This window comes from Curtobacterium sp. P97 (assembly GCF_023712445.1).
GTDB lineage: Bacteria > Actinomycetota > Actinomycetes > Actinomycetales > Microbacteriaceae > Curtobacterium.
In genome coordinates, this window is record NZ_JAMAYF010000005.1 from 115,344 (window position 1) to 230,686 (window position 115,343).

Below are 115,343 nucleotides of genomic sequence, written 5' to 3' on the forward strand. Positions count from 1 at the left end.
ACTCCTTGTCGAAGTACTGCAGCAGGTTGCCGCTGTACTCGGGCATGACGTCGATCGCGCCCTTCTCGAGCTGCGGGATGTAGACCTCGCGCTGCCCGATGTTGAAGTTGCGCTCGACGGTGAAGCCGTCCTTCTCGAGCACCTGCGCGTAGAGCTCGGCGATGATCTCGTTCGAGTAGTACTGCTGCGAGCCGATGACGATCGTCTTCGAGTCGGACGAGGCGCTGGAGCCGCTGCTGAGCGGGTCACCAGAGGAGCAGCCGGTCAGGGCTGCGGCGACGCCGAGTGCCGTTGCGGCGGCGAGGGCGACGCGGATCCGTGCTGTGATCACGATGGGTTTCCTTCCGGGATGGGATTGCGGGCTCGCTCGCGCGATCCCTGGCGCTGCCGCGCGGACGGGTCGAGGGTGCCCTTCGGCACCGACGCCCGCTGCAGCGCGGCGAACACGATCTCGAACGCGATCGCGAGCGCGATCACGAGGACGGACGCGCCGAGCATCTCGGCGTAGTCCTGGGTCTTGAGGCCGAGGAAGAAGTAGCCGCCCAGTCCCCCGGCGCCGACGTAGGCAGCCAGGGTGGCGGTGGCGACGACCTGGAGCACGGCCGAACGGACGCCGCCGATCAGCAGCGGCAGCCCGAGCGGGATCTCGACCTTCCAGAGCACCTGCCACCCGGTCATGCCCTGGGCCTTCGCCGCGTCGATCGTGACCGGGCCGACGGACTCGATCCCCGCGTAGGCACCGGCGAGCACCGACGGGACGGCCAGGACCACGAGCGCCAGCAGCGGTGCCTCGAGCCCGATGCCGAGCAGCAGGCCGAAGAGGGACAGCACGCCGAGCGTCGGCAGGGCCCTGATGCCGCCGGACAGCGCGATGGAGAACCCGCGTGCCCGGCCCGTGTGCCCGATCGCGTACCCGATCGGGACCGCGATCACGGCCGCGATCACCACGGCGAGCAGGGTGATCCAGACGTGCTCCCACAGCCGCTCGGGGATCGCGTTGACGCCGGTGTAGTTGGCCGGGTCGAACACCCAGCCGAACGCCTGTCCGATGATCACGAGGCGACCTCCGCTCGCTGCAGGACCCGACGCGCGGCGCGACGGCTCCGCGGCGCCCGCCGTGTCCACGGCATGACGAGCCGTCCGAGCAGCACGAGCAGGCCGTCGAGGGCGAAGGCGAGCACGAGCACCATGACGATGCCCGAGAGGATCTCCTCGTAGATGCCGCGCGCGAGTCCGTCGGTGAACAGCGAACCGAGGCTCTGGATGCCGAGCACCGCACCGACGGTCGTCAGCGAGATCGTCGACACCGCGATCACCCGCAGGCCGGCGAGCAGCACGGGACCGGCGAGCGGGAGCTCGACGCGGAAGAAGCGCTGTACGCCCGAGTACCCCATGGCGGTCGAGGCTGCCTTCGTGCCGGCGTCGACCGAGGAGAGGCCGTCCACCGTCGACCGGACCATGAGCGCGAGACCGTAGATCGTCAGGCTGATGATCACGTTGACCGGGCTCTGCAGGCTCGTCCCGATGATGCCGGGCAGGGCGACGAACAGCGCCAGCGACGGGATCGCGTAGAGGAGACCCGCGAAGGTCACGATGCCGCTGCCCAGACCGGCGGCGAAGCGGGATCCACCCGTGCGCTGCAGTCGGACCACCACCCAGCCGATCGGGATGGAGAGCAGGAAGCTGATGATGATCGGTGGGATCGCGATCGCGAGGTGCGCGATCGTGGCGTCACTGATCGTGTCGAGGTTCGACAGGATCCAGTTCACCGCGGTCCCCCACCCTGCGCCGGAGCACCCGGGGCGGTGTCACGCGCCCCGGCCTCTGCTGCCTGTGGCACCGCGGCTGCGGCGTCGACCACCTGGACCGGACCGGTGAGCACTCCGGCTGCCCGGCCGTCGCCGTCGACCACGATCGGGCCGGTCGGCGTCTGCTCGACGCGCAGGGCACGCCGACCGCGGCCGGCACCGATGAAGTTCGCGACGAAGTCGTCCGCCGGTTCGGCGAGGATCTCGGCGGGGGTCCCGAGCTGCGCGATCTCGCCGCCCTTCTTGAGGATGACGACCTGGTCGCCGAGCTTGAACGCCTCGTCGATGTCGTGGGTCACGAAGACGACGGTCTTGCCGAGCTCGCGCTGCAACCGGATCAGCTCGTCCTGCAGGTCGTTGCGGACGAGCGGGTCGACGGCGCCGAACGGCTCGTCCATGAGCAGGACGTTCGGGTCGACGGCGAGGCCGCGGGCCACGCCGACGCGCTGCTGCTGTCCGCCGGAGAGCTGCGAGGGGTACCGGTCCGCGAACGCCCGGTCGAGACCGACGGTGTCCATCAGTTCGAGCGCCCGGGCACGGGCCTCGCCCTTCGGGACACCCGTCAGGAGCGGCACGGTCGCGATGTTGTCGGCGACCTTGCGGTGCGGCAGCAGGCCGGCGTTCTGCATGACGTAGCCGATGCGGCGACGGAGCTGCACGGGGTCGACCCCGGCGACGTCCTCACCGTCGATCTCGACGGTCCCCGACGACGGGTCGACCATCCGGTTGATCATGCGGAGCAGGGTGGTCTTGCCGCAGCCGCTGGAGCCGACGAAGACCGTGGTGGTCCGCGACGGGATGACGAGGCTGAAGTCGTCGACCGCGTTGGTGCCGTCCGGGTACGTCTTGCGCACCGAGCGGAACTCGATCATGTGGGTGCCCTTCTGTTCGGAGGTAGCCCGACTCCGCACGAGCGTACCCGCGCATCGAGGACAGCGTTCCACCGTGACCGGTCATGACGGCTCGCGGACAACGACGCCCGCACTCCCTGTTCGGGAGCACGGGCGTCGGTGGATGGTCCGGTGCGTCGGTCGGGCGCGTCGCGCGTCCGGCCGATCGCGGTTCAGGCGGCTGCGGCGACCGCCTCGAGGTGCGCCCGGCTCATCGTGCGGTACTCCTCGATGAGCGCGGTGTCGGGAGCGGTCCGGTCGCGGAGCGCCCGGGCGATCACGGCGTGCGCGGACTCGGCCAGGACGACCCAGGCGCGCTCCGCACGCTCGCCCAGCGGGTAGCCGAAGCGGTCGTGCAGGACCTGCGCGACGGCTGCCCCCAGCGCAGCCATGCGGTCCTCCGCGTCACCGGTGCCGGTGTCCGCGGGGTCACCGAAGCGGATCGCGCGGAAGCCCGGCTCCGCGCGGTACATCTCGACGGTCGCGTCGATGAGCGCGTCGTGCGCGTCCTGCCAGGTCGTGGCGTCGCTCTCGTCGAGGGCGGTGAGGAAGCGCTCGGCGAGCCGCTGGGTGCTCCGGATCGCCAGCGCCTCGACCACGGCGATGCGGTCCGGGAAGTACCGGTAGACCGTGCCGATCGACGCCCCCGCGCGCTCGGCCACCATCGCGGTGGTCAGTCGCTCGAACCCGATCTCGTCGATCACGGCAGCCGCGGCGTCGAGGAGTCCCGCGAGGCGCGCCGAACTGCGGGCTTGGACCGGCTCGTTCCTGAGCAGTGATGATCCCCCCGGCAGTGCGTTCGATACCTCGGTGACGAGCACGTGTTCTCCTCTTGCGCTCCCGGCGGAGCGCGGTCATGTGGGATGTGACGGGAAGGACTCTCGCACAGACCGGCTGGATCATCGCTGCGACTCACCCCGTCGTGGTCGTCCACCGCCCGCCGCCGGGGTCCCGCGCGTGGGAGGATGGGGCCATGCCCGACCCGACGCCCCACGAGCCGTCGTTGGCCGAACCGATCCTCCACCGGGCCGCTCGGATCGAGGACGCCGTCCAGGAGTTCCGCGAGCACCGGGCCCGGCGTCGCGGGCTCGTGCCGACCGTGATCCCCTACACGGGCTACGGCGCACCGGGCTGGATCCGCGTGCTCTGCCGTGTCCTGCTGACGCGACGCGGCCTGGCGTCCGACGCCTCCTACTACGGCGTGCGCGGCTGGCGGAGCTTCACGAGTGTCGCCGTCGACGACGCCGAGGTCACCGTGACGGCCGGTGGCACGACCCACGTGGTGCAGTCCGACCGCGGCGGCGTGGTCGACGTGAAGGTCCCGATCGACCTCGAACCCGGATGGCAGACGGTGCGCCTTTCGGCCGGTGGGATGCGCGACGTCGAGGCCGACGTCTTCATCGTGGACCCCGACACGCGCTTCGGTCTGCTGTCCGACATCGACGACACGGTGATGGTGACGTCGCTCCCCCGCCCGATGCTCGCAGCGTGGAACTCCTTCGTCCTGACCGAGCACGCCCGTCGCCCGGTCCCGGGCATGTCCGTGCTGTACGAACGCGTGCTCGCGCAGCACCCCGGCGCTCCGACCGTGTACCTCTCGACCGGGGCGTGGAACGTGGCGCCGACGCTGCAACGCTTCCTGACCCGGAACATGTACCCGACCGGCACGCTCCTGCTGACGGACTGGGGGCCGACCCACGACCGCTTCTTCCGGAGCGGCCAGCTGCACAAGCAGCAGAACCTCCGGCGACTCGCGAGCGACTTCCCGGACGTGCAGTGGCTCCTGGTCGGCGACGACGGGCAGCACGACGAGACGCTCTACGGCGAGTTCGCCCGGGAGCACCCCGAGAACGTCGCCGGTGTCGCCGTCCGGCAGCTGTCCACGAGCGAGGCGGTCCTGGCCGGTGGTCGGTCGCGCGCGCAGGAACGGACGCGCGCCGGGTCCGCACCGTGGGTGTACGCCCCGGACGGTGCCGGCATGTGGTCGGAGCTCGCTCGCGTGGGCCTCGTCGACGCCGACCCGTCAGCCCCGCTCTGATCCCTGCACCGGCAGCTCCGTCGGCTGCGCTGTGCACACCTTCAGCGCTGCCGGGCCGCACGGCGGTCGCCGGTGCCAGGATCGAGCCATGAGCACCGTCACCCCGCCGAACCGCATCGAGGACCACGCCCTCATCGGGGACACCCACACGGCCGCACTCGTCGGCCGCGACGGGACGATCGACTGGGCGTGCCTGCCGCGCTTCGACAGCCCGTCGACCTTCGCCTCACTGCTCGGGACCGAGGACCACGGGCACTGGTCGCTCTGCCCGACGGACCCGGACGCCACGAGCACCCGGCACCACCACCCGGACACGCTCGTGCTCTCCACCGTGTGGACGACGTCGACCGGCGTCGTCGAGGTCACCGACCTCATGCCGATCGGCGCCCACCGCGCGGCGATCATCCGACGGGTCCGCGGCCTGCAGGGCTCGGTCGAGGTCGAGCAGACGCTCCGCATCCGGTTCGACTACGCCCGAGCGCTCCCCTGGGTCCGGCAGATCGGCGGTGACGAGGACCCGGCGCTCCTCGCGACCGCCGGCCCGGGCTCGGTGGTGGTCCGTGGCGTGCGCTTCCGGGCCGACGACCACCGGCACACGCACACCGTCACGGTGCACGACGGCGACGTCGTCGACACCGTGCTCACCTGGTACCCGTCGCACCGCGAGCCGCCGGAGCCGCTCGACGTCGACGCCGCACTGCAGGCGACGGAGCGCTGGTGGCGCGACTGGATGGCGACCGCGCACACCGAGGGCCCCTACGCCGAGGCGAGCCGACGGTCCCTGCTGCTGCTCCGTGCGATGACCCACGGCCAGACCGGCGGCGTCGTGGCGGCCGCGACCACGAGCCTCCCGGAGGACCCGGGTGGCGAACGCAACTGGGACTACCGGTACGTCTGGCTCCGCGACGCGTCCCTGGCGCTCGCGTCGCTCATCGCCCACGGCTACCGGGACGAGGCGATGCACTGGCGCGGGTGGCTGCTCCGTGCGATCGCGGGTGACCCTGCCGACGTGCAGATCATGTACGGCATCGCCGGCGAACGCGAACTGCCCGAGCGCACGCTCGACGAGCTCCCCGGCTACCTCGACTCGACGCCGGTCCGGCTCGGCAACGGCGCGTCGACCCAGTACCAGGGGGACGTCTTCGGCGAGGTGCTGGCCGCCCTGCACGACGCGCGCGAGCTCGGTGTCGAGGAGAACGCGGACTCGTGGGCCCTGCAGCGTGCCCTGCTCGGCTACGTCGAGGAGCACTGGCAGCACCCGGACAACGGCATCTGGGAGATGCGCGGACCGCGGCGGCACTTCACGCACTCCCGGGCGATGATCTGGGCCGCCTTCGACCGCGGGGTGGCGGCCGTCGAGGAGTTCGGCCTCGAGGGCCCCGTCGACCGGTGGCGCAGCCTGCGCGACGAGGTCCGCGCGGAGATCGAGGAGCACGGCTGGAACGCCGAACGCGGCTGCTACCGGCAGCACTACGACACCGACGAGGTCGACGCGAGTCTGCTCGTCCTGCCGCAGATCGGGTACCTGGACGCCGACGACCCGCGCATGACGGGGACGGTCGCGGCGATCGAGCAGGACCTCCGCGTCGGCGAGCACGGCCTGGTCCTGCGGTACCGGACCACCGCGGGCTTCGACGGGCTGTCCGGCTCCGAGCACCCGTTCCTGGCGTGCTCGTTCTGGCTCGTCGAGCAGTACGCCGCCTCCGGGCGCATCGCCGACGCCGAGCGGCTGATGGACGTCCTGGTCGGTTACGCGAACGACGTCGGCATGCTCTCCGAGGAGATCGACGTGGCGACCGGTCACCACATCGGCAACACGCCGCAGGTGCTGTCGCACCTGACGCTCGTGTCCGCGGCCGACGCGATCGCCCGTGCACGCGGAACCACGTCGGGCCACCGGACGCGGCTCGCCGTGCACGACGGCGGGACGCGGTCGTCGACCGGCGGTGGGCGGCGGGCCGGCGCCCCGTCCTGACCGGCCGGCGGCGCGACGCGCCGCGTCGTGCTGGGCGCACCTGGTCGTTCCGGGCGCTCCTGGTCCATCCGGGCGTACCTGGTCCATCCGCGCGTACCTGGTCCTGCTGATCCGGCAGGTACGCCCGGTTCCGCACGGCACGTCGCGCGTTCCGGGGAGGAACGGGCAGACGAACGGACGGGAGGCACGGTGCCAGCCGGCACCGCGCCTCCCGTCCGTCAGGTGGCTCCGTCAGGAGACGGCGTCGGTCAGGACGACGACTCCCAGTCCGCGGGACCGCGCGAGCCCGCGCGGTACTCCTCGAGCGGCACGTCGCCCGACTTCCAGGCGTCCACGACCGGCTCGACGATCTCCCAGCACCGCTCCGCGACGTCGCCGCGGATCGAGAGCAGCGGGTCGTCGTGGAAGATGCCGTTGAGCACCTCGCCGTAGGGGGTGAGCTCGCCGTCGTCGAACGACGAGGACAGGGTGACCTGCCCCATCTCGAACGGGTTGCCGCCGCCGTTCGCCGACACGCTCAGCTCGATCTCGTCCGGGTTGAGGACGATGCGCAGCGTGTCCGCCTTCGGTCGACCGGACAGGCCGGAGGGCAGGCGCGTCACGGGCTTGAAGGTGATGAGGACCTCCTTGCGGCTGGCGCCGAGCGCCTTGCCGGAGCGGAGGGTGAAGGGGACGCCCTTCCAGCGCGCGGTGTCGACCTCGACCTGGATCTCGGCGAGGGTCTCGGTACCGCGCGACTTGTCCACGCCGTCCTCGTCCTGGTACGACGGCAGCTCCTTGCCGTCGATGGTGCCGGCCGTGTAGACGGCGCGGCGCGAGGCGATCTTCGCGTCGTCGCCCTTGAGGCGGGTCGACCGGAGGACACGCGCGAGGGACGACCGGAACTCGACCGCGTCGATCGCGGACGGGGCGTCCATCGTGACCAGGCCGAGGATCTGCAGCAGGTGCGACTGGATCATGTCGACCAGGGCGCCGGCCTCGTCGTAGTACTGCGCCCGGTTCTCGAGCCCGAGGGTCTCGTCGTAGAAGACGTCGACCTTCTCGATGTTGTCCGCGTTCCAGATCGGCTCGAACAGGCGGTTCGCGAAGCGCAGACCGATGATGTTGAGGACCGTGGTGCGACCGAGGAAGTGGTCCGTGCGGTGCACGCGCTCCTCGGGGACGAGCTCGAGCACGGTCTTGTTGAGGGCCTCGGCGCTGGCGACGTCGGTGCCGAAGGGCTTCTCGAACGCGAGGGTCGTGCCCTCGGGGAGCTCGACGCCCTGCAGCGCCTCGCAGATGTCCGAGGCGATCTGCGGCGGGAGCGCGAAGTAGAGGATGGGCTCTGCCTCGGCCGCGTCGAGCAGCGCCTTGAGGTGCTCGGGGTCGGTCGGGTCGCCCTGGATGAAGGTCGTGGACTCGAGGGTCGCGTCGACCTCGGGACCCTTGACGTCCTGCGACGCGAAGGACTTCGTGACGACGTCCTTCCACTGCTCCGCGCTGCGGGCGCTGCGGCCCGTGCCGATCAGCTGGACGGGGACCGCTCGACCGCTCTGCAGGAACGTGCCGAGTCCCGGGAGCAGCAGGCGGGAGGCGAGGTCGCCCGTCGCGCCGAAGATGATGAGGGTGCGCTTGTCGGTCACCGGAGGTGAGTCCTTTCGCTGTGGTTGCGGGGTCCGCACGGGTCAAGCCGCGCGCGGGCCGGTTGATTCCCTGTGACTTCCGGGATACCCGATCCGGGCCGAGAGCTCGGGCCGGGTGGGGTACGGGCCCCGGACGCACCACGGGCGGCACCGGATGTGGTGCCGCCCGAGGTGTCAGGTGGTTCGGATCAGTGTCCGAAGTTGCCGCGGTAGTACTCGTAGACCCAGCCCACGAGGGTGACCGTCACGAGCGCGAGCCCGATCGGCACGATCCAGAGGCCGGCCGCGAGACCGAGGAAGCAGATCGCGGTCGAACCGGCGAGCAGGATCGGCCACCACGACCACGGGCTGAAGTGCCCGAGTTCGGCGTCGCCGTCCTCGATGTTCGCGTCGGGGCGGTCCTCGGGGAGGACCCCGCCCTGCGAGGACATGACCTTCCCGAGGTAGAACGCGATGAACGCGGACATGATCCCGGTGAGGCCGATCGCCACGGTGCCGACCCACTCGGGCCGCCCGTAGTAGATGAGCGCCCAGATGGTGTACGCCGCGTCCGCGAGGACGAAGAAGACGAACAGGATCCAGAACAGGTTGGTGTTGGCGCGCATGGCGTTACTTCACCTCGCCCTTCGCGGCGTCGTAGGTCGGGGCGTCCGGAGCGTCCTTCGCCGGACCCACACCGATCGGCACACCGGCCTCCGGGTGGTTCAGGTCGAACGCCGGGGACTCGGAACGGATCCGCGGGATCGACGTGAAGTTGTGGCGCGGCGGCGGGCAGCTGGTCGCCCACTCGAGCGAGCGGCCGTAGCCCCACGGGTCGTTCACGGCCACCTTCGGAGCGTTCCGTGCGGTCACGTAGACGTTGAAGATGAACGGCAGGAACGAGATCGCGAGGATCATCGAGCCGATCGTCGACAGCTGGTTCATCCAGGTGAACCCGTCGTTCGGCAGGTAGGTCGCGTAACGACGCGGCATGCCGATGACGCCCAGCCAGTGCTGGATGAGGAACGTCGTGTGGAAGCCGATGAACAGCAGCCAGAAGTGGATCTTGCCGAGGCGCTCGTTGAGCATGCGACCCGTCCACTTCGGCCACCAGAAGTAGAAGCCGGAGAACATCGCGAACACGACGGTGCCGAAGACCACGTAGTGGAAGTGCGCGACGACGAAGTACGAGTCGGACACGTGGAAGTCGAGCGGCGGCGACGCCAGGATCACACCGGTGAGACCACCGAACGTGAAGGTGATGAGGAAGCCGACGGCCCACAGCAGGGGGGTCTCGAAGGTGACCGAACCGCGCCACATCGTGCCGACCCAGTTGAAGATCTTCACGCCGGTCGGGACCGCGATGAGCATCGTCATGAGCGAGAACCACGGGAGCAGGACGCCACCGGTGACGTACATGTGGTGCGCCCACACCGTGACCGATAGGGCCGCGATGGAGATGGTCGCGTACACGAGGGTCTTGTAGCCGAAGATCGGCTTGCGGCTGAAGACCGGGAAGACCTCGGAGACGATGCCGAAGAACGGCAGCGCGATGATGTACACCTCGGGGTGGCCGAAGAACCAGAAGAGGTGCTGCCAGAGCAGGGCACCGCCGTTGGCCGGGTTGTAGATCTGCGCGTCGAACACGCGGTCGAGACCGAGGCCGAACAGCGCGGCGGCGAGCACCGGGAAGGCCATCAGCACGAGCAGCGAGGTCACGAGGGTGTTCCACGTGAAGATCGACATGCGGAACATCGTCATGCCCGGGGCGCGCATCGTGATGATCGTCGTGATGAAGTTCACCGCGCCGAGGATCGTCGAGAAGCCGGTCATGCCGAGGCCGAAGACCCAGAGCGTCCCACCGAGACCCGGTGTGAACGTCGTGTCACTCAGTGGCGCGTAGGCGAACCAGCCGAAGGACGCGGCACCCTGCGGGGTGAGGAAGCCGCCGACCGCGATGAGCGAGCCGAAGAGGTAGAGCCAGAAGGCGAACCCGTTCAGACGCGGGAACGCGACGTCCGGCGCACCGATCTGCAGCGGCATGATCGCGTTCGCGAAGCCCGAGAAGAGCGGCGTCGCGAACATCAGCAGCATGATCGTGCCGTGCATCGTGAAGAGCTGGTTGTACTGCTCCTTCGTCTCCACCACGTGCAGGCCGGGCTCGAAGAGCTGCGCACGGATCACGAGCGCCATGACGCCCGCGAGCAGGAAGAAGACGAACGAGGCGATCAGGTACATGTACCCGATGGTCTTGTGGTCGGTGGAGGTGATCCACCGGACGATGATGTTGCCCTTCCGACCGACCTTGGACGCCTGGAAGTCCGGCGTCGTCGGCGCTGTCGGCTGGCCGACGAGTGACGTTGTCATCTGACGGACCCCTACTTGTTCTCGCTCGACGCCTCGACCGGCGCCTGGTTGTTCGGTTCGTTCGTGTTGGTGTCGTACTCGTTGCCGAGCAGACCGACCTTGCCCTGCTCGCGCAGCGTGTCGAGGTACTGCTGGTACTCGGAGTCGGAGACGACCTTCACCTGGAAGAGCATCAGGGAGTGGTACTCACCGCAGAGCTCGGCGCACTTGCCCTGGTACGTGCCTTCCTTCTGCGGGATGAAGTACTCGTAGTTGGTCTTGCCCGGGAGCATGTCCTTCTTGTACAGGAAGTCGATGACCCAGAAGGAGTGGTCGACGTCGCGCGAGGAGAGCTCGATCTCGACCTTCTTGCCGACCGGCAGGTACAGCGTCGGGAGCTGCGACTCGTCGATCGCGCCGTCGCCGTTCTCCTCTTCCTGGGCCTGGATGCCCTGGTAGTAGACGCTGTCCTTCGGGTTGTCCTTGTCGATGTAGTTGAAGTCCCAGGCCCAGCGCTTGCCGTACACGTGGATCGTGGCGTCCGGGTCGTCGAAGGGCTTCTCGATCGCGGACTGGTCCTTCGCGGTGAACGCGAAGAAGCCGAGCACGAGGATGAGCGGCACGATCGTGTAGAAGATCTCGAGCGGCATGTTGTACCGCATCTGCACCGGCAGGCCGGTCTGGCCCTTGCGACGGCGGTAGACGATCGCCGCCCAGATGATCAGGCCCCACACGATGAGACCCACCGCGAGCAGGACGATCCAGCTGGTGGTCCACAGGCCGACGATGCGGCTCGTGTGGTTCGTGACGTCCTTCGTCTCCTCCGTGCCGGGGAGCCATCCGTTCATCTGCTGCTGCGTGCAGCCAGCCAGTGCGATGACCAGACCGACGGCCACCGGGACGGCCGCCCAACGTATACGGCGATTCGAACGCACTGTTACCTCTCGGAAGACGTTGCTGAGGCACCGGCGGTGCGACCGTGACGAGCACGGAGGCCGCTCATTGCTGGTTCCCAGCTTGGTTGGAACACTCCTAGCTTACTCGCAGCCGGTGACGTCTCGCGCACACCGGGCGCGGTCCGGCGCGGCATCGTCGACCCCGGCGCACCGCTTTCCCCCGGTCGGGCGGGCTCGGGCAGCGCGGGGGACGACGAACGGGGTGCGACCAGATCGGTCACTCCCCGCTCGCGTGTCGGTTCGGTCGGCGGACAACCGCCCGCCGTGGCGTCAGTGGAAGCTGTCGCCGCACGCGCAGCTGCCCTGCGCGTTGGGGTTGTCGATGGTGAAGCCCTGCTTCTGGATGGTGTCCTCGAAGTCGATGGTGGCGCCGTCGAGGTACGGGACGCTCATCTTGTCGACGACGACCTCGACACCGCTGCCGAACTCGGTCGTGGCGTCCCCGTCGAGCAGGCGCTCGTCGAAGTACAGCTGGTAGATCAGGCCCGAGCAGCCACCGGGCTGGACCGCGAGGCGCAGGCGGAGGTCGTCGCGCCCCTCCTGCTCCAGCAGGCTCGCCACCTTCGCCGCCGCAGCGTCGCTGAGCGCGACCCCGTGGGCACGTGCGTCCGTCGCCGGTGCGTTGTCGGTGATGGTGTCGCTCATCCGCGCGTCTCCCTCCGGGCGGTGTCGGTCACCGCGCCTGAGGTCGATTGTAAGCACGCGAGCCGACAGGACGGGCCGTCCGTCCACAGGGCGGGGCCGGACGACGGACGGGAGGCCCGTGGCGGCGTCGCCACGGGCCTCCCGTCCGGCACTCCCCCGGTCCCCACCAGCGGTGGGGACCCGTCAGGCGCGCGTCGCCAGGCGCGCCAGCAGGATCGTCTCCGATGCGATCGCGCGGTGCAGGACCCCGAGGTGCTGCGACTCGTTCGGGCTGTGCGCCCGGGTGTCGGGGTCCTCGACACCCGTCACCAGGATCTGCGCCTCCGGGAACTCGGCGGCCAGGTCGGAGACGAACGGGATGGATCCGCCGATGCCCTGCTCGACGGCGGGCGCGCCCCAGCCCTCGTGCATGGCCGTGCGGGCCTCCTGCACCGCCCAGCCGGCGGTGTCCACGAGGAAGCCGTCGCCAGTGTCCACCTCGGTGACGTCGAGCTTCGCGCCGAACGGCACGTGGGCGCGGAGGTGGCGTTCGACGGCCGCGTACGCGTCGGTCGCCGACTGTCCGGGGGCCACGCGGACCGAGACGCGGGCGGCGACGGTCGGCAGCAGGGTGTTCGACGCGTTCGCCACGCTCGGCACGTCCATGCCCGTCACGGTGATCGACGGCTGGAACCACATCCGGGACAGCACCGGGCCCGTCCCCACCGGCCGGACGCCCGCGAGCAGTGCCGCGTCGGTGGCGAGCTCGGCCTCGGAGCGCTCGGGCACGTCGGCGTCGTACGCGGTGAGCCCCTCGACGGCGACCGAGCCGTCATCGTCGTGCAGCGAGGCGAGCAGCCGGACCATGGGGATCATCGCGTCCGGCGCCGCACCGCCGAACATGCCGCTGTGGCTCGCGTGCTCGAGGGTCGTCAGCGTCGCGCGGAACGTCACGTTGCCGCGGAGCGAGACGGTGATCGACGGGACGTCGACCGACCAGTTGTCGCTGTCGGCCACGACGATGACGTCGGCCGCCAGGTGCTCCTTCTGCTCGCTGAGGAAGGTGCGGAACGAGCGGGAGCCGAACTCCTCCTCGCCCTCGACGAAGAGCACGACACCGAGGTCGAGGTCGTCGCCGAACTGCGCGTGCAGCGCGCGGAGCGAGGCGACGTGGGTCATCACGCCGGCCTTGTCGTCCGAGGCGCCGCGACCGTACAGGCGGTCGCCGCGGAGGGTCGGCTCGAAGGGCGGGGTCTCCCACAGGGCGTCGTCGCCCTGTGGCTGCACGTCGTGGTGCGCGTAGAGCATGACGGTCGGCTTCCCGTTCCGCGCAGGACGCACCGCCAGGACGGCGGGCTGCCCGAGCTCGCGGCCGGCCTCCTCCGCGCCAGCGGTCTCCCCCTCGACCGCGGAACGGACGATGCGGACGGCGTCGTCGGCGAAGACCCCCGTCGACCGGGCCAGGTCCGCGACCGCCTCGGCACTCGCCTGCACGTGCGCCGGGTCGAACGCCGACCAGGACACCGACGGCAGCCGGACCAGCGCGGACAGGTCGGCGATCGTCGTCGGCAGGCCTCCCTGCACGTGTTCGCGGAGGGCGTCGAGGAGCGCGGGGTCGGTCGCGGGGCTGTGCTGGTCGGTGTCGGTCATGTCCCGTAATCTAGAGGAGATCCAGCACGCAACCGCAGTCAGGAACGCACCGTGGCGAAGGCAGCCCCCAAGACCAACACGACCGTCAACCCGTCGGAGGAAGAACTCCTCGAGTCCGGCAAGGGTCGTCCGACGCCGTCGCGTCGTGAGCGCGAGGCAGCCAACCGTCGCCCGCTCGTCGGCAACAGCCCGCAGGACAAGAAGGCCGCTCGCGCGCGGCTCAACACGGAGCGCGAGAAGGCCCGTGTCGGCATGGCGAACGGCGAGGAACGCTACCTCCCGGTGAAGGACAAGGGCGAGCAGCGCAAGTTCGTCCGCGACTGGATCGACGCGCGCTGGAACGTGGGCGAGGTCATGATGCCCGTGCTCGTGCTGTTCCTCATCGTCGGGTTCGCCGCAGCGCAGACCGTCCTGGCGTCGTACTCGCTCCTGCTGGTGTGGGCGTTCGTCGCACTGTTCGTCCTCGACTGCATCGTGCTGTGGCTGTCGCTGCGCAAGAAGATCACCGCGAAGTTCGGCGACATGCAGCGCGGGACGTTCTTCTACATCCTGACGCGGGCGTGGCAGCTCCGCTTCCTGCGCCTGCCGAAGCCGCAGGTGCGCCGCGGGGAGTACCCCTCGCTGTAGGCGCACTGCCACGAGCGCCGTCCGGCCGAGCCGGGCGGCGCTTCGTCGTTCCGGGTTGCTCCGGGGTGTTCCGGGGTCGCGCGGTGCCTGACGGTGTTCGTCGACCGGGCCAGATCCGTCTCGGTCGGCGTCGCGCGCCGACGGATCACGCCCGAACGCCGAACGCGAGCGGCGTGTCCTGCTCGGTCGGCTCGGTGCCCTCCGGACGGCTGGCCTTCCGGTGCTCCGGGGTCCCGGTCCCGGGGTCCCGATCCCGCGGTGCTCCGGTCGCTCCGACGCTCGGCGGTCCCGGTCCTGCGGTCGCCCGGTCGCTCCGACGCTCGGCGGTCCCGGTCCGGCGGTGTTCCGGTCCTGCGGTCTTCCAGTCGCAGGACATGCCGCACCGAGCGAACACGAGCGGCAGGTCGTGCGACGAGAGCGGCAGCGGGCGGCGGGTCCTGCGACGAGAGTGGGCGAACCGGCGAACCGGCGAACCGGCGGACCGGCGAACAGCCCGACGGCAGTGGGCCGTGTGCGGAGCACGACACCACGGTCGGCGCAGAGCGAGTGCCGCCTGCCGCTACCGCGCTGCGCGCCGCAGCCGCCGACGCCGCAGCCGGTTGATGCGCATCGCCCAGGTCGGCCCCTCGTAGAGGAACGCCGTGTAGCCCTGCACGAGCGTGGCGCCCGCGTCGATGCGGTCCTGCACGTCCTGCTCGCTCGTGACTCCCCCGACGGCGATGACGCAGAAGTCCTGCGGCACCGCGGCACGGACCCGACGCAGCACCTCGAGCGACCGAACGGCGATCGGGGCACCCGACAGGCCGCCGGCACCCATGGCCTCGACCTCGGCGTCCGGCGTGGTCAGCCCGGTGCGGGCGATCGTCGTGTTGTTGGCGATGATGCCGGCGAGTCCGAGGTCCACCGCGAGCCCGGCGATCGCGTCGATCTGCTCGTCGGTCAGGTCCGGGGCGATCTTCACGAGCACCGGGGTCCGCCCCGCAGCGTCGCGGACGGCCGTCAGCAGGGGTCGGAGCTGGTCGGCCTCCTGCAGCCCGCGGAGACCGGGCGTGTTCGGCGAGCTGACGTTGACCGCGAGGTAGTCCGCGAACGGAGCGAGCAGCCGCGTTGACTCGAGGTAGTCGTCGACCGCGTCCTCGACCGCGACGACCCGGCTCTTGCCGATGTTGACACCGATGACCGGGCGACCCGGGTGCCGTCGTGCCCGTTCGAGCCGCCGTGCAGCCCTGGCGGCACCGTGATTGTTGAACCCCATCCGGTTGATCAGCGCTTTGTCGCGGATGAGCCGGAAGAGCCGGGGCTTGTCGTTGCCGGGCTGCGCCTTCGCGGTGATCGTGCCGACCTCGACGTGCCCGAACCCGAGCAGCCCGAGTCCGGCGATGCCCTTGGCGTCCTTGTCGAACCCGGCCGCGAGACCGAAGCGCGAGGGGAAGTGGATCCCCATCGTCGTGATCCCGTCGGCAGCTGCTGGCCTGGCGTAGCGCTCCACCGTGCCGTTCAGGAACGGCACCCTCGGCAGCGCGCGGATCACGGCGAACGCGACGTGGTGTGCGCGCTCCGGGTCCATGTTGGCGAACACCGTCCGGAAGACGACCGCGTACACGTTCCGGACGAGGCGTTCCGCGACCCCGCTCACGCGCTGCTGCCCGAGCCGGCACCGCCGGACGCTGCGGCCCCGGCTGCGTGGTGGTCGCGGCGCAGCTGTGCGATCGCGTCCTCGAAGTCCTCGAGCGTGTCGAAGGCCTGGTAGACGCTCGCGAACCGCAGGAACGCCACCTCGTCGAGCTCGCGCAGCGGCGGCAGGATGGCGAGACCGATGTCGTTCGCGTCGATCTGGCTGGACCCCGACGAGCGCACGGTCTCCTCGACGCGCTGTGCGAGCACGGCGAGGTCACCGTCGGTCACCGGGCGTCCCTGGCACGCCTTGCGCACACCGGAGACGATCTTGTCGCGGCTGAACGGCTCGGTCACGCCGTTGCGCTTCACGACGTTCAACGACGCGGTCTCCGTCGTCGAGAACCGGCGCCCGCAGTTCGGGCACTGGCGTCGGCGACGGATCGAGGTGCCGTCGTCGCTCGTGCGGGAGTCGACGACGCGGGAGTCCGGGTGGCGGCAGAAGGGGCAGAACATGTCGTGTCCCAGGCTATCGGCTCGACGACGCCCACCGGGCGCGGTGACGACCCTGTGGACGATCGGCGGCGCTCAGGACCGCCCGGTGCGTTCCGTCACCGCGGCACCGTGACCGGGCAGCTGTTCCTCGGTCGCGAGCGCCACGATGTGCGGCGCGACCTCGGCCAGCGCGGCGGGCGTGTAGCGGATGACCTGCTGCGGTCGGAGGAACGTCGAGGCCGACAGTCCGGACCCGAACCGTGCCTGTCCGCCGGTCGGCAGCACGTGGTTCGACCCGGCGAGGTAGTCGCCGAGGCTCACCGGGGTGCTCGGCCCCACGAAGACGGCTCCCGCCGCGTCGATGTCCGCCAGCACGGCATCGTCGTCCGCCGTCTGGATCTCCAGGTGCTCAGGCCCGTACGCATTGCTGACGGTCGCCGCGTCGGCCAGGGAGTCGACGAGCACGATCGCGGACTGCGGGCCGTCGAGTGCGGTATGGAGGCGCGCAGCCGTCCCCAGCGCCGCCACCCGTTCCGGGATCGCGGCCTCGACCGCGTCGGCGAACGCGGCCGAGGTGGTCACCAGGACGCTGCCGGCCTGCTCGTCGTGCTCGGCCTGGCTCACCAGGTCGGCGGCGACGTAGCCGGGGTCCGCGGTGTCGTCGGCGATGACGAGGATCTCGGTCGCGCCGGCCTCGGAGTCGATGCCCACGACCCCGCGCACCAGGCGCTTGGCCGCTGCGACGAAGTTGTTGCCCGGACCGGTGACCAGGTCGACCGGCTCGAGGCCGATCTCGGCGACGCCGTACGCCAGCGCACCGACCGCACCGGCCCCGCCCATCGCGTAGACCTCGTCGATGCCGAGCAGTCCGGCCGCGGCGAGGATCGTCGGGTGCACGCGCCCGCCGTGGTCGCGCTGCGGCGGCGAGACGAGGGCGATCGACCCGACGCCCGCGACCTGCGCGGGGACCACGTTCATCACGACGCTCGAGGGGTAGACGGCCTTGCCGCCCGGCACGTAGAGCCCGACGCGACGCATCGGCTGCCAGCGCTGGTGGACCTCGGCGCCGTCGGCCAGGCACGTGACCGACGCAGCCGGGACCTGGGCAGCGCTCGCAGCACGGACGCGGCGGATGGCCTCGTCCAGGGCCTCGCGCAGCTCCGGCGTCAGGCCGGCGACGGCCGCGGCGATCTCGGCGGCGGGGACCCGGACGTGCTCGGGGGCGCCTCCGTCGAACCGCTCCGCCTGCTCGCGGAGCGCGGCTGCCCCGTCTTGCCGGACCGCGTCCACGAGGTCGCGGGCGGCGTCGACGGCGTGCGAGACGTCACCGACGGCGCGGGGCATCAGGCGGAGGAGGTCGGCACGGGCGGGCAGTCCGCCGCGGAGGTCGATTCGCTGCATCATCAGGCGTCAAGCGTACCGGCGGCACCCGACAGGATCGCCGTCGCGAGGGGGCGGTGCCGCTCGGCGTGGTCGTCGTCCCACACCCCGAGCACGTGCAGGACGAGGACGCGGAACGCCAGCGCCCGGACGAGCAGCTGTGGCCAGTCGGACACCCCGGCGAGCTGCCCGAGCGCCGGCAGCCGCTCGACGGGGACCCCGTTCCAGCAGACCGCGTCGACGACGGCGATCGCAGAGGCGTACCCGGCCGGGCGCCACGAGGGTGCCCAGTCGAAGACGGTCGGTGGCTCCCCGGCGGCGAAGAGCACGTTGCCGAGCAGGTCGCGGTGCACGACCTGCGACGGCGCTCGGACCGGCCGGAACGCCGCAGCGAGCCGGTCGAGCAGCGGCCCTGACGGCCGCAGCGTCCCGGCCCAGACCATCCGGTCCGCCCGACTCCACGGGTCGTCGACGAGGTCGAGGAACGCCGGGCGGGGCAGGTGGGCGACCGCTCGGTGGAAGGCATCGCCGGCGGCGAGGACCTCGTCGACGCGGCTCGGGTCGGTCGCGCCCGGCAGCCACTCCCATGCCTCCCACCCGCCGACGAGCCAGGACCCGTCGGCCGACGCCACGGGACGCGGCGCGCGGAAGCGGTCGGAGTGCGCGAGGCGGGCCAGCGTGGCGGACCGCCACCGAGCCTCCCGGGCGTCCCCGTGCGGCCGCAGGACGATCCCGCCCGCGCGCCACGTCGTGCCCTGCCCGCCGGGCAGCAGCAGCGGGCGCCGCTCCCCCGCTCCGAACGCCCGGAGCACCACGGCCGACGGCCGCGGTGCTCCGGGAACGATCACGTCGACCGCCTCAGACCAGGCAGCGCGGTCCGAGCAGGCTCTTCAGCTCGCCGAACAGGTCGGGCGTCAGGCTGACCGGGAACGGCAGCTCGAAGGTCCGCGCGACGTCGTCCTTGAGCAGCTTGAGGCGGACCTCGGTCTCCCCCTGGTGCCGGCCGAGCACCGCGGCCAGCTCGGTCACCGTCGAGGTCGTCGCCCGGCGTTCCGGCAGGGACAGGGTCAACGGGCCGGACCCCATCGCGTCGCCGACGTTCGGCTGGAACATGCTCACGGCGTGCAGCGCCTTGCCGTCGTCACGCACGTTGACCCGGCCGCGCAGGACGACGATCGAGTCCGCCACCAGGGACGGACCGAACTCCTGGTACGTCTTGCCGAGGAACATGACGCCGATCTCGCCGCCGAAGTCCTCGATCTGGACGATGCCGTACGGGTTGCCGCTCGACTTCGCGACCCGGTGCTGCACGCTCGTCAGGAGCCCGGCGACCGTGACCGTCTCGCCCTCGATGCCGTCGTCTGCGGCGATGAGGTCGGCGATGGTGATCGACTGGTGCTTCGCGAGCTCGATCTCGAGACCGGCGAGCGGGTGGTCCGACACGTACAGCCCGAGCATGTCCCGCTCGAAGGCGAGCTTGTCGCGCTTCGCCCACTCCGGGCGGTCCGGCACCTGGGACACCGGCGCCGCGGCGGGGGTCTCCTCGGCCACCTCGGCGAAGAGCGAGTCGAAGTCGAAACCGATGTTGCCGTTGGCCTCGTCGCGCTTGACCTTCACCGCGCCCTCGACCGCGCCCTCGTGGATCTCGACGAGCGCACGCCGGGTGTCACCGAACTCGTCGAAGGCACCCGCCTTGATGAGCGACTCGACCGTCCGCTTGTTGGCCGACGAGATCGGGATCTTCCGCAGGAAGTCGTGGAAGGACTCGAACGCGCCCTTCTCGGTGCGCGCCTTCACGATGTCGTCGACCACGTTGAAGCCGACGTTGCGGATGGCGCCCATGCCGAAGCGGATGTCGTCACCGACGGCGGCGAAGAAGCCGATCGACTCGTTGACGTCCGGCGGCATCACCCGGATGCCCATGCGGCGGCACTCGTTCAGGTACAGCGCGAGCTTGTCGCGGGCGTCGCCGACGCTGGTCAGCAGCGCCGCCATGTACTCCGCCGGGTAGTGGGCCTTGAGGTAGGCGGTCCAGAACGACACCACGCCGTACGCCGCCGAGTGCGCCTTGTTGAAGGCGTAGTCGGAGAACGGCAGCAGGATGTCCCACAGCGTCTTGATCGCCGCGGCCGAGTAGCCGTTGTCCTGCATGCCCTTCTCGAAGCCGGCGTACTGCTTGTCCAGCTCGGACTTCTTCTTCTTGCCCATCGCGCGGCGGAGGATGTCCGCCTGTCCGAGCGAGAAGCCCGCGACCTTCTGCGCGATGGCCATGACCTGCTCCTGGTAGATGATCAGGCCGTAGGTCGTGCCGATGATGTCCTGCAGGGGCTCCTCGAGCTCCGGGTGGATCGGCGTGATCGGTTGCTCGCCGTTCTTGCGGAGCGCGTAGTTCGTGTGCGAGTTCGCACCCATGGGGCCGGGGCGGTACAGGGCGATGAGCGCGGAGATGTCCTCGAAGTTGTCCGGCTTCATGAGCCGGAGCAGGCCGCGCATCGGGCCGCCGTCGAGCTGGAAGACGCCGAGGGTGTCGCCGCGCTGGAGGAGCTGGTACGCGGCGTCGTCCTCGAGGCCCATGGTCTCGAGGTCGAGCTCGATCCCACGGTTCGTCTTGATGTTGTCGAGGGCGTCGCTGATGATCGTCAGGTTCCGGAGACCCAGGAAGTCCATCTTGATCAGGCCGAGCGACTCCGCTGCCGGGTAGTCGAACTGCGTGACGATCTGGCCGTCCTGCTCGCGCTTCATCACCGGGATGATGTCGATGAGCGGTTCGCTCGACATGATCACACCGGCGGCGTGCACGCCCCACTGCCGCTTCAGGCCCTCGAGCCCGAGCGCCGTGTCGAAGACGGTCTTCGCCTCGGGATCGGTCTCGACGACCGTCCGGACGTCGACCGCTTCCTTGTACCGCGGGTGGTCCTTGTCGAAGATCCCGGTGAGCGGGATGTCCTTGCCCATCACGGGCGGCGGCATCGCCTTGGTAAGCTTCTCGCCCATGCCGAACGGGAAGCCGAGGACCCGCGAGGAGTCCTTGAGCGCCTGCTTCGCCTTGATCGTGCCGTAGGTGACGATCTGCGCGACGCGCTCGGACCCGTACTTCTCGGTGACGTACTTGATCGCCTCACCGCGGCGCCGGTCGTCGAAGTCGACGTCGAAGTCGGGCATGGAGACGCGGTCCGGGTTGAGGAAGCGCTCGAAGATCAGGCCGTGCCGGATCGGGTCGAGGTCGGTGATGCGCATCGCGTACGCCACCATCGAGCCGGCACCGGAGCCACGGCCCGGACCGACGCGGATGCCGTTGTTCTTCGACCAGTTGATGAAGTCCGCGACCACCAGGAAGTAGCCCGGGAAGCCCATCTGGTTGATGATCCCGACCTCGTAGTCGGCGCGGTCCTGGACCTCCTTCGAGATACCGCCCGGGTACCGGTACTGCAGCCCCTTCGCGACCTCCTTCTCGAACCAGGAGTGCTCGGTCTCACCCTCGGGCACCGGGAACTTCGGCATGTAGTTCGCGGCGGTGTCGAACTCGACGTTGCACCGCTCGGCGATGAGGAGGGTGTTGTCGCAGGCCTCGGGGTGGTCGCGGAAGACGTGGCGCATCTGCTGCGGCGTCTTGAGGTAGAACTCGTCGGCGTCGAACTTGAAGCGGTTCGGGTCGTTGAGCGTCGACCCGGACTGCACGCAGAGCAACGCTGCGTGCGACTTCGCGTCGTGGGAGTGCGTGTAGTGCAGGTCGTTCGTGCCGACCAGCGGGATGCCGAGGTCCTTCGAGATGCGGACGACGTCCTCGATGACCCGGCGTTCGATCTCGAGGCCGTGGTCCATGATCTCGGCGAAGTAGTTGTCCTTGCCGAAGATGTCGCGGTAGTCCGCCGCCGCCTTGAGCGCCTCGTCGTACTGCCCGAGGCGCAGGCGCGTCTGGATCTCGCCCGAGGGGCAGCCCGTCGTCGCGATGATCCCCTCGTGGTACTGGTCGAGGAGCTCGATGTCCATGCGGGGCTTGAAGTAGTACCCCTCGATCGATGCCCGGCTCGACAGGCGGAACAGGTTGTGCATGCCCGTCGTGTTCTCGGCGAACATCGTCATGTGGGTGTACGCACCCGAGCCGGACACGTCGTCACCGCCGCCGTCACCCCAGCGGATGCGGGTCTTGTCCGACCGGTGGGTCCGCGGCGTGATGTACGCCTCGGTGCCGATGATCGGCTTGACGCCACCGGCCTTCGCGGCCTTCCAGAACTCGAACGCGCCGAACATGTTGCCGTGGTCGGTGACCGCGACGGCCGGCATGCCCTGCGCGGCGGTCTCGGCGACCAGGTCGCTCAGCCGGGCGGCACCGTCGAGCATCGAGTACTCGCTGTGCACGTGCAGGTGGACGAAGGAGTCGGAATCCGACACGGGACCTCCGGTTTCGACGGGGACTGCTGCGGGGCGGGACAACTCTAACCGCCGGCACCGACGTCCCCCGCGTGTCCGGCGTGCCCGCCGACCGGCGTCCGGCGGTGCCGCACGCCGAGCGGGCAGGACACGCCGCGCGTGTTCCGCCGAGCGGACCGAACTCGTCGGCTGGTGCCGCCGAGCGTGACAGATGCCGCCCGCTCGGGAGACCGCGACGGACGCGACCCGGTGACGGACGGGAGGCGCGTGGCGGCACCATCCCGTGCCTCCCCTCCGGCACGCGCCGCTCGACGGGCGCGAGGGCCGCGACGGCCCGGAAGCGGCGGCGCCGCCGAGGTCGCACGACCTGCCGCTCGGTCTTCCCCCGGACGGCATGTCGCGCGACGAGGACGACTGCGGACGGCGTGTTGTGCGACCGGACGAAACCGCCGGCAGCCGCCGCCCGCTCGGCGCGCCCGCCCGCGCCGCCGCCGGCCTACGCCGAGGCGGCGCGGATGCGGTCGAGCGCCTGCTGCAGGTCGTCCGAGTACTCGGCCCGGAACTCCACCCACGCGCCCGTCCGCGGGTGCTCGAACCCGAGTCGCACCGCGTCGAGCCACTGCCGCGTCAGTCCGAGCTCGGACGCCAGCACCGGATCGGCGCCGTACATCGTGTCGCCGACGAGCGGGTGCTTCGTCGCCGCCATGTGCACGCGGATCTGGTGCGTCCGCCCGGTCTCCAGGTGCACCTCGAGCAGGCTCGCCGACCGGAACGCCTCGAGCGTCTCGTAGTGCGTCACGCTCGGCTTGCCGTCGGCCGTGACCGCGAACTTCCAGTCGCTCGACGGGTGCCGTCCGATGGGTGCGTCGATGGTCCCCGACGTCGGATCTGGGTGCCCCTGCGCCAGCGCGTGGTAGACCTTCTCGACGGTGCGCTCCTTGAACGCCCGCTTGAGGTGCGTGTACGCGAGCTCCGTCTTCGCGACGACCATCAGGCCCGAGGTCCCGACGTCGAGCCGGTGCACGATCCCCGCCCGCTCGGCGGCGCCGGAGGTCGCGATGGTGAAGCCGGCCGCGGCGAGCCCACCGGGCACCGTCGGCCCGTCCCACCCGGGCGACGGGTGCGCGGCGACGCCGATCGGCTTGTCGACGACGACGATGTCTTCGTCGTCGTGCACGACCCGCATGCCCGGGACCTCGACCGGCACGATGCGCGGGGGCTCCTTCGGGGACCAATCGACCTCGAGCCAGGAGTCGGCGTGCAGCCGGTCGGACTTGCCGACCTCGACGCCGTCCACGCGGACGCCGCCGGCCGCGACGACCTCGGCCGCGAAGGAGCGCGAGAACCCGAGGAGCTTCGCGATGGCCGCGTCGACCCGCTCACCGGCGAGGCCGTCGGGCACGGGCAGGGAACGCTGCTCGCTCACGTCGCGTCGTGCCCGAGGACGTCACGACCGTCGCGCGGCGCGCGCGGGTCGGGCTCCGCCACCACCGGACGGGAGGCGCGGGACGGCTCCGCCCCGTCGGCGACCGAGGAGCGGGCCGCCGCCTCCGCAGCGCGCTGCTGCTTCGCCGAGAGGGCACGGGTGCCGTCGAGGTTCACGCCGACGATGACGAGCAGGACGAAGACGACCATGCTCACGCAGATGAACGAGTCGGCGATGTTGTAGATCGCCGGCATCATCCACGGCGTCGAGATGAAGTCCACCACGTGACCGCGGCCGAAGCCCGGTTCGCGGAAGAGCCGGTCGAGCAGGTTGCCGAGCGCCCCGCCGAGGAGCATGCCGAGCACGATCGCCCACCACATGGACCGGATGCGACGGGCGAACACGATGATGCCGACGACGACCGCGGTCGACACGATCGAGAACACCCAGGTCATGTTCACCGCGAAGGAGAACGCGGCACCGGGGTTCCGGACGTAGAGCAGCTGGAGCGCGTCACCGAGGACGGGGACCACCTGTCCGTACGGCAGGTGCGCGACGACGAGCGCCTTCACGCCCTGGTCGAGCGCCACCACGACGACAGCGGCGAAGGCCAGTGCCGCGATCGCGCGGACACTGACCTTCGCCGTTGGTGCTGGTCGGACCAACGTCAGTTGCCGAAGCCCTGCGCCGATGCCGGCGCGGGGGTGAGGCCGGACTCCTGCGAGCCGGACCCGTCGAGCTCGGCGAGCTGACCCTGGATGTAGCTCTTGAGCTGCGCACGGTAGTCGCGCTCGAACGTGCGGAGCTCGTCGATCTTGCCCTCGAGCTGACGCTGCTCGCCCTCGAGCACGGCGACGCGCTGGCGGTTGGTGTTCTCGGTGTCGGCGATGATCTGGCGCTGCTTGGCCTCGGCCTCGGAGACCAGGCGAGCTGCCTGCGCGGTGCCCTCGGCGATGAGCGCGTCGCGCTTCTCGATGCCCTCGCGGACGTGCTCCTCGTGCAGACGACGAGCGAGCGTGAGGAGGTTCGTGGTGCCCTCGGTGTCCTCGTCGGCCGGGACGGTCGACGGCGCCGGAGCAGCGGCGGCGACCGGCGCGGGCTCCGGAGCAGCGGCGACGGGGGCCGGCTCGGGCTCGGGGGTCGACTCGGGCTGCTGCTCGACGGACTGCTCGGCGGCGGCCGGCTTCGGCGCCGACTCGGCGGCCTGCAGGCGCTGGCGGAGCTCGTCGTTCTCGGCCGTCAGGCGGCGGAGCTCGACGACGACCTCGTCCAGGAAGTCGTCGACCTCGTCCTGGTCGTAGCCCTCGCGGAACTTCGTCGGCTGGAACCGCTTGTTGACTACGTCTTCCGGCGTCAAAGCCATTGCCGTCACCTCAATAGAACTGCTGAACGTGTGGAACCACTTGCGTCGCGACCGAATCTACCAGCCACCACGAGCGGTGCGGATGCCCGCCGGAGCGGACATCGATCCCGACCACCGTACACCGCGGCCGGAGGGGAACCGCGACGTTCGTCGCGGCGTGGCGCGTGTCGCGGTGGGCGCGGGCTCAGAACCCGCGTGCGAGACCGCCGACGATCACCCGGAGGATGATCACGACGAGCATGACGATCGTCCACCCGAAGTCGAGCGCCACCGGCCCCAGCCGGAGCGGCGGGAGCAGGCGTCGGACGAACCTGATGGGCGGATCGGTCAGCGTGTACACCACGTCGGCGACCACGAGCAGGGCGCCACGAGGACGCCAGGACCGGTTGTACGCCTGGACGATGTCGAACGCGAACCGACCCCACATCACGAAGAAGTAGAGCAGGAGGGCGAAGGAGAGGATCCCGAAGACCACGGACACGATGGGGCTCGCTCGGCTCGGGTGCGTCCGCCGTCAGGGCGACCGCACGGGGCGGGGTGAACCGGGGTACGGCTCAGGACTGGGCGAAGAAGGACGCCTCGATGTCGGACTCTACCTCAGCGGGCTCACCGCTCACCGCGACGTGGGCCGGCGACAGCAGGAAGACCTTGTTCGTCACGCGCTCGATCTTGCCGTACAGACCGAGCGACAGGCCCGACGCGAAGTCGATCATGCGGCGGGCGTCCGACTCGGTCATCTGCGAGAGGTTGATGATGACGGGGATGCCGTCGCGGAAGCTCTCGGCGATGGACTGGGCGTCCTTGTACTCGCGCGGGTGGACGGTGAGGATCTCGTTCATTTCCTGGACCGGGGTCGCCTTCTGTGCGGTCGTGTGCGAGCGGCGGAGCGGGGTGACCTGAGCGCCGCGCTGGTGGGTGTGCGTCTTGGGCTCGGCGGGGACCGCTGCGGGAGCTGCTGCCGCCGGGGCAGCGGCTACGGGCGCAGCGGCGGCCGGAGCCTGCGCGGCCGGAGCTGCAGCGGGAGCCGTGGCAGGGGCGGCGGCCTGGCGCGTCGGCGCGGCCTGCTGCTGCTGCTCGTCCTCGTACAGTTCCTCGTCGGCGAGGCCGAGGTAGACCATCGTCTTCTTGAGCGGGTTCGCCATGGTTCCTCCGGAGGTCGGTGCTCGTGGGTGCCCTGCAACGAGGCTAGGGCGCGGCCGGCCGGTTTCCCGTGATTGCGGTCCCGATCCGCAGGTGTGTCGCGCCCTCCGCGATCGCCTCGGCGTGGTCCCCGCTCATGCCGGCCGAGATGTCGGTCGCGTCGGGGGCGATCGCCGCGACCCGGTCGGAGACGTCGCGGAGCCGCGCGAAGGCCCGTCGGGGCTCCTCGTCGAGGGGCGCGACCGCCATCACGCCGCGGAGTCGGATCGTCCCGGTGCGCAGGACCCGTTCGACCATCGCCTCGACCGCGTCCGGCTGGACGCCACCACGATCGGGGTCGTCGGTCAGGTTGACCTGCACGAAACCGTCGACCACCCGGGGCTCCGGCTCGGTCTCGGTCGGCGCGAAGGCATCGACGACGGAGTCGCGGTCGAGCGACTGCACGACATCGGCGTAGCGGCGCACCTGCCGCGCCTTCTTCGACTGCAGCTGACCGACGAAGTGCCACGTCAGGTCGAGGTCGGCCAGCTCGGCGGCCTTGGCCTGCGCCTCCTGGTGCCGGTTCTCCCCCACGTCGGTGACCCCGAGTGCGGCGAGCTCGCGGACCAGCGACGCCGGGTGGTACTTCGTCACGACGACGAGCGTGAGGTCGTCGGCCGAGCGCCCGGCGGACCGGGCGGCGTCGGCGACGGACGCGCGGACGGACGCGAGACGCGCCTCCAGTCCGTCACGGTCGACGGTCTGGAGGCGCGCATCACCTGCCATGGGTCGGCTTACTTCAGGAAGTCGGGGACGTCGAGCTCGTCGTCGTCGTCGAACGCCGGGTCGGCGGCACGACGCACGGGCGCCTCGTGCTCCTGCGTCGACCAGGACGGCGCGCTGGTCGCGGTGTCCTCGATCGCGCCGGTGCCGGCCGACGACGCCGCGGACGACGTGCCGGAGTCCGCCTCGACCCAGCTGGAGCGACGCTCCTTCTGCTGCGCGCCCGGCTCGCCGCCGTCGAAGCCCGCGGCGATGACGGTCACGCGGACCTCGTCGCCGAGGGTGTCGTCGATGACGGCACCGAAGATGATGTTGGCCTCGGGGTGGACGGCCTCCTGCACCAGGCGGGCGGCGTCGTTGATCTCGAAGATGCCGAGGTTCGACCCACCCTGGATCGACAGGAGCACACCGTGCGCGCCGTCGATCGAGGCCTCGAGCAGCGGCGACGCGACGGCGAGCTCGGCCGCCTTGATCGCACGGTCCGCCCCGCGGGACGAGCCGATGCCCATGAGGGCCGAACCGGCACCCTGCATGACGCTCTTGACGTCCGCGAAGTCGAGGTTGATGAGACCAGGGGTGGTGATGAGGTCGGTGATGCCCTGGACACCCGCGAGCAGCACCTGGTCGGCGGTCGCGAAGGCCTCGACCATCGAGATGCCACGGTCGCTGATCTCGAGCAGGCGGTCGTTCGGCACGACGATGAGCGTGTCGACCTCGTCCTTGAGTCCGGCGACGCCGTTCTCGGCCTGGGACTGCCGACGCTTGCCCTCGAAGCTGAACGGCTTCGTGACGACGCCGATGGTGAGCGCACCGATCGACTTCGCGATCCGTGCGACGACGGGCGCACCGCCGGTGCCGGTACCGCCGCCCTCACCCGCGGTGACGAAGACCATGTCGGCGCCCGCGAGGGCCTCCTCGATCTCCTCGGCGTGGTCCTCGGCGGCACGACGGCCGACCTCGGGGTCCGCGCCGGCGCCGAGGCCCCGGGTGATCTCACGACCGACGTCGAGCTTGACGTCGGCGTCGCTGAGCAGCAGCGCCTGCGCGTCGGTGTTGATCGCGATGAACTCGACCCCACGGAGGCCCAGCTCGATCATGCGGTTCACGGCGTTCACGCCGCCGCCGCCGACACCGACGACCTTGATGACGGCGAGGTAGTTGTGGTTCGTGGTCACGTCAGTCGGGCCTCCGGTCGAACCCTCAACCTCTACTTGAAGTTCAGGGGCAATGCTGGTAGTTGCGGTGCTTCCACGACGCTACGGGTGCGCTCCGCGGGCTGTCGCCCCGCCACGCCGCGTGTCGCGGATCGCGTCGCCGAGATTCCCGCCGCGAGCGGCTCGGCGGTGGTCGTCGGACCCGCCGCTCGTCACTGCGCCGGTCGGACGATGCCGTTGTCCGGTGCCGAGACGTCGAACTCGACCTCGGTGTCGGGATCGCGCGACGCGTGGTCCGCGACGAGGGCCGCGAGCAGCGACGCCTTCGCGTCGGAGGCGTCCGGGCTGCCCCAGACCACGGTCGACCCGTCGTCGAGCGTGAGCGTGACGTCGTCGGCGGTGGTCGCCCGGACGTCCGTGACCTGCCGACGGACCGTCGACGGCAGCGACAGCACGACCTCGGTCATCGTCCGGAACACCGGCGAGCCGAGCTCGGCGCGCTGCACGTCGGCGACCGGCACGCCCTCCGGACGGTCCGGCGACGACTGCACCACGATGCCCGCCGGGTCGACCAGGTCGAACGAGTCCCCCGAACGGACGGCGACGACGGGCGTCCGCTCCGTGACGGTCACGACGAGGGTGTGCGGCGGGACCTCCTCGGTGACGTAGCTCTCGATCAGCGGGAAGCCGGCGATGTCGCGCTTGACCTCGCCGAAGTCGATGCGGGCCAGCGGGGTGCCCACCTGGTCGGAGAGCGCCTGGCGGAGCGCGGTCGCGTCGACGCGCTCGGTGCCGCGGACCTCGATCGTGCGCAGGGCCATCAGCGGTGAGTAGACGGCGACCAGGATCGACGCGCCGAAGACCACCACGACGGTGCCCGCGGTGATCCAGGCAGCACGGCGGTGTCGTGCACGCCGGGTGAAGCGCCGCACCTCGGCCCGCTCGAGCAGCCGCCGGCGACGTCTCGCCACCCGTGCCTCGCGCGCGGTCTCGGCAGCGCGGACGCCGGCACCGATCGGGGACCCGTGCTCGTCGTCGGCCGCCGGGCGGGCAGCACCGGGCGCGTCGATCACGTCGGTGACGGTGGCCGCACCGGTCGCGTCGTCCGGGGCCGGCTCCTCCGTCGTCGGGTCGGCCGTGGTCGCGCCCGCACCGCGGGGCGCGGTGTCCGCACCGGGGCGCGACGCGGCGCCGCCGTCACGGGCAGCGGCGGACGTCCTGCCCGCGTGGTCCTCGTCCGGGGTGTACTCGCGCAGGCGCTCGGCCACGGTCGACCAGCCGGCACCGAGGCGGCGGCCGGCGGCGCCGGCGAGGGCGCCAGCGCGCTCGCGCTGCCCCTGCGCAGACGGCGGCTTCGACGAGGATCTCGGCGTCGCGCGGTGCTCGTCGGGACCTGGCGCGGCGGTGGGGGCGACCGGCTCGTCGACGGGGGCCGGCGGGGCGGTGGTGGGTCGCGCCTCCCGGCCGTCCGCCGCCGCGCCGCGTGCCGGTCGACGCGACGTCAGGGGACCACGGCGCTGCCGCGGGGCGCGGGCACCGTCGGCCGGGGCCTCCGGTTCCTCCGGACGCCCGTCGAAGCCCTCGGGACGCTTCACTGCGCGCGGTCCCCGTCGCCGTCGTGCCGCAGCGCGCCGAGCACCTGCGGGATGATCCGGTAGACGTCGCCGCAGCTGAGCGTCATGACGATGTCACCGTCGCGGGCGACCTCGGCCGCGCGTGCAGCGGCGTCGTCCCAGTCCGGCAGGAACTCGACCCTGGACTGGTCGACGAAGCGCTCCTGCACGAGGGCGCCCGTGACGCCGGGCTCCGGGTCCTCGCGGGCGCCGTACACGTCGAGCACGACCGTGTGGTCGGCCAGCTCCTCGTAGACGCGGGCGAAGTCGCCGGCCATGAGCCGCGTGCGCGAGTACAGGTGCGGCTGGTGGATCGCGATGATCCGACCGTCGCCGACGACGTTGCGTGCTGCGCGGAGCGCGGCCGCGACCTCCGTGGGGTGGTGCGCGTAGTCGTCGTACACCGAGACCCCGCGCTCGACACCGTGCAGCTCGAAGCGACGCTCGGTGCCGCCGAACGCCTCGATCCCCCGGATCGCGTCGGCGGGCGCGACACCCAACCCGGTGAGCACCGCGAAGGCGCCCACCGCGTTGACGGCGTTGTGGCGGCCGGGCACCCGGAGCGTCATGTGGTGCTGTTCCCCGCCGGCGCGGAGGTCGACCTCGACGCTCGCCGCCTCGACGATGCGCTCGATGCGGACGTCGGCGTCGGCGGCCTCGCCGAACGTGACGACCTCGGGCGCGTGCTCGCGTGCCCGCACGCCCTCGGTGACGCGCTTCGCGCCCGCGTCGTCGCTCGACACGACGATGCGCTCGCTCGCCTTCGCGGCGAACTCGACGAAGGCGTCGATGAAGGCCTGCTCGCTGCCGTAGTGGTCGAGGTGGTCGGCGTCCACGTTCGTGATGAGCGCGACCGCGACGTCGTAGAGCAGGAAGGACCCGTCGGACTCGTCCGCCTCGACGACGAACAGGTCGCTGCCACCGGGGGCCGAACTCGTGCCGAGCGACTGGATGACGCCGCCGTTGACGAAGCTCGGGTCGAGACCGAGCTCGACCATGGCGGTCACGATCATGCCCGTCGAGGTGGTCTTGCCGTGCGCGCCCGCGACCGCGACGAGGCGGTGCTCGGCGATCAGCGCGGCGAGGGCCTGGGACCGGTGCAGCACCGGGAGCCCGCGACGCTGCGCCTCGAGGAGCTCGGGGTTGTCCGGCCACAGCGCGCTCGTGACCACCACGGTGTCGGCGTCGGCGAGGTTCGCGGCGTCGTGGCCGATGTGCACCTCGGCACCGAGGTCGCGCATCGTGCCGGTCGTCGCGGTCTCGCGGGAGTCGCTGCCCGTGACCCGGTGCCCGGCGGCCAGGAACATCCGCGCGATGCCGCTCATCCCGGAGCCGCCGATGCCGACGAAGTGGACCGTGCCGAGGTCGTCCGGGATCGGCTGGGTCAGGTCCGGCTTGATGGTCATCGTTCCTCCGTGGTGCTGGTGCTGGTGCGCTGCGCGGCCTCGCGTACGAGGGCCGTCATCCGGTCCGCCCCGTCGCGGTGTCCGACGCTGCCGGCTCGGACGGCCATGTCGGCGATCCGCGCACGGTCCCGCAGGATCGGCAGCAGCTGGAACGTCACCCACTCGTCCGTGAACGCCGCGTCGTCGACGAGCACCGCTCCCCCGGCGCCGACGACGTCCGCCGCGTTGTGCCGCTGCTCGCCGTTGCCGACCGGGTACGGCACGAGCACGCTCGGCAACCCGACGGCCGTCAGCTCGCACACCATGCCGGCACCCGAGCGGGACACGACGAAGTCGGACGCGGCGTAGGCCAGGTCCATGCGGTCGCAGTACGGCAGGACGTGGTAGCCGTCGAGGTCGCTCGGTCCGATGTCCGACTTGCCGCCGACGACGTGCAGGACCTGCCACCCGGCGTCGACGATCGCCGTCGCCGAGCGGTTCACCGTCGTGTTGATGCTCCGCGCACCGGACGAGCCGCCCGTGACGAGCAGCACCGGGCGCTCCGCGTCGAGGCCGAACTCGGCCAGGCCCTCGGCCCGCGCGGCACGGCGGTCGAGCGTCTCGACCTCCCTGCGGAGCGGCATCCCGACCACGCGTCCGTGGCGCAGGTGGGTGTTCGAGAACGTCAGGCCCACGTGCCGGGTCAGCAGGGCGGCGAGCCGGTTCGCGAGCCCGGGCTTGGCGTTCTGCTCGTGCACGACGATCGGCGTCCCGGTCCGCTTCGCAGCGATGTACGCCGGCGCCGCCGCGTAGCCGCCGACGCCCAGGACGACCTCGACGTCGTGCTCGCGGATGAAGCGCTCGGTGCGTCGGACCGCACCGAGGAAGCCGCCGGGGAACCGGAGCGCCCGGGCGTCGAGCCGGCGCGGGAAGGGCAGGCGCGGGATCGTCAACAGCTCGTAACCGCGCATCGGCACGAGTCGCGACTCGAGCCCCTCGGCGGTGCCGAGGACGAGCACGCGGGCGTCCGGGTCCTGTTCGGTCAGCCGGTCGGCGACCGCGAGCAGCGGGTTGACGTGTCCGGCGGTGCCACCGCCGGCGAAGAGGTAGGTGCTCACCGGAGCACTCCGTTCTGTGGTGCGGAGCCGGCGCGCGGTGCCGCGGTCCGGCCCTTGCCGGGCAGTTCGCGGGCGAAGGACAGCACGACGCCGATCGCCACGAGGGTCATGATGAGGGCCGATCCACCGGCCGAGATGAGCGGCAGCGGCACGCCGAGGACCGGCAGCAGGCCGAGCACCACCGCGATGTTGACGAGCGCCTGCCCGATGATCCAGGCCAGGATCGCGCCCGTGACCGTCCGGACGAACGGGTCGTCCGACTGGCGGATGACCTTGATCATGCTGACCGCGAGGACGATGAACAGCGCCAGCACGACCACGGCGCCGATGAGCCCGAGTTCCTCGCCGATGATCGCGAAGATGTAGTCGTTGTCCGCCTCGGGCAGCCACGACCACTTCGCCTTCGAGTTGCCCAGGCCGACGCCGAACACGCCACCGGACGCCAGGGCCCACATGCCGTGCACGGGCTGCCAGCAGAGGTCCTGGTACTGGTTCGAGTCGGTGCATCCGGAGAGCCACGCGTTGATGCGGTACTGCCGCGAGGCCGACGCCATCGTGACGAACGGCAGCACGACGGCGACCGCCCCGAGGATGACGAGCAGGTGCTTCGCCCGCGCGCCCCCGATGAAGAGCGCACCGAGCAGCAGGACCAGCATGATCATCGCGGTTCCCTGGTCACCGCCGAGCAGCACCATCCCGAGCGGCAGCACCGTCGCGATGCCGACCGGCACGAACAGTTCCTTCCACTCCCGCAGCCGGTCACGCTTCACGTAGATGATCGCGCCGACGGCCAGGGCGATGCCGAGCTTGACGGCCTCGGACGGCTGGGCGCTGAACGAGCCGAGCTTGATCCAGTTCCGGTTGCCCTGGATCTCGATGCCGAGCGGCGTGTAGACGAGCAGCTGCAGGACCAGCGCCGCGGCGAGGATCCGCATCGCCCACTTCCGCCAGAGACGCGCGGGGACGCGGCTCGCGACGAGCATGAGCGGGACGCCGAGCACGGCGTACAGCCCCTGCTTGGACGCTGCGCCGAAGAAGTCGTGGGTGGCGGCGTACTGCTCGACGCTCGACGACGACAGCACCATCACGACGCCGAACACGACGAGGAAGAGCGTGACGCCCAGGATCGTGTAGAAGGTGCTCGACTCGGCGACGAAGACGTTCTTGACCGCGACGACGGCGCCCCGCGCACGGCGCTGCGGACCGGCGTGCTCGCCGCCCGCGGACGCGGTTCCCGTGTGTCCGGTACTGCCCGTCGTGCGGCCGCCGCTACGGCCGCTCGGGAGATCCGTGGTCGCCATCGGCTGTGCCTCCCAGGTGTTCGTGGACCGCCGCCGCGAACCGGCGCCCCCGGTCCGCGTACGAACCGAACTGGTCGAACGACGCCGCCGCGGGGGCGAGGAGGACCGTGTCGCCCGGTCGTGCGACCGATGCGGCATGCCGGACCGCCTCGGGCATGACGTGATCAGTGTCCGTCGCCTCGACCTGCAGGACCGGGACCGTCGGCGCGTGTCGCGCGAATGCCTCGAGCACCGGTGTGCGGTCCGTCCCGATGACGACGACCGCTCGGGCCGTGGGGCCGAAGCGCTCGACGAGGCCGTCGATGTCGACGCCCTTGAACTGCCCGCCGACGATCCAGACGACGGTCTCGAACGATGCCAGCGATGCCGTGGCGGCGTGCGGGTTGGTCGCCTTCGAGTCGTCGACCCAGGCGACGCCGTCCGCCGTCGCGACGTGCTCGGTCCGGTGGTGGTCGGCGCGGAAGTCCTGCACGGCAGCGCGGATGTGCGCGGGCTCGACGGCGGCAGCACGCGCGAGGGCGGCCGCGGCGAGGACGTTCATGGTCATGTGCGGACTGGCGAGCCCGGCCTGCTCGAGGTCCGCCACGGTGGCGAACTCGAGCGCGCTGTTGCGCCGGTCCTCGGTGAAGGCGCGGTCGCAGAGCACGTCGTCCACGATCCCGACATCGCCCGGCGCGGGGACCCCGGGCGTGAAGCCCACGGCACGGCACCCCTCGACCACGTCGGCGCCCTCGACCATGCGACGGGTCGACTCGTCCGAGGTGTTGTAGACGCAGGCCGTCACGGTGCGCTCGTAGACCTTGGCCTTCGCCGCGCGGTACGCCTCGGCGGACCCGTGCCACTCGAGGTGGTCGTCCGCGATGTTGAGGCAGGTGCTCGCGAGCGGCACGACGGCACCGTCGCCCGAGGTGGGCAGGTAGTGCAGCTGGTGGCTCGAGAGCTCGACGACCAGCACGTCGAAGCCCTCCGGGTCACGGACGACATCGAGCACCGGTACGCCGATGTTCCCGCAGGCGACCGCGCGGAGCCCGGCGGCCGCGAACATCGCGGTCGTCAGCTGCGTCGTCGTGGTCTTGCCGTTCGTTCCCGTGATGGTCACCCACGGTGCGGCGATCGGGCCACGGACGACCTTGTCGCGCACGCGCCAGGCGAGCTCGATGTCCCCCCACACGGTGCTGTGCTCGACCGCCCAGCGGACCGTGGCGTTGTGCGGCGGCAGACCGGGCGACACGACGACGACGTCCGGGGCCTGGGCCACGAGGGCGGCCGGCACGGTGTCGAGCGACGTGCGCTCGAACCGGGCGCCGATCACGTCGAGCAGCTCCACGGTGTCGGCGGGTCCGTCCGGCGCGAGGACGACCACGTCGCTGCCGAGCTCCACGAGCGTGTCGGCGACGGAGAAACCGGTCGAGCCGAGGCCGAGCACGGCGACCCGCAGCCCCTTCCAGCCCTCGGCGTACCAGCTGTCGAGTCCTTCGAGGCGGGCGTCAGCCGACACGGGCGATCCACTCCAGGTAGAAGAGCCCGACACCGGCCGCGACGCAGAGCCCCGCGATGATCCAGAACCGGACGACGACGGTCACCTCGGCCCACCCCTTCAGCTCGAAGTGGTGGTGCAGCGGGCTCATCCGGAAGATGCGCTTGCCGTGGGTGATCTTGAAGTAGGCGCGCTGCAGGATGACCGAGCCGGTCACGATGAAGAACAGGCCACCGATGAGGATCAGCAGCAGCTCGGTGCGGCTGAGGATCGCCAGGCCGGCCAGCGCTCCGCCGAGGCCGAGCGAACCGGTGTCGCCGAGGAAGATCTGCGCCGGCGAGGTGTTGTACCAGAGGAACCCGATCAGGCCACCGCAGACCGCGGCCGCGACGACCGCGAGGTCGAGCGGGTCGGACGTGCTGTAGCAGGCGTGCGCGGTGCTCTCGTCGAGTCGGACGCCGCCGCAGATCTGGTTCGACTGCCAGAAGCCGATGATGACGTACGACCCGATCGCCAGGATGCTCGAGCCGGTGGCGAGGCCGTCCAGCCCGTCGGCGACGTTCACGCCGTTCGACGTGGACACCGTCAGCAGCACGATCCACGCGAGGTACAGGATCGTCCCGATGACGGTTCCGAGGACCATGAAGTCCAACCACGGGACGTCGCGGATCGCGGAGATCATCGTCGATGCCGGGGGCTTGCCGTTGCCGGTCGGCACGACGAGGGCGATCGTCGCGAACACGACGCCGACGATGACCTGCCCCAGGACCTTCGCCCAGCCGCCGAGCCCGAGGCTCCGCTGCCGACGGACCTTGAGGAAGTCGTCGATGAACCCGACGAACCCGAGCCCGACCATGAGGAAGAGCACGAGCAGTCCGGACAGCGTGACCGAGTCGCGGCCCACCAGGTGTCCGACGAAGTAGCCGAGCACCGCGCCGATGATCAGGACGATGCCGCCCATGGTGGCGGTACCGCGCTTCGTGTGGTGTGACTGCGGGCCGTCGTCACGGATGAACTGTCCCCAGCCGAGGCGGTGGAACAGCTTGATGAAGAGCGGTGTGAGCAGCAGTGTGAACACCAGCGCCACGGCGCCGGCGACGAGGAGCGCGATCATTCGGTGACACCTCCGAGGCGGTCGCCGAGGAATCGCAGTTCGGCGGACTTCGAGGACTTGACGAGGACGACGTCGCCGGGGCGGACCATCTCCTGCAGGGCGTGGACGGCTGCGTCGACGTCCTCGATGTACACGGACTCGCCGTCCCACGATCCCTCGAGGGTGGCGGCCTGGTGGATCGGCGCGGCGCCGGGTCCGACGACCACGAGCTGTCCGATGCCGAGACGGACGACGAGCCGACCGATGCGGTCGTGCTCCTCCGTCGAGAACTCCCCGAGCTCCGCCATCTCGCCGAGCACGGCGACGGAGCGCTCCCCCGGACGCACGACCTGCGCCAGGGTGCGGAGCGCCGCGGCCGTCGAGTCCGGCGACGCGTTGTAGGCGTCGTTGATGACGGTCACGCCCTCCGGTCCGCCCTGGAGCAGCTCCATGCGCCAGCGCTCGGCCCGCGTCATCGACGCGAGCGCCTCGGCGCCGGCGGCGAGCGGGACGCCCCACAGGTGGGCGACGGTGAGGGCGGCCGACGCGTTCATCGCGTGGTGCTCGCCGAGGATGGCGAGGCGGACGTCGACGGTCTGCGGGACCGGGGACGTGCCTCCAGGACGGTCCGCGGCGGCCTCGGCCGGGACGGGAGGCGCGGTGAGCGTGAAGCGCGTACCGCTGCGGTCCGTCTCGATGCCGGAGACGCGGTAGTCCGCGCCGGCCGACGTGCCGAAGCCGACGACGGTCGCGTCGGTGAGCGCACGCATGGACGCGACGCGGTCGTCGTCCACGTTGAGCAGTGCGGTCGCGGTGGCGGGCAGGTCGGTGACCATCTCCGACTTCGCGCGCTGGGTCGCCTCGATCCCGCCGAACTCGCCGGCGTGCGCGAGCCCGACCTTCAGGACGACACCGACGTCCGGCTCGGCGATCGCGACGAGCTTGGCGATGTGCCCCTTGCCGCTGGCACCCATCTCCACGACGAGGAACCGCGTGTCGTGGGTGATGCGGAGCATCGAGACGGGGGCGCCGACGTGGTTGTTGAACGATCCCTGCGGCGCCACGGTCGCACCGTGCTGCTCGAGGATCGTGCGGAGCATGTTCTTGGTGCTCGTCTTGCCGTTCGAGCCGGTGATCCCGACGACGCGCAGCGGCGCCGGCAGTCCCTGCTCGTCGACGCGGTGGGCGCTCGAGGCGCGGACCCGCGCCACGACCTCGTGCGCGAGGGCGGCGAGGGCGGCGTAGCCGTCGGACACGACGACCTGCGCGGTGCCGGCGCCGTCGGGCAGGTCGACGGCGCGCTCGGTCACGACCAGGGCCGCACCGGCCTCGACCGCGTTCGGCACGAAGCGGTGGCCGTCGGTCTCCTCCCCGAGCAGCGCGAAGAACACGCTGCCGGTGTCGACGAGGCGCGAGTCGGTCTCGACGCTGCCGTCGACGACCTGCTCCGGGGCACCGCTGACGAGCTCGCCGCCGATCGCGGCGGCGATCTCGGCGAGGGTCAGGGCGATCATCGGGTCTCCTCCGCCGGGCCGGAGTTCGGCTCCCAGCCGGCTTCGCGCAGTGCCTGCCGGGCCTCGTCACGCGCCGAGTAGGGCGTCCGGACGCCCGCGATGTCGCGGTAGTCCTGGTGGCCGGGGCCGGCCCAGAGGATCGAGTCTCCGTCGCCGACCAGGCTCACGGCCGTGCGGATCGCCGCCTCCGGCGGGCTGACCTCGTACGTCTCGTGGTCCGGGTAGGCCTCGCGCGCGGCGTCGACCAGGGTCTTCCGGATGGACGCGGCGTCCTCGAAGCGAGGGTGGTGGTCCGTGACGACGAGGATGTCGCTCCCCGCGGCGGCGACGCGCGCCATGTCGCCGCGCTTCGTCGTGTCGCGGTCGCCGTCGGCGCCGAAGAGCATGAGGACCCTGCCCGGCGTGAACTGCCGGACGGCCGCCAGCGTGTTCTCGAAGGCGTCGGCGCTGTGACCGAAGTCGACGTAGACGCTCGGGCCGGCGTCCCCCGACACCCGCTCGGTCCGACCGGGCAGGTAGCACTCGATGGCGCTGACCGGCTGCTCGTCGGTCTCGTCCGCGTAGTGCCGGTGGTTCGAGCCGAGGGCGTGCGCGATGGCGCCGAGCTCGAACCCGCCCTCGACGAGCATCACGATCGCGAGCGCCGCGTTGGCCGCCATGTGCCAGCCGATGAGCGGCACACGGGTCGTGAGCTCACGCCCCTCGGGCCCGGTGAGGCGGAACTCGGTGTAGGCGGCGTGCGCCTCGACGATGTCGACGTGCCACTCGGCCTCGACCTCGGGGTGCACCGTGATCGTCGTGACGGGGATGCGGGAGTCCTGCACCACGCGGTGGCCCCAGTCGGTGTCCAGCGAGACGACGCCGCGACGGGCGTGCTCGGGCTGGAACAGCGGGAGCTTCGCCTGGTAGTACTCCTCCATGTCGGCGTAGTCGTCGAGGTGGTCGTGGGACAGGTTCGTGAACCCGGCGACGTCGAACACGATGCCGTCGACGCGATGGCGGCTCAGGGCCTGGGCGCTGACCTCGACGGCGACGGCGCGGACCTCGGACTCGCGCATGCGGGCCAGGAGCGCGTGCATCTCGCTCGCCTCGGGGGTGGTCAGGCGGCTCGTCACGCTGAGCGAGCCGATGTGGCGCTCCGCGGTCGAGCTGAGGCCGGTGACCAGGCCGAGCTGCTTGAGGATGCCCTCGAGGATGTACGACGTGCTGGTCTTGCCGTTCGTGCCCGTCGTCGCGAAGAGCTGCGGCAGGTCGGTGGCCTCGTCCGGGTGGGTGCGGTAGACCCACGCCGAGACGTCGCCGAGCGCGGCGCGCGGGTCCTCGACCACCAGCACCGGCAGGCCGGAGGGCTCGGCGAGTGCGACGCCGTCGGCGTCGGTCAGCACCGCGACGGCACCGCGCTCGGCGGCCTCGGTCGCGAACTGGGCGCCGTGTCGGTTCGCGCCGTGCACGCCGACGAACAGGTCACCCGGCTGCACCTCGGCAGCGCTCAGCGTGACGCCCGTCGTCTCGACGGCGTCGACGGAGCCGACCACGCGCATGCCGAACGCGTTCGCGAGTTCGGCGACGCTCCTCGGGGTCGGGTGTTCGGGTCGGAGGACCGGGGGGATCCGTGCGGACAAGTGCTCCTTCTTCCTCACCACGTGGACGGGTACAGCTGCGCCTCGGCCGTGGAGGGGGCTACTCGGTACTTCTCGAGCACCTGGGACATGAGAGTGCGGAACGCCGGAGCCGCTCCGCTGGACCACTTGTTGGTCTGCGGCTTCGTGAACGTCACCGTGACAACATACTGGGGGTCCTCGGCGGGTGCCATTCCGGCCACCGAGGTGATGCGCTGGCCGCCGTAGCCCTTCCCGCCCTCGGCGACCTCGGCGGTACCGGTCTTCGCCGCGATGTTGTAGCCGGAGATCGGCTTCATCCCGACGAGCGTGCCGCCCGTGACCACGCTCTGCAGCATCTTGACGGTCTGGTCGGCTGCCGCAGCGGACACGACGCGCGTGCCCTCCACGTCGGGCGCGTCGATCATCTTGCCGTCCGAGGTCTTGCAGCCCTTCACCATGTGGAGCGGGATCCGGACACCCTGGTTGGCGAGGGTCTGGAACACGCTCGCGACCTGGACGGCGGTCGTCGAGATGCCCTGCCCGAACATCGAGTTGATGTTCGTCTGCTGGTCCCAGTCCGGGCTCGCGCCGTACTGCATGCCCGGCTGGCCGGGGTACTGGATCGCCGACTCGGGCTCGAACAGGCCGAACTTCTTCATGTAGTCGTACCGCTGCTGGGTCGACAGCCGCTCGCCGAGCTCGGTGATGCCGACGTTCGAGGAGTTCTGCAGGATGCCGGTCAGCGTCAGGTTCTCGGTCGGGTGGAGCTCGGAGTCCTGGATCTTGCCGCCCCACGGGAAGGACCGCGAGTACGGCACCACCGCTCGGTCGGTCGGGCTCGACTTGCCCTGGTCGATGAGCGCGGCCGCGATCGCCGCCTTGATGGTCGAACCGGGCTCGTAGGTCGAGGTCAGCGCACGCGAGCCGTACGCACCCTTGTCCGTGGTCGCGTCGACGTCGTTCGGGTCCACGGTGGGCCAGTCGGCGACGGCGAGGAGCTCACCGGTCTTGACGTCCACGACGGTCGCGGTCGCGGACTCCGCCTGCAGCGACTGCGCCGCCGACGCGATCGTCTGCTGCGCCATGTACTGCAGGTCGCTGTCGATGGTGGTCTCGAGCGTGCCGCCGTCCTTGGCCTGCTCCGTCGTCCGGGTGCTCCCGGGGAGCTGCACGCCGTCCTCGCCGCGCTCGTACGTCTCCGAGCCGTTCTTGCCCGCGAGGCACTGGTCGTACGAGTACTCGAGGCCGGCCTGGGCGCCGTCGGTGCCCATGAACCCGGTCAGCGCACCGCCGGTGGCACCCATCGGGTAGACGCGGGCGGACTGCTGCTCCTTGTAGACCCACGGGATGCCGAGGGCGACGACCGCCTCGTAGTGCTTCACGTCGAGCCCCTTGACCAGGTAGGCGAAGTCCGACTTCGGGTCGGCGGCGATCGCCTTCTGCATCGCCTGCACGTCACCGCCGGACGCCTTCGCCAACGCCTGCAGGGCGTCGTCCACCGAGACCTTCTTCGTGCGCTCGCCACCGAGCTTGCCGTCGAAGCCCGCGACGAGTCGTGGCGAGGTGACGATGTTGTAGCGGTTGACGCTCTCCGCGAGTTCGGTGCCGTTGCGGTCGACGATGGCACCGCGGTTGCCGTAGATGGTGACCGGGATGCTCCGCTTCGCCTTCGACGCCTCGTTCAGCGCCGCTGCCTGCACCACCTGGATGTCGACCAGTCGGATCACGAAGACCGCCACGAGGGCGATCACGGCGATGATCACCACGCTGTAGCGCAGTCGAGGGTTGCGGATCGTCTTCGTCACGCGGTGCGGTCCTTCCCGGGTGGTGCGGCAGTCTGATCCCGCCCGCAGGTCACCGGGTGGTGGGTGCCTGGAGCGGGTTCGCGTCGGACTCTACGTCGGTGGTCGAGCCGGTCCGTCCCGACTCGCTGGTGCCTGCGCTCTTCTCAGTGTCGGCCGTCGCAGCAGCCTGCTGGGCACCGGTCGCCGACGTCCCGCCCGCGCTGGTGTCCGTGCTGCCGCCGGTCGTGCTCGTGGTGCCGTCGGCCGGGGTCGCACCGGTGCCGGCGGCACCGTCGGTCGTGCTCGCCCCGCCGGCGGACGCGTCCGGGCCGGCGGCGAGCGGGACCGGGTCGAGGAGCGCGTTCGGCACCTGGTTGTCGCCGCTCGCGGTCGCCTCGTCGGGGGCCGCCGGGGTCGGCGTGCCGTACACGTGGCCGGTCTTCGGGTCGAGGTACACCGGGGTGGAGTTCGCGATCATCCCCAGCGCCTTGGCGTTGCGCGCCAGGTTCTGCGGCGAGTCGAGCACCCGCAGCTCCTCGGACAGCGACTGCTGCGTCCGGGAGAGCCCCGTCTGCTCGGCGCCGAGCGAGTCCAGCGTGTACGCCCCCTGGCTCAGCACCATGCTGATGCCGAGCTGCGCGAGGAGCAGCACACCGAGCGACACGACGCCGACCACCGCGTAGGCGATCTTCGGCCGTGCTCGGCGCTGCGCCCTGGACGGCGCGACCTCGACGAGCTCGGGTCGCTCCCGGCGCGGTGGGTGCGGGGCACGGGTCGGTGCGCCGACGGGGTCGACGAGTGCGAGGTTCGTGCTCATGTCACTTCCGGATCCGCTCGGCCGCGCGCAGGCGCACGGGGATGGCTCGGGGGTTGGCGGCGCGTTCGGCCTCGTCGGCCAGTTCCGCGCCCTTGACGACGAGGGAGTAGGTGGGAGCGTGCTCCGGCAGCTCGACGGGTAGTCCTGCCGGGGCGCTCGAGGTCGTGCGCTCGACCAGTGCCCGCTTCACGAGGCGGTCCTCGAGCGACTGGTACGACTCGACGACGATCCGACCACCGACCGCGATCACGTCGAGCGCGGCGGGGATCGCCCGCTCGAGCACGGCGAGCTCGGCGTTGACCTCGATGCGGAGCGCCTGGAACACGCGCTTGGCCGGGTGCCCCTGCCGCTGCACGGCCACGGGTGTCGCGTCGTGCAGCACCTGGACGAGGTCACCCGACATCGCGAACGGGCGCTCGGTGCGACGCTCGACGATCGCGCGGGCGTACCGGCCGGCGAGCTTCTCCTCGCCGTACCGCTGGAAGATCCGGCGCAGCTCGCCCTCGTCGTAGGTCGCGAGGACGTCGGCGGCGGTCTGCCCCTCGGTCCGGTCCATCCGCATGTCGAGCGGGGCGTCCTGGCTGTAGGCGAACCCGCGCTCGGCACGGTCGAGCTGCAGCGAGCTGACGCCGAGGTCGAACAGCACGCCGTCGACCTGACGGAACCCCTCGCCCTCGACCGCGTCGACGATCCCGTCGTACACGGTGTGGACGAGGCGCACGCGGTCGCCGAAGCGGGCGAGCCGCTCCCCCGCGATGCCGAGGGCGTCGGTGTCGCGGTCGAGCCCGATGAGCGTGAGCTCCGGGAACCGTTCGAGCAGCGCCTCGGAGTGTCCACCCATGCCGAGGGTCGCGTCGACGACGACCTTGCCCGGGCCGTCGAGGGCCGGGACGAACAGGTCGACGATGCGCTGGAGCATCACCGGCGTGTGCGGGAACTTCGGCTGGTCTTCGGCCATGTGCAGCCCCTGTGACCGTCTGGGCCACGCACCCGGATCCCCATCCATGCGACCTGACACCGGGGAAGGTGTGTCAGGGCACCACGGCTGGGAGTCCCGATCCGCGGATCAGAAGATCCCCGGGATCACCTCCTCGTCGTTGTCGGCGAAGCCCTCTTCGACCTCGGCGTAGTAGGCCTCCCACGCGGGGGTCGACCAGATCTCGGCACGGTCACCGCTGCCGATGACCGTGAGGTCCCGTTCGAGCCCCGCGTACTCACGGAGGTTCTGCGGGATCGTCACGCGGTTCTGCTTGTCCGGGGTCTCCGCGCTCGCTCCGGAGAGGAACAGGCGCATGTAGTCCCGGGTGCGCTTCGACGTCATCGGAGCCGTCCGGATCCGTTCGTGCAGTTGCTCGAACGTGTCCGCACTGAAGACGACGACGCAGCGCTCCTGCCCACGGGTCATCACGAGTCCGCCGGACAGTTCGTCCCGGAACTTGGCGGGGAGGATCACGCGACCCTTCTCGTCGAGCTTCGGGGCATGGGTACCGAGCAGCACGTCGGGGCCTCCCCTCCGCTCCACCGGACCGTCGTGATCCCCACTTTACTCCACTTCGCTCCCCGCGGAACGGTCGGCGCTCCCGAATCTGCCCCGATCCCCCGATCTGGGGTGGTCACCGGAGCTCGTAGCTCGCCTCTCTGCGCGGCACTTCCCCGGAAGCACGCGGGCGTGGAGCGGAGTGGAGGGGGTGGAGGGAAGTGGAGGACATTCGCAGGCTCGGGAGCAGCCGAGGGCGCGCCGGACGGGAGGCTCGGCGCACGACCGCCCCGCGCCTCCCGTCCGATGCGTGCTCACGCCCATCGCGCCCGTGGCGCACGTCGCGCCCCTCGCGAGATCGCGCCCCTCGCGCCGACGCGCCGTCGCGCGCGTCGCGCCGTCGCGCCCGTTCCTTCCCATCACACCCGCGATGGCAGGCGGAATCGGGCATACCTGATGGTTCCGTTCGACCCGGTACGCCCGGTTCCACCAGCTACCCCCGGTTCCGCCAGCTATGCCCGGTTCCACCCACTACGCCCGGTTCCACCCACTACGCCCGGTTCGACCAGGCACGCCCGGATTCGCCAGGGACAGCGGCAGGAGCATGGGGTGCGAGCGCGGGCACGGGCGCCACGGGCGCCACGGGCGCCACGGGCGCTCCGGGCGGACGGCGCGGAGCAGCGGCCACGAGCACGACCGCGACCCCGGACACGACGACGGGGCCGGTCCCGAAGGACCGGCCCCGTGGAGGCGTGTGGAGGGCGTGCGGTGCGGCTACTGCTGCCCCGGGTCGTTGCGCTTGTCCCAGCGCTCGTTCATGCGGTCCATGAAGGAGCCACCGGAGGAGGACGGGCGCGACGGCCGACCCGCGGACTGCCCCTTCGCCCGCGGCGCCTTCGCCCCGGACTTCGACATCCGCATCCCCGGGCGCAGTGCGTAGAGCACGCCGGCGAGCATCACCACGAAGCCCGGCAGCCCGAGCCACGGCTGCTTCACGACGAGCGCCACGATGACGATGGCGATCCCCACGAGGGCACCGAGCACACCGATCGTGATGGACGTGTAACTCGCACGTCCCTGGCGGCGCGTGACACGCGCCACGAAGTCGGAGTCGTTCTGGTAGAGGCTCCGCTCCATCTCTTCGAGGAGTCGCTGCTCTTGCTCCGAGAGTGGCATCTCGTTTCCCTCTTGTTCCTGGGGATGCTGTCTGACGACCGCTGGTGTGCCGCGCTGCCGCCGGGTTGTGGCATCGCTGAAGTGGACCGATTCTATGACTCGACCGCTCCACTAGGGTAGGAGTCGTGGCTGAGAGTACGCGATTAGTGGACCTCGTTTCGGCACGGGTCGGACGGGCACTCGACGAGCAGCGTGATCGGCTCCTCGCGATCAGCCCGGACCTCGCGCCGTTCGACCGGTACGCCCGTGACCTGCTGTCCGGCGGCAAGCGCTTCCGAGCGCTGTTCTGCTACTGGGGATGGCAGTCCGTGGCGGGCCGCTCGGGGTCCTTCGACCCCCTCGCCGAGGGCTCCCGCCAGACCACGGCCGAGGCCGTCGTCACGGTGGCCGCCGCGCTCGAGATCTTCCACGCCGCCGCCCTGGTGCACGACGACATCATGGACCGCTCGGACACCCGTCGTGGTCGTCCCGCCGCGCACCGGCGCTTCGAGTCCCTGCACGAGGAGTCCGGCTGGGTCGGCGACCGCTCGCTGTACGGCACGAACTCGGCGCTGCTGCTCGGGGACGTCCTGCTCTCGTTGAGCGACTCCGTCTTCGACGAGGGGCTCGCGCTCCTCGACCCGGCGCGCGCACGCATCGTCCGCCAGGAGTTCCACACGATGCGGCTCGACGTGACCGCGGGGCAGTACCTCGACGTGCACGAGGAGACCGCCTGGCCGACGATCGACGAGACCGAGCACCTGGTGCGGGCACAGCGGGTCATCGTCTTCAAGTCGGCGAAGTACTCGATCGAGGCACCCCTCGTCATCGGCGCCCTGGTCGCCGGCGCCTCGGAGGCGCAGCTCGAGGGCCTGCGGTCCTTCGGCCTGCCGCTCGGCGTCGCGTACCAGCTCCGCGACGACGTGCTCGGTGTGTTCGGCGACCCCGAGGTCACCGGCAAGCCCGCCGGCGACGACCTCCGCGAGGGCAAGCGCACCGTCCTCATCGCCTCGGCCCGCAAGGCGCTCCCGCCCGGCCCGAGGCAACTGCTCGACGAGCTGCTCGGCGACCCCGACCTCGACGAGGAGCAGGTGCAGATGCTGCGCGCCACGCTCACCGAGTCCGGGGCGGTCGCCGCCGTCGAGCGCTCGATCGACCGGCACGTGCAGCGCGCGAAGGCAGCGCTCGAGGCCGCGCCGTTGACGCCGTCGGCGCGCGACCAGCTGCTGTCGCTGGCCGACACGGTCAGCAGCCGCGTCGCCTAGACGCCGACCACGACGACGGACGGGAGGCCCGTGGCGACACCGCCACGGGCCTCCCGTCCGTCACCAGATCGTCCTCACCGGGGCGGCTCCTGCTGCGCGAGCCAGCCCGCCGGGACGGGTCTCCGGTCCAGGGCGCCGGGTCGGCTCCCGGGCTCAGAGCAGGGACTGTGCGACGCGGCGCACCTCGGCCTTGCGGCCGGCGCGCAGCGCGGCGATCGGCGAGGTGCGGAGTGCGGGCTCCTCGGAGAGCATCCAGCGGACCGCCTCGTCGTCGGAGAACCCGTTGTCACCGAGGACGATCAGCGTGCCGCGCAGCTCCGGCATCGGCTCGGAGCCGTCGAGGAACTCGCTCGGCACCCGCAGCACGCCGCCCACGCGGGCAGCCAGCAGCGTCTTCTGCTCGAACAGGCGGTGGATGCGCCCGGGGCTCACCCCGAGCAGGTCCACGAGGTCGGGCACCGTCAGCCAGCGCTCGGAGAGGGTCGTGTCGTCGGTGGGTCCATCACTCACCCGCCCCATGTTGCCAGAGCACCGGCCTGCGTCGTGCCGTCACGCTGATCACACGAGTCACACGCGCAACACGCGGCTCTCTGGTTGACTTGGGAATCACGCCATGTCAGCGTGGAGCCACCTGTGAGTACCCGCTCCCGCGCACGGCTCACCCAGGACAGGAGACAACCCGTGGACAACGCTGCAGACGACGCCGCCCGGCGCGCTCGATCCGCCCGGTTCGCCACCATGCCCATCGTCCTCGCGGGCACGATCGCCGTGACCGCCGGCCTCACCGGCCCGGTGGCGCACGCCGAGCCCCGGCACGACGACGCCGCGAAGAAGCGGCACGTGGACGAGGACCGGAACGTGGGCCAGCGCCCGGTGTTCGGCACCGCCGTCGCCCGCCCGTCGACCACCACCGTCACCACGGTCGCCGCGGTGTCGAAGGCCCCCACCACCTACACGGTGCGTCAGGGCGACACCGTCTCGGGCATCGCCGCGCGCTTCGGGCTCTCGGCGCAGGAGGTCCTGGTCCGCAACGGCCTCGGCTGGAACACGATCATCCACCCCGGGCAGACGCTGCACCTGTCCTCGACACCCGCCGCCCCCGCAGCAGCACCCGCGACGTCGAGCACGAGCGGCAGCTACCACGTGAAGTCGGGCGACACCGTGTCCGGCATCGCCGCCCGCGTCGGCGTGTCGACCTCGGCGATCCTCGCCGCGAACAACCTCTCGCAGCGCTCGCTGATCTACCCGGGCCAGACCCTGACCATCCCCCGCGCCGGGACGGCACCCGCCGCGAAGCCGGCGCCTGCCGTGAGCACCGCGCCGGCCGCACCTGCCCGGGCGTCGAGCGTGAAGATCGTCGCCGGCGACACCATCGGGGCGATCGCGGCGAAGCACGGGGTGTCGGTGAAGGCACTCCTCGCGGCGAACGGCCTCAGCTACACGAGCACGATCTACGCGGGGAAGACCCTCGTGCTGCCCGCTGCGACCTCGAAGCCGACGACCACGCCGACCGGGGGTGCCGTGACCACGGCCGTCGGCAGCGTCAACGGCGTCGAGCTGACCGGTGAGCAGCGGCGCAACGCGGCCACCATCGTCAGCGTCGGCCGGACCCTCGGCGTCCCCGACCGCGGCATCGTGATCGCCCTCGCAGCGGCTCTGCAGGAGTCGAGCCTGCGCAACCTGTCGCACGGCGACCGCGACTCCGTCGGCCTGTTCCAGCAGCGTCCGAGCCAGGGCTGGGGCACGTCGGCAGCACTGCAGGACCCGGCCACCGCCGCCGAACTGTTCTTCGTGGGCAACCCCGGCAAGACCCGCGGCCTGCTCGGCGTGCGTGGGTGGTCGTCGATGGCCCTGACCGACGCCGCCCAGGCGGTCCAGGTCTCCGCGTACCCGAACGAGTACGCGAAGTGGGAGCAGACCGCGCGCGCCCTGCTGGCCTCGCTCTGAGGTCCCGCCCGTCTGGTCGGCCGGACAGCCGACTCATCCTCGAGATCGAGATTGGGTCACGGTCGGTGCGTCAGGTCGGACCGTACCGGCAGCCCTTCGTAGAATGCCGCCGATGACCACGAACGCCGCAACGGACCCGATGATCGGTCGCATGATCGACCAGCGGTACCGCGTGCGCTCGCGCATCGCGCGCGGGGGCATGGCGACGGTGTACCTCGCCACCGACGTCCGGCTCGAGCGTCGCGTCGCGATCAAGATCATGCACGGGCACCTGGCCGACGACCAGGCCTTCCGTGAGCGCTTCATCCAGGAGGCCCGCTCGGCCGCCCGGCTCTCCCACCCGAACCTCGTCGGCGTGTACGACCAGGGTGCCGAGGACGACACGGCGTACATCGTCATGGAGTACATCCCGGGCATCACCCTGCGCGACCTGCTGCAGGAGCACCGGGCACTCACCCCGGAGCAGGCCACCGACATCCTGCGCGCCGTGCTCGCCGGCCTCGCGTCGGCGCACCGTGCCGGCATCGTGCACCGCGACCTCAAGCCCGAGAACGTCCTGCTCGCCGACGACGGGCGCATCAAGCTCGGCGACTTCGGCCTGGCGCGGGCGACCACGGCGAACACGGCCACCGGAGCAGCCCTGCTCGGCACGATCGCGTACCTGTCCCCCGAGCTCGTGACGCGCGGCGCCGCCGACTCGCGCAGCGACATCTACGCACTCGGCATCATGCTCTACGAGATGCTCACCGGCGAGCAGCCCTACAAGGGCGACCAGCCGATGCAGATCGCCTACCAGCACGCCAACGACACGGTCCCGGTGCCGAGCGCCGCGGAGCCGGGCGTCCCGCCGGAGCTCGACGACCTGGTCGCCTGGGCCACCGCCCGCGACCCCGCAGACCGTCCGCGCGACGCCCGCGAGATGCTCGACCACATGTCGGGCAACCAGCAGCGCGCGACCGGCCAGTACCGCACCGCGGTGCTGCGTCCGGAGAACGCCACCGCGATCCTGCCGGCCGGCAGCGCGTCGCCCTCCTCGGCCGATGCGTCCGGACGGTGGGACGGCCCCGAGCAGGACGACGCCACCCGGGTGATCGCCGACACGACGGGCGGTGCGCCCGCTGCTCCGGCCCGCCGCGGTGCGCCCGGCCCCCGACGCACGGGAGCCCAGCCCGGGACGCTCTCCCCGGCGGCGCAACGCCTCGCCGACAAGTCCGTCAAGCGTCGGAAGCGCGGGTGGATCCTGCTCGCGGTCGTCGTGGTCCTCGCGATCATCGCCGGCGTCGTCGGCTGGGCCCTCGGTCCGGGGCCCTGGGGCAACGTCCGCATCCCCGAGGTCGCCGGGAAGTCCGTGGCACAGGCCCGGCAGCTGCTCCAGGCACAGGGGCTCCAGCCCACCGCCGAGACCGACAGCCGGTACGACGCCGTCGTGGCGAAGGGGCAGGTGTCGACGACCAAGCCGGCGGCCGAACGCGAGGTCCGCAAGGGCACCCCGGTGCGGATCGTCGTGTCGGACGGCCCGCGGATGATCGCCCTGCCCGCGATCGTCGGGCAACCGCTGTCGACCGTGACGGCCGCACTGGACGACGACTTCCAGCTGCAGGACGACCAGTACGAGTTCTCGGCCGACGCTCCGGAGGACACCGTGATCGCGGCGAAGGGCCTGGGCACCGACGGGCAGACGGTCGACCTGTCCTCCGTCGGCGAGTACGCCGAACGCGGGCCGGTCACGCTCACGGTCTCGCTCGGCGCCGTCCCGGACGTCACGGGCAAGACCCTCGACGGCGCGACCGCCGCGCTCGACGCCGTCGGTCTGGTCGTCGGGGCGCAGCAGGAGCGCTACAGCGACGACGTGCCGAAGGGGCAGGTCATCTCGTCCAGCGTCGAGGACTCCCCCGCCGTGCAGGGCTCTGCCGTCGACCTCGTGCTCTCGAAGGGCCCGACGCCGATCACGCTGCCCGACGTCGCCGGCAAGACCATCGACGAGGCGACCTCCACGCTCGAGAACCTCGGCCTCGACGTGAAGGTGCCCGACTGCACGAACGTGCTCTGCCGCTTCTACGACTGGAAGTCGGCGCTCCCGGTCACCGCGACGGACCCGGTCCAGGGTTCCACGGTGTACCGCGGCGACACGATCACGCTCTCCTACGAGCAGTAGCCGCCAGGCGGCCGCTCGGCTGCTCGACTGCTCGCCGGTTCCGGTCGCACGACGTGCCGTCGGCGGTCGCTGCGGTCGCACGACGTGCCGTCCGCGCGGAACGTGAGCGGCAGGTCGTACGACCGGAACCGGGCAGGACGGGCGACCGGGGCCGGGCAGGACGGGCGGGCGACGAGCGGACGGACGGGAGGCGCGGTGCCGGCTGGCACCGCGCCTCCCGTCCGGCGTGCGGTCGCGACTACGGCCGCTGGTAGGGGTGGGCGCTCAGCTCCTCCGCCACCAGGAAGGCGAGCTCGAGCGACTGCATGTGGTTGAGCCGCGGGTCGCACAGCGACTCGTAGCGCGTCGCCAGGGTCGCCTCGTCGATCTGCTCGGAGCCGCCCAGGCACTCGGTGACGTCGTCACCGGTGAGCTCGACGTGCATGCCGCCCGGGTAGGTGCCGACCTGGCGGTGCGCCTCGAAGAAGCCGAGGACCTCGTCCACGACGTCGTCGAAGCGACGGGTCTTGTAGCCCGTCGGGGTCGTCAGGCCGTTGCCGTGCATCGGGTCGGTCACCCAGAGCGGGTTCGCGTCCATGCCCTTGATCGCCTCGAGCAGCTTCGGCAGCTCGTCGCGGATCCTGCCCGCACCCATCCGGGTGATGAACGTCAGACGACCGGGCTCGCGCTCCGGGTCGAGCGTGTCGACCAGGGCCTTCATGTCGTCCACGGTCGTCGTCGGGCCGAGCTTCACACCGATCGGGTTCCGCACGCGGGACAGGAAGTCGACGTGGGCGCCGTCGAGGTCGCGGGTCCGCTCGCCGATCCAGATGAAGTGGCCGGAGGTGTCGTAGGCGAGACCGGAGCGCGAGTCGATGCGGGTCATCGGCCGCTCGTAGTCCATGAGGAGCCCCTCGTGCGAGGCGTAGAACTCGGTGTGCTTCAGCGCCTCGAAGTCGGCTCCGCAGGCGTCCATGAAGCGGATCGCGCGGTCGATCTCCTTCGCGAGGTGCTCGTAGCGGGCGTTCGCCGGGTTCGACGCGAAGCCCTTGTTCCACGAGTGCACCTGCCGCAGGTCGGCGAACCCGCCCTGCGTGAAGGCACGGACCAGGTTCAGCGTCGACGCGGCCGTGTGGTAGCCCTGCACCAGGCGGCGGGGGTCGGCCTGGCGGCTCTCCGGGGTGAAGTCGTAGCCGTTCACGATGTCGCCGCGGTACGCCGGCAGCGTCACGTCGCCGCGCGTCTCGAAGTCGCTCGACCGCGGCTTGGCGAACTGCCCCGCCATGCGTCCCATCTTGATCACCGGTGTCGAGGCACCGTAGGTGAGCACGACGGCCATCTGGAGGATGGTCTTCACACGGTCACGGATCGAGTCCGCCGTGGCTCCGGCGAAGGTCTCGGCGCAGTCGCCGCCCTGCAGCAGGAACGCCCTGCCCTGCGCCGCTGCGGCGAGCCGGTCACGGAGCTTGTCGACCTCGCCCGCGAAGACGAGCGGCGGCAGCGTCGCGATCTCGGCGGACGCCGCCTCGGCCGCGGCGCGGTCGGGCCAGGTCGGCTGCTGCTTGATCGGCAGGGTGCGCCAGTGGTCGAGACCCTCGATCACGTCCGGATCCTGCAGGGCGACGACGTCGGTCGACTCGATCAAGGCGGTACCTCGGTGTTCTGGGTCGGGCGGGAGCGGGAGGCCTGCGCGCAGGCCGGTCCGGCCGGGGCCGGAGTGCTCAGATCCTACCGTCCGCGCCCGACCCGCCGCTCCCGCGTGACGCGGGGGCGACGACGGCGGTCGCCCGTCAGGCGGTCGGCGTGCGGCGGTCCTTCATGACCTGCTCACGAGCGCTGCTGGCACGCTCCTTGACGCTCGTCGCGTAGACGTCGACGTACTCCTGGCGGCTCAGTCCGGCGAGTTCGTGCATGACCTCGTCGGTGACGCTGCGCAGGATGAACCGGTCGGTCTCGAAGCCCTCGAAGCGCGAGAAGTCGAGCGGCCTGCCGAAGACGACGCCGACGCGCTTGAACTTGGGGAACTTCTGGCCGATCTGCTGCACCTCGCGCGTGCCGACCATCGCGACCGGCACGACGGTCACCCGGCCCTCGAGGATCATCCGGGCGATGCCGGTGCGGCCGCGGTAGAGCTTGCCGTCCGGGCTGCGGGTGCCCTCGGGGTAGATGCCGAGCTGCTCGCCGCGTGCCAGGACCTGGAGCCCGGTGTGGAGCGACGCCTCGGACGCCTTGCCGCCGGAGCGGTCGATGGGCAGCTGCCCGATGGCGTTGAAGAAGGTCTTCGTCGCCCAGCCCTTGAGGCCCCGACCGGTGAAGTAGTCGCTCTTCGCCAGGAAGGAGATCCGCCGGTCGAGCACCGCCGGCAGGATCACCGAGTCGATGAACGAGATGTGGTTCGACGCGAAGATCACCGGGCCCTTCGCGGGCACGTGCTCACGGCCGACGACCCAGGGTCGGAAGAGCGTCAGGATGAGCGGGCCGAGCAGGAAGTTCTTGAGCAGCCAGTAGGTCATCGTCGACTCCAGTTCGGGACGCGCGTACCGTCGGGGTGACCCTACGCCGTGCGGGCGTGGATGCGGGCGAGGTCGGCCGCGCCGACGACGCCGGCGTCGTTCACGAGCTCGGCGATCACGAAGTCGGGCTCCGGGTGGTACCCGCGCGCCGGCAGGTTGTTGAGGTAGGCCTGCTTGATCGGCTCGAGCAGACGGTCGCCGGCGCTCGCGACACCGCCGCCGAAGACGAACAGCTGCGGGTCGAGCACCGCGGACAGCGACGCGCAGGCCTCGCCGAGGTGGCGACCGAGGCGACGGAGCGCGGCGAGGGCACCCGGGTCGTCGGCCAGGATCAGGTCGCCGACGATCGCGCCGTCGAGCTGCCCGCCGTTCTGCTCGCGCGCGTCGGCGAGTGCCGAACCGATGCCGCCGGCGTCGGCGACGTCGTTCGCCATTCGCTGCAGGGCACGGCCGGAGCCGTACTGCTCGATGCAGCCGCGGGCGCCGCAGCCGCAGGGCAGGCCGTTCGGGACGATCCGCAGGTGACCGATCTCGCCGCCGGTGCCGAAGCCGCCGCGGAAGAGCCGGTCCTCGGTCACGATCGCGCCACCGACACCGGTCCCGATCGTGAGCATCGTCATGTCGGACACGAGGCGACCGGCACCGAAGCGGAACTCCGCCCAGCCGGCGGCGTTCGCGTCGTTGTCGACGGTGATGTGCAGGTCGCCGAGGCGCTCCTGGAGCTTCTGCCGGAGGGGCTCGTTCCGCCAGCGGATGTTCGGCGTGTAGTAGACGATCGACTGCGACGCGTCGATGAAGCCCGGTGCCGCGACACCGACCGCTCCCACGTCGTGGGCGGCTCGCAGACGGGTGACCATCGTCACGACGTCGTCGAGCATGGCGTCCGGGTCCGCCGCGTTGGTGGCGACGCGGTCCTCGGCGAGGATCTCGCCGAGCTCCGAGACGACCGCTCCCGCGATCTTGGTGCCCCCGATGTCGATTCCGATGGCATGCACGAGGGTCGAGCCTACCGTCTCCGCGTGGCGACGCCGAACGCCGGCAACGCGACCGAGGTGGGCGCCGGGCACCGCTTGCCCGCACGGAGCCGGCCGACGACGCCCGACGGCTGACGAGGTGCTGCGAACCGCACCGGAGCCCGTCCGTCCGGTGCCGCTCCGCCCGTATGCTGGCGGTGACGTCTCATCGTCGAGGCGTCCTCGTATCGCACCGGCCGACAAGGGAGTCAACCGTGAACGATCAGCGGCAGCCCGCACCCAACTCCGCACCCGACCACGGCTCCGCCGCCCGACTGCTCTCCGACCGGGCGCGTCGGACGCCCGACCGGCCGATCCTCGCCCAGCGGCACGGCGACACCTGGACGACCGTCAGCGCCGCGGACACCCTCGCGCGCGTCCGCGGGATCGCGAAGGGCTTCGTCGCCGCCGGGCTCGAACCGGGTGCGCACGTCGCGATCCTGTCCCGCACCCGGATGGAGTGGACGCTCGTCGACTTCGCCGTCTGGACCGCGGGGCTCGTGTCCGTGCCGGTCTACGAGACGAGCTCCCCCGACCAGGTGCGCTGGATCCTCTCCGACTCGGAGACCGTGGCGATCGTGGTCGAGCAGGAGGAGCACGCACGCCGGGTGGCGTCGATCGCCCCCGACCTGCCGCACCTCGGACCGCACTGGACGATCGACGGCGGCGGTCTCGACGACCTGGTCCGCCTCGGCGAGACGGTCACCGACGCCGAGCTCGACGCCCGCACGGCGGACGTGCACGGGCACGACGACGCGACGATCATCTACACGTCGGGCACCACCGGACGCCCGAAGGGGTGCGTCCTGCGGCACGACAACTTCACCGGGACGGTCGAGGGCGCCACCGAGGCGATGCCCGAGGTCGTCGCCGACGGGTCCTCCACGCTGCTGTTCATCCCGATGGCCCACGTCTTCGCCCGCTTCATCGCGGTGATGTCGATCTCGACCGGGGTGCTCGTCGGCCACGAGCCGGACACCCGCGACCTCATGCGGGCCGTGTCGACGTTCAAGCCGACCTTCCTGCTGGCGGTGCCCCGCGTCTTCGAGAAGATCTACAACTCGGCCGAGCAGAAGGCCGACCTCGGCGGCAAGGGTCGGATCTTCCGTGCCGCGGCCGACGTCGCGGTCGCGCACTCCGAGGCGGTGGCCGCGGGACGGGTGCCCCTCGGCCTGAAGCTGCGGTTCGCGCTGTTCGACAAGCTGGTCTACGCCAAGCTGCGCGACGCGATCGGTGGACGCGTGCAGTACGCGATCAGCGGCTCCGCTCCGCTCTCCCCCCGCTTGTCGCACTTCTTCCGCTCGATCGGCGTGCACATCCTCGAGGGCTACGGCCTGACCGAGACGACCGCGCCCGCGACCGTGAACCGGGCGCGCGAGCTCCGCATCGGCACGGTCGGTCGAGCACTCCCGGGCGTCGAGGTGCGGATCGCCGACGACGGCGAGATCCTGATCCGCGGCGTCGACGTGTTCGACCGCTACTGGCACAACGACGAGGCGACCGCGAAGGCCTTCAGCGACGGCTGGTTCCGCACGGGCGACCTCGGGCGGCTCGACGCCGACGGGGTGCTCACGGTGACCGGTCGGGCGAAGGAGCTCATCGTCACCGCGAGCGGCAAGAACGTCGCGCCGGCACCGCTCGAGGACGGCATCCGCGAGCACCCGCTGGTCGGGCAGGTGGTGGTCGTCGGCGAGGGCAAGCCCTTCGTCGCCGCGCTCGTCACGCTCGACCGGGAGATGCTCCCCGGGTGGTGCGAGGCCCGCGGCATCACCCCCGCGCTCACGCCGCGCGAGGCGGCCTACGACGAGCGCGTGCACGTCGCCGTGCAGGAGGCCGTGGACACCGCGAACCAGCGGGTGTCCCGGGCCGAGTCCGTGCGGTCCTTCACCATCGTCGACACCGAGCTGACGGAGGCCTCCGGCCACCTCACCCCGAAGCTGACGATCAAGCGCGCCGTCGTGCTGCGGGACTTCGCCGCGGACGTCGAGCACATCTACTCGGGGTCGAAGGTCCAGACCACGGCCACCCCCGTGGTCGCGTCCCGACGACGGGGCCGCGCGTAGGGACGACGGACGGGAGGCCCGGTGCCGGTCCGACGGACCGACACCGGGCCTCCCGTGTGTCGTCTGCGCGCGGGGCGCGACCCGTCGCCGGGTCGCGGACGCGCTTCCGGATCAGGCCTCCGGGGCCTGCACCTCCGGCGCGTCGAGGACGGCGACCGACGACGTCGTCGGCGCGGGGTCGGGGCGGCGGTTGGTGCGGGTGCGGTGCGAGCTGAGCTCGTCGTTCTGAACGGTCATGCTGGGTGTCCTGAGGGTGTGGGAGCCGTGTCGGTGGGAAGCCGACGCGGACACGGTACCTCGCGACCGGGACGTTCGGACAATCCCGCGAAGGGGTGTCACGCCCTGGTCGCCGGAAGCGGCCCGTCCGCGTGCGCCGTCGGTCGCGGGAGCGGCCGGGGCGCGGTCGCCCGCGTGCTCGGGACGCGGTCAGTGGAACCAGGACTGGGCGCGGACGTCACGCAGTGCGGCGCGACGGACCTCCGGGGCGAGGGTCATCACGTAGACGGTGCCGTCGAGGTGGTCGACCTCGTGCTGCAGCGCCTCCGCCATCAGCCCGGTGCCCTCGAGGACGACCTCGGCGCCGTCGACGTCGACGCCGCGGACCCTGGCCCACGGGTGGCGTGGGGTCGGGTAGGAGAGCCCGGGGACGGACAGGCAGCCCTCGTCCATGAGCTCGACCTCGCCGCGCACCTCGACGACCTCGGGGTTGAGCACGTACCCGACCTCGCCGTCGACGTTGTACGAGAACGCGCGCAGGCCGACACCGATCTGCGGAGCGGCCACGCCGGCACGACCGGGCTCGCGCACGGTGTCCAGGAGGTCCTGCACGAGGTCGCGCACGCCCGGCGAACCGAGGGCGTCCGGTGCGATCGGGTCCGCGGGGGAACGGAGGACGGGGTCGCCGAACAGGCGGATGGGACGGACGGTCACGTTACTGCAGCACCACCAGGAGGTCGCCGGCGTCCACCTGCTGGGTCACCGGGATCGCGAGACGGCCGACGGTGCCCGACACGGGCGCCGTGATGGCCGCTTCCATCTTCATCGCCTCGATGCTCGCCACGGGCTGACCAGCCCGGACGACGTCACCGACGGCGACCTTGAGCGTCACCACACCGGAGAACGGTGCGGCGACGTGCTTCGGGTCGGACGGGTCCGCCTGCTCGGCGACCTTCGTCGCGACCTCGACCGAGCGGTCACGGACGGCGACCGGGCGGAGCTGCCCGTTCAGCGTCGTCATGACCGTGCGCACGCCCCGCTCGTCGACCTCGCCGATCGCCTCGAGCCCGACGAGCAGCTCCACGCCGCGCCCGAGCGGCACGACGTGCTCCTGCCCGGGACGCAGACCGTAGAGGTAGTCGAGGGTCGGCAGCACCGAGAGGTCGCCGTACTGCTCCCGCACCGCGGCGAACTGCCGGGTCGGCTGCGGGAAGAGCAGTCGGTTGAGGGCCTGCTGCCGCTCGGGTCCGGCGGTCGCGAGCGCGGCGCGCTCCGCCTCCGGCACGGGGGTCGTCCCGACGTTCACCTCGCGGCCCTCGAGCACCTTCGACCGGAACGGCTCCGGCCACCCGCCGGGCAGGTCGCCGAGCTCGCCGGCCATGAAGCCGATCACCGAGTCGGGGATGTCGTACTGCTGCGGGTTCTGCTCGAAGTCGTCGGGGTCGGCGCCGACCGCAGCCAGCTGCAGCGCCAGGTCGCCGACGACCTTCGAGGACGGCGTGACCTTGGTCGGGCGGCCGAGGATGCGGTTCGCCGCGGCGTACCAGTCCTCGACCTGCTCGAAGCGGTCGCCGAGTCCCAGGGCGATGGCCTGCTGCCGGAGGTTCGACAACTGCCCGCCGGGGATCTCGTGCTGGTACACGCGGCCGGTCGGACCGGGCAGGCCGGACTCGAACGGGGCGTACGCGCGACGGACCGCCTCCCAGTAGGGCTCGAGCGCGCCGACCGCGGCCAGGTCGAGGCCGGTGTCGCGCTCGGTGTGCGCCAGCGCCGCCACGAGCGCGGACATGCTCGGCTGGCTCGTCGTCCCGGCCATCGGCGCCGCCGCGACGTCGACCGCGTCGGCGCCGGCCCGGCTGGCCGCCAGGAGCGTCGCGAGCTGCCCGCCGGCGGTGTCGTGCGTGTGCACGTGCACGGGCTGGTCGAACCGCTCGCGCAGCGCGCCCACGAGCCGCTCGGCCGCTCCCGCGCGGAGCAGACCGGCCATGTCCTTGATGCCGATGACGTGCGCGCCGGCCTCCACCATCTGCTCGGCGAGCCGCAGGTAGTAGTCGAGCGTGTAGAGGTCCTCTGCCGGGTCGAGGAGGTCGCCGGAGTAGCAGAGCGCCGCCTCGGCGACGGCCGTGCCGGTCGCGAGCACGGCCTCCAGGGCGGGACGCAGCTGGCTGACGTCGTTCAGCGCGTCGAACACACGGAAGACGTCGACGCCGCTCGCGGCGGCCTCGGCGACGAAGGCGTCGGTGACCTCGGTCGGGTACGGGGTGTAGCCGACCGTGTTGCGCCCGCGCAGCAGCATCTGCACCGGGATGTTCGGGATCGCCCCGCGGAGTGCCGCCAGGCGCTCCCACGGGTCCTCGCCGAGGAAGCGCAGGGCGACGTCGTAGGTCGCTCCGCCCCAGGCCTCGACGCTCAGCAGCTGCGGGGTGAGCCGGGCCACGTGCGGCGCCACGGCGACCAGGTCCTTCGTCCGGACGCGCGTGGCGAGCAGCGACTGGTGGGCGTCACGCATCGTCGTCTCGGTGACCGCGAGCGCGGTCTGGGCGCGGAGCCGTCGCGCCCACTCGGCGGGGCCGACCTGCAGCAGCAGGTCGCGCTGCCCGGACGGCGGCGCGGCGGACAGGTCGACGGCCGGGAGCTTCTCGACCGGTTCGACGGTCTGCGGGCGACGCTCGCCGTTCGGCTTGTTCACCGTCACGTCGGCGAGCCACCCGAGCACCTTCGTGCCGCGGTCCTTCGACACGTGGCCGCCGAAGAGCTGCGGGCGCTCCTCGATGAACTGCGTCGAGACGTCACCACGGGCGAAGTCCGGGTCGTCGAGCACGGCCTGCAGGAACGGGATGTTCGTGCTCACGCCGCGGATGCGGAACTCGGCCAGGGCACGCTTCGCCCGGGCGACGGCCGCCGGGAAGTCCCGCCCACGGCAGGTCATCTTCGCGAGCATCGAGTCGAAGTGCGGGCTGATCTGCGCACCCGTCGCGACCGTGCCGCCGTCGAGCCGGACCCCCGCGCCACCCGGGCTGCGGTAGGTCGTGATGCGTCCGGTGTCCGGACGGAAGCCCTGCGTCGGGTCCTCGGTCGTGATGCGGGTCTGCAGCGCCGCACCGTGCACGGCGACGGTGTCCTGCGCGAGCCCGAGGTCGGCGAGGGTCTCCCCCGCGGCGATGCGCATCTGCGACTGCACGAGGTCGACGTCCGTCACCTCCTCCGTCACGGTGTGCTCGACCTGGATGCGCGGGTTCATCTCGATGAAGACGTGCTGACCGGCACGCTCGCCCTCGGTGTCGAGGAGGAACTCGACGGTGCCGGCGTTGACGTAGCCGATCGACCGGGCGAAGGCGACGGCGTCACGGTGGAGCGCGGCGGCGATCGCCGGATCGAGGTCGGGCGCCGGTGCGATCTCCACCACCTTCTGGTGGCGGCGCTGCACCGAGCAGTCGCGCTCGAAGAGGTGGATCGTGCCGTCGTCCGTGCCCGTGGCGTCCGCGAGGATCTGCACCTCGATGTGCCGCGGACGCAGGACGGCCTGCTCGAGGAACATCGTCGGGTCGCCGAACGCGCTGTCGGCCTCGCGCATCGCGGCCTCGAGCGCCTCGCGGAGCTCGGCCTTCGTCTCCACGCGGCGCATCCCGCGCCCACCGCCGCCGGCGACCGCCTTCGCGAAGACCGGGAACCCGACGGCGTCGGCGCCCGCGAGCAACTCGTCGACGTCGCGGCTCGGCGGGGTGCTCGCGAGGACCGGGACACCGGCGGCGATCGCGTGCTCCTTCGCGGTGACCTTGTTGCCGGCCATCTCGAGGACGTGCTCGCCCGGCCCGATGAACGTGATCCCCGCAGCGGCGGCAGCGGCGGCCAGCTCCGGGTTCTCGGAGAGGAAGCCGTACCCCGGGTAGATCGCGTCGGCACCCGACTCGCGGGCGACACGGATGATCTCGGAGACGTCCAGGTAGGCGCGGACCGGGTGCCCCGGCTCGCCGATCACGTAGGCCTCGTCGGCCTTCAGCCGGTGCAGGGATCCGCGGTCCTCGTACGGGTAGACGGCCACCGTCCGGGCCCCCAGCTCGTACGCGGCACGGAACGCGCGTATGGCGATCTCGCCACGGTTCGCCACGAGGATCTTGCTGAACACGACGTCCCTTTCAGCCCGGGTTGAGGTGTCACAACCTTACTGGCGGTAACGTGGCTCACCGTGCATGTACTCAGCGTGAGCTCCCTCAAGGGTGGTGTCGGCAAGACGACGGTGACGCTCGGCCTGACATCGGCCGCGTTCGCCAAGGGACTGCGCACGCTGGTGGTGGACCTCGACCCGCAGTCCGACGTCTCGACCGGCCTCGACATCGACATCTCCGGCCACCTCAACGTCGCCGACGTCCTCGAGAACCCGAAGGAGAAGATCGTCCGCCAGGCGATCGCCCCGTCCGGGTGGACGAAGGGCTCGCAGGGCAAGGTCGACGTGCTCGTCGGGTCGCCGTCCGCCATCAACTTCGACGGTCCCCACCCCTCCATCCGGGACATCTGGAAGCTGGAGGAGGCACTGGCGAACGTCGAGCAGGACTACGAGCTGGTCCTCATCGACTGCGCCCCGTCGCTCAACGCCCTGACCCGCACCGCCTGGGCTGCCTCGGACCGCGTGACCGTGGTCACCGAGCCGGGCCTGTTCTCCGTCGCCGCCGCGGACCGCGCGCTCCGTGCGATCGAGGAGATCCGCCGTGGGCTCTCCCCCCGCCTGCAGCCGCTCGGCATCATCGTGAACCGGGCGCGCGTGCAGTCGCTCGAGCACCAGTTCCGCATCAAGGAACTCCGGGACATGTTCGGCCCGCTCGTGCTCTCGCCGCAGCTGCCCGAGCGCACGTCGCTGCAGCAGGCGCAGGGCGCGGCGAAGCCCCTGCACGTGTGGCCCGGCGAGTCGGCGCAGGAGATGGCGAAGAACTTCGACCAGCTGCTCGAGCGCATCATGCGCACGGGCAAGATCGGTCCGTACGCCGAGGGCGGCGCCGCCTAGGCGCTGCCGCCTCTCCGGGCCGGCTTCCTCCCCCGGACCGGCTTCGCGCTCGGCTGACCGTCGAGCGCGCAACATCTGTCACGCTCGCCGTCCCCGGACCGGCTTCGCGCTGGGCCGGCCGTCGAGCGCGCAACATCTGTCACGGTCGAGGTCCCCGGACGACGGATCCCGCCCGCGCCGTGACGACCCGGCGGCATGTCGTGCTCGCTCGGATCGGCGCGCACTGAAGCCGATGCGCACCGAGGCGAGCCCTCGACCGTTCGGGCCCGTCATCCGCTGAACGGCCGAGATGTCGCACGCTCGACTCGATGCAGTCGTCGACGGTCCTGGTCGCACGACATGCCGTCCGCACGGGAGCTGAGCGGCAAGTCGTCCGACCGAGACGGACACTCGCGGCAGTTCGCGCGACCGGAACCACCCGCCCGGGGGCCGGGGCCCGGGCTCGGGGCTCGCGTCCCGGGGGCCGGGGCTCGGGGTCGGGGCTCGCGTCCCGGGGGTCGGGGCTCGGGTCTCAGCAGCCGAAGGTCGGTGCTCGAACGCCGAGTGGGCAGGACACGCGGGTCGTCGGCCGCCGGGCGGGGTCTGCCGAGTGCCGAGTGGGCACGACACGCCGCTGGTGGGACGCCGAGTGGGTCCGGGACGTCGTCGGACGGCGCGAGCGTGACAGATCTGGCCCGGTCGAGGGCACCGACGACGCACCGACGACTCACCGGACGAGCCGGACGAGCGGGAGGGCGAGGAGCGGCTAGGACGCGCGGTTCGCCCGGCGGGCGGCGAGCTCGTCGGCGGGGTCCGCAGCGGGGGTGGCGTCGAGCTCGACCAGGGAGCTCTCGACCTCGCGCAGGACCTTGCCGACCGCGATGCCGAACACGCCCTGGCCGCGGGACACCAGGTCGATGACCTCGTCGTCCGAGGTGCACAGGTAGACCGACGCCCCGTCGGACATCAGCGTCGTCTGGGCGAGGTCGGACACGCCGGACTCGCGGAGCTGGTTCACGGCGGTGCGGATCTGCTGCAGCGAGATCCCGGTGTCGAGGAGTCGCTTGACGAGCTTGAGCACCAGGATGTCCCGGAAGCCGTAGAGCCGCTGCGACCCCGACCCGGCAGCGCCGCGGATGGTCGGCTGCACGAGCTCGGTGCGGGCCCAGTAGTCGAGCTGTCGGTACGAGATGCCGGCCGCGCGTGCGGCGACGGTGCCGCGGTAGCCGTTCTGCTCGTCGTGCTCGGGGAGGCCGTCGGTGAAGAGCAGGCCGAGGTCGTACCGAGTCATCTCGGACTCGGTACCGGGGGTGTCAGTCCCACTCATGTGCATGCCTTCCACGACGTTCGAGCTCCCACCAGAAGGTTCAACGACGGGTTGAGAGTTGTTCCGAGGTCCACGGTAGCGACTCGGACACGGTCTGCCCGGCACATCCGCACCGGCGCGTCCGGCGTGTCGAGGATACGCCCCGACCACCGACGGTCGACAGGGCGCAGCCCCGGTCCGGACACCGACCGGTCGCCGGTCATGCGTCGAGTCGGCCGATCGCCGTGCGGATCAGGTTCGACCGGACGACCTCGAGCTGCCCGGCGATCTCGCGCGCGAGCTCCGTCGCCTTGGCCCGCGAGGTGGCGTCACCCCGACGGGACACCGGCATGAGGGCCGACTCGATCAGGCCGACCTCGCGCTCGACGACACCGCGCATGGTGCGCAGGTGCCGCGGCTCGATGCCGGTGCGCTGCAGTTCAACGAGGGCCTTGAGCACCGCCACGGCGTCGTCGCCGTAGGTGTCGGCTGCGGGCAGCAACGACGCCGAGACCGCGTCGGTCAGCAGCATCGGCGAGGCACCTGCAGCGCGGACGGTCTCGTCCCGCGTGTACCGACGCTCGCGGCCGAGGATCGACGGCCTCGGGGCGTCACCGCCGCCGGGCAGGACGGGCTCGCGCCCCGCGTCGAGATCGGCGAGGTAGTCCTTGATGACCTTGAGCGGCAGGTAGTGGTCACGCTGCAGACCGAGCACGATCCGGAGCCGCTCGACGTCGGCCGCCGAGAACTTCCGGTACCCGCTGGCGGTGCGGATCGGCGTGACGAGCTCGCGTTCCTCGAGGAAGCGGAGCTTCGAGCTCGACAGGTCGGGGAAGTCGGGCTTCAACCGGGCGATGACCTGCCCGATGGTGAGCAGGTCCGGTACCGCAGCACCGGCCCGGGCTGCGGCGGACCGCGCAGCCACTACGCGGTCGCCAGGCGCGCCAGGTCGACCCGGGATGCGTAGAACGTGAGGCGGAACTTGCCGACCTGCACCTCGGCACCGTCGGTGAGGAGTGCCTCGTCGATGCGTACGCCGTCGAAGTAGGTGCCGTTCAGCGACCCGTTGTCCTTGACGCTGAAGGCCGTGCCGTGGCGGAGGAACTGCGCGTGCTTCCGCGACACCGTGACGTCGTCGAGGAAGATGTCGGCAGCGGGGTGCCGACCGGCCGTCGTGACGTCGGAGTCGAGGAGGAACCGCGCGCCGACGTTCGGACCACGCCGGACCACCAGCAACGCCGAACCCGAGGGCAGGGCGTTGATCGCCTCGCGCTCCTCGGTCGAGACACCGGACTCGGCCGTCAGGGCCGCTCCCATGTCCATGCTGAAGGTCAGGGTCGTGTCGACCAGCCGCTGTTCCGGAGTCTTCTGACCACCCGGCTGCGGGACCACTGGCTCTGGCATCGTGGACCTCCTCCTCTTGGCGCACCAGCGTATCGGAAACGGGTGACCTCGCGGGAGCCCCGAACGGGGCTGGGGAGAACTCAGGAGCACGCGCACAGCGAACACACCGCCGTGACCCAGCCGACGGACGGGAGGCACGGGGCGGACCCGCACCGTGCCTCCAGGCCGGACCGGATCACGGGGTGCGTCGTCACGGTGCCGGCGTCGCCGTCGCGGTGGCGGTCGGCGCCGGCTCGCCCGAGGCGAGCCCGTCGAGGATCCGACGCACCTCGGCATCCTTCAGACGGACCCAGGGCGACCCGTCCGGGTCGCTCGTGGACGCCTCGGGGCTGTCGCCGGTGTTCCACCACTTCGACTGGTACGGGATGCCGTGGAACAGGACGCGGGCGCCCGTGTCGTACTGCTTCGTCCCCGACCACGCGGCGTAGGTCCCGTCGGGCAGGGTCAGCGGTTCCACGGGCTTCTCCCCCGGCAGGACCGGGCCGATGATCTGCCACGGCGTCTCGTACGCGCTGAGCACCGGATCGTCCGGCAGGTCGCCCGACGTCCACCACTTCGCCTCGTAGACGTTGCGGTGCCACACCACCTTCGTGCCCTCGAGGTAGGACGCGTCCTGGTCCCAGACCGGGTAGGGACTGGTCTTCGGGTCGTCGGTGGGCTGCTCGGTGGCGGAGGGCTCGGCCTCCGTGACGTCGGAGGCCGCCGCGACGATCCCGCCGCCGAACCCCTTGCCGAGCACGTCGGCGAAGAGCAGTCCGTCCTGGTCGACGCCGGAGCACGAGTTCGAGACGGTCGACAGGTTCACGTAGTTCGACCCACACGTGGTGTCACGGTTGAGCGACCACATCGACATGCGCCCCAGCCCGCGGTCGCGCGCCCAGGCGTTGAGCTTCCGGGCATCGCTGAGCGAGAACACCTCGTCACGGACGTCGTTCTGCCCGATCATGGGCGTCGCCCCGACCTTGTGCCAGAGGGTGCCGTCACCGAGGGGCGTGCCCGCGCGCTGGTACAGGACACCGAGCTGTCGCTGGACCTCCTGCAGCGCCTGCACCGATGCCGAGTACATGCTCTGGCTCGACCCCTTGGCCTCGCCGTAGTCCATCGTCATCGCGTTCACCCCGGCGAGGTCCACGCCGGCGGCGAGGAACTGTGCGACCGCGGTGGTCCCGTCGGACGTCAGCCCCGAGGGCGCGGCCGGCAGGGTGAGCCACACCGCGAGCGGGTGACCGGCGGCCCGGCGCTCGTCCTGGAGCGCCGCCACCGCCTTCGCACGCCGCTCCCCCGCAGCGCGGTTCGTGAGGTCGTCGCCCTCGACGTCGAAGTCGACGGTCGACAGGTCGTAGCGCTGCACGACCTGCCGGTAGGCACCCAGCAGGGCGGACGCCTTCGTGCAGGTGGTGGCGAGCTCGTCGTTCGCCAGGCCGCCGAACGACACCCCGACCTCGCCGTGCTGCTGCTGCAGACGGGCGACACGGCGGTCGAGGTCGAGCTGGTCCGCCGCACCCTGCAGCGAGTAGTACGAGCCCCAGGTCGGCGAGCAGGCGTCGTCGTGGTCGGCGACGACGAAGGACAGCATGACGTTGCGTCCCTTGGCCGACTTGACGTCCTCGAACGCGAAGACCGGGGTCGCGGTGACGTCGGTGTACGCGGCGAACCACGCTGGTTGCCGTTCGGTCGCCTGCGCCGAGTGCCAGCGGTCGAAGCCGGCGTACCCGGCCACGGCGACGGCGGCGGCGACCACGACCGCGATGGTGACCCGGACCGGGGAGAGTCGTCTCGTCGTCGACATCAGGCTGCGCTCCGTTCCTGGCGCGGGCCGGTCGCGTCGGCCTGGGCGGACGCGGTGCCACCTGCGCCCGCCGCCCCGACGACGTCGGCGTCGTGCCGGACGGGCAGGTTGCCGCCGCCGTGTCCGAAGTACAGGACCGCGTGCCAGTCCTCGAGGACGGGCTCCGGGACCGGGCGGACACCGCCGCGACGACGTCCGCGCCGACGGTCGGCACGGGCGGCCGCACGAGCGGTACGACGAGCGGCACGACGGGCTGCGCGCGCCGACGGGTCGTAGTACATCCAGCGCGTGGCCCACAGCCAGACGTCGACCACGGAGTTCCACACGCCGATGTAGGCGACGATCGCGTAGGTGGCGAGGAGCGCGTTGAAGGCGGCGAAGACCGCGTTCCCCCAGTTCTGCGCGCCGTAGTCGCGGACGAAGGTGAAGACCGAGAAGGCGACGATCGCGTAGGGCGCGAGGACGTAGAGCGCCGGCGAGGCCGTGCGGTCCCGCACCTTGGGCGTCCGCGCGAACGGGATCTTCTTCGCCGTGAGGGCCTGCTGGATGCTCTTGAGCACGCCCGCGACGTTCACCGGCGTGAGGATGAGGTTGAAGCCGTAGATGCGGAAGACGTCCGTGCGCTTGTAGCCGCAGTACCGCAGGTCGCTCGACAGCAGCCAGAAGTAGGGCAGCGCCGCGAGCAGCACCATCGGGCTGAGCAGCCGCGAGTCGTACGGGTACGCGAGCAGGAAGACGAGCCCGAACGACGCCCAGGTGATCGACGCCATGTAGTTGACGCGCAGCGCCATCTCGACGAGACCGACCCGCTCGCCTCGTGCCCGGCGCTCACGGACCTGGCGGACGTACTTCGGCAGGATGAGGAGGCCGCCGTTCGCCCAGCGGCGGCGCTGGACGACGAGCGACCCGAAGTCCGGCGGCGTGGCACTGTACGAGAGCCGCTCCGGGTAGTTGACGAGCGTCCAGCCGTGCATGCCGAGGTCGACGCTCGACTCGGTGTCCTCGATCACGGTGCGGTCCTGGACGTAGCGCTTCACCTCGAAGCCGCCGACGGTCTCGACCTCCTCGATGTCACGGAGCGCCTGGGTGCGGATGACGGCGTTCGCCCCGACCCAGAACGTCGCGTCGTACCGGGACATCCCCTGGTGGAGGATGTGCTGGATGTCGGTGGTGGCCCCCGCGAGCCGCTCGATGCGCGTGGCAGCGCCGCGGAAGGACGAGTACGGGGTCTGCGTCACGGCGACCCGGGCGTTCTCCGGCTGCTCGAGGAAGTAGACCAGGCGCAGGCAGTAGTCGCGGAGCAGGACGGAGTCGGCATCGAGCGTCAGGAGGTAGTCCGACGCCGGGACCACGAGGTCGGCCGCGCCGGCGTCGTCCACGGTGCGCAGGACGGTCCCGGACGCGGTCTCGTCGAACGCGTACGCCCCGCCCATGAGTCCGATGTAGGCGTTGAGGTTCATCGCCTTGTTGGCCTCGTCGGAGAGGTTCACGTACCGCTTCCGCTCGAACGTGGTCAGTTCCGCCGTGAAGGTCCAGGCGAGACGGCGCTGCAGCTCGAGCGCCCGCGCCGAGGTCACCTCGCTGAAGTCCTGACCGAGGGCGACGGCGTCGGCGATGGCCGCTTCGAGGGCCTCGGCGGTCAGCCGGAACTCGTCGGCGAGCCCGACGAGCACCTGGTCGTGGAAGAACCGGTCGACGTGGTCGGCGACCTCGTGTTCCCGGGCGTTCCGGCGGAGCCACGCGTCGGCCCAGCGGTGGTGCTCGACGAGGGTCCGGAGCGCGTGCGTGCTGGCGAACGGTGCGGCGTCCGCCTCGACCTCGGCCGAGAAGAGCGCTTCCTGGAACCGGCGCGAGGGGACCTCGAGCTGCGCCTGGATGCGGTCCGCGACCGCGCGCGTGCGCTCCAGCTTGTCGAGCGTCGCCGGGTCGGTCGGGAACGGCGCGTCGTCGACGAGCAGGACGACGCGCAGGGACGGGTACTCCTGGAGCGCTGCCGACCAGAGCGTGGTCGCGACGACGTCCGGCTCCTCGGCGTAGCTCGGGACGAGGACGGTCATCGGCGCCTCGTGGCCGGAGGCGAAGTGTCGGTCGAGCTCGGCGCGCGGGACCCGCACGTGGCTCGCGAACCGCTCCATCGCACCCTGGCGGGCCACCAGGTGCATGAGCGCGGAGAAGGTCAGGAAGGTGACGACGACGAGGTACGAGATCGCCTCGGTGGTGAAGCGGAAGCTCTCGGTGCCGTAGTCGAGGAACTGGCGGATCACGGTGTAGACGACGTACGCCAGCCAGAAGGCGACGGTCAGGATGATCGCCACGCGACCGGAGACGAGCTTCCGGTCGGAGGGGCGTGCGTGCAGGGTGTCGAGCGGACGGGTCCGGCGCTCGGCACCCCACTGACGACGGCGCGTCGGTGCGCCGGCAGACGGATCGGGCATGGCAGTCCTTCGTTCCTTCCGGACCAGCACTCCGTCGGGTCGGGCGCTGTCGGGGGTCCGGTCGGTCGGGACGACGGTACGAGAGATCCCGCAGGCCGCCGACACCCGAACGGGGGGTCCGGGCGGTTGTGTGCGGCATCACGCAGCGCGGTGCGGCATCGCGGGACCGCGCGCGGTTTCCCGCACGGGGCGGGGGGGGGCACGCCCGCCGCTTCGGCCGGCACCGCCCCGCGTCACCAGCGCAACCAGCGCCGCCAGCGCCGCCAGGGCCGCCATGCGCAACCAGCGCGACCATGCGACGGACGGGAGGCGCGGTGCCGGCCCGCACCGCGCCTCCCGTCCGTCCGTGCATGCGTGCGTCGATCGCCGACACCCGTTCCGTGCGCCCGTTCCTTCCCAGAACGGGTGGGATGCCTTGCGGGAACGGGCGTACCTGGTGGATCAGGACGACCAGGTACGCCCGGAACGACCAGGTACGCCCGGAACGACCAGGTACGCCTCGCAGGGCCGGGTACGCCCGGAACGACCAGGTACGCCCGGAACGACCAGGCACGCCCGGCAGGGCCGGGTACCGCGCCTACCGCCCGCGTGCGAGGAGCCAGAGCAGGTACGGCGCCCCGACCACGCCCGTGACCACACCGACCGGCAGGGCGTTGCCGGGGATCGCGAACTGCGCCAGCAGGTCGCTCGCGAGCGTGACGACCGCGCCGACGGCCGCGACGACGCCGAGCGCGACCCGCCCGTTGCCGACGAGACGGCGTCCGATGGGTGCCGCCATCAGCGCGACGAAGGCGACCGGGCCCGCCGTCGCGACCGCTCCCGCGGTGAGGCCGACGGCGGTGAGGAGCAGGAGCGACTTCGCGCGGTCGGGCCGGAGTCCGAGGGCGGCGGCCACCTCGTCCCCGAGCGCGAGGACCGTCAGCCGGCGGGACTGCGCGAGCGCAGCGGCCAGGAGCAGGACGACGGCGACCGCGAGGATGCCGACGAGGGTGCGGTCCACCGCGTTCAGGCTGCCCGAGAGCCAGAGGAGCGCGGTGCCCGCCTGCTGGACGGTGCCCGCGGTCAGCATCCAGCCGGTGATGCTGAGGCAGATCGCCGCCACCCCGATGCCGACCAGGACGACGCGGTTGCCGGTGATCCCCCGACGCCAGGAGAGCGCGGCGATGACGACCGACACGAGCAGGGCGCCGACGACGACGGACCCGAAGAGCACACCGCCGCTCGCCCCGAAGAGCACGATCGCCGTCAGCCCCGAGGCACTCGCGCCCGACGTGATGCCGATGACGTCGGGGCTCGCGATCGGGTTGCGGACGACGCTCTGCACGATGCCGCCGGCGGCGCCCAGCGCGGCACCGACCAGCACGGCACCGGCGACCCGGGGGCCGCGGAGCTGCCCGACCACGAAGTCCGAGACGGTGTCGCCGTGTCCGACCAGGGCGCCGGCGACCTGCAGCGGCGAGAGCGGGATCTCCCCCACCCCGAGCCCGACGAGCACGAGGGCGACCAGGAGCACGACCACCGCGCCGAGGACGGCGAGCTCGCGACGGACCGCGGTCACAGGCCGGTCACCACCCGCGACCGGACGAGCCAGATGAACACCGGGGCACCGATGAGCGCGGTCACGATGCCGACCTGCAGCTCCCCCGGGTACGCGACGACCCGCCCGATCACGTCGGCGACGAGCAGGAGCGCGGGTGCGACGAGGGCGGACAGGAGGATCGTCCAGCGCTGGTCGGGCCCGCTCAGTCGGCGGACAGCGTGCGGGACGGCGAGGCCGACGAACGCGATCGGTCCGGCGGCTGCCACCGCGGACCCCGCGAGCAGGACCGTCACGAGACCGCCGACGATGCGGACGAGCACGACCCGCTGGCCGAGCGACGCGGCGAGCTCGTCCCCGAGCGCGAGGGTGTTCAGGGAGCGTCCCAGCCCGGCGGCCACGACGAGTCCGACGAGGACGGGGACGGCCACGACGCCGGCGGTGCCGAGGTCCTTGCCGGCGAGCGCTCCGACCTGCCAGAAGCGCAGCTGGTCGAGCAGGCTCTGGCTCGACACGAGGACCGCCGTGGTGACCGACGACAGGGCGGCGGCGACGACCGCTCCGGCGAGCGCGAGGCCCACCGGCGACAGGCCCCGCCGGGCGACGGCCGCGATGCCGTAGACGAGCAGCGCCGCGAGCCCGGCCCCGACGAAGGCGAAGGGCAGGTACGCGGCGGTCCCGCTGATGCCGAACACCGCGATCCCGACGACCACGGCGAGGGCTGCTCCGGCGTTGATGCCGAGGATGCTCGGGTCGGCCAGCGGGTTGCGGGTCACGCCCTGCATCACGGCGCCGGCCACCCCGAGCGCGGCGCCGGCGAGCAGCCCCACGACGGTGCGCGGGACGCGGTTGCCGAGCACGATGAGTCCCACCTCGTCGTCCCGGTGCGGGTGCAGGACGACGTCGAGGACGGTGCCGAGCGGGATCGGGCGCGAGCCGAACGCCACGGAGAGCGCGACGGCCACCACGAGGACGGCGACGGCGAGCAGCGCTGCCCCGACGAGACGGGACCGCGAGGCGGGTGCCGGGCGGGGCCGGACTGCAGGGGTGACGGGTGAGGACGCGCGCATGGGAAGTGCGGCAAGCCTAATCCCGCCCCTCGTTCGGCGGCCCCCGAGGAAGCCCGGAGCCGGCACAGGGTCCGTTCATAGGGTCGTCATGGGTTCGGCTCCTGTACTGGTCTCCGTCGACGCCCGACCGGGTCGTCGAGGAACGAACCGCCACCCCTCGGGTGGTCGAGGGACGACCGGAGAGCACCCATGAACGAGAACCCCGCCGACGACCAGCGCGCGACCGACCGTCCCGGCTGGGAGGCCCCGCACGCCGACCGCGACACCCTCCGCCCGGCGTACGCCTTCGACGGCAGCGGCCCGTGGCTGTACGGCACCGACGGCTCGGGGCCGTACGCCTACACCCCGGACGGTCGCGGCCCGTACCTGCTCGGCAGCGCGGCCCTCGGCGGTCCCACGGACCCGCGTCCCGGTACCGCGAGCACGAGCACGGCGGCAGCAGGCGCGACGGCCGGCAGCACCCCCTGGGGCTGGACCTCGGGCGCGGCGGCAGCGAACCACCCCGGCGCGAAGCGCCCCCGGCGGCTCGGACTCGTCATCGGCTCGGGCGTCGCGGCGCTGGCGATCATCGGCGCGGCCGGCGGGACGGCGCTCGGCCTGTCCTCGCAGGGCACCACGACCACGTCGAGCCAGTCGCAGGGCACCACGACGCTGCCGGGCGGTGGCTCCGGCACGAGCGGCGGGACGAACGGCTTCACCGTGCCCGGGTACGGGAACGGCTCGGGCAGCGACGGCAGCAGCGGCAGCGGCAGCGGCAGCGGTACCGGCACGGGCACGGGCACGCAGACCGCCGCGACCCCGGCGACCGCGGCCCAGACGAAGGGCGTCGTGACGATCGACACCGTGATGAACTACGACACCTCGTCGCAGGCCGCGGGCACCGGCATGGTCCTCACCTCGGACGGCTTCGTCCTGACGAACAACCACGTGGTGCAGGGCGCCACGAGCATCGCGGTCACCGACGAGACGACCGGCAAGCAGTACCGGGCCGAGGTCGTCGGCACCGATGCCACGCACGACGTGGCCGTGCTCAAGCTGCAGGACGCGTCCGGCCTGTCCACGGTGACGCTCGACGACGACGGCGAACCGTCGACGGGTGACGCGGTGACGGACGTCGGCAACGCGGAGGGCACGGGCAACCTCGTCGCCGCCGCGGGCACGGTCACCGCCCTCGACCAGGACATCCAGGTGCAGAGCGAGTCCGGCACGGGCACGGAGTCGTTGCAGGGCCTGATCGAGGTCGCCGCGCAGATCGTCCCGGGCGACTCCGGCGGTCCGGTCCTGGACAGCGAGGGCGAGGTGGTCGGCATGGCCACCGCGGCGTCGTCGGGCTCCGCCGAGGTCACCGGGTACGCGATCCCGATCACGACCGCGAAGGCCATCGCGGACAAGATCCTCGCCGGGGAGTCCTCGGACACCGTCACGATCGGCCTGCCGGCGTTCCTCGGCGTCGAGGTCGGCTCGACCGCGACGACGCAGACCACCGCGGGTGTGCCGGTCGCCGGGACCGTCGACGGTTCGGGCGCCGCAGCAGCGGGACTGGTCGCCGGCGACACCATCACGAGCCTCGACGGCACGGCGGTCACGAGCAACGACGCACTGACGTCCTCGATCCGCTCGCACGCCGTCGGTGACCGGGTGCAGGTCGGCTACACCGATGCCTCGGGCACGGCGCACACCGTGACGGTGACCCTGACCGCAGGCCCCGCCGCCTAGCGAGGGCGCCGCGCGAGCGCCAGCGGCAGCAGCAGCAGCAGCAGCGGCAGCAGCGGCAGCAGCAGCAGCAGCAGCCTCAGCCGAGCAGCGCGCGCACCACGGACCGGTACACGTTCGCCGGGGAGTCGGACCGGAAGGCCGTCTCCCCGGCCTCCGTGCGTCCGACCCGGGCGAACCCGATGCCCTCGGCGTGCACGACGACGACGGGGGCCGGTCGACCCGGGCGACGGATCGACGAGACCGTCCACGGCGCGGCCCAGAAGCGCGCGAGCCGCGGGTCGGCCTCGGCGACGGCCACCGGCAGGTCCGGCGCGGTGTCGGCCGCACCCGTCCTGCGGGCCAGCAGGTCCGCGTGGAGCGACCCCGTGCGGAAGGGGAAGGTCCACGACGGGCGGATGCCGAGCCTCCCGGCCGCCAGCGCGACCACGCGCTCGACCGGCAGCCGGGCCACGGTGCCGCCCGTCTCGTCCGTCCCGTCCACGACGGTCTCCGACCAGGCCTGGAGGCGCGTGGTCCGCCCGTCGGGCAGGCGCTGTTCGAGGGTGACCGGCCGGGTGTCGTCGGCCCACGGCGCCAGGAGCTCCTGGGTGGTCTCGGGGAGCGTCCCGAGGCGGCCGACGAGCCCCGTCTGCACGAGCTCGCGACCGGCGGGCGAGCGCAGGAGCATCGGGTCCCACCGGCGTCCTGCCAGGCTGCGCAGGGTCGTGAGCGCGTCGGGACCGAGGTGCGTCCCGTCGAGCTGCGGGACCGGCGCCGCGACCGGCAGGGCCTCGAGCTCGCGCTGCGGGCGGGAGGGTGCCGGCTCGGTGGCACGGACCGACTCGAGCACGGTCGAGACCAGGTCGTCGGTCGCGAGCATCCGGGTGAGCGGCCGCTCGACGGTCAGGTCGACCCGGTGCCGGCCGGTCACGAAGAGCAGGTGGGCGCCCGCGACGTCGCCGTCCTCGTCGGGGCGGACGTACTCGACCAGGCGTGCCGGGGCGCCCGCGGTCGTCCACGGGTCGCAGCCGATGAGCCGCAGGCCCTCGACCGACCCGGGCAGGCGTTCGAGCAGGCTGGTGTGCTCCTCGGCGACGGTGCGCTCCGAGGGGCGGGACCGGACGGTCAGGACGACGTCGTCACCGGTCAGCCGGAGGTCGGCCTGCGGGGAGTCCTCGCGGCGCCAGCGGTCGGGGCGGCGGAGCGTCAGGCGGGAGGTTCGGTCCTCGGTACCGAGCGGGACGGGGACGGCCATGGGTCGAGGCTACGTGGCGACGGCGGCGGGGACGGCGACGGCTCGCCGGTGCACCGCGCGGGCGGAACCTGCTCGCCGACGGGCGAGGTGGGTGGGGCTGCGTCGCCGGCCGCGTCGCGAGGCTGCGTTGCCGGCCGCGTCGCGGGCTGCGTTGCCGGGCTGCGTCGCCGGGCGCGTCGCGGGCTGCGTTGCCGGGCTGCGTTGCCGGCCTGCGTTACCGGCCTGCGTTACCGGCCTGCGTTGCCGGCCTGCGTTGCAGTGCTGCGTCGCGGGGCTGCTCAGGGGCGGCGCGTGCGCGGCGCCGGCGGCGGGGGCACGTGCTTCGCCGCGACCACGTCGGCGAGCGGGACGTCGACGTGCCCCCGTCGCGTCTCGATCGTGACCGTGTCGACGGTCCGTGCGGACAGGGTGCCGAGGGCGTCGCGAGCGCCGTCCCCGACCCGTGCCCGCACGACGAGCCGGTCGCCGGGGGACGCCGCACGCAGGACGCCGAGCGCCAGCGCCCGGGCGAGGGCATCCTGCTCGCTCGGAGCCCGGCCGTCCGGGTCCTGCTGCCGCGGTTCCTGCACCCGTCGAGCGTACGGCCCGGTCGCACGGCTCGGGTGTCGGCCCGCTCGGGTCCCCGGCGCGGGCTGCTCGCAGGGCTGCGCCGCCTAGGGTGGTGGGATGGAGAAGGCGCGCGTCGACAGCTGGATCTGGGCGGTGCGGATCACGAAGACCCGGTCCGCCGCGACCAGTGCGTGCAAGGCCGGCCACGTCCGGGTGAACGGGGAACGTGCGAAGCCGGCGCAGCCGATCGCCCCCGGGGACGAGGTGCGGGTCCGTCAGCACGGGTTCGACCGCATCGTCGTCGTGACGGGCATCATCCTCAAGCGGACGAGCGCGACCGAGGCGGCGAAGCACTTCGAGGACCGGACCCCGCCCCGGCTCCCCCGCGAGGAGGCCGGGTTCGTCCCGACCCGGGACCGAGGCGCCGGTCGTCCGAGCAAGCGGGAGCGCCGCGACCTCGAGAAGCTCCGCGGCCACTGACGCGACCGGGCGTCGCGCCGCCGTCAGACGAAGCGGACGGTCTGCTGCAGGCGGTCGCGGACGTCGAACACGTCGACCGAGCCCTCCGGGGAGAACACCCCGTTCAGGACCTGACCGAGCGCACTGCGACGGACCACGAGCGCGGTGGGCTTGCGCGCCGACCCGACGACCTGGACGTCCTCGTCGACGGCGGAGTCCGGCACGACCATCAGCCGTCCGGTGAACTTCACGCGGGTCTGCTTCTGCACCGCTCGGGCTGCCCGCACGAGCTCCTTGACCGGACGCTCGCCCGGCGCCAGGGTCTCGCCGGCGATGTCACCGTGCTCGATGCGCACGGGAGCGCCCCAGTCGATCGACTCGACGGCCCAGAGTCCGCTCGGGGTCAGCACGGCGTGGTCGAGCTTGCCCTCGGCACCGGCGTCGAGGTCGTGCCACACGGTCACGCCGATGCCCATCCCCGCGATGATCGACGCCGTCGCCTCCTCCGCGAGGGCCTCGGCGAGCAGTCGGCGGATGTGCCGCGGCGCGGAGCGGACCAGCGCCGGGTCGTACGGGTCCTCGACGGGGTCGCCGAGGCCGACCCACTCGCGTTCGGCCTGCAGGAAGACCTCGCGGGAACGACCACCCGGGTGCCCGTACGAGCGCGCCCGCGGCCGGGAGTCGCGCCGAGCCGTCGGGGGCGCGAACCCCTGGCCGTCGTGCGACCAGACCGAGGACCCGGACGGACCGGACGCTGCGCTGGGGGTCGACGTGCGGGAGCCCGCGTCGTACGCCCGGCGGGCAGCCGGGGTCCCGATGCGCTCCCACGCGATCTGCACCTGGCGGAAGCGCCGGGCGTCTCCACCGAGGTCGGGGTGGGTCTCGCGAGCGGCACGACGGTACGCACGGCGGAGCGCGTCGTCGTCGGCGGTCGCGGGGACGCCGAGGACCTCGTACGGGGTGGCGTCGGCCGGGCTGTCGGTCATGGCCCTGCGACACTACCCGCTGGAGCATCGGAGTCCGCCGCGTGCGGGCTGGGAGCTGCCGGGAGGCCCGGTGCACGTCCGACGCGCGCGTCGCGCCCCGAGACGCCGGCGTCTGCGCGGGACGCCGCGGTCCGACGCGCGTCCCACACCGGCGAGACGACGGCGTCGGTGCGAGACGCCGTCCGCCGGTCGAGACGCCGCGAGATCCGGCGGCGTCTCGACGGCTCCGCGGCGTCCGGCACCGACGCCGGCGTCTCGACGGCTCTGCGGCGTCCGGCACCGACGCCGGCGTCTCGCGTGCACAGCGGCGTCTCGCACCGAGGCCGGCGTCTCACGCGCACGGCGGTGTCCCGCACCGACGCCGGTGCGCCGCGCAGCTCGTCCGCGCGGACGTCAGTCGGCGGTGACGGCCGCGCGGATGAGGTCCGCGTGGGACTCGATCCACGCCACGTCGGCCCGGTACAGGTCGGCGTGCCCGTGCTCGAGGTCGCTGAGGAACTTCGGGTTCCCCGCGGCGGCTTCGGTCTCCATCGTCGTGACGAGGGCGACGAGCGAGGCCGTGATCGTCTCGACGAGCACCCCGCGGGAGCGGTCGTCGAGCCCGTAGGCGCGGCAGAACTCCGCCGCGCGGTCGAGGCGCTCGTCGAGTCCCGGCGCCGAACTGCCCTCGACGAGACCGGTGGTGAACGGCGCGAAGCGGTAGACCGCGCTCGCGACGTCCCAGACGCGCGGCCCGGGGTGCGCGGTGTCGAAGTCGATGAGCCCGACCGCGGCGATGCCGTCGTACACGCAGTTGTACGGCGCGAAGTCACCGTGCACGATCGTCTCGACCGGCAGCCGTTCGGCCTGCGACCAGACGTCGACCGCGTCGTCCCGCGGGTAGGTCGCCGCGACGTCGTGGTACTGGCGCAGCAGTCGCGCGGACGTGACGAGGGCCGCCTCGCTCGCGATCTCGGTGCTCCAGGGGTAGTTGCCCGCCGTGCCCGGCACGAAGCTCACCGTCTCGAGGGCGTCCCCGACGGCGATCGGTTCGGGTGCCGCGACGAAGCCCTGCTCGTGCAGGTGCGCGAGCAGCCGGTGCACCGTCGGTGTCCAAGGCCCCGCAGGGCGGTGCACACGGTCGTCGGCTCTGGTGACACGCTCCATCGTGACCTCCTGATCGGTACGTCTCCGTTGACGTGAGGGTCAGCGTAGCGACGCCGGGTGGGCGATGTCTCGATCCGGTCACGACGGCCGCGTGACGATCTCGCTCCACAACGTGTGCAAGCTTGCATGCAAGGCGTAGGATCGGCTGCCGTGAGCGACACCAGCACCGAGGTCTCCGCCGCAGGACGGGCGTACGAGCACGTCAAGCGGGCGATCATCCGCGGCGACCTGCCGGGCGGCACGGCGATCAGCGAGAACGTGCTCTGCCGGGAGATCGGCGTCTCGCGGACACCCGTGCACGAGGCGTTCCTGCGCCTGGCGGCCGAGGACCTCATCCTGCTCGGCGCCCGCCGGGGCGCCGTCGTGCGCCCGATGTCCCCGAACGAGGCGGCGGACGTGCTCGAGGTGCGTGAGGCGATCGAGTCGACCGCGGCGACCCGCGTCGTCACCGACGGCCGCGTGCCGGAACTGGCACCGCTCCTCCAGGCCGAGCTGGCGGAGCAGGAGGCGGCGGTGGCCGCCGGGGACGTCGACCGCTTCGTCGAGCGGGACGCGGCGTTCCACGGCGCCGTCGTCGCGGCGTCGCGGAACGCGATCGCCGTCCGCTTCGCGCGGACGCTCGGCGACCGGCAGCAGCGGCTGCGGCACCAGCTGATGCGCGTGCGACCGGAGCAGTTGCAGGCGTCGCTCGACGAGCACCGGGCGCTCGCCGCGGCCCTCGACGACGGGGACGCCGAGCGGTACGCGGCGGTCCTCCGAGCGCACGTCGCGTCCCACCGGGGCGCGCTGTGAGCGGCGCGACCGGGAGCATCCCGACCACCGGCTCCGTGCCGGTGCCGGCCAGCCGGGTGGCCCCGTGGGCGATGGTCTGGGGCGCGGTCTTCGTGTGCTCGTGGGGCGGCAACCAGTTCTCGCCGCTGCTGCTCATGTACGAGGAGCGGGCGCACTACTCGTCCGTGCTCGTCAACGTCTTCCTCGGGGTCTACGTCCTCGGGCTCGCACCCGCGCTGCTCGTCGCCGGGTCGCTCTCGGACCGGCACGGGCGGAAGCCGCTCATGCTCGTCGGCATCGCCGCGGCCGTCGTCGGCAGCGGACTCCTGGCACTCGGGCCGTTCGGACCCGGCTTCCTCGCGGCCGGCCGGCTGTTCTCCGGCATCACGGTCGGCATCGCGATGGCGGTCGGCAACAGCTGGGTGAAGGAGCTCTCGCAGGGCCGCCAAGACCCCTCGGCCGATGCCGGCTCCGGGGCACGGCGCGCGTCGCTGGCCTTCACGCTGGGGTCCGGGATCGGTGCCCTCGTCGCCGGTGGGATCGCGCAGTGGGGGCCGGTGCCCGAGGTCCTGCCGTTCCTCGTGCACATCTGCGTCGCGGCACCGTTCGCCCTCGTCGTGTGGCGAGCGCCGGAGACCGCGGTGAACGGTGGTCTCGCCGGTCCGTGGTGGCGGCAGCTGGCGATCCCGAGTGCCGGGCACCGACGCTTCACGCGGGTGGTCGTCGTCGCGGCACCGTGGATCTTCGGGTCCGCTGCGATCGGCTACGGGTACCTGCCGACCCGGCTCGCGGGAGCGACCGGTCCGTGGGGCCTGGTGTTCGCGACCGCCGCGACCGTCGTCGCCCTCGGGGTCTCGAGCGCGGTGCAGCCGCTCGCCAAGCGCGTGCACTCGGTGTCCTCGGCGCGCGGGCTCGTCACCGCCGTCGCCGTGATGACCGTCGGGATCGGGGTCGTGCTCCTGGCGGTGGAGCTGCAGTCGGTGTGGGTCGGGCTCGCGGCGAACGTGGTGATCGGCGTGGGGATGGGGACCGCGCTCGTGTCCTCGTTGCTCGAGGTCCAGCGCATCGCCGGGTCGCGCGACCTCGCCGGCCTGACGGGAGCGTTCTACGCGGTGGCGTACAGCGGGTTCCTGGCGCCGGCGGTCATCGCGGCGATCGCGGGCGGTGCCGGGGTCCCGGTGTCGGCGATCCTGGCCGTGGTGGTCGGGCTCGGGGTGGTGTCGTGGGTGGCGCTGCTGGTGTCGTCGAAGCGGTACGTGCCGGAGGGCTGACGCCGCAGCGGGCCGGCGCTGCAGTGGACCGCCGCAGCAGCGGACCGGCGCTGCGGTGGGCCGACGCAGCAGCGGACCGATGCAGCGGTGGCGGACTACTGCTCGCGGAACCAGCCGGGGCCGCGGACCTCGGCGCCCAGGGCCTCGACCCGGGTACGGAGCTCCCGGTCCGCCGTGACGACGACGACCGGTGCGTGTCCGTCGCCGAGCGCCGACCGGGCAGCCTCGACGATCGCGTCGTCGCCGGAGCCCTCGGCGCGGACGACCCCGACCGAGTCGGCCGCACCGCCGAGGTCGCCGGCACCGACGGCACCCGCCGCCGTGCCCGCAGCACCGGCACCCGCGCCGGCCGCCCGCGCCTCGCCCTCGAGCACCACCGTCCACCGCGGCCACCAGCGGGCGAAGGGCAACCCGAGCTCCCCCGCGCCCACGCCCCGTCCGGCGAGCGCCGCCACGGACGACAGCAGCCGCTCCGCCGCGCCCGCACGGTCCTTCCACCAGCCGTCCGGCACGCTGCCGACGACGTTCGCCGCGTCCACCACCACGTGCGGGACCGTCTCGATCGCGCCGCGCAGGGCCGGCCACGAGGCACCGAAGCCCGGGTGCAGGGGCAGCGCGTCGACCTCGGCGACGGGGACCCACGACAGCGCGAGGCTCTCGCGGTCCGCGATCACCGGCTCGAACGGGCGGCGGGCGCGACCGACGACGGTCGTGTAGGTCCAGAAGCCCAGGTCGAGCACGGCGGCGTGCCGCAGGTCGATGCCGTCCTCGGGCACCCCGGCCTCCTCCGCGGACTCCCGGAGCGCGGCGGTGACGGCGTCCTCGTCCTGGTGGCGTGCACCACCGGGGATCCCCCACGTGCCGCCGTGGTGGCTCCACTCGACGCGGTGCTGCAGGAGCACCCGGCCGGCACCGTCGTCGACGAGCAGGCCGGCCGCGCCGAAGCGTCCCCAGGCCTTGGTGCCGTCCGGTCCGACGGCCCACGCGTCGCCGGGGTCGCGGGGTCCGGGCGGCGGTCCGGGAGGGGTCACGTCAGGCACCCGTCAACACTGGCACACCGCACCCCCGGAGTGCCCGGAGGAGGTCGTCGGACGTCGTGTACGGTGTCGTCCGAGACACGGGGTGCCGCACCGAGCGGCTGAGATCACACCCGTCGAACCTGCTCGAGCTCGTACTCGCGAAGGGATCGTCCATGCACACTGCTGCGCCCGTACCCGGACCCGCCGGCTCCCCGTCCCCGGCCTGGGCCGACCGCACCGCCTCGCTGCTCGAGGAGGTGCGCGCCCGCAGCCCCCTGGTGCAGTGCATCACGAACACCGTGGTGCAGAACGTCACGGCGAACGTCCTGCTCGCCCTCGGCGCCTCCGCGGCGATGGTCGACGTCACCACCGAGGCCGGTCCCTTCGCCCGCGTCGCCGACGCCCTGCTCGTCAACACCGGCACCCCGCACCCGGAGCCGCGCGCGGCGTCGGTCGAGGCGGCATCCGCAGCCGTCGACGTCGGCACACCGTGGGTCCTGGACCCCGTCGCGGTCGGCGCGCTGCCGGTCCGCACCGCCCTCGCCCGCGAGCTCCTCGCGCTCCGGCCGACCGTGCTGCGCGGGAACGCGTCGGAGGTCCTCGCCCTGCTCGGCGACGCCGACGGCGGCCGCGGGGTCGACAGCACCGCCGGCACGGACGAGGCGCGAGCGGCAGCGCTCCGGGCGTCGGACGGGAGGCTCGTGGGCGCCGTGGCCGTGTCCGGTCCCGTCGACCTGCTGGTCGCACCGGGCACCGGCGTGGTGCGGGTCGCGAACGGGTCGCCGCTGCTGACCCGCATCACCGGGGGCGGGTGCGCGCTCGGCGCGGTGGTCGCCGCCTTCGCGGCGGTGGTCCCGGACGACCCGGGCGCAGCAGCCGTCGCCGGGACGGTCGTGCACACGGTCGCCGCCGAGCTCGCCGCGCGTGACGCCGGCGGCCCGGGGACCTTCCAGCCGCTGTTCCTCGACCGGCTGGCGACGCTGACCCCCGAGGACGTCCTCCGGGTGGCGCGCATCACCACGGAGTCCGCACCACCGACGATCCCGGGATCCGCTGCAGCGCCGACGGTGGTCCGACCGTGAGCGCCCCGACGGACCTGGGCGTCTACCTGGTCACCGACCCGGTGCTCGTCGACCGGCACGGCAGGGGCGTGCTCGGCGTCGTCCGTGCCGCGGTCGACGCCGGGGTGCGGCTCGTGCAGGTGCGCGACAAGCAGGCACCGGTCCGCGACCTCCTCGCCCTGACCGCCGCGGTGGCCGACGCCGTCGGGGACCGTGCGACCGTCGTGGTGGACGACCGGACGGACGTCGCGCTCGCCGCCCGACGTGCCGGACACCGGGTCGCGGGCGTGCACCTCGGCCAGTCGGACCTGCCCGTCGCGGCCGCCCGGGCGCTCCTCGGGCCGGACGCCCACGTGGGGCTCACCGCGAACACCCCGGCCCACCTGGCGGCCCTCGCGGAGCTGCCCCGCGGCACCGTCGACCTGCTCGGCGTCGGTGTCGTCCACCCGACCTCGACGAAGCCGGACCACCCGCCGGCGCTCGGCGTGGACGGCGTCGCCCGGATCACCGGTGCGGCGCGCCCGCTCGGGGTCCCGTGCGTCGCGATCGGCGGCGTGACCCTGGACGACGTCGCGCCGCTGCGTGCGGCCGGTGTCGCCGGTGTCGCGGTGGTGTCCGGGATCTGCGCCGCCGCCGACCCGCACGCGGCAGCGGCGGCGTACCTCCGCGCCTGGAGCGGGTCGTGACCGCCGCCGAGCCCGCCGTGGGCTCGACGTCGCCGCCGGTGCCGGTGCCGGGGCGGCCGCACGTGCCGCGGGTCCTCAGCATCGCGGGCACCGACCCGACGGGCGGCGCCGGACTCCACGCGGACCTCAAGGCGATCACGGCGCACGACGGCTACGGCATGGGCGTCGTGACGGCCCTGGTCGCGCAGAACACCCACGGCGTGCGGTCGGTGCACGTCCCCGACGTCGGGTTCCTCCGCGAGCAGCTCGACGCCGTGTCGGACGACGTGGTGGTCGACGCCGTCAAGATCGGGATGCTCGGCACCGTCGAGGTCGTCCGCACGGTCACGGACTGGGTCCGCGCACACCGCCCGCCCGTGGTCGTCGTGGACCCGGTGATGGTGGCCACGAGCGGCGACCGGCTGCTCGACCGGCAGGCGACCGCCGCGATGGGCGACCTGCTCTCGCTCGCCGACCTCGTGACCCCGAACCGCGCCGAGCTGACCGACCTCGTCGCGCTCGCCGGGGGCACCGCACCGACGCCCCTCGAGGCCGCACGGCTCGTGGCCCGTCGGTGGGACGTCCTGGTGCTCGCGAAGGGCGGGCACGACACCGGGCCGACCGCCGACGACGTGCTCGTCCGGCCCGACGGCTCCGCCCGCACCTTCCGGGGCCCGCGCATCGCGACGACCAACACGCACGGCACGGGGTGCTCCCTGTCGAGCGCGATCGCGACGCTCGCCGCACGCGACGGCGACTGGGAGCTCGCGGTCGGCGGGGCGAAGACGTGGCTCACCGCCGCGCTCCGTGGCGCCGACGCGCTCCGGGTCGGGACGGGCAACGGACCGGTCGACCACGGTGCGCTCACCCGTGCCGCGCTCCCCCCGACGACCTGGACGGACCGGTGGTGGGCGGACGTCGCCGAGACCCTCGACCGGACGCTCTCGTGCTCCTTCCTGGAGGGCCTGCGTGACGGCACGCTCGACGGGGACGTGTTCGCCCGGTACCTCGCGCAGGACGTCCACTACCTGCGGGCCTACGAGCAGCACCTGCGACGGCTGGTCGCCACCACGGACGGCGAGCCCGCGGCGTTCTGGGCCTCGGCCGCCGCGGGCTGCGCCGACGAGGCACGCGACCTGCACCACCGCCGCCTGGCGGGCACGCACGCCGACGACCCGGTCCACCCGACGTGCGCCGGGTACCTCGCCCACCTGCAGGCCGCGGCCGACAGCGGGTCGGTCGGGGTGCTCGCCGCCGCCGTGCTGCCGTGCTTCCGGGTCTACGCCTGGGTCGGCACGCAGCTCGGCCGCGCCCCGGAGGGACACCCCTTCGCGGACTGGCTCGGCGCGTACGGCGACCCGGCGTTCGCTGCGGCGAGCGCCGAGGCGACCGCGCGCGTCGAGGCGCTCGCGGCCGCCGCGGACCCGTCCGAGCGGGGGCGGATGGCGCGGGCGCACCGACGGTCGACCGAGTGGGAACTCGCGTTCTTCCGGATGCCGACGGAACACGTGGGCCCGTCGGCCCCGGCGGACCCGCCGGCGCAGCGCGACTGACCGGACCACGGCCGTCGCACGCGGCACGGGACGGACGGGAGGCTCGGGGCGGACCCGAGCCGTGCCTCCCGGCCGGTGCATCCTCCGTCTGACGACTCGCCCGTCTAATCGTGCGGTCGCGTCAGCGCGCCGCCGGCGGCAGCCGGACCGTCTCGACCGTCAGCGCACGCCCGTCCACCGTGCCCCGCATCCACGTGAAGTCGGGCTGCCTGCGGCGGTCCGTCGGCGACCCGGGGTTGAGCAGGCGCATCCCCGACGGCGCGACCGAGTCCCACGGGATGTGCGAGTGCCCGAACACGAGCACGTCGGTGTCCGGGTACGCGGCGTCCGCCCGGCGCTCGCGACCCGTCGCCGCACCGGTTTCGTGCACCAGGGCGAAGCGGAGGTCCTCCACCGTGAAGCGGGCCACCAGCGGCAGCCGGTCGTCGAACTCGGGGCCGTCGTTGTTGCCGCGGACGCCCTCGAACCGACGGGACCGACCCTGCACGGCGTCGAGGGTGGCGAGGTCGACCCAGTCCCCCGCGTGCACGACGAGGTCCGCCGCGTCGACGTCCGCCCAGAGCCCAACCGGCAGGTCCTTCGCGCGCTTCGGCAGGTGGGTGTCGGAGAGCAGGACGAACGAGGTGGTCACGGGGCGTCGGGACCGTCCGTACCGGCGTGGCCGTCCGGCGTCGCGCGGGCGGGCATCGGCAGACCGGCCTCGTCGGCGGCGCCGAGTCGTTCGAGCAGCCCGGCGAGGAGCGCGATGTCGTCGTCCGACCAGTCGGCGAGCCGTTCCTCGAGCGCGTCGCGGTGCAGGCGCACCGAGCGGTCGAGGGCGGCACGGCCGGCGTCGGTCGCCTCGAGGGGCTTCGCGTTGCCGGAGCCGCCGTCGGTGGTCCGCACGAGCCCCGCCGCGAGCAGGCCGGACAGCTGCCGCGAGATCGTCGAGCGGTTGAGCCGCAGGTACCGGGCGATGTCGATCGCCATGCACCCGGGGTGCTGCACGACGAAGTCGACGAGGGACTGGTCGACGACGCTGAGCACGAGGTCGTCGCCGCGCGCCCGGATGCTCGCACGTCGCGTGATGCGGGCGAGTTCGGTGTAGGCGCGTCCGATGTCGCCGTTGCGGACCTCGTCGTCGGGGCGTCCGCCGTCACGGACCGCCGAGCTCGGGCTGCTCATCGCGTTCTCCAGCCTGTCACTGCGTGCGCCGGGTGCTCGGCGCTGGTGGGTGCCGCCACCCTACCGGCGGTCACGGGCTGCTCCCCCTCAGCGACCGGCGGCTGCGGCCTGCAGCGCGGGGATGTCGAGCTTGACCATGTCCTGCATCGCCTTGAACACCCGGGCGTTGGCCTCGGGGTCACCGCCGCCGGTCATCAGGTCGCCCATCATCGACGGGGTCACCTGCCACGTCAGGCCCCAGCGGTCGTGCAGCCACCCGCACGCGAGCGGTCGGCCGCCGTCGGCGAGGAGCGCGTCCCACACCCGGTCGAGCTCGTCCTGCGTGTCGACGTCGACCTGGAAGGACACGGCGTCGGTGTGCGGGTGCCCCGGGCCGCCGTTCATCGCCCGGTACGGCTGACCGAGGAGCGTGAACTCGACGACGAGGGCGGTGCCGTCCGGCGTCCGGGCGACGCTGTCGACCCGACTGTCCGGGAAGAGCGACGTGTAGGTCGTGGCGGCCTGTTCGGCCTGGTCGTCGAACCAGAGGAACGGGGTGATCGTGGGCACGGTGCCTCCGGGTGCTCGGGTGCGGCCGCGACGCTGCGGCCGGAACGTGGGGTGGGTCAGTCCGCGGTGCCGCGGCTGAGCAGGTCGGCCTTCTCGGGGTGTTCGTCGAACCACTTGCCGACGAACCAGCACATCGGCACGATGCGCTTCGTGGTCCTCGCCTCGACGTCGGCGACGGCGTGCGCGACGAGCTCCGCCGCGTAGCCGTGCCCGCGGTGGCTCGGGACCGTGTACGTGTGCGGGAACGACACGGCGTCCTCCGCGGCCCGGTAGTCGAGCACGCTCACGAGCTCGCCGTCGACGTACATCGCGTAGCGGTCGCGGTCGGCTTCGTCGCGGAACTCGTGGGCCATGGCGCCATCATGCACCCGACGGGCAGCGGCCGCACGGCGACGACGGCCCGGGGCGACCGCCGGTGGGAATGCACTGCTCGGCGCCGCGTTGCACGACCGCATGACAACGATCGGCATCATCGGAGCAGGCAACATCGGATCCCAGCTCGCGCGCCTCGCCGTGCAGCACGGCCACGACGTCGTGATCGCCAACTCGCGCGGCCCCGAGACCCTGCAGGACCTGGTCTCGGAGCTCGGCGAGCACGCCCGCGCGGCCACCCGCGACGAGGCGGCAGCAGCGGGCGACATCGTCGTCGTGACCACCCCGCTCGCGGCGATCGAGACGATCCCGGTCGAACCCCTGGTCGGCAAGGTCGTCATCGACACCAACAACTACTACCCGCAGCGTGACGGCCACATCACGTCCCTCGACGAGGAGACGACGACCACCGCCGAGCTCCTGCAGGACCACCTGCGCGGTGCCCGGGTCGTCAAGGCGTTCAACCACATCGCCGCCACGGCGCTGACCGACGAGGCCACCCCCGCCGGCACCCCCGACCGCCGGGCCCTGGTGGTCGCGGGCGACGACGCCGACGCCAAGCGGGTCGTCTCCGACCTGATCGACGAGTTCGGGTTCGACGTGGTCGACGCGGGCCCCCTCGCCGAGGGCTGGCGCATCCAGCGCGACACCCCCGGGTACGTCACGCGGTACACCGCCGACGAGCTCCGGGCGAAGCTCGCCGAGGCGGAGCGCTACCGCGACATGTAGCCCCCACCTCCGCAACACGCCACGAAGGCGGTTCCCCGCAGCGGTACAGCTCGGCGCGGAGCCGCCTTCGTTGCGTCTCGCGAGCCCCGGCCGCGAGGCATCCTGCGCGAAGTGGACTGCGCGACCCCGGAACTGGGGCTGCGCAGCGGTCCATGCACGCGGATAGAAATGACGATGGATCAGAAGAGCGAGGGAGCACGAGTGGCGTCGCACCGCATGCCGGACCGAGACCGGCCGCGTCGAGCGGTCCCTGCGTGGGTCGTCGCACCCCCCGAGGACACCGCAGTCGGCCGGGAGGCACCACGCGCCCCCGCTCCGCAGGCACCCGTCCTCGACGCGGTCGCGGCCGTCCCCGTGGTCGCCCCCGGGACGCCGGGTGCGGCGGGTCCGACGCTGCCGCAGGACCCGACCGACGTGCTGCCCGCCGTCGACGTCGTCGTGCCCGACTACCCGCCGCAGGAGCACCTGCTCCCGCCGGCCCCGACCTCGCCCGCGGTGCAGGTGCCGCCGTTCGACACCGCACCCCTGCCGGTGTCCCCCGTCGACGCCGCCGAGTCGGGCGGCCCCCTCACTCCGCCGGTCGACCCGACGCACAGCGCCCACGCCCCGGCACCGGTGCAGCCCCCCGCTCCCGCCGCCCCCGTCGTCGGACAGCCCCGCTTCTCGGTCCCCGGACTCGAGCACGTCCTGGTCGAGGGCGCGGAACCCGAGCCCTCCGGACCGATCGGGTACCGCACGCCGGCGCGCTTCGCCCGGCAGCAGGCACCGCGGCCGACCGTCGTCGACCCTGCGCCGTCCGGCTTCGACGCCGTCATCGCAGCGCCCGCCGCGCCCACCGTCCAGGCACCGTCGGTCTTCCCGGGCGGACCCGCGGCCGTGTCCACGCCGGAGGCCGCCGTGCCCACGGCAGCGGCTGCCGCACCCACGGCAGTGGCCGGGCCGTCGGCAGCCGGTGCCCCGGTCGCCGGCGGTGTGTCCGCGCCCTACCGGCGGGGTCGCCGGTCGGGATCGGCCGCGGCTCGCACCGGCACCGACGCCGAGGTGGGCGGGCACGACGACGGTGAGCAGGGCCTCCAGGCCGACCGTCGGGCGTCCCGCGACCGCAGCCGCACCGCGATCGGGGCGACCCCGGCAGCCGTGCTCGGCGCCGTGACCGGTGTCGCCGCCCTCGCCCTCGCCGCCTGGTGGTTCACGGCGCCGGCGACGGTGCACGCGACCGGACTGGTCCTCGGAGTGCTCGCACTCGCGCTGTCGGTGACGGCCCTCCGGACCCCCGCGGCGACGTGGCAGCGACCGGTGGCGCTCCTCGGGGCGGTGCTCGGCGGTGTCGGCGCGCTCGTGCTCCTCTGGGCGGTCGCCGCGGCGCTGCTGGCACCCGCCGGCGTGACGCTGCCCGACCTCACCGGCACGGGGACGACGCCGACCCTCGCGCCGTAGCGCTCAGACGGCGCGGACGACCCCGCGGGACAGGATCGCGCTCGTCAGGGCGTCGATCGGCTCGCGCTGCACGGTCGGGTTCGCGATGAGCACGTAGTCGACGGCGGGCAGGTCGGGCAGCGAGAGCCGCTGCGACACCTTCACGAGGTCGGCCGGGATCAGCGAGTGCGGGAACACCGCGACCCCGATGCCCGCCCGGACCGCCGCGAGCACGCCGTTCACGTCACGGGTGTTGCAGGTGATCCGCCAGGTGCGCCCGGCGGACTCGAGGGCGTCGATCGCCATCTGCCGGCTGATGCTCGGCGCCTGGTACGCGATCAGCGGGACGGGCTCGTCGGCTTCGAGCGCGATGCCGTCCTGCGCCATCCACACCATCTGGTCGGTCGCGACGCGGGTGCCCTCGGCGGACTCCCCCGCGGTCTGCTTGATGAACACGAGGTCGAGCTGACCCGCGTGCACCCGGCGGAGGAGCGGCGCGGACTGGTTCACCGTCAGCTCGAGGTTCACCTGCGGGTGCAGCCGGCGGAAGTCCCGCAGGATGCGCGGCAGCTGGGTGATCGCGAGGTCGTCCGCCGCACCGAAGCGGAGCCGGCCGCGGGTCGCGGCCCCGGAGAAGTAGGCGTCGGCGGTCGCGTGCGCGGCGAGGATCGAGCGGGCGAACCCGGCCATCGCGTCGCCGTTGTCGGTGAGCGCCACCCCGCGGGTGTCCCGGGCCACGAGGGTCCTCGCCACCGCGGTCTCGAGCCGACGCACGTGCTGCGAGACGGTCGGCTGGCTGATGCCGAGGCGCTGCCCGGCGAGCGTGAAGCTGCCGGTCTCGGCGACGGCGAGGAACGTGCGGAGCAGCACCGGGTCGAGCACGTGACCTCCTCCGGCGGACGGGCCGCCGCCATTCGACATCGCAATGGAGTGATAGCCACCATAGGGGTGTCGAATGGGCCCGCGCCACGTAGTTTCGAACGGGTACCGACTCCATCCCCGACGATCCGGAGCCCCACCACCGTGAGTGCGTCATCGACGACCCTCCCTCCACCCACCGAACCACTCCCGATCCAGGCCGAGCGTCCACCGTGGCGGCACACCCTCATCGCCCTGTCGGTCCCCAACTTCCGACTGTTCACCGCGACCAACCTCGTGGCGATGACCGCGGGCTGGATGCAGCGGATCGCGCAGGACTGGCTCGTCCTGCAGCTCACCGGCTCCGTCGCGCAGGTCGGCATCACCGTCGCGTGCCAGTTCGCGCCGATGCTGTTCTTCGGGCTCTGGGGCGGGGTGCTCGTCGACCGGTTCTCGAAGCGCGCGCTCATGATGCTCACCCAGGGCGCCTTCGCGGTGCTCTCCGCACTGCTCGCCGTCCTGACCCTCACCGGCGTGGTCGAGGCGTGGCACATCTGGGTCATCGCGTTCCTGGTCGGGATGGTCACCGTCATCGACAACCCCGCGCGGCAGGTCTTCGTCACCGAGATCGTCGGGCACCAGCACCTGCGGAACGCGATCAGCGTCAACTCGAGCGTGTTCCAGCTCGGCGGGATGATCGGGCCCGCGCTGTCCGGAGCGCTGCTCGTCGCCGTCGGGGCGGGGTGGTCGTTCGGGGTGAACGCGATCGCGTGCGTCGCCGTGGTCGTGACGCTCGGGTTCCTCCGGACCTCGGAGCTCCACCGGACCCCGCCGATGCCGCGCGCCAAGGGACAGCTCGTCGAGGGCCTGCGCTACGCCGTCCGGAAGCCGACGATCCTGGTGCCGGTCGTGCTCATGGCGTTCTTCTCGGTGTTCGCCCTGACGATGCCGGTGCTGCTCTCGGCCTTCGCGTCCGAGGTCTACGACGTGGGCGCGGGCGGCTACGGGGTGTTCAACTCCGCGGTCGCGGTCGGAGCCCTGGCCGGGGCGCTGCTCTCGACCAGGCGCGCGACCGTGCGGCTGCGGACGATCGTCGGCGGGGTGTTCTGGACGGGCGTGCTGCTCGTCGTGAGCGGCTCGATCCCGGTGATCGCGCCGTTCACCGTGGCGCTCGTCGCGGTCGGGATGTCACAACTGCTGTTCATGACGGCGTCGAACTCGCTCGTGCAGCTGTCGTCGAACGTCGCGATCCGAGGCCGGGTGATGTCGCTCTACGTGCTCGTGCTGCTCGGCGGCCAGGCCGTGGGCGGGCCGGTCATGGGGCAGGTCGTCGACCACTTCGGCGCGCACGTCGGCATGGTGGTCGCCGGGGGCGTCCCCGCGGTGGCGGCGGTCGTCGCCGGCGTCGTGCTCGCACGGCGGGGCGGGCTGCACCTGGCGGTGCGGATGCGGCACCACGTGCCGCTGCCCGCGATCGAGGCGCGGTAGCGCGCGGCGCGCGGCGCGGCTGCGGGGTCGCGGCGCGCGGCGCGCGGCGCTGGAGCACAACCGAAAGCACGTCGCGCCACGGGAACACACGGCGCGACGTGCGTTCCGTTGTGCAGCAGCACGCCGCACCACGTAGCGGACGGGAGGCACGGGCCGACCCCGCACCGCGCCTCCCGTCCGGCAACGGAACACGCGCAGGGGCGCGGCACAACCGGAAGCACGTCGCGCCACGGGAACACACGGCGCGACGTGCGTTCCGTTGTGCGGGAGCACGCCGCACCACGCGACGGACGGGAGGCACGGTGCGACCCCGCACCGTGCCTCCCGCCCGTCAGCGGGTCGCGCCGGCCGCTCGCGTCAGTACGCGACGCCGAACCGCGCGCGGTGGTGCGCCGGGTGCTCGATCTCGTCGACGATCGCGATCGCGTAGTCCGCACCGGAGATGTCCGAGTTGCCCTCGGCGTCGGTGAGGAGCAGGTCGTCCGTGGTGCGGTAGGTGCCCCGACGCTCGCCGGGGTTGTACCCGCCGAAGGCCGCGGCCGGGCTCACGTAGAACCAGTCGACGTCGCCGGTGTACCCACCAGAGCGCAGGCGGTCGAGGATCTCACCGTGGCTCTTCGCCTCGCCCTTGAAGGCGTCGGGGAACTCGGCGGTCTCGTAGAGCGCCGGACCGCCCTCGGCGACGAGCAGCGAACCCGCACCACCGACGATGCCGAGCCGGGCGCCGGCAGCAGCCGCTGCGTCGACGAAGTGCTGGAACTTGTCCTTCAACTCACTGCCGTCCGCCTGGACCGCGTGCAGCGAGACCACGACGACGTCGGCGTCCTTCGTGACGTCCGCCACGAACGACGGGTCGAAGGCATCGCCCTGCGCGAGGGTGAGCCCCTCGGCGGCGTCGAGCTTGGAGGTGTCGCGAGCGACGGCGGTGACGGCGAGACCGCGGGACAGGGCCTCGCGGACGATGGCGGAGCCGGCGTACCCGGTGCCGCCGAAGACGACGATGTTGGTCATGAGAGTCCTTCCGTGACTGGTGCGACCGACGGTACTCGCGTTACTCTCTTCTGGGAAGTAGGCACCTCACAGTGCGTAACGGAGGTCGGGATGTCAGCACTCGAGTACAGCCCCTACGCGGCGGACTGCCCCTCGCGGCAGCTGCTCGACCGCATCGGCGACCGGTGGAGCGTGCTGGTGATCGGGTCGCTCGTCGACGGACCGCAGCGCTACTCCGCCGTCGCGAACCGGGTGCAGGGGGTGTCGCAGAAGATGCTCACGCAGACGCTGCGCGCGCTCGAGCGGGACGGACTGGTGACACGCACGGTCTTCCCCGAGATCCCGCCGCGGGTGGAGTACGAGCTCACCGAGCGGGGTCGCTCGCTGCGCGCGGTGCTGGCGCCGCTCGAGGACTGGGCGACGTCGCACATGGCGGACGTGCAGGACTCGCGCGACGTGTACGACGGGCGCTGAGCGCGTCGCCGTGTGGCGCTGTACCGCGCAGCACCGGGACCCGCACGGCACCGGTGCGGCGTCACGCGGCGCCGCGGACACGCGCGGCCGACCGCCGCTGACCGTCCGCAGGAAGACTCGGGAACCGGCGGTGGTTGCCTGGACACATGCGATCGATCGTCTACACGAAGCCCGGTGACAGCAGCGTCCTCGACCTGGTCGAGCGGGAGGTCCCCCAGCCCGGCCCCGGCGAGGTCCGCGTCCGCGTGGTCGTCTCCGGTGTGAACCCCACCGACTGGAAGGCCCGCGCCGGCGGTACCTACGGCGACGGCCTGCCCTTCCCCGAGATCACCCCGAACCAGGACGGTGCCGGCGTGGTCGACGCCGTCGGCGAGGGCGTCGAGACCCTGCACGAGGGCGACCGCGTGTGGCTGTACATGGCAGCCGCCAGCCGTCCCACCGGCACCGCGCAGGAGTACACCGTCGTCCCGGCAGAGCGCGCGGTCGTGCTGCCCGAGGGCACGAGCTTCGACGTCGGTGCCTCGCTCGGTGTCCCGGCGATGACCGCCCACCGCGCACTCACCACCCACGAGGACGGTCCGGACCGCCTGACCCCCGGTGCGCTCGAGGGCCGCACGGTCCTGGTCGCCGGTGGCGCCGGGGCGGTGGGGCACGCCGCGATCCAGCTCGCCCGGTGGGCCGGCGCGACCGTGATCAGCACGATCAGTTCCGACGAGAAGGCTGCCCTGGCGACCGCCGCCGGCGCGCACCACACCGTGAACTACCGCGACGAGGACGCCGCCGCGCGCATCCACGAGATCGCCCCGGACGGCGTCGACATCGTCGTGGAGGTCTCGATCCCGCAGAACGCCCAGCTCGTCGCCGACGTCCTGGCGAACCACGGCGTCGTGTCGATCTACGCGAACAACGGTGGCGACGACGCGACGCTGCCGATCCGTCCGAACATGTCGGTCAACGCGCGCTACCAGTTCCTGCTGCTGTACACGATCGGCGACCGAGCCCTGGCCGCCGCCGCCGAGGACGTCACCGCCGCGCTGCGCGCCGACGTCCTGCCCGTCGGCGAGGACGCCGGCCTCCCCCTGACGCGCTTCGCGCTCGAGGACACCGCGGCCGCGCACGACGCCGTCGAGGGCGACGCGGTCGGCAAGGTCCTGATCGACGTCGCGTCCGAGTAGGACCGGTCACCGACGCGACCGGGTGACGGACGGGAGGCGCGACCCGCGTCCGGACGCCGCGTCACCGAGGCGACCCGGTGACGGCCGGGAGGCGCGGGGCGGATCCGCCCCGCGCCTCCCGGCCGTCCCGCGCCCACCTGGTACACAGGACCCATGACCGACGTCTCGACGCCCGCGCCCGGAACCAGAGCACTCGTCCTCGGGGGTGGCGGCGTCGCCGGCATCGCGTGGGAGGTCGGGGTCCTCTCCGCCCTGCAGGACGCCGGGGTCGACCTCGATGCAGCGGACCTCGTCGTCGGGACGAGCGCCGGCAGCGTCGTCGGGTCGTTCGTCCGCGCCGGCGCCGTGGCCCAGGCGTACGAGCAGCAGCACGCGCCGCTGCCGAGCACCTACGTCGAGCCGGAGCGGATCGCCGGCGAGGACTTCCAGGACCGCCTGCTGCAGGTGCTCGCGGGCGCGACCTCGGAGCAGGACGCCCGTGCGCGGCTCGGTGCCGTGGCGCAGCAGGTCGTCACCGGGCAATCCGACGACGAGCGCACCGCGACCTTCGCCGAGACGCTGCCGTCGACCGACTGGCCGGAGAAGCGACTCGCACTGACCACGATCGACGCCCTCGACGGGGCGTTCCGGGTGCTGACCGCGGAGTCGGGCGTGCCGCTCCCCCGCGCCGTGGCCGCGAGCTGCTCCGTGCCGTTCGTGTGGTCCCCCGTGCACATCGACGGCGTCCCGCACTACGACGGTGGGCTCCGCTCGGCCACCAACGCGGACGTCGCCGCCGGGTACGAGCGCGTGCTCGTCGTCGCGTGCGGGCCGGAGGGACCGTCGCCGCTCGGGCCGTGGCTCGACCTGGCGGTGGAGTCCCTGCGGGCCGGCGGCAGCTCGGTCGAGACGATCGTGGCGGACAGCGGGGCGCAGCACGCGTTCGGCGAGAACTCGTTGTCGCTGTCGACGCAGGCGCCCTCGGCGACCGAGGGTCGACGGCAGGGCGAGGCGGCGGCGGAGGCGATCGCGGCGTTCTGGGCGTAGCCGTCGGCGGTCGCCGGCGCGGTGCCCGTCAGGTCTCGAGCGCGCCGTTCCCGACACCACACGCGTCGATCGACGGGTGCGGTGTCGCACGATGCACACGCACCAGGTGCGGTCGCATGCTCCGACGTTGCACGCGTCGATCGACGCGTGCAACGTCGCGAGGACGGGCGGCAGCCGTCAGACGAACGCGGCCTCGCCCGTGATCGCCCGGCCCACGATGAGGGTGTTCACCTCGCGCGTCCCCTCGTACGAGTAGATCGCCTCGGCGTCGGAGAAGAACCGCGCGACACCCTTGTCGAGGACGATGCCGTTGCCGCCCTGGACCTCGCGGCACCAGCCGACGGTCTCGCGCATCTTCGCCGTCGCGAACGCCTTCGCCATCGCGGAGTGCTCGTCGCCGCCGATCCCCTGGTCCTGCATCGCCGAGGCCTGCGTGCACAGCGCGATCGACGCGGTGATGTTCATCAGGGACCGCACGAGCAGGTCCTGCACCATCTGGTGCGCGGCGATCGGCTTGCCGAACTGCACGCGCTCGCGGGCGTAGGCGAGCGCTGCCTCGTAGGCACCGATCGCGATGCCGACGGCCTGCCAGGCGACCTCCGTACGGGTGAGCCGGAGCACCGCCGCCGTGGTGCGGAACGAGTCCGCGCGCTGGAGTCGGCGCGACTCGGGCACCCGGACGCCGTCGAGCACGATGTCGGCGTTCTGCACGGTGCGCAGCGCGATCTTGTCCTCGATCTTGGTGGCGGTGAAGCCCGGCGTGTCCGTGGTGACGAGGAAGCCCTTGACCTGCTGGTCGGCGACGTCCTTCGCCCAGATCACGACGACGTCCGCGAAGGTCGCGTTGCCGATCCACCGCTTCTCGCCGTCCAGCACCCAGGTGTCGCCCTCGCGCCGCGCCGTGGTGCGGAGCCCGCGCGCCGAGTCACTGCCCGACAGCGGCTCGGTCAACCCGAACGCGCCGACGACCTCGCCGCGAGCCATCCGCGGCAGCCACTCCTGCTGCTGCTCGTCGCTGCCGCCGACGGCGATCGAGTTCATCGCGAGGCCGGACTGCACCCCGATGAACGTGGAGACGCCGGCGTCGATGCGACCGAGTTCGAGCGCCGCCCAACCGCGGTACACGGCCGAGTTCTCGAAGTGCCGCACGAGCGGGATGCCCGGGCCGTACATGCCGAGCTCGGCGAGCGGCGCGATGGTCTGCACCGGGAACTCCGCACGGGCCCAGTACTGGTCGGCGATCGGACGGACCTCGGCCTCGAGGTACGCACGCAGCTGCCCGAGCGACTCCCGCTCACGGGCCGTGAGCCCCTCCTGGAACCGGTAGAAGTCGGACTCGAGCAGGGGCGTGTCGGTGATCGACGTTGACATGACACCAACGATGCATCATTCTCGAAAACGTTGCAAGACCGGCATCGGCACTCAGGGGGAACGGTGAGGAACGAACCACTCGGCACGCTCGGGTCGACGCTCGTCCCGAGCGCGCTGGCCGCCAGACTGGAGGCCCACGGCGACGCCCGACGCGCGTTCCGTTCCGCACGACGCGCGTTCATCGACGGGGCGCGCATCGACATGGGCTCGCTCGCGTCGTCGCTCGGTGTCGACCGCACCTCGCTGTTCCGGTGGGTCGGCAACCGCGACCAGCTGCTCTCGGAGATCCTGTGGTCGCTCGCCGTACCGACGTTGGACGCCGCGGGGCGGGCGGCGGCCCCGTCCGGCGCGGCGCGGATCGTCGACGTGCTCGACCACTTCACGGCGGACCTCATCCGCGCGCCGTACTTCCGCGCCTTCCTGACCCGCGAACCGAGCCGCGCCCTGCGCCTGCTCACGACGACCGACAGCGACGTGCAGCGCCGGTTCGTCGCCGTCGTGACCTCCGTCATCGCGACGGAACAGGAGGCCGGGGCGTTCGACCCGGCGCCGCTGTCCGCGGAGGAGCTCGCACGGCTGCTGGTCCGCGTGTCGGAGTCGTTCACCTACGCGGACCTGATCTCCGGCGACGACCCCGATCCCGTCCGGGCGAGGACGACGTTCGCGTACATCCTCCGCCCGTGACGGCCGGGGCCCGTCGCCGTCCGGTCACTTCTGCGCGGCGAGCTCCAGGTTGATGTCGTCCGGGTCCTGCACCGAGAGGATGACCATGCCGGCGTCCCCGAGGTCGGTGACCTCGCCGTGCTCGATGCCGGCGGCGTCGAGGCGTTCGGCAGCAGCGTGCAGTTCGTCGACGGAACCCACGACGAAGCTCACGTGGTCGAGGCCGACGGTGTCCGGGTCGAAGCGCTGTCCGCTCGGCGCGACCGGGCGCAGCCCGAAGAGCTGGTCGCCGACCGGGAAGATCGCGCCGCCGTAGAGCCGCTCACGGTCCTCGGTGATGCCGGGCTCGTCGGCGTGCTCGCTGAAGTCCATCGCCGGTGCCGTACCGAGCAGCTGCTCGTAGAAGGCCTTGCTGCGGTGGATGTCGGTGACGGTGACCCGCACGTGGGCGAGGCCGAGGGGCTTGACGATCTGTTCGCTCATGCACCCGAGCCAACGCCGGAGGGCTGAGCGACACCGGGCAGCGTGCGGCTACCGGCCAGCCCGGCGCACCCGGTCGGTCAGGCGTCCGACGGTCGCGGCGCCGCGAGCTCCAGGTTGATGTCGTCCGGGTCCTGCAGCGACAGGATGACGAGTCCGAACGGTTCGAGGTCCGTCACCGCCCCGTGCACGATGCCCGCCGCGTCGAGCCGTTCGACGGCGCGGTGGAGGTCGTCCACGGACCGGACCCGGAGGCTGAGGTGGTCGAGGCCCACCCGGTCGGGGTCGAAGCGGTCGCCCGCGGAAGCGACCGGTCGGAGCCCGAGCGTCTGCCCGTGGAACGTGAACGAGCACCCGCCGTACGTCCGCCAGGGGTCGTCGTGGATCGTGGGGTCGTCGATCTCGTCGCTGAAGTCGCTCCCGGGGGCCGTGCCGAACAGCTGTGCGTAGAACGCCTTGCTCCGTCGGATGTCCGTCACGGTCAACCGGACGTGCGCGAACCCCTGCGGATCGACGATGCCGCCGTCGGCCGTCCTCACCGGAAGCCCGCGGTGTCGAGGACGTGCCGAGGGAGCCCGTGGCCCGTGCAGCGATCTCGACGTCGGACGCCTCGGAAGACATCGCGCACGTGGTCGCCGCAGCCGGTCCACGAGGTCTTGCCGCACACCGGGCACTGGACGGACTCGCACATGCGATCGACGGTACGCAGCGCGGCTGCCAGACGGTACGGCGTACCGTCCCCCACGCGTCCGACGGTCCGGAAGGCGCACGGACCGCCTCACGGATCGAACCACGAATGCGACATCGAACCAGCGCGCGGTGCTGGTTCGATGTCGCTTCCGTGGTTCGACTCCGGCCGCCCGCGCGTCGGGCGGCCCGGTCGAGCCGCCCGACGCCGGTCAGATCAGCGCGTCGGTGAGGTGGTTCGGTGTGCCGAAGCGGTGCGCCGTGATCGACACCGCCTGCTCGCGGAGGAACGGGAGCAGCTCGATCCGCCCGGCCTCGGTCACGGGCTCCCCGTACACGGCGACGTCCGGACGGCCACCGATCGCGGTCGTCAGCGCCGCGGTGTCGCCGCCGACGAGCCGCACGCGGGTGGACTCGCCACGCTCGACGCGCTTCGCGAAGGCCTCGTCGGACTGCCCCTCGGCGACGGACCGGACGTTCGGGAGGGCGCGGACGGCCGATGCGACGACCGACGGCAGCGCGGCCACCGACGAGACGTCGATCGTCGTCCCGGCGCGGACCGCCGCGGCCACGACACGCACGAGGTCGGCGACCGCGGGCTCCTCCGCCGACGCCAGGCGGACGTGGACTCCGGGGTACGGCAGGTACCGCGCGATGTTCCGCTCGGCCGAGAGCGCCGAGACGTCGACCGCTGCACCGAAGAGCGACGACCAGGCCTGCTCGTCGGACGCGGCGGCCCGCTCGAGCGACTCCGACGTGACCCCGGCTGCGCTGAGGAACGAGCGCACGGGGGCGGACGTCGCCCCACCGGCCGACGCCGGTACCGGCGACCACGAACCGAGCCCGAGCAGGTAGTTCAGCCCGCCCGCCTTGGTGCCGGCTCCGACGGCGGACTTCTTCCACCCGCCGAAGGGCTGCCGCCGCACGATGGCACCGGTGATCCCGCGGTTCACGTAGAGGTTGCCCGCCTCGATCCGGTCGAGCCACGTGCCGATCTCGGACGCGTCGAGCGAGTGCAGTCCCGAGGTCAGGCCGTAGTCGACCTCGTTCACGATGTCGATCGCCTCGTCGAGGGTCTTCGCGGTCATGATGCCGAGGATCGGGCCGAAGTACTCGGTGCGGTGGAACGCCGAACCACGCCGGACGCCGTCGCGGACACCGGGGCTCCACAGCTTGCCGGTGTCGTCGAGGCGCTTCGGTGCGACCGCCCACGACTCCCCCGAGCCGAGCCTCGTCAGACCCTCGAGCAGCTTGCCGGCGGCGGGCTCGATGATCGGCCCCATCTGCGTCGTCGGGTCGGTCGGGTACCCGACGGTGAGCGAGGACACGGCGTCGAGGAGCTGCGAGCGGAAGCGGCGCGACGACGCGACGGACCCGACGAGCACCACGAGCGAGGCGGCGGAGCACTTCTGCCCGGCGTGCCCGAAGGCGGAGGCGACGACGTCCTTGACCGCGAGGTCGAGGTCGGCGGACGGGGTGACGATGATCGCGTTCTTGCCCGACGTCTCCGCGAGCAGCGGCAGGTCCGGACGGAACGACCGGAACAACTCGGCCGTCTCGTACGCGCCGGTGAGGATCACCCGGTCGACCTGGGGAGCAGCGACGAGCTGCTTGCCGAGGTCGTCCTCGGCCACCTGGACGAAGGCGAGCACGTCGGCCGGGACGCCGTGGGCGTCGAGCGCGGTCTCGATGACCGTCGCCAGCACGGCACCGCAGCGCTCGGCCGGGGGCGCGGGCTTCAGCACGACGGCCGACCCGGCAGCGAGGGCCGCCAGGGTCGAGCCGGCCGGGATCGCGACGGGGAAGTTCCACGGCGGCGTGACCAGCGTCAGCGCGGCCGGCGAGAAGGACGCGCCGTCGACGTCGTCGAGCTGCGCGGCGAGCTCGCCGTAGAAGTGCGCGAAGTCGATCGCCTCGGACACCTCGACGTCGGCCTGGTCGATCGTCTTGCCGGCCTCGGCCGCCATGACCTCGACGAGGGCGGCGCGGTTCGCCTCCAGCGCGTCGCCGACGGCGTGGAGCACCGCGCCGCGCGCAGCACCGGACCACGAGCCCCACTCGGTCCCGGCGGCGCGGACGCGACCCAGGACGGTCTCGAGCTGCTCGGCGGAGGTGAGCCGGGCCTCCTGGACGGCACGTTCCCCGAGCGTCGACGTGGCGACGCGCGACGTGATGGCCGCACCCCACTCGCGGACCGTCGCGACCGACGGGTCGCTGTCCGGCGTGTTCTCGAAGTGACCGGGGCGGGGGCGCTCGACCGCCGCGTACCGGTCGCCGACGCGGTGCGGCGCCGGGGCGTCCAGGCCACCGGGCTGCGAGAGCGGGGCCAGGGAGTCGCGGAACCGGGCTTCCTCGCGGGCGAAGAGCGCGGGCGACGACGCCAGCGAGAAGACCGCCGACATGAAGTTCTCCTGCGACGCGCCTTCCTCGAGCCGTCGGATCAGGTAGGCGATCGCCACGTCGAACTCGCCCGGGTGGACGACCGGCGTGTAGAGCAGCAGCGAGCCGACCGTGCGACGGACCGCCTCGGCCTGCCCCTGCGCCATGCCGAGCAGCATCTCGAACTCGATGCCGTCACGGACGCCGCGCTCCCCGGCGAGCAGCCAGGCGTGCGCGACGTCGAACAGGTTGTGCCCGGCGACGCCGACGCGCACGTTCGCGATGCGCTCGGGCGTGAGGGCCCAGTCGAGCACGCGCTTGTAGTTGGTGTCCGAGTCCTGCTTCGTGTGCCAGGTGGCGAGCGGCCACCCGTGCACCGAGGCCTCGACCTGCTCCATCGGCAGGTTCGCGCCCTTGACGAGGCGGACCTTGATGTCGGCACCGCCGCGGGCACGACGAGCGGCCGACCACTCCTGCAGGTGCTGCATCGCGGCGAGCGCGTCCGGCAGGTACGCCTGGAGCACGATGCCGGCTTCGAGGTCGGTGAACTCCGGCTCGTCGAGGAGCTTCGTGAAGACCGCGATCGTCAGGTCGAGGTCCTTGTACTCCTCCATGTCGAGGTTGATGAACTTGCGCGGCGAGCTCTGCACGGCGCGACGGAAGAGCGGGCGGAGCTTCGCGATGATGTCCTCGACCGCGTGGTCGAACGCCCACGGCGAGTGCGGGTGCACGGTCGACGAGACCTTGATCGAGACGTAGTCGACGTCGTCACGGGCGAGGAGCCGCTGCGTGCCCTCGAGCCGGCGCGAGGCCTCCTTCTCACCGAGCACCGCCTCGCCGAGCAGGTTCACGTTCAGCCGGACGCCGTCGCGCTTGATCTTCGCGATCGCCGGCCCCAGCTTGGCGTCGGTCGCGTCGACGATGAGGTGTCCGACCATCTCGCGGAGCACCCGCCGCGCGATCGGGACGACGACACCGGGCAGCACCGGGGCCATGCCACCGCCGAGCCGGACGAGCCCGCGGAGCGCGGCGGGCAGGAACCCCGGCGCACCGGGCGCGATCTGCCGGAGCTTCCGGGCGGCCACCCCGAGGTCCTCGGGCCGGACGACGCCGTCGACGAACCCGACCGCGAAGTCGAGCCCGGCCGGGTCGGCGAGGACGCCTGCGAGCTGCTTCGCCGAGCCGTCGACCGGGTAGGTCTCGGCCTCGGCCAACCACTGGCGGACGAGGGCGACGGACTGGTCCGCCAGGTCGTCGTGCGGGGTCGGTGCGGCTTCGGCGTCGCGTGCCTGGAGGTCGGTCATGGGTTCAGTGTGGAGTTCGAGAAGCGTAAGCGGAAGCAACTCCTGCTGATGCGTACCGTGCAGGACAGCTACTGTGTCTGCATGCTCGACGTCCGTCGTCTCGTCCTCCTCCGGGAGCTCTCGATCCGGGGCACCGTGGCAGCCGTCGCGGAGGCCCTGAACTTCACGCCGTCCGCGGTTTCGCAACAGCTCGCCGTGCTCGAGCGTGAGGCCGGCGTACCCCTGCTCCGCAAGGTCGGCCGTCGCCTGCAGCTCACCCCGCAGGCCGAGGTGCTCGTGCAGGCCGCCGGGCACGTGCTCGACGTGCTCGACCAGGCGCAGGCGCAGGTGGAGTCGTCGCTCCCCACGGTGCAGGGACGGGTCCGCGTGGCGGTGTTCCAGTCGGCCGCCCTCGCCCTCATGCCGAACGCGCTGCACGAGATGGCCGTCGCGCACCCGGACGTGCGCATCGAGATGGTCCAGGGCGAGCCCGAGACGGCACTGCACGAGACGTGGGCCCGCGAGTTCGACATGGTGATCGCCGAGCAGTACCCGGCACACACCGCGCCGCACCTGTCCGGGCTGCACCGGTCGGACCTGACGACGGACGAGGTGCGCCTCGCGCTGCCGCCGGTCGACACGGCCCTGGCACCGGTGTCGTCCATCGAGGACGCCGAGGCGATGCCGTGGGTGATGGAGCCCCGCGGCACGGCGTCGCGGCACTTCGCCGAGCAGGTCTGCCGCCGGTGGGGCTTCGAGCCCGACGTGCGGTACGAGACCGCCGACCTGCAGACCCAGATCCGCCTGGTCGAGTCCGGGAACGCCGTCAGCCTCATGCCCGACCTGATGTGGACGGGTCGGACCACCACGTGCCGGCTCGTCGACCTGCCCGATCGTCCGCGACGGACGATCTTCACCGTGGTCCGCGCCGCAGGGTCGTCCTCCCCGGCGGTCCGTGCGCTCCGCGACGCCCTCGAACGCGCGGCGGCGTCCGTGCACCGCTGACCTGCGGAGCCTGGCGGGAACCCGCAACTCCCCCAACTCAGGTCACAACTGCACATCGACGGCGCGTTCGGAGACCTGCGCACCCTACGATCCGAGCAGGTCGAGGATGCTCGGCCGATCCTCAGGTCCGGCACCCGACCGGACACGAACCAGGGGGAAGACGTGCGCCGCAGCACCTCCACCGTCCGACGCGCCTGTGCCGTCGGCACGACCATCGCCCTCGTCGGTCTCACGACCGGCCTCGGCATCATGACCGCGACCGCCGCCTCCGCCGCCCCGGCGGACCAGGTGTCGAGCTCGCAGGTAGCGACGAGCGGGGACCAGGCCGCCTCGAGCAGCCAGGGCACCGGCACGCAGGACCCGGACGGCGGCCAGGCCACCGCCGGGACCGACGCGACGACCGGCTCGGGCGACGACACCGCTGCGGGCACCGCGCCCGACGGCAGCACCGAGACCGGCACCGACACCTCGGGCGCGATGCCCGACACCGACGGCACCGGCACCGGCACCGGCGCCACGCCGGGCAGCACCGGCAGCACGGCCCCGGCGTCCGGCTCCCCGACGGTCGACACGACACCCACCGACGCCCCGACCGAGGCGCAGCAGGACGCCCCCGCCGTCACCATCGTCGGCGACGCCCGGACCGGCAACACCCTCGAGGCGAAGCCGACCGGGTTCGACGAGGACGGCAGCTTCCGGTTCGTCTGGACGATCGACGGCGAGCCCGGTGCCGCGACGCTCGCGAAGGTCGACTCGCTCACCCTGGACGAGGCGCTCGCGGGCAAGCGGGTCACCGTGACCGTGACGGGCACGCCGACCGACGGTACGGCCGCCCACACGACGAGCGCGACCTCCGAGACGATCACGCAGGCCCCGGTGTTCGTCGACGAGTCCGGCGAGCCGATCGTCGAGGGCGCGGACGTCGACGACCCCCAGTACCTCGACGCCACTGCCGGCGAGCGGTTCTCGTACACCTTCCACGCCGACGGCTTCCCGGCGCCGAGCTACCGGCTCGACTGGTACTGGGACGACGAGGACGGCGACGACACCGTCGTCTCGACGGAGGGACAGCAGCGAGCGCAGGAACACGCGACAGCGAACGCGCAGCGGAACGCCTTCGGAGCGGTCGGTTCCGGCTGGCAGGCGGACGAGGGCGACGACGAAGAGTCCGGGCCCGAGGTCCAGCTGCCGGAGGGCTTCACCTTCGACCCGGCGACCGGTGTCCTGAGCGGCTCCACCGACCTCGCGTTCTCCTACGACTTCGCCGTCACCGCGACGAGCGGCACGGTCTCCACGACGCAGTACGTCGAACTGACGGTGGCCCCGGGCAAGCCCGCCGGTTTCCTGGTCACCACGGGCGACGCAGCGACCCTCGAGACCCAGCGGCCCGTCCTGTGGGTCATCAGCCCCCGGGGCGACGTCACGACGATCACGATCGACCTCGACGAGGACGATCTCTGGTCGGCGATCGACATCCAGGACGGCGGCCGTCCGACGGTGCAGCAGAACGGCACGCTCTTCGTCTCCGGACAGCCGGTCGACCGGTTCGGCAACTACGTCGAGAACTTCGACGAGGACGGCGACCCGATCGTCGTCGAGACGGTCACGTCCGACGTCGCGACCGACGTCATCGAGCGCCTGGACGACGAGGACGGTGGCGGTGCCTCCGTCACCTTCCCGCATGCCTCGGTGCACACCCTGACGGTGTCGGCACCGTCGATGCAGGGCACGTCGTTCGCCGTCGAGGTCGTCCCGACCGCCGCGCCGGCCCTCACCCCGACCACGCCCGCCGCCGCAGCACCGATCACGCGTCCGACGCCCGGTCGCCTCGCGTACACCGGCACCGACGTGTCAGCACCCGTCGCGTGGACGCTCGGCCTGCTCGTCGCGGGTGCCGGACTGCTGGGCGCGGGGATGTTGCGTCGCCGCCGAGCGCAGCGCTGACACGACGCCTCCGGCCGGTCGGTCACGCCGTGGCCCGGCCGGGAGGCTCCTCCCGCGGCCCCGCCGTGTCCCTCGCGGACACGACGGGGCCGCTCCACGTCCATGGGGACACGGGCCGTCGGCTGCCCGTCCCACCGGGGCACGCGTCGGTAGCGTGGGCCGCATGCCCACGCTGCTGCACATCGACTCCTCCGCCGACCTCACCCACTCGCGTTCGCGCGCCCTGACCGCCGCGTTCGCGGACGCCTGGCGCGCCCGCGGGCCGGAGTACACGGTGGTGCGTCGGGACCTGCACGTCGACCAGCTCCCGCACCTCGAGACCTCGGCACTGCACTGGGCAGCGTCCGACCGCACCGCCGAGGAGTCCGTCGCGCCCGAGGCCGAGGCACTCCGCCAGGAGGTCATCGACGAGCTCCTCGCCGCGGACGCCGTCGTCGTCGGGGCGCCGCTGTACAACTACACGGTGCCGTCGACCCTCAAGGCCTGGATCGACCGGGTCCACGTGCCCGGGGTCCTCGCCGGCGACGTCCAGCCGCTCGCCGGTCGGCCGGTCGTGACGGTCGTCAGCCGCGGCGCCACCTACGACGCCGGCTCCCCGACCGAGACCTGGGACCACGGCTCGCCCGTGCTGCACCTGATCCTCGGGACGGCGCTCGGCATGAAGCTGTACCCGGTGACCGTCAGCGCCACCCTCGCAGACCGGATCCCGGACCTCGCACCGCTCGCCGAGCACGCGTCGGCCGAGTTCGCCGACGCCCGGACCACGCTCGAACGACTCGCCGCGACGGTCGTCTGAGCCGGACCGGAGGCAGCCGGACCGGCGTCAGCCGGACCGATCTCAGTCTCGCCGGATCTCGTCCGCCCGGCCGAGCAGGTCCGCGTGGAAGGCCGTCTGCGTCAGCGCGCTCGCGAGCAGGAACCCCGTCATCGAGTCGATCCCCCCGCTGAACGGCACGCGCGAGGCGACCTCGAACAGGGTCGGGGACGTCAGGGTGTCGAGCGCCGCGGCGACGTGGTGCGAACGCTCCGCTCGGTGCCGGGCGAGCGTCCGGGCACGCGTGACGACGTCGCGGAAGCGGTACTCGTGCCCCGGACAGACCTCGAGGTCGCCGTACCCGTCGAGCCGTGCGAGGGAGGACAGGAGGTCGCCGAGCGGGTTCGTGGTCGTCCGGCCGCCGAGTCCGATCCCGGAGTTGATGCGCGGCAGCACGTGGTCGCCGGTGAAGAGCAGCCCGTCGCCCTCGTCGACGAGGCACAGGTGCCCGGCGGTGTGCCCCGGTGTCCACAGCGCCCGGACCTCGCGACCGGGGATCGGCAGCACGTCGCCGTCCGCCACGAGCAGGTCCGCGAAGGGCTCGACGGCGCGACCGAGGCCGATCCGTCGTCCGCTCCCCCACGCGGCGACCACGCCGGCGACCAGCTCCGCGGGCAGCCCCCACCCGGCGATGTCGGCGTCGTTCGCGGCCGCGTCCTCGCGCTCCCGCCGCAGGGCCTCGACCTCGAGCCGGTGCATCGCGATCCGAGCCCCGCTCGCACGCCGGAGCGCGGCGGCAGCACCGAGGTGGTCGGCGTGCAGGTGCGTCACGACGACGAGTCCGACCTGGTCGACCGAGCGCCCGATCGCCGCGAGACCGGCGCGGAGCACTGCGAGCTCGTCGTCCTCCGCCCAGCCGGGGTCGATCACGGCGAGGGTCCCGTCGGTCCCCTCCACCACGTAGGACAGGGTCGCGTCCGGCACGCCCCCGCGGAACGGCACCGCGAGGGTCCAGACGCCGGGGCGCACCTGCTCGACGGGCGGCAGGACGCCGTCGCGGAGCGCGGCGGCCTGCACGGGGCTGATCGGTTCCGGTGCCGGCGCTGCCGGCGGGGGCACGGTCGTCACGCGACCACCATAGTGACGACGCCCGCGCGCCGGGGTGGGCCGCGCCTCCCGGTCGGGACCCGTGCGCGTCGCGACGGACGGACGGCGCCGAGCCGAGCCTCCCGTCCGCCGGAGCGACCGCGAGTAGACAGGCCACATGGAGATCGCACCGATGCTCGCCAAGGCCGTCGCCACCGTGCCCGACCCCGACAGCGTCCGCGGCGGACTGCGGTACGAGCCGAAGTGGGACGGCTTCCGGGGGATCGTGACGGTCGACGGCGACGACGTCACCATCGGCAGCCGCGGGGCGAAGCCGCTCACCCGGTACTTCCCGGAGCTCGTGGAGGCCTTCCGCGCGCAGTTCGGCGGACGCGGCCACCCCGTCGTGCTCGACGGCGAGGTGGTCCTGCGGAGCGGCGAGCCGGGGAGTGAGCACCTGGACTGGGAGGCCCTCTCCCAGCGGATCCACCCGGCGGAGTCGCGCATCCGCACGCTGAGCGTCGAGACCCCAGCACAGTTCGTCGCGTTCGACCTGCTCGCCGTCGACGGGACGGAGCTGCTGGACCTGCCGTTCGACGAGCGGCGCGAGCGGCTGGAGGCACTCGCCGACGGCATGACCGACCCGCTGTTCGTCACCCGCACCACGCTCGACGTCGACCTCGCCCGCGATTGGCTGACCACGTTCGAGGGCGCCGGCCTGGACGGCGTCGTGGCCAAGCCCCGGGCGAAGGCGTACGAGCCGAACAAGCGCACCATGCTCAAGGTGAAGCACCACCGGACCGCCGACGTCGTCGCGATCGGGTACCGCGTGCACAAGAGCGGCAGCGGCGTCGGCTCGCTGCTCGTCGGGCTGTACGACGCGGACGGTGACCTCCGCCAGGTCGGCGGCGTCTCCGCCTTCACCGACCGCCGGCGGCAGCAGTTGGTGGAGGAGCTCGAGCCCGTCGTGCTCCGCGATGCGGACGGGAGGCCCGTCACCGGTGACGGGGAACGGTCGCGGTTCTCGTCGGGTCGCGACACCTCGTTCGTCCGGCTCGCGCCGGAACGCGTGCTCGAGGTGCGGTACGACCAGATGGAGGGCGACCGGTTCCGGCACACGGTGCAGTTCGAGCGATGGCGACCCGACCGCGACGCCCGGTCGTGCGGGTTCGATCAGCTCGATGTCCCATCTGCGTACGACCTGCGCGACGTGTTGTCCTAGCGCTTGCACCGGCCGCCGCGCGTCAATATGCTCGCAGTAGTTAGGCTAACTAGTGACTTCCGGACGGGAATCCGGGGGCACGGTGGAGACGGGAGCGGGACATGATCATCGACGGCATCAGCGACGCCAACCGAGGCACCTGGTCCCGCCTGACGCGACTGCACACGGCGAGCGTCACGCTGCCGATGCACACCAGCCGGGTCGCGAAGCCCGAGCACCGCGCCGAGGACGTCGCCGCGGCCTGAGCCGGCCCGGTCAGGGCCGGTCCGTCTCGCACGGTCCGTTCCGCGCTTCAGGCCTTCTTGGCACGGGACGGCTGCACGCGCGGCGGCTCCCCCGGCATCTTCGGGAAGTCGGGCGGGAACGGCAGCTCGCCGAGCCCGGACGCCAGGTCCCGTTCCCACCACCCGAGCAACGGAGCGATGTCCCCCGGCTGAGCGTGCATCGACTCCCACGGATCGCCGAGGGTCCGCAGCCGTTCCGGGACGGCGATCACCGTCAGGGTCGTCGGGTCCACGCTGTCGAGCTCGTCCCAGGTGATCGGCGTCGAGACGCTCGCATGTGCCAGGGCTCGCGGGCTGTAGGCGCCGGCCATCGTGCGGTCGCGGTTCGCCTGGTTGAAGTCGACGAAGACGCGCTGCCCGCGCTCCTCCTTCCACCACGCCGTCGTCACACGGTCGGGCATCCGCCGCTCGAGCTCCCGCGCCGCCGCGATCACCGCGTGACGGACGTCGAGGAAGTCGTGCTCGGGCCGGATCGGTGCGAACACGTGCAGGCCGCGGTTGCCGCTGGTCTTGATCCACGCCGTGAGCCCGACCTCGTCGAGCACCTTCCGGAGCTCGTGCGCGACGGGCACGGTGTCGTGGAAGTCGGTGCCCGGCTGCGGGTCGAGGTCGATGCGCAGCTGGTCGGGGTGGTCGGAGTCCTCGGCGCGGCTCGCCCACGGGTGGAACACGACGGTGTTCATCTGCGCTGCCCACACCGCGACCGCCGGCTCGTCGACCACGAGCTGCGGGTGTGACCGGCCGCTCGGGTAGGTGACGACGACGTCGCGCACGTACTCGGGAGCACCCTTCGGCGGGTTCTTCGAGAAGAACGAGTCCCCGTCGATGCCCGACCCGAACCGCTGCAGCGAGATCGGTCGGTCCCCGTTGGCCCGGACGAAGGGCTCCCCGACGGCGACCAGGTACTCGGCGAGGTCGAGCTTCGTGATGCCGACCTCGGGGAAGAGCACGCGGGACGGGCTGCTGATCCGCACCTCCCGGTCGCCGTCCGGACCCGGGACCGTCAGCGTCGTCGCCTCGCTCGCCATGCAGCGGACCGTACACGGCCGGCGCTCCGGACGCCCCCGGCCCCGGCCTGCCCTCGGCCCCGCCCTCCCCGCCGAGCTCTCCCCGCCGAGCGGGCCATTTCTGTCACGCTCACCGCCGTCGGCCGACGAGTTCCGCCCGCTCGGCGCACCACGCGCGGCATGTCCTGCCCGCTCGGGGACGGCCGTGGAGGGACCGGCTGCGGAGGGGCGGCTGCGGAGGGCCGGCGAGCGGCACGGGGACGGGCGTGGAGCGTCGTTCGAGCGACGCCGGGCACGATGGACCGGTGACGGCGTACCTCGGGGTGGACCTGGCGTGGGGCCTCGGCAGCGACCGGAAGCCCGCGAACGAGACCGGTCTCGTCGCGATGGCCGACGACGGCACGATCACGGACGCCGGGTGGGCCCGCGGGGTCGACGCCGTGACGGACTGGATCGCGGCGCACCTCGGGCGACGGACCCTGGTCGCTGTCGACGCCTCGCTCGTGGTGACGAACCCGAGCGGCATCCGCGAGGCCGAGCGGCAGGTCGGGCAACGCTACGGCCGGTGGAGGGTCGCGGCGAACCCGACGAACCTGGCCTCGGCGGCGAGCGCCGGGGCACGGCTGCTCGACCGGCTGACGGACCTCGGGATCGGCTACGTCAGCGACACCGCGGCGATGCGGGAGCGCACCGGGCAGGCGGCCTTCGAGTGCTACCCGTACACGACCCTCGTGGGGGTCGAGGAGCTCGGCTACGACGACGAGCGTCCGCGCTACAAGCGCCTCGACCTGAAGCTCCCGGCCGCCGTCGCCCGACAGCGGCGCGCGGAGGCGTTCGACGACCTGGTGCACCGGCTGCGCACGACCCCGCTCGACCCGCCGCTGCTGCTGGACTCCCATCCCCTGACGGCCGGGCTCGCCGAGCCGTCGGTGCTGCACGGGCCGACGCACAAGCACCGGGAGGACCTGCTCGACGGCGCCCTGTGTGCCTGGACCGCCGCGTTCTGGGAGCGGCACGGCGACGAACGGGTGCAGGTGCTGGGAGGTGATCCGGGTCTCCCGTCCGACCCACCGGACGAGGCGGGCCGCCAGCCCGTCGTGGTGGCACCCGCGCGTGGGTCGCAGCGGCGGCCGCGCGGCTAGGCTCGACGCCGTGAGCACCACGAGCGAACCCCTGCGCATCGGGCTGGTGTCGCTGCACACCTCCCCCGGCGACGAGCCCGGCTCCGGCGAGGTCGGCGGCATGAACGTCGTGGTCCGACACCAGGCCGAGGCCCTGGCCGACCGCGGCCACCAGGTGGAGATCATCACGCGGCGGTCGGCGCCCACGCAGCCGGACAGCGTCTCGCTCGTGCCGGGCGTGTGCCTGCGGTTCCTGTCCGCCGGGCCAGCGGAGCCGGTGCCGAAGGGCGAGCACGACGCGTTCATCGAGCCGTTCCGGGCGGGCCTCGAGGAACTCGGCCCCTACGACGTGCTGCACTCGCACCACTGGTTCTCCGGCGTCGCCGCCCTGCCCGTCGCCCGCGAGCGGGGCATCCCGCACGTGCAGTCCTTCCACTCCATCGCGGCCGAGTCGGACACTCCCCTGTCCGAGGGCGAGCGTCCCGAGTCCGCTGGCCGTCCCGCGGGTGAGCGGATGCTGGCGCGCGACTCCGACGCCGTCGTCGTCGTGTCGTCCGCCGAGGCGTCGACCGTCCGCACGCGTCTCGGCGGCGACGAGTCGCGGACGTGGATCGTCCCGCCGGGCGTCGACGGGTCCGTCTTCCGCCCCGCCGGCGCCGGCGCGCGCCGTGCGGAGACGCCGTACGTCGTCGCGGCGGCACGCGTGCAGCCGCTGAAGGGGCTCGACCTGGCGATCGAGGCGGTCGCGGGCATCGGCCCGGAGGTACGCCCCACCCTCGTCATCGCGGGCGACGCCTCGAGCGAGGCAGGCGACTACGTGGACGAACTGCGTCGGCTCGCCGCCGCGCACGACATCGCCGACCGCGTGACCTTCGTCGGTCCGCAGTCGCGTGCCGACCTGGCGTTCCTGTTCCGTGGCGCAGCGGCCGTGCTCGTACCGTCGCACTCGGAGACCTACGGACTCGTGGCGCTCGAGGGCTCCGCCTCCGGGGTACCCGTCGTCGCGGCGGCTGCCGGTGGGCTGCGGGAGGCCGTGGTCGACGGGGAGACCGGGGTCGTGCTCGAGTCCCGCGACCCGGGCGACTGGGCTGCGGAGATCGAACGGATCCTGACCGATCGGACGTACGCGGCCGGGCTCGCCGCCGCGGGTCGGGAGCACGCCGAACGCCTGAGCTGGGAGCGCTCGGCGGCCGGACTCGAGGACGTGTACCGGCGGGTGCTCGGACGCTCGTGACGGCCGGAGGCGCGGGGATCGAGCGGCCGGAGTCGGCTGGCGGGCTCGACCCGTCGGGGTCGGCTGGCGCGCTCGCCCCGGCGGCGTCGGCTGACGGGCTCGACCTGACAGGGCCGGCTGGCGGGCTCGACCTGTCGGGGTTCTGGGCTGCGCTCGACGCCGTGCCGGTGGCCGAGGACGCCGAAGCGCTCTACTCCACCGACTCGGCCGAGGGGCGACTACGACGTACGAACCTGTCGGCCTACCTGTCCCACGTCGGGGCAGCGGCCGACACCGTGCTCGTCGCCGAGGCCCCCGGCTGGCGCGGCATGACCAACACGGGCATCCCCTTCACGAGCATGCGGGAGCTCGGCACGCTCGGCTTCGACGTCCTCGTGCCGCCGGAGCCGACCGCGCCGTGGGAGGCGTCGTCCCGGGTCGTGCACGCGGCGTTGCAGGACTGGTCGGGTCCGCTCCCCCTCGCCTGGGCGATCTTCCCGCACCACCCCTTCGTCGCGAGCGACCGGCAGACGAACCGGACCCCGCGTCCGGCCGAGGTCCGCGACGGTGCTCCGGTCGCACTCGCGCTGCTCGAGGCGCTGCGGGACGCTCGTGCCGCCGATCGTGCCGGTCGCCGCCGGGACGTGCGGGTCGTCGCGGTCGGGCGGAAGGCGCAGGGGGCGCTCGCGCTGGCGGGCATCGACGCCGTGGCGGTGCGGCACCCGGCGCAGGGCGGCGCGGCGCAGTTCACGGGGCAGGTGCGGGCGCTGCAGGGGTAGCGCGGTCCCCGGCGGGCGGGCGGGCGTGGCGCTGGGGCAGGGCGTGCGTTGCGCTGGGGCAGGGCGTGCACACGCGGACTTCGACACCGCACCCGTCGATCGACGCGGGCGGTGTCGCACCATGCGCAAGCACCAGGTGCGTCCACATGGATCGACGTTCCGCGTGTCGATCGACGCGTGCAATGTCGCGCTGCGGTCCCGGGCGGGTGTGCGCGCACGTTCGCCGTGCGGGCGGAACGACGACGCCGCTGTCGGACGACAGCCGCGATGTCGCGTGGGCCCGCGCGCACTGCGCGGCTGTGATGCCTCAGCGCCCGAGCGTCGCGGGCTCAGGCGGAGCGGACCTCGACGCCCTTGGCTGCCAGGCGCTCGGTCACGTGCGCGGGCAGCGGCGCGGCGGCGTACACGGTCGTCAGCGCGGGGAGGTCGAGCACGTCGTCCCAGTTCTGCGGGTCGTAGCGGTCGTCGGACCCGTCCCACCCGGGGTGGACGTCCTGCAGGACCTCGAGGTCGGAGTCGACGGTGAGCTCGGTCACCAGCGCCAGGTGCGACGGCAGCAGGTCGAGGTCGTCGTAGTACTCGCGGGCGCGGTCGTCCTGTCCCTCGACGTCGAGGTCCTCACCGGCGTCCTCGTCCTCGGCGCCGTCGTAGGGCTCCAGCACGTCGAGGTCGTAGCAGAGGACGTCGAGCACGAGCAGCTTGGCGTTGAAGTCGGCGAACTCGACGGGCTCTTCGGTGGTGTCGGAATCGTCGTGCATGCCCCGGAGCGTAGCCACCGGAGCCCGTGAGCGACCGCGCGATCGGATCACGGGCGTGTTGCAGCCGGCGTCGATCTTCCTGTGAGAGTAGACAGAGTGCCATCCCTCGGGAAAGGCTGACGTATGACCACCACCAAGTCGGACGCGACGCAGCAGGAGCAGCCCACGCTCAAGCGCGTCATCGGTCCCAAGCTGCTGCTGCTCTTCATCGTCGGCGACATCCTGGGGACGGGCGTCTACGCGCTCACCGGCCAGGTCGCCGCCGAGGTCGGCGGTGCCGCATGGCTCCCCTTCCTCATCGCCTTCGCGGTCGCCCTGCTCACGGCGTTCTCGTACCTCGAGCTCGTGACGAAGTACCCCCAGACGGCGGGCGCCGCGCTCTACGTGCACAAGGCGTTCGGCATCCACTTCGTCACCTTCATCGTCACGTTCATCGTGATGTGCTCGGGCATCACGTCGGCGAGCACGGCCTCGCGGGCGTTCGCGGCGAACCTCGGCGCCGGCTTCGGCCTCGAGCTGCCGAACGGCGTCGTGATGCTCATCGCGATGGGGTTCATGCTCGCGGTGATGGCGGTCAACTTCCGCGGGGTCAGTGAGAGCGTCAAGACGAACGTGGTGCTCACCCTGGTCGAGCTGTCCGGTCTGGTGATGGTGATCCTCATCGGCTTCTGGGCGATCGCCGGTGGCAACGCAGACTTCTCGCGCGTGGTGATGTTCGACACCCCCGAGGACAAGACGCTGCTGCTGTCGGTGTCGACCGCGACCTCGCTGGCCTTCTTCGCGATGGTCGGCTTCGAGGACTCGGTGAACATGGCCGAGGAGACCAAGGACCCGTCGCGGATCTTCCCGAAGGTGATGCTCACCGGCCTCGGCATCACGGCGGTCATCTACGTGCTCGTGTCGATCTGCGCCGTCGCGGTCGTCCCGATCGGTGAGCTCGCCGGCAACGAGACGCCGCTCGTCACGGTCGTGCAGACCGCCGCGCCGGACTTCCCCATCGCCGACCTGCTGCCGTTCATCTCGATGTTCGCGGTCGCCAACACCGCGCTGATCAACATGATGATGGCGTCCCGGCTGCTCTACGGCATGAGCAAGCAGGGCGTGCTGCCCGGCTTCCTCTCGCGGGTGTCGCCGGCGCGTCGCACGCCGTCGACCGCGATCGTCTTCACCACCGTCATCTCGCTGCTGCTCATCGGCTGGGTCTCGCTCGACCCGGACTCCCCCATCGTCGTGGTCCTCGGCGGCACGACCTCGTTGCTCCTGCTCTCGGTCTTCACGGTCGTGAACCTCTCGGTGCTGGTGCTCCGTCGCGACCGCGTCGGGCACAAGCACTTCCGGGCCGGTGTCGTGATCCCCGTCATCGGCGTGGTCACCTGCCTGTGGCTCGTCCTCCCCTTCTCGTCCGGTCGCGACCCGCAGCAGTACCAGATCGCCGGCGCACTGCTGGGGCTCGGCGTCCTGCTCTGGCTCCTCACGTGGTTCACGCACGGCCGGAAGCAGACCGAGAAGGCGCCCACCGGACTCGTCACCGAGCCGACCGCGGTGGTCCGTCCGGGCACCGGCCACCGGCACCACGAGGACGGCGACGGCGGACACAGCGACGCGGACGGCCACCGCCGGGACGGCTGATGGAGGCGTCCGAGGTCATCTTCGCGATCTCCATCGGGACGATCGTCCTGCTCTCGCTGTCGGCTGCGTTCCGATCCGGCCGCCGACGCAACTGACCGGAGACGGGCGCCGCCGACAAGACCGACCGGGAGCACGGGGCCGCCGACACCCCCGATCGGGCGGCTGCGGTTCCCAGCCGACGCCCGTACGCTCGTCGTGCCCTGCACCCGACCGTCCGGTACTCGCGACGGACCGCCCGCCCGGAAGGACCCCGACATGCGCCGCGCCGGCATCACCATCGCCTCGGTGTTCGGGGCAGGCGTGGTCGCGGCCGTCATCGGCGTGGTGGTCGTCGTCGTCATCGCGGTGCACTCGCTGACCGGCGCAGCGAAGACCGTGACCGCGGCGCCCGCCTGTCCCGACGTCGCCTCGCGCACGATCGGCGGCATCGTGGTGCCCGCAGGCCCGGTCGCCGGCTTCTGCCAGGACCGCCTGGTGAACGCCGCGTACGTGATCGAGGCCGCTCAGGCGCTCGGCATCGGCCCGCACACCCAGGCCGTCGGTGTGATGACCGCGATCGGCGAGTCGAGCCTGGTGAACCTCGACCACGGGGACGCCGCAGGACCGGACAGCCGCGGGCTCTTCCAGCAGCGCGACAACGGCGCGTGGGGCACGTACGAGCAGCGGATGGACCCGTACACGGCGGCGACGATGTTCTACGCGAAGCTCGTGAAGACGCCGGGGTGGAAGACGATGACCCCGACCCAGATGGCGCACGCGGTGCAGATCAACGCGGACCCGGACCACTACGCGAAGTTCTGGCCGGAGGCGAAGGCCGTCGTCGAGGGTCTCACGGGGCAGTCGGTGCCGGACACCGCTCCCCAGGGCTGAGGTCACCGCAGCACCGGCCCGAGCTCCTCGGCGTCGTGGAGCTCGACCATCGACGCCCCCGTGGCGTTCACGACGACCTGCCCCCGCAGCCGCACCGCCCGCTCGGCGAAGGCGCACGCGCAGGCGTCGATCCACTCCCAGTCGACCGGGAACAGCTGCGTCTCACCCGGCCGTTCCCACGCGAGCACGACCTCGGACGCAGCGTTGTCGACGCAGACCTCCGCGACCAGCGTGGCGAAGTCCTCGACGTGCTCGTCCGGCTGCAGCGGCAGGTCCGACACGGGCAGCAGGAACGGGATCGGCAGCGCCCGTTCGTCGAGGAAGAGCACCCAGCACTGCCGCCGGATCGGGGGCCCGACGACCCCGGAGACGAGGGCGACGACGTCGGCGTCGGTCCGTGCGGACGTGGTGAACAGCTGGTCGAGCACTTCGGTTCCTGACATGCTCCGAGCCTGCGGCCCGAGCCCGGCGGGCAGCAGCGTCGACCGACGATCTGTGGACGACGATGCCGAGACCAAACCCTGTGCAGGAAGACCGGCAGCAGCCCGGCAGATCCCCGGCAAGAGCCCGGCAGGACGAGCGTCAGAACCCGTGCTGCACGGCGGAGTCGACGAGCAGCAGGGCAGCGAAGAACACGACGACCTGCGCGGCGATGCCGACCAGCACCAGGGGCCACGCGAGCCGTCGCCGGACGAGCCGCACGACGCAACCGACGACCGTCCCGACGAGCACCAGCACGACGAGCACCGGACCGACGGTCACCACCCCGCCGCCGAGCCCGGCGTCGCAGGTGTTCCCCGGCGCCGCACACGAGTGGAAGGCCATCGACAGGAAGACGATGCCGCCACCGACGGCCACCGACTCGACGGCCAGCAGGACGAGCAGCAGCACCGTGGCGACCACGTCCGCGACGCGACGGTGCGTGCGTGCAGCGAGCCGTGCCTCCCGGCCGACCGCGACAGCCGACGCAACCGCCCCGTCCGACCCGACCGCCGAAGCCGACGCGACCGCCCCGTCCGACCCGACCCCAGCAGCCGCCCCGTCCGACCCGGCCACGCCGACGGACCCGGACGACACGTCCGGGTCCTGCGACGCCGCCGGGACAGCCATCAGCGCCCCGTACCGGACCCGCGGGTCGACCAGAGCGCCGCCCAGATGAGCAGCGGCTGCCCGAACAGACGAGCGACGCGCTTCTCGTCGGAGTCGAGGCCGAACGCGTCGCGGCGGTTCACCCACTGCGACAGGTTGCCCGGGAAGATCACCGTGAAGAACAGGGCCGCGACCGTGCCGACGGTCTTCCGGCGGCTGCGCGGCGTGAAGAGCAGCGCGCTGCCGAGCCCGATCTCCGCCACACCGGAGGCCAGCACGGTCGTGTCCGTGTCGAGCGGCACGAAGTCCGGCACCTGGGCGCGGAAGTCACGACGGGCGAAGGTGAGGTGGCTGGTGCCCGCGAAGACGAGCGCAGCACCGAGGAGGACACGGACGAAGGAACGCATGCCCTCATCGTGCTCGCTCGCGCAGTGTCCGTCCGGCGCGTCGCGCGGTGATGCGCGGACCGGCCGTCCCCGGAGGCGAGCGCACCGGGCCACGGGTCGGTACGTTCGGACCCATGGCAGCCGTCGCTCGCGACCACGAACCGCCCGCCGTCCTCGCGACCGTCGCCGTGCTGCTCGCTCCCCTCTCGCTCTGGATGGGCATCATCGTGCCCGCCGCCGACATGGCGCGGCACGTGCTCCTCGAGGCCGTGTTCGGCATCGTCTGCGTGCTCTGCGGCGTCCGCGCGGTCCGGATCGCCGGTCGACGTCGCGCCGTGCGCGTCTGGGCGTGGATCGGGATGGTGCTCGGTGGCCTCGGCCTGGTGATGACGGCCTGGCAGCTGCTCACCTTCGCGACCGACGGAGGCTTCCCGCCG

General features: G+C 72.3%; 104 protein-coding genes and 1 riboswitch (2 of these 105 cut by a window edge). Of the genes, 33 read left to right on the top strand and 71 right to left on the bottom strand.

Annotation, left to right across the window (positions count from 1 at the left end):
• The 5 genes from M3677_RS07025 to M3677_RS07045 form a co-directional block, all read right to left on the bottom strand.
• On the bottom strand, positions 1 to 331 hold the 5' end (the start) of the coding sequence (locus tag M3677_RS07025; protein ID WP_209683050.1) for an ABC transporter substrate-binding protein. 590 nt of this gene lie to the left of the window's left edge; only the first 331 of its 921 coding nucleotides appear in the window; its start codon is at positions 329 to 331; its stop codon lies off the left edge, out of view.
• A complete protein-coding gene (locus tag M3677_RS07030; RefSeq protein WP_251160118.1) occupies positions 328 to 1,056 on the bottom strand; it encodes an ABC transporter permease subunit in 729 nt (242 codons plus the stop codon). Before M3677_RS07030 ends, M3677_RS07025 begins: the two co-directional genes overlap by 4 nt.
• On the bottom strand, positions 1,053 to 1,769 hold the full coding sequence (locus tag M3677_RS07035) for an ABC transporter permease (protein ID WP_066653814.1): 717 nt from the start codon (positions 1,767 to 1,769) through the stop codon (positions 1,053 to 1,055). The genes M3677_RS07030 and M3677_RS07035 overlap by 4 nt, the downstream gene beginning before the upstream one ends.
• Positions 1,766 to 2,680 carry an ABC transporter ATP-binding protein gene (locus M3677_RS07040; RefSeq protein ID WP_066653812.1) on the bottom strand — a complete coding sequence of 305 codons (915 nt, stop codon included), beginning with the start codon at positions 2,678 to 2,680 and terminating at the stop codon, positions 1,766 to 1,768. Before M3677_RS07040 ends, M3677_RS07035 begins: the two co-directional genes overlap by 4 nt.
• 191 nt (positions 2,681 to 2,871) lie before the next feature.
• A complete protein-coding gene (locus M3677_RS07045) occupies positions 2,872 to 3,519 on the bottom strand; it encodes a TetR/AcrR family transcriptional regulator (RefSeq protein WP_066653809.1) in 648 nt (215 codons plus the stop codon).
• A 152-nt stretch (positions 3,520 to 3,671) separates the two neighbouring features.
• Here M3677_RS07045 and M3677_RS07050 point away from each other — a divergent pair, with 152 nt between their 5' ends.
• Together M3677_RS07050 and M3677_RS07055 are read left to right on the top strand one after the other, a co-directional pair.
• Positions 3,672 to 4,736: an App1 family protein gene (locus M3677_RS07050; RefSeq protein ID WP_066653808.1), complete on the top strand. Its 1,065-nt coding sequence runs from the start codon at positions 3,672 to 3,674 to the stop codon at positions 4,734 to 4,736.
• 88 nt (positions 4,737 to 4,824) lie between these two features.
• Positions 4,825 to 6,711, top strand: a complete 1,887-nt coding sequence (locus tag M3677_RS07055; RefSeq protein WP_251160119.1) for a glycoside hydrolase family 15 protein — start codon at positions 4,825 to 4,827, stop codon at positions 6,709 to 6,711.
• 248 nt (positions 6,712 to 6,959) lie between these two features.
• Here the strand turns inward: M3677_RS07055 and M3677_RS07060 are convergent, their stop codons facing one another.
• From M3677_RS07060 to M3677_RS07085, 6 genes are all read right to left on the bottom strand, one after another.
• Positions 6,960 to 8,333, bottom strand: coding sequence for a glucose-6-phosphate dehydrogenase (locus tag M3677_RS07060; RefSeq protein WP_066653802.1), 1,374 nt, complete (start codon positions 8,331 to 8,333; stop codon positions 6,960 to 6,962).
• 188 nt (positions 8,334 to 8,521) lie between these two features.
• Positions 8,522 to 8,938: a cytochrome c oxidase subunit 4 gene (locus M3677_RS07065; RefSeq protein WP_066653799.1), complete on the bottom strand. Its 417-nt coding sequence runs from the start codon at positions 8,936 to 8,938 to the stop codon at positions 8,522 to 8,524.
• Positions 8,939 to 8,942: 4 nt separating this feature from the next.
• The gene (ctaD, locus tag M3677_RS07070) at positions 8,943 to 10,679 is read right to left on the bottom strand and encodes a cytochrome c oxidase subunit I (RefSeq protein ID WP_066653797.1); all 1,737 of its coding nucleotides are present in this window, start codon (positions 10,677 to 10,679) and stop codon (positions 8,943 to 8,945) included.
• An 11-nt stretch (positions 10,680 to 10,690) separates the two neighbouring features.
• Positions 10,691 to 11,593: a cytochrome c oxidase subunit II gene (gene coxB / locus M3677_RS07075; protein WP_066653795.1), complete on the bottom strand. Its 903-nt coding sequence runs from the start codon at positions 11,591 to 11,593 to the stop codon at positions 10,691 to 10,693.
• A 291-nt stretch (positions 11,594 to 11,884) separates the two neighbouring features.
• A complete protein-coding gene (locus M3677_RS07080; RefSeq protein ID WP_066653793.1) occupies positions 11,885 to 12,259 on the bottom strand; it encodes an iron-sulfur cluster assembly accessory protein in 375 nt (124 codons plus the stop codon).
• 183 nt (positions 12,260 to 12,442) lie between these two features.
• On the bottom strand, positions 12,443 to 13,888 hold the full coding sequence (locus M3677_RS07085) for a dipeptidase (protein WP_066653791.1): 1,446 nt from the start codon (positions 13,886 to 13,888) through the stop codon (positions 12,443 to 12,445).
• A 51-nt stretch (positions 13,889 to 13,939) separates the two neighbouring features.
• Here M3677_RS07085 and M3677_RS07090 point away from each other — a divergent pair, with 51 nt between their 5' ends.
• A complete protein-coding gene (locus M3677_RS07090) occupies positions 13,940 to 14,515 on the top strand; it encodes a DUF3043 domain-containing protein (protein WP_066653782.1) in 576 nt (191 codons plus the stop codon).
• A gap of 559 nt (positions 14,516 to 15,074) precedes the next feature.
• Here M3677_RS07090 and M3677_RS07095 read toward each other — a convergent pair.
• The 25 genes from M3677_RS07095 to M3677_RS07215 all read right to left on the bottom strand — a co-directional run bounded on the left by M3677_RS07095 (position 15,075) and on the right by M3677_RS07215 (position 44,576).
• Positions 15,075 to 16,118 (bottom strand): quinone-dependent dihydroorotate dehydrogenase, encoded by a 1,044-nt coding sequence (locus M3677_RS07095; protein ID WP_251160200.1) that lies wholly within the window; start codon positions 16,116 to 16,118, stop codon positions 15,075 to 15,077.
• A gap of 29 nt (positions 16,119 to 16,147) precedes the next feature.
• On the bottom strand, positions 16,148 to 16,645 hold the full coding sequence (nrdR, locus tag M3677_RS07100; protein ID WP_066653777.1) for a transcriptional regulator NrdR: 498 nt from the start codon (positions 16,643 to 16,645) through the stop codon (positions 16,148 to 16,150).
• Between the two features lie 72 nt (positions 16,646 to 16,717).
• Entirely contained in the window at positions 16,718 to 18,028 is a 1,311-nt protein-coding gene (hisD, locus tag M3677_RS07105; protein WP_251160120.1) for a histidinol dehydrogenase, read from the bottom strand.
• Positions 18,028 to 18,852, bottom strand: coding sequence for a hypothetical protein (locus M3677_RS07110; RefSeq protein ID WP_251160121.1), 825 nt, complete (start codon positions 18,850 to 18,852; stop codon positions 18,028 to 18,030). Before M3677_RS07110 ends, hisD begins: the two co-directional genes overlap by 1 nt.
• Before the next feature lie 10 nt (positions 18,853 to 18,862).
• On the bottom strand, positions 18,863 to 22,396 hold the full coding sequence (dnaE, locus tag M3677_RS07115; RefSeq protein ID WP_081984794.1) for a DNA polymerase III subunit alpha: 3,534 nt from the start codon (positions 22,394 to 22,396) through the stop codon (positions 18,863 to 18,865).
• A gap of 475 nt (positions 22,397 to 22,871) precedes the next feature.
• Entirely contained in the window at positions 22,872 to 23,801 is a 930-nt protein-coding gene (locus tag M3677_RS07120) for an RluA family pseudouridine synthase (protein WP_251160122.1), read from the bottom strand.
• Complete coding sequence (gene lspA / locus M3677_RS07125) at positions 23,798 to 24,466, bottom strand: signal peptidase II (protein ID WP_251160123.1); 669 nt, start codon at positions 24,464 to 24,466, stop codon at positions 23,798 to 23,800. The genes M3677_RS07120 and lspA overlap by 4 nt, the downstream gene beginning before the upstream one ends.
• 2 nt (positions 24,467 to 24,468) lie before the next feature.
• Positions 24,469 to 25,164 carry a DivIVA domain-containing protein gene (locus tag M3677_RS07130; RefSeq protein ID WP_066653770.1) on the bottom strand — a complete coding sequence of 232 codons (696 nt, stop codon included), beginning with the start codon at positions 25,162 to 25,164 and terminating at the stop codon, positions 24,469 to 24,471.
• A 184-nt stretch (positions 25,165 to 25,348) separates the two neighbouring features.
• Positions 25,349 to 25,645 (bottom strand): YggT family protein, encoded by a 297-nt coding sequence (locus M3677_RS07135; protein WP_235426555.1) that lies wholly within the window; start codon positions 25,643 to 25,645, stop codon positions 25,349 to 25,351.
• Between the two features lie 73 nt (positions 25,646 to 25,718).
• A complete protein-coding gene (locus M3677_RS07140) occupies positions 25,719 to 26,306 on the bottom strand; it encodes a cell division protein SepF (RefSeq protein ID WP_251160124.1) in 588 nt (195 codons plus the stop codon).
• Between the two features lie 43 nt (positions 26,307 to 26,349).
• Positions 26,350 to 27,069: a YggS family pyridoxal phosphate-dependent enzyme gene (locus M3677_RS07145; RefSeq protein ID WP_066653762.1), complete on the bottom strand. Its 720-nt coding sequence runs from the start codon at positions 27,067 to 27,069 to the stop codon at positions 26,350 to 26,352.
• Positions 27,070 to 27,077: 8 nt separating this feature from the next.
• Positions 27,078 to 28,241: a cell division protein FtsZ gene (gene ftsZ, locus M3677_RS07150; RefSeq protein WP_066653758.1), complete on the bottom strand. Its 1,164-nt coding sequence runs from the start codon at positions 28,239 to 28,241 to the stop codon at positions 27,078 to 27,080.
• A gap of 191 nt (positions 28,242 to 28,432) precedes the next feature.
• Positions 28,433 to 29,815 carry an FtsQ-type POTRA domain-containing protein gene (locus tag M3677_RS18375; RefSeq protein ID WP_251160125.1) on the bottom strand — a complete coding sequence of 461 codons (1,383 nt, stop codon included), beginning with the start codon at positions 29,813 to 29,815 and terminating at the stop codon, positions 28,433 to 28,435.
• A complete protein-coding gene (gene murC / locus M3677_RS07160; RefSeq protein WP_066653754.1) occupies positions 29,812 to 31,239 on the bottom strand; it encodes a UDP-N-acetylmuramate--L-alanine ligase in 1,428 nt (475 codons plus the stop codon). Before murC ends, M3677_RS18375 begins: the two co-directional genes overlap by 4 nt.
• Entirely contained in the window at positions 31,236 to 32,336 is a 1,101-nt protein-coding gene (locus tag M3677_RS07165; RefSeq protein ID WP_209683081.1) for a UDP-N-acetylglucosamine--N-acetylmuramyl-(pentapeptide) pyrophosphoryl-undecaprenol N-acetylglucosamine transferase, read from the bottom strand. Before M3677_RS07165 ends, murC begins: the two co-directional genes overlap by 4 nt.
• Complete coding sequence (gene ftsW / locus M3677_RS07170; RefSeq protein ID WP_209683083.1) at positions 32,333 to 33,637, bottom strand: putative lipid II flippase FtsW; 1,305 nt, start codon at positions 33,635 to 33,637, stop codon at positions 32,333 to 32,335. The genes M3677_RS07165 and ftsW overlap by 4 nt, the downstream gene beginning before the upstream one ends.
• Positions 33,606 to 35,135 carry a UDP-N-acetylmuramoyl-L-alanine--D-glutamate ligase gene (murD, locus tag M3677_RS07175; RefSeq protein ID WP_251160126.1) on the bottom strand — a complete coding sequence of 510 codons (1,530 nt, stop codon included), beginning with the start codon at positions 35,133 to 35,135 and terminating at the stop codon, positions 33,606 to 33,608. Before murD ends, ftsW begins: the two co-directional genes overlap by 32 nt.
• Positions 35,125 to 36,228, bottom strand: a complete 1,104-nt coding sequence (mraY, locus tag M3677_RS07180; protein ID WP_066653744.1) for a phospho-N-acetylmuramoyl-pentapeptide-transferase — start codon at positions 36,226 to 36,228, stop codon at positions 35,125 to 35,127. The genes murD and mraY overlap by 11 nt, the downstream gene beginning before the upstream one ends.
• Positions 36,225 to 37,721: a UDP-N-acetylmuramoyl-tripeptide--D-alanyl-D-alanine ligase gene (gene murF / locus M3677_RS07185; protein ID WP_251160127.1), complete on the bottom strand. Its 1,497-nt coding sequence runs from the start codon at positions 37,719 to 37,721 to the stop codon at positions 36,225 to 36,227. Before murF ends, mraY begins: the two co-directional genes overlap by 4 nt.
• Positions 37,718 to 39,343 carry a Mur ligase family protein gene (locus M3677_RS07190; RefSeq protein ID WP_066658047.1) on the bottom strand — a complete coding sequence of 542 codons (1,626 nt, stop codon included), beginning with the start codon at positions 39,341 to 39,343 and terminating at the stop codon, positions 37,718 to 37,720. The genes murF and M3677_RS07190 overlap by 4 nt, the downstream gene beginning before the upstream one ends.
• Before the next feature lie 14 nt (positions 39,344 to 39,357).
• Positions 39,358 to 41,127, bottom strand: coding sequence for a penicillin-binding protein 2 (locus tag M3677_RS07195; RefSeq protein ID WP_066653741.1), 1,770 nt, complete (start codon positions 41,125 to 41,127; stop codon positions 39,358 to 39,360).
• Positions 41,128 to 41,176: 49 nt separating this feature from the next.
• Entirely contained in the window at positions 41,177 to 41,923 is a 747-nt protein-coding gene (locus M3677_RS07200) for a hypothetical protein (RefSeq protein ID WP_209683087.1), read from the bottom strand.
• Between the two features lies 1 nt (position 41,924).
• A complete protein-coding gene (gene rsmH / locus M3677_RS07205; protein WP_251154929.1) occupies positions 41,925 to 42,881 on the bottom strand; it encodes a 16S rRNA (cytosine(1402)-N(4))-methyltransferase RsmH in 957 nt (318 codons plus the stop codon).
• 108 nt (positions 42,882 to 42,989) lie between these two features.
• Positions 42,990 to 43,421, bottom strand: a complete 432-nt coding sequence (gene mraZ, locus M3677_RS07210) for a division/cell wall cluster transcriptional repressor MraZ (protein WP_058729729.1) — start codon at positions 43,419 to 43,421, stop codon at positions 42,990 to 42,992.
• A 753-nt stretch (positions 43,422 to 44,174) separates the two neighbouring features.
• Positions 44,175 to 44,576, bottom strand: coding sequence for a DUF3040 domain-containing protein (locus M3677_RS07215; RefSeq protein WP_066653735.1), 402 nt, complete (start codon positions 44,574 to 44,576; stop codon positions 44,175 to 44,177).
• Positions 44,577 to 44,722: 146 nt separating this feature from the next.
• Between M3677_RS07215 and M3677_RS07220 the strand changes: the two genes are divergently transcribed.
• A complete protein-coding gene (locus M3677_RS07220; RefSeq protein WP_251154927.1) occupies positions 44,723 to 45,820 on the top strand; it encodes a polyprenyl synthetase family protein in 1,098 nt (365 codons plus the stop codon).
• Positions 45,821 to 45,973: 153 nt separating this feature from the next.
• Here M3677_RS07220 and M3677_RS07225 read toward each other — a convergent pair whose 3' ends face one another.
• Complete coding sequence (locus tag M3677_RS07225; RefSeq protein ID WP_251160128.1) at positions 45,974 to 46,330, bottom strand: Rv2175c family DNA-binding protein; 357 nt, start codon at positions 46,328 to 46,330, stop codon at positions 45,974 to 45,976.
• A 171-nt stretch (positions 46,331 to 46,501) separates the two neighbouring features.
• On the opposite strand from M3677_RS07225, the gene M3677_RS07230 reads away from it, so the two are divergent.
• Together M3677_RS07230 and pknB are read left to right on the top strand one after the other, a co-directional pair.
• On the top strand, positions 46,502 to 47,767 hold the full coding sequence (locus M3677_RS07230) for a LysM peptidoglycan-binding domain-containing protein (RefSeq protein ID WP_251160129.1): 1,266 nt from the start codon (positions 46,502 to 46,504) through the stop codon (positions 47,765 to 47,767).
• A 112-nt stretch (positions 47,768 to 47,879) separates the two neighbouring features.
• Entirely contained in the window at positions 47,880 to 49,922 is a 2,043-nt protein-coding gene (pknB, locus tag M3677_RS07235; RefSeq protein ID WP_251160130.1) for a Stk1 family PASTA domain-containing Ser/Thr kinase, read from the top strand.
• 238 nt (positions 49,923 to 50,160) lie between these two features.
• Here pknB and M3677_RS07240 read toward each other — a convergent pair whose 3' ends face one another.
• The 3 genes from M3677_RS07240 to M3677_RS07250 all read right to left on the bottom strand — a co-directional run bounded on the left by M3677_RS07240 (position 50,161) and on the right by M3677_RS07250 (position 53,409).
• Positions 50,161 to 51,504, bottom strand: a complete 1,344-nt coding sequence (locus M3677_RS07240; protein ID WP_144411431.1) for a class II 3-deoxy-7-phosphoheptulonate synthase — start codon at positions 51,502 to 51,504, stop codon at positions 50,161 to 50,163.
• 187 nt (positions 51,505 to 51,691) lie between these two features.
• Positions 51,692 to 52,414: a 1-acyl-sn-glycerol-3-phosphate acyltransferase gene (locus tag M3677_RS07245; RefSeq protein ID WP_066653708.1), complete on the bottom strand. Its 723-nt coding sequence runs from the start codon at positions 52,412 to 52,414 to the stop codon at positions 51,692 to 51,694.
• A 41-nt stretch (positions 52,415 to 52,455) separates the two neighbouring features.
• Positions 52,456 to 53,409 (bottom strand): ROK family glucokinase, encoded by a 954-nt coding sequence (locus tag M3677_RS07250; RefSeq protein ID WP_066653706.1) that lies wholly within the window; start codon positions 53,407 to 53,409, stop codon positions 52,456 to 52,458.
• A gap of 233 nt (positions 53,410 to 53,642) precedes the next feature.
• Here M3677_RS07250 and M3677_RS07255 point away from each other — a divergent pair, with 233 nt between their 5' ends.
• Complete coding sequence (locus M3677_RS07255) at positions 53,643 to 55,490, top strand: long-chain fatty acid--CoA ligase (RefSeq protein WP_251160131.1); 1,848 nt, start codon at positions 53,643 to 53,645, stop codon at positions 55,488 to 55,490.
• Between the two features lie 111 nt (positions 55,491 to 55,601).
• Here M3677_RS07255 and M3677_RS18005 read toward each other — a convergent pair whose 3' ends face one another.
• From M3677_RS18005 to M3677_RS07265, 3 genes are all read right to left on the bottom strand, one after another.
• The gene (locus M3677_RS18005; RefSeq protein WP_268746771.1) at positions 55,602 to 55,727 is read right to left on the bottom strand and encodes a hypothetical protein; all 126 of its coding nucleotides are present in this window, start codon (positions 55,725 to 55,727) and stop codon (positions 55,602 to 55,604) included.
• 189 nt (positions 55,728 to 55,916) lie between these two features.
• Positions 55,917 to 56,420 carry a peptide deformylase gene (locus M3677_RS07260; RefSeq protein WP_066653701.1) on the bottom strand — a complete coding sequence of 168 codons (504 nt, stop codon included), beginning with the start codon at positions 56,418 to 56,420 and terminating at the stop codon, positions 55,917 to 55,919.
• Position 56,421: 1 nt separating this feature from the next.
• The gene (locus M3677_RS07265; RefSeq protein ID WP_251160132.1) at positions 56,422 to 59,832 is read right to left on the bottom strand and encodes a pyruvate carboxylase; all 3,411 of its coding nucleotides are present in this window, start codon (positions 59,830 to 59,832) and stop codon (positions 56,422 to 56,424) included.
• 60 nt (positions 59,833 to 59,892) lie between these two features.
• Between M3677_RS07265 and M3677_RS07270 the strand changes: the two genes are divergently transcribed.
• On the top strand, positions 59,893 to 60,705 hold the full coding sequence (locus tag M3677_RS07270) for a ParA family protein (RefSeq protein ID WP_058729211.1): 813 nt from the start codon (positions 59,893 to 59,895) through the stop codon (positions 60,703 to 60,705).
• 745 nt (positions 60,706 to 61,450) lie between these two features.
• Here the strand turns inward: M3677_RS07270 and M3677_RS07275 are convergent.
• The 7 genes from M3677_RS07275 to M3677_RS07305 form a co-directional block, all read right to left on the bottom strand.
• Positions 61,451 to 62,011 carry a MerR family transcriptional regulator gene (locus tag M3677_RS07275; RefSeq protein WP_066658032.1) on the bottom strand — a complete coding sequence of 187 codons (561 nt, stop codon included), beginning with the start codon at positions 62,009 to 62,011 and terminating at the stop codon, positions 61,451 to 61,453.
• A 199-nt stretch (positions 62,012 to 62,210) separates the two neighbouring features.
• Positions 62,211 to 62,915: a MerR family transcriptional regulator gene (locus tag M3677_RS07280; RefSeq protein WP_066653699.1), complete on the bottom strand. Its 705-nt coding sequence runs from the start codon at positions 62,913 to 62,915 to the stop codon at positions 62,211 to 62,213.
• Complete coding sequence (locus tag M3677_RS07285; RefSeq protein WP_066653698.1) at positions 62,915 to 63,394, bottom strand: FHA domain-containing protein; 480 nt, start codon at positions 63,392 to 63,394, stop codon at positions 62,915 to 62,917. Before M3677_RS07285 ends, M3677_RS07280 begins: the two co-directional genes overlap by 1 nt.
• Before the next feature lie 190 nt (positions 63,395 to 63,584).
• Positions 63,585 to 65,183: a chitinase gene (locus M3677_RS07290; RefSeq protein ID WP_251154923.1), complete on the bottom strand. Its 1,599-nt coding sequence runs from the start codon at positions 65,181 to 65,183 to the stop codon at positions 63,585 to 63,587.
• A complete protein-coding gene (locus M3677_RS07295) occupies positions 65,183 to 67,618 on the bottom strand; it encodes a glycosyltransferase family 2 protein (RefSeq protein WP_251160133.1) in 2,436 nt (811 codons plus the stop codon). Before M3677_RS07295 ends, M3677_RS07290 begins: the two co-directional genes overlap by 1 nt.
• 577 nt (positions 67,619 to 68,195) lie before the next feature.
• The gene (locus M3677_RS07300; RefSeq protein ID WP_251154921.1) at positions 68,196 to 69,176 is read right to left on the bottom strand and encodes an iron chelate uptake ABC transporter family permease subunit; all 981 of its coding nucleotides are present in this window, start codon (positions 69,174 to 69,176) and stop codon (positions 68,196 to 68,198) included.
• Complete coding sequence (locus M3677_RS07305; protein ID WP_209683112.1) at positions 69,173 to 70,225, bottom strand: iron ABC transporter permease; 1,053 nt, start codon at positions 70,223 to 70,225, stop codon at positions 69,173 to 69,175. The genes M3677_RS07300 and M3677_RS07305 overlap by 4 nt, the downstream gene beginning before the upstream one ends.
• Before the next feature lie 189 nt (positions 70,226 to 70,414).
• Here M3677_RS07305 and M3677_RS07310 point away from each other — a divergent pair, with 189 nt between their 5' ends.
• Entirely contained in the window at positions 70,415 to 71,941 is a 1,527-nt protein-coding gene (locus tag M3677_RS07310) for a S1C family serine protease (protein ID WP_251160134.1), read from the top strand.
• A gap of 76 nt (positions 71,942 to 72,017) precedes the next feature.
• Here M3677_RS07310 and M3677_RS07315 read toward each other — a convergent pair whose 3' ends face one another.
• Both M3677_RS07315 and M3677_RS07320 read right to left on the bottom strand, forming a co-directional pair.
• Positions 72,018 to 73,175 carry a hypothetical protein gene (locus tag M3677_RS07315; protein WP_251160135.1) on the bottom strand — a complete coding sequence of 386 codons (1,158 nt, stop codon included), beginning with the start codon at positions 73,173 to 73,175 and terminating at the stop codon, positions 72,018 to 72,020.
• 278 nt (positions 73,176 to 73,453) lie between these two features.
• The gene (locus M3677_RS07320) at positions 73,454 to 73,744 is read right to left on the bottom strand and encodes a hypothetical protein (RefSeq protein WP_251160136.1); all 291 of its coding nucleotides are present in this window, start codon (positions 73,742 to 73,744) and stop codon (positions 73,454 to 73,456) included.
• A 97-nt stretch (positions 73,745 to 73,841) separates the two neighbouring features.
• On the opposite strand from M3677_RS07320, the gene M3677_RS07325 reads away from it, so the two are divergent.
• On the top strand, positions 73,842 to 74,204 hold the full coding sequence (locus M3677_RS07325) for an RNA-binding S4 domain-containing protein (RefSeq protein WP_066653687.1): 363 nt from the start codon (positions 73,842 to 73,844) through the stop codon (positions 74,202 to 74,204).
• 23 nt (positions 74,205 to 74,227) lie between these two features.
• On the opposite strand, the gene M3677_RS07330 is transcribed toward M3677_RS07325, so the two are convergent.
• Positions 74,228 to 75,169, bottom strand: a complete 942-nt coding sequence (locus M3677_RS07330) for a DnaJ domain-containing protein (RefSeq protein WP_251160137.1) — start codon at positions 75,167 to 75,169, stop codon at positions 74,228 to 74,230.
• A 393-nt stretch (positions 75,170 to 75,562) separates the two neighbouring features.
• A complete protein-coding gene (locus M3677_RS07335; RefSeq protein WP_081984784.1) occupies positions 75,563 to 76,315 on the bottom strand; it encodes a phosphotransferase enzyme family protein in 753 nt (250 codons plus the stop codon).
• A 150-nt stretch (positions 76,316 to 76,465) separates the two neighbouring features.
• Here M3677_RS07335 and M3677_RS07340 point away from each other — a divergent pair, with 150 nt between their 5' ends.
• Together M3677_RS07340 and M3677_RS07345 are read left to right on the top strand one after the other, a co-directional pair.
• The gene (locus M3677_RS07340) at positions 76,466 to 77,107 is read left to right on the top strand and encodes a GntR family transcriptional regulator (RefSeq protein ID WP_066653683.1); all 642 of its coding nucleotides are present in this window, start codon (positions 76,466 to 76,468) and stop codon (positions 77,105 to 77,107) included.
• Entirely contained in the window at positions 77,104 to 78,357 is a 1,254-nt protein-coding gene (locus M3677_RS07345; protein ID WP_251154917.1) for an MFS transporter, read from the top strand. Before M3677_RS07340 ends, M3677_RS07345 begins: the two co-directional genes overlap by 4 nt.
• Before the next feature lie 95 nt (positions 78,358 to 78,452).
• Here the strand turns inward: M3677_RS07345 and M3677_RS07350 are convergent, their stop codons facing one another.
• Entirely contained in the window at positions 78,453 to 79,397 is a 945-nt protein-coding gene (locus tag M3677_RS07350) for an NUDIX domain-containing protein (RefSeq protein WP_251160138.1), read from the bottom strand.
• Between the two features lie 68 nt (positions 79,398 to 79,465).
• A riboswitch (TPP riboswitch) is annotated at positions 79,466 to 79,561 on the top strand.
• Between M3677_RS07350 and thiM the strand changes: the two genes are divergently transcribed.
• From thiM to thiD, 3 genes are all read left to right on the top strand, one after another.
• The gene (thiM, locus tag M3677_RS07355; protein ID WP_251160139.1) at positions 79,550 to 80,458 is read left to right on the top strand and encodes a hydroxyethylthiazole kinase; all 909 of its coding nucleotides are present in this window, start codon (positions 79,550 to 79,552) and stop codon (positions 80,456 to 80,458) included. Its footprint overlaps the riboswitch before it by 12 nt.
• Complete coding sequence (gene thiE / locus M3677_RS07360; RefSeq protein WP_251160140.1) at positions 80,455 to 81,123, top strand: thiamine phosphate synthase; 669 nt, start codon at positions 80,455 to 80,457, stop codon at positions 81,121 to 81,123. Before thiM ends, thiE begins: the two co-directional genes overlap by 4 nt.
• On the top strand, positions 81,120 to 82,655 hold the full coding sequence (gene thiD / locus M3677_RS07365; RefSeq protein ID WP_251160141.1) for a bifunctional hydroxymethylpyrimidine kinase/phosphomethylpyrimidine kinase: 1,536 nt from the start codon (positions 81,120 to 81,122) through the stop codon (positions 82,653 to 82,655). Before thiE ends, thiD begins: the two co-directional genes overlap by 4 nt.
• A gap of 121 nt (positions 82,656 to 82,776) precedes the next feature.
• On the opposite strand, the gene M3677_RS07370 is transcribed toward thiD, so the two are convergent.
• From M3677_RS07370 to M3677_RS07385, 4 genes are all read right to left on the bottom strand, one after another.
• Positions 82,777 to 83,286: a YfcE family phosphodiesterase gene (locus M3677_RS07370; RefSeq protein ID WP_251160142.1), complete on the bottom strand. Its 510-nt coding sequence runs from the start codon at positions 83,284 to 83,286 to the stop codon at positions 82,777 to 82,779.
• On the bottom strand, positions 83,283 to 83,819 hold the full coding sequence (locus M3677_RS07375) for a MarR family winged helix-turn-helix transcriptional regulator (RefSeq protein ID WP_066653673.1): 537 nt from the start codon (positions 83,817 to 83,819) through the stop codon (positions 83,283 to 83,285). The genes M3677_RS07370 and M3677_RS07375 overlap by 4 nt, the downstream gene beginning before the upstream one ends.
• 87 nt (positions 83,820 to 83,906) lie before the next feature.
• Positions 83,907 to 84,368 (bottom strand): VOC family protein, encoded by a 462-nt coding sequence (locus M3677_RS07380; protein ID WP_251160143.1) that lies wholly within the window; start codon positions 84,366 to 84,368, stop codon positions 83,907 to 83,909.
• Between the two features lie 56 nt (positions 84,369 to 84,424).
• The gene (locus M3677_RS07385) at positions 84,425 to 84,721 is read right to left on the bottom strand and encodes a GNAT family N-acetyltransferase (RefSeq protein WP_066653669.1); all 297 of its coding nucleotides are present in this window, start codon (positions 84,719 to 84,721) and stop codon (positions 84,425 to 84,427) included.
• Here M3677_RS07385 and M3677_RS07390 point away from each other — a divergent pair.
• Both M3677_RS07390 and M3677_RS07395 read left to right on the top strand, forming a co-directional pair.
• Positions 84,720 to 85,469, top strand: a complete 750-nt coding sequence (locus tag M3677_RS07390) for an NADPH-dependent F420 reductase (protein WP_081984781.1) — start codon at positions 84,720 to 84,722, stop codon at positions 85,467 to 85,469. The two genes, M3677_RS07385 and M3677_RS07390, sit on opposite strands and share 2 nt — an antisense overlap.
• Before the next feature lie 174 nt (positions 85,470 to 85,643).
• The gene (locus M3677_RS07395; protein WP_251160144.1) at positions 85,644 to 86,906 is read left to right on the top strand and encodes a hypothetical protein; all 1,263 of its coding nucleotides are present in this window, start codon (positions 85,644 to 85,646) and stop codon (positions 86,904 to 86,906) included.
• 3 nt (positions 86,907 to 86,909) lie between these two features.
• On the opposite strand, the gene M3677_RS07400 is transcribed toward M3677_RS07395, so the two are convergent.
• Positions 86,910 to 87,767: a LysR substrate-binding domain-containing protein gene (locus M3677_RS07400; RefSeq protein ID WP_066653658.1), complete on the bottom strand. Its 858-nt coding sequence runs from the start codon at positions 87,765 to 87,767 to the stop codon at positions 86,910 to 86,912.
• Positions 87,768 to 87,908: 141 nt separating this feature from the next.
• On the opposite strand from M3677_RS07400, the gene M3677_RS07405 reads away from it, so the two are divergent.
• Entirely contained in the window at positions 87,909 to 89,231 is a 1,323-nt protein-coding gene (locus M3677_RS07405) for an MFS transporter (RefSeq protein WP_066653656.1), read from the top strand.
• Between the two features lie 357 nt (positions 89,232 to 89,588).
• Here the strand turns inward: M3677_RS07405 and M3677_RS07410 are convergent, their stop codons facing one another.
• Complete coding sequence (locus tag M3677_RS07410; protein WP_066653653.1) at positions 89,589 to 90,242, bottom strand: NAD(P)-dependent oxidoreductase; 654 nt, start codon at positions 90,240 to 90,242, stop codon at positions 89,589 to 89,591.
• A 90-nt stretch (positions 90,243 to 90,332) separates the two neighbouring features.
• On the opposite strand from M3677_RS07410, the gene M3677_RS07415 reads away from it, so the two are divergent.
• The 3 genes from M3677_RS07415 (at position 90,333) to M3677_RS07425 (ending at position 92,896) form a co-directional block, all read left to right on the top strand.
• Positions 90,333 to 90,695, top strand: a complete 363-nt coding sequence (locus M3677_RS07415) for a helix-turn-helix domain-containing protein (RefSeq protein WP_066653651.1) — start codon at positions 90,333 to 90,335, stop codon at positions 90,693 to 90,695.
• 146 nt (positions 90,696 to 90,841) lie between these two features.
• The gene (locus tag M3677_RS07420; protein WP_251160145.1) at positions 90,842 to 91,870 is read left to right on the top strand and encodes an NADPH:quinone reductase; all 1,029 of its coding nucleotides are present in this window, start codon (positions 90,842 to 90,844) and stop codon (positions 91,868 to 91,870) included.
• 153 nt (positions 91,871 to 92,023) lie between these two features.
• Positions 92,024 to 92,896, top strand: a complete 873-nt coding sequence (locus tag M3677_RS07425; RefSeq protein ID WP_251160146.1) for a patatin-like phospholipase family protein — start codon at positions 92,024 to 92,026, stop codon at positions 92,894 to 92,896.
• A 177-nt stretch (positions 92,897 to 93,073) separates the two neighbouring features.
• Here the strand turns inward: M3677_RS07425 and M3677_RS07430 are convergent, their stop codons facing one another.
• On the bottom strand, positions 93,074 to 94,267 hold the full coding sequence (locus tag M3677_RS07430; protein ID WP_066653643.1) for an acyl-CoA dehydrogenase family protein: 1,194 nt from the start codon (positions 94,265 to 94,267) through the stop codon (positions 93,074 to 93,076).
• 63 nt (positions 94,268 to 94,330) lie between these two features.
• On the opposite strand from M3677_RS07430, the gene M3677_RS07435 reads away from it, so the two are divergent.
• A complete protein-coding gene (locus M3677_RS07435; protein WP_251160147.1) occupies positions 94,331 to 94,951 on the top strand; it encodes a QsdR family transcriptional regulator in 621 nt (206 codons plus the stop codon).
• 24 nt (positions 94,952 to 94,975) lie between these two features.
• Here the strand turns inward: M3677_RS07435 and M3677_RS07440 are convergent, their stop codons facing one another.
• The 3 genes from M3677_RS07440 to M3677_RS07450 all read right to left on the bottom strand — a co-directional run bounded on the left by M3677_RS07440 (position 94,976) and on the right by M3677_RS07450 (position 99,780).
• Positions 94,976 to 95,413 (bottom strand): VOC family protein, encoded by a 438-nt coding sequence (locus M3677_RS07440; RefSeq protein ID WP_209683155.1) that lies wholly within the window; start codon positions 95,411 to 95,413, stop codon positions 94,976 to 94,978.
• Positions 95,414 to 95,490: 77 nt separating this feature from the next.
• Positions 95,491 to 95,949: a VOC family protein gene (locus tag M3677_RS07445; RefSeq protein WP_251160148.1), complete on the bottom strand. Its 459-nt coding sequence runs from the start codon at positions 95,947 to 95,949 to the stop codon at positions 95,491 to 95,493.
• Between the two features lie 360 nt (positions 95,950 to 96,309).
• Entirely contained in the window at positions 96,310 to 99,780 is a 3,471-nt protein-coding gene (locus M3677_RS07450) for a bifunctional proline dehydrogenase/L-glutamate gamma-semialdehyde dehydrogenase (RefSeq protein WP_251160149.1), read from the bottom strand.
• 81 nt (positions 99,781 to 99,861) lie between these two features.
• Between M3677_RS07450 and M3677_RS07455 the strand changes: the two genes are divergently transcribed.
• From M3677_RS07455 to M3677_RS07465, 3 genes are all read left to right on the top strand, one after another.
• Positions 99,862 to 100,764, top strand: a complete 903-nt coding sequence (locus tag M3677_RS07455; RefSeq protein WP_251160150.1) for a LysR family transcriptional regulator — start codon at positions 99,862 to 99,864, stop codon at positions 100,762 to 100,764.
• Positions 100,765 to 100,926: 162 nt separating this feature from the next.
• Positions 100,927 to 102,708, top strand: a complete 1,782-nt coding sequence (locus tag M3677_RS07460; RefSeq protein ID WP_251160151.1) for a hypothetical protein — start codon at positions 100,927 to 100,929, stop codon at positions 102,706 to 102,708.
• Between the two features lie 163 nt (positions 102,709 to 102,871).
• Positions 102,872 to 103,504 (top strand): FMN-dependent NADH-azoreductase, encoded by a 633-nt coding sequence (locus tag M3677_RS07465; protein WP_251160152.1) that lies wholly within the window; start codon positions 102,872 to 102,874, stop codon positions 103,502 to 103,504.
• A 42-nt stretch (positions 103,505 to 103,546) separates the two neighbouring features.
• On the opposite strand, the gene M3677_RS07470 is transcribed toward M3677_RS07465, so the two are convergent.
• The gene (locus M3677_RS07470) at positions 103,547 to 104,590 is read right to left on the bottom strand and encodes an MBL fold metallo-hydrolase (RefSeq protein ID WP_066653618.1); all 1,044 of its coding nucleotides are present in this window, start codon (positions 104,588 to 104,590) and stop codon (positions 103,547 to 103,549) included.
• Between the two features lie 136 nt (positions 104,591 to 104,726).
• On the opposite strand from M3677_RS07470, the gene M3677_RS07475 reads away from it, so the two are divergent.
• Both M3677_RS07475 and M3677_RS07480 read left to right on the top strand, forming a co-directional pair.
• The gene (locus M3677_RS07475; protein WP_251160153.1) at positions 104,727 to 105,770 is read left to right on the top strand and encodes an ATP-dependent DNA ligase; all 1,044 of its coding nucleotides are present in this window, start codon (positions 104,727 to 104,729) and stop codon (positions 105,768 to 105,770) included.
• Between the two features lie 101 nt (positions 105,771 to 105,871).
• Positions 105,872 to 106,015, top strand: coding sequence for a hypothetical protein (locus tag M3677_RS07480; protein ID WP_153257421.1), 144 nt, complete (start codon positions 105,872 to 105,874; stop codon positions 106,013 to 106,015).
• A gap of 47 nt (positions 106,016 to 106,062) precedes the next feature.
• Here M3677_RS07480 and ligD read toward each other — a convergent pair whose 3' ends face one another.
• Complete coding sequence (ligD, locus tag M3677_RS07485) at positions 106,063 to 107,082, bottom strand: non-homologous end-joining DNA ligase (protein WP_251160154.1); 1,020 nt, start codon at positions 107,080 to 107,082, stop codon at positions 106,063 to 106,065.
• A gap of 284 nt (positions 107,083 to 107,366) precedes the next feature.
• On the opposite strand from ligD, the gene M3677_RS07490 reads away from it, so the two are divergent.
• Genes M3677_RS07490 through M3677_RS07500 form a run of 3 tightly spaced genes read left to right on the top strand, consistent with a single transcriptional unit; the run spans position 107,367 to position 110,174 of the window.
• Positions 107,367 to 108,203 (top strand): DUF429 domain-containing protein, encoded by an 837-nt coding sequence (locus M3677_RS07490; protein ID WP_251160155.1) that lies wholly within the window; start codon positions 107,367 to 107,369, stop codon positions 108,201 to 108,203.
• 10 nt (positions 108,204 to 108,213) lie between these two features.
• On the top strand, positions 108,214 to 109,416 hold the full coding sequence (locus M3677_RS07495) for a glycosyltransferase (protein WP_251160156.1): 1,203 nt from the start codon (positions 108,214 to 108,216) through the stop codon (positions 109,414 to 109,416).
• Positions 109,413 to 110,174 (top strand): hypothetical protein, encoded by a 762-nt coding sequence (locus M3677_RS07500; protein WP_251160157.1) that lies wholly within the window; start codon positions 109,413 to 109,415, stop codon positions 110,172 to 110,174. Before M3677_RS07495 ends, M3677_RS07500 begins: the two co-directional genes overlap by 4 nt.
• Positions 110,175 to 110,503: 329 nt before the next feature.
• On the opposite strand, the gene M3677_RS07505 is transcribed toward M3677_RS07500, so the two are convergent.
• Positions 110,504 to 110,932: a hypothetical protein gene (locus M3677_RS07505; RefSeq protein ID WP_066653613.1), complete on the bottom strand. Its 429-nt coding sequence runs from the start codon at positions 110,930 to 110,932 to the stop codon at positions 110,504 to 110,506.
• A 123-nt stretch (positions 110,933 to 111,055) separates the two neighbouring features.
• On the opposite strand from M3677_RS07505, the gene M3677_RS07510 reads away from it, so the two are divergent.
• Together M3677_RS07510 and M3677_RS07515 are read left to right on the top strand one after the other, a co-directional pair.
• Positions 111,056 to 112,561, top strand: coding sequence for an APC family permease (locus M3677_RS07510; RefSeq protein ID WP_251160158.1), 1,506 nt, complete (start codon positions 111,056 to 111,058; stop codon positions 112,559 to 112,561).
• Positions 112,562 to 112,816: 255 nt separating this feature from the next.
• Complete coding sequence (locus tag M3677_RS07515; protein ID WP_066653611.1) at positions 112,817 to 113,431, top strand: hypothetical protein; 615 nt, start codon at positions 112,817 to 112,819, stop codon at positions 113,429 to 113,431.
• 2 nt (positions 113,432 to 113,433) lie between these two features.
• On the opposite strand, the gene M3677_RS07520 is transcribed toward M3677_RS07515, so the two are convergent.
• The 3 genes from M3677_RS07520 to M3677_RS07530 all read right to left on the bottom strand — a co-directional run bounded on the left by M3677_RS07520 (position 113,434) and on the right by M3677_RS07530 (position 114,927).
• Positions 113,434 to 113,874 carry a hypothetical protein gene (locus tag M3677_RS07520; RefSeq protein WP_144411277.1) on the bottom strand — a complete coding sequence of 147 codons (441 nt, stop codon included), beginning with the start codon at positions 113,872 to 113,874 and terminating at the stop codon, positions 113,434 to 113,436.
• A 139-nt stretch (positions 113,875 to 114,013) separates the two neighbouring features.
• On the bottom strand, positions 114,014 to 114,541 hold the full coding sequence (locus tag M3677_RS07525) for a DUF6264 family protein (protein WP_209683180.1): 528 nt from the start codon (positions 114,539 to 114,541) through the stop codon (positions 114,014 to 114,016).
• The gene (locus M3677_RS07530; RefSeq protein WP_066653598.1) at positions 114,541 to 114,927 is read right to left on the bottom strand and encodes a hypothetical protein; all 387 of its coding nucleotides are present in this window, start codon (positions 114,925 to 114,927) and stop codon (positions 114,541 to 114,543) included. Before M3677_RS07530 ends, M3677_RS07525 begins: the two co-directional genes overlap by 1 nt.
• A 113-nt stretch (positions 114,928 to 115,040) precedes the next feature.
• Between M3677_RS07530 and M3677_RS07535 the strand changes: the two genes are divergently transcribed.
• Positions 115,041 to 115,343 carry the 5' portion of a hypothetical protein gene (locus M3677_RS07535; RefSeq protein WP_066653595.1) on the top strand. The gene runs 30 nt beyond the window's last position, so only the first 303 of its 333 coding nucleotides appear in the window; its start codon is at positions 115,041 to 115,043; its stop codon lies beyond the right edge, outside the window.

Coding starts and splice junctions, on each gene's coding strand:
- M3677_RS07040 (WP_066653812.1), bottom strand. CDS start 2,680: ATGATCGAGTTCCGCTCGGTGCGCAAGACGTACCCGGACGGCACCAAC.
- M3677_RS07050 (WP_066653808.1), top strand. CDS start 3,672: ATGCCCGACCCGACGCCCCACGAGCCGTCGTTGGCCGAACCGATCCTC.
- M3677_RS07055 (WP_251160119.1), top strand. CDS start 4,825: ATGAGCACCGTCACCCCGCCGAACCGCATCGAGGACCACGCCCTCATC.
- M3677_RS07065 (WP_066653799.1), bottom strand. CDS start 8,938: ATGCGCGCCAACACCAACCTGTTCTGGATCCTGTTCGTCTTCTTCGTC.
- ctaD (WP_066653797.1), bottom strand. CDS start 10,679: ATGACAACGTCACTCGTCGGCCAGCCGACAGCGCCGACGACGCCGGAC.
- M3677_RS07080 (WP_066653793.1), bottom strand. CDS start 12,259: ATGAGCGACACCATCACCGACAACGCACCGGCGACGGACGCACGTGCC.
- M3677_RS07085 (WP_066653791.1), bottom strand. CDS start 13,888: ATGACCGACACCGACCAGCACAGCCCCGCGACCGACCCCGCGCTCCTC.
- nrdR (WP_066653777.1), bottom strand. CDS start 16,645: ATGTTCTGCCCCTTCTGCCGCCACCCGGACTCCCGCGTCGTCGACTCC.
- hisD (WP_251160120.1), bottom strand. CDS start 18,028: ATGATGCAGCGAATCGACCTCCGCGGCGGACTGCCCGCCCGTGCCGAC.
- M3677_RS07130 (WP_066653770.1), bottom strand. CDS start 25,164: ATGGCTTTGACGCCGGAAGACGTAGTCAACAAGCGGTTCCAGCCGACG.
- M3677_RS07140 (WP_251160124.1), bottom strand. CDS start 26,306: ATGGCGAACCCGCTCAAGAAGACGATGGTCTACCTCGGCCTCGCCGAC.
- M3677_RS07145 (WP_066653762.1), bottom strand. CDS start 27,069: ATGGCAGGTGATGCGCGCCTCCAGACCGTCGACCGTGACGGACTGGAG.
- murC (WP_066653754.1), bottom strand. CDS start 31,239: ATGACCATCAAGCCGGACCTGACCCAGCCGATCCCGGACGACCTCGGC.
- ftsW (WP_209683083.1), bottom strand. CDS start 33,637: ATGGCGACCACGGATCTCCCGAGCGGCCGTAGCGGCGGCCGCACGACG.
- mraY (WP_066653744.1), bottom strand. CDS start 36,228: ATGATCGCGCTCCTCGTCGCCGGCGCCGTGGCGCTGGTGTTCACACTG.
- murF (WP_251160127.1), bottom strand. CDS start 37,721: ATGATCGCCCTGACCCTCGCCGAGATCGCCGCCGCGATCGGCGGCGAG.
- M3677_RS07200 (WP_209683087.1), bottom strand. CDS start 41,923: ATGAGCACGAACCTCGCACTCGTCGACCCCGTCGGCGCACCGACCCGT.
- rsmH (WP_251154929.1), bottom strand. CDS start 42,881: ATGGCCGAAGACCAGCCGAAGTTCCCGCACACGCCGGTGATGCTCCAG.
- M3677_RS07215 (WP_066653735.1), bottom strand. CDS start 44,576: ATGCCACTCTCGGAGCAAGAGCAGCGACTCCTCGAAGAGATGGAGCGG.
- pknB (WP_251160130.1), top strand. CDS start 47,880: ATGACCACGAACGCCGCAACGGACCCGATGATCGGTCGCATGATCGAC.
- M3677_RS07245 (WP_066653708.1), bottom strand. CDS start 52,414: ATGACCTACTGGCTGCTCAAGAACTTCCTGCTCGGCCCGCTCATCCTG.
- M3677_RS18005 (WP_268746771.1), bottom strand. CDS start 55,727: ATGACCGTTCAGAACGACGAGCTCAGCTCGCACCGCACCCGCACCAAC.
- M3677_RS07275 (WP_066658032.1), bottom strand. CDS start 62,011: ATGAGTGGGACTGACACCCCCGGTACCGAGTCCGAGATGACTCGGTAC.
- M3677_RS07285 (WP_066653698.1), bottom strand. CDS start 63,394: ATGCCAGAGCCAGTGGTCCCGCAGCCGGGTGGTCAGAAGACTCCGGAA.
- M3677_RS07290 (WP_251154923.1), bottom strand. CDS start 65,183: ATGTCGACGACGAGACGACTCTCCCCGGTCCGGGTCACCATCGCGGTC.
- M3677_RS07295 (WP_251160133.1), bottom strand. CDS start 67,618: ATGCCCGATCCGTCTGCCGGCGCACCGACGCGCCGTCGTCAGTGGGGT.
- M3677_RS07305 (WP_209683112.1), bottom strand. CDS start 70,225: ATGCGCGCGTCCTCACCCGTCACCCCTGCAGTCCGGCCCCGCCCGGCA.
- M3677_RS07310 (WP_251160134.1), top strand. CDS start 70,415: ATGAACGAGAACCCCGCCGACGACCAGCGCGCGACCGACCGTCCCGGC.
- M3677_RS07315 (WP_251160135.1), bottom strand. CDS start 73,175: ATGGCCGTCCCCGTCCCGCTCGGTACCGAGGACCGAACCTCCCGCCTG.
- M3677_RS07325 (WP_066653687.1), top strand. CDS start 73,842: ATGGAGAAGGCGCGCGTCGACAGCTGGATCTGGGCGGTGCGGATCACG.
- M3677_RS07330 (WP_251160137.1), bottom strand. CDS start 75,169: ATGACCGACAGCCCGGCCGACGCCACCCCGTACGAGGTCCTCGGCGTC.
- M3677_RS07335 (WP_081984784.1), bottom strand. CDS start 76,315: ATGGAGCGTGTCACCAGAGCCGACGACCGTGTGCACCGCCCTGCGGGG.
- thiM (WP_251160139.1), top strand. CDS start 79,550: ATGCACACTGCTGCGCCCGTACCCGGACCCGCCGGCTCCCCGTCCCCG.
- M3677_RS07375 (WP_066653673.1), bottom strand. CDS start 83,819: ATGAGCAGCCCGAGCTCGGCGGTCCGTGACGGCGGACGCCCCGACGAC.
- M3677_RS07390 (WP_081984781.1), top strand. CDS start 84,720: ATGGCGCCATCATGCACCCGACGGGCAGCGGCCGCACGGCGACGACGG.
- M3677_RS07385 (WP_066653669.1), bottom strand. CDS start 84,721: ATGGCCCACGAGTTCCGCGACGAAGCCGACCGCGACCGCTACGCGATG.
- M3677_RS07395 (WP_251160144.1), top strand. CDS start 85,644: ATGGATCAGAAGAGCGAGGGAGCACGAGTGGCGTCGCACCGCATGCCG.
- M3677_RS07410 (WP_066653653.1), bottom strand. CDS start 90,242: ATGACCAACATCGTCGTCTTCGGCGGCACCGGGTACGCCGGCTCCGCC.
- M3677_RS07415 (WP_066653651.1), top strand. CDS start 90,333: ATGTCAGCACTCGAGTACAGCCCCTACGCGGCGGACTGCCCCTCGCGG.
- M3677_RS07420 (WP_251160145.1), top strand. CDS start 90,842: ATGCGATCGATCGTCTACACGAAGCCCGGTGACAGCAGCGTCCTCGAC.
- M3677_RS07425 (WP_251160146.1), top strand. CDS start 92,024: ATGACCGACGTCTCGACGCCCGCGCCCGGAACCAGAGCACTCGTCCTC.
- M3677_RS07430 (WP_066653643.1), bottom strand. CDS start 94,267: ATGTCAACGTCGATCACCGACACGCCCCTGCTCGAGTCCGACTTCTAC.
- M3677_RS07440 (WP_209683155.1), bottom strand. CDS start 95,413: ATGAGCGAACAGATCGTCAAGCCCCTCGGCCTCGCCCACGTGCGGGTC.
- M3677_RS07450 (WP_251160149.1), bottom strand. CDS start 99,780: ATGACCGACCTCCAGGCACGCGACGCCGAAGCCGCACCGACCCCGCAC.
- M3677_RS07455 (WP_251160150.1), top strand. CDS start 99,862: ATGCTCGACGTCCGTCGTCTCGTCCTCCTCCGGGAGCTCTCGATCCGG.
- M3677_RS07465 (WP_251160152.1), top strand. CDS start 102,872: ATGCCCACGCTGCTGCACATCGACTCCTCCGCCGACCTCACCCACTCG.
- M3677_RS07475 (WP_251160153.1), top strand. CDS start 104,727: ATGGAGATCGCACCGATGCTCGCCAAGGCCGTCGCCACCGTGCCCGAC.
- M3677_RS07480 (WP_153257421.1), top strand. CDS start 105,872: ATGATCATCGACGGCATCAGCGACGCCAACCGAGGCACCTGGTCCCGC.
- ligD (WP_251160154.1), bottom strand. CDS start 107,082: ATGGCGAGCGAGGCGACGACGCTGACGGTCCCGGGTCCGGACGGCGAC.
- M3677_RS07505 (WP_066653613.1), bottom strand. CDS start 110,932: ATGCACGACGATTCCGACACCACCGAAGAGCCCGTCGAGTTCGCCGAC.
- M3677_RS07510 (WP_251160158.1), top strand. CDS start 111,056: ATGACCACCACCAAGTCGGACGCGACGCAGCAGGAGCAGCCCACGCTC.
- M3677_RS07515 (WP_066653611.1), top strand. CDS start 112,817: ATGCGCCGCGCCGGCATCACCATCGCCTCGGTGTTCGGGGCAGGCGTG.
- M3677_RS07520 (WP_144411277.1), bottom strand. CDS start 113,874: ATGTCAGGAACCGAAGTGCTCGACCAGCTGTTCACCACGTCCGCACGG.
- M3677_RS07525 (WP_209683180.1), bottom strand. CDS start 114,541: ATGGCTGTCCCGGCGGCGTCGCAGGACCCGGACGTGTCGTCCGGGTCC.
- M3677_RS07530 (WP_066653598.1), bottom strand. CDS start 114,927: ATGCGTTCCTTCGTCCGTGTCCTCCTCGGTGCTGCGCTCGTCTTCGCG.